This window comes from Rhizobium rhizoryzae, assembly GCF_011046895.1.
GTDB lineage: Bacteria > Pseudomonadota > Alphaproteobacteria > Rhizobiales > Rhizobiaceae > Neorhizobium > Neorhizobium rhizoryzae.
The window spans coordinates 1-115,343 of the sequence record NZ_CP049251.1; the positions used below are offsets into that span (position 1 = coordinate 1).

The window sequence follows — 115,343 nt, forward strand, 5'->3', positions numbered from 1 at the left end:
TCCTTGTTTAACCCTTGACAGCGCCGGAAGTCAGGCCTTCGACAATGCGCTTCTGGAACATTAGCGCAAGCAAGACGACAGGAACGGTAACAACCGTCGAGGCTGCCGTGATCTTGCCCCATGGTAGCTCGTGTTCGCTTTGTCCGCTGAACAGTGCAACGGCGACCGGTACGGTTCTGGCCTGATTATCGGCCGTGAGCGTCAACGCAAACAGGAACTCGTTCCAGGCATTGATGAACGAGAGCAGACCGGTTGCGACCAGCCCGGGGCCTGCAAGCGGTATGATGACCTTCCACAGCAATTGCGCAGGGCTTGCACCATCGATGGTAGCCGCCTCGTCCAGCGTGTCCGGGATCTCCTTGATGAAGCTTGTCAGAACCCAAACGCAAAATGGCAGTGTGAAGATCATGTAGGACAGGATCAGCGCCCAATAGGTGTTGTAGATGCCAAGCGTGCGGGCGAGGGTGAAGAGCCCACCAAGCACTGCGATCTGCGGAAAGGTGCTCATCCCCAGAATGGTGTAGAGTGTCACCTGCTTGCCTGCGAAGCGATAGCGGGCAAGCGCATAGGCGGCCATTGACGACAGCATCAGCGATAAGATCGTCGCGCCACCGGCAACAATCAGCGAGTTCACGATGGAGCGCACGAAGGAGCCATCGGCCAGCACGGCGCGGTAATTGTCGAGCGTCAGTTGTCGCGGCCAGTAGGATAGCGGCGTGGCAAAAAGTTCCGCCGACGGTTTGAGCGAGTTCACAATCATCCAGTAGAACGGGAAGAGGATATAGAGAAGCCCGATTGCCAGCACGATGTAGAAGGCGGCACGGGATAAAATTCGCTGAACCATTCTATCGATCCTCGACTTTCAGCATGCGCATGTAGAGCACGGTTCCCAGAATGATGAGCAGGAAGATTTCGACGGAGGCCGCCGAGCCTGCGCCGACAAGTCCGAATTCAATCATCTGCTGGCGGGCAAACATGGAGATCGTGACGGTGGCCGGCGAATTTCCGGTCATGACATAGACGATATCGAACACACGCAGTGCATCCAGCATGCGGAACACGACAACGACGACAATCGCGCCCTTCAGCATCGGCAGTGTCACCCGCAGGAATTTGGCCACTGGACCCGCGCCGTCGATCTCGGCTGCTTCATAGAGCTCCTTCGGGATGCCCTGCAGAGACGCAAGGACGAGCAATGTCACGAAGGGCACGAACTTCCAGGTCGACATTGCAATAATCGCCCACATGGCAGTGGAGGGATTGTTCAGCCAGGCCACCGGATCCTCAATGAGGCCCAGTCGGGTCAGTGCATCGTTCACGACACCGAAGACATCGTGATACATCCATTTCCACAGCTGCGAGGCAACCGTAAGCGCAATCACCAGGGGAATGAGATTGGCGGCGCGGGCAAGCTTGCGGCCCGGAAAATTGACGTTGAGGACCATCGCGAAGGCAACGCCGAGAACGACTTGAAGCGTAACGCTGGCAACCGCAAAGAACACGGTATTATACAGCGCCGACCACCATTCGGGATTGGCATGCAGATCGAGATAATTGTCGAACCAGACGAAGCGAGGCTCATCGGCGAAGAAGTTGGCGTCGGTGAAGCTTAGCCAGATCGTGCGACCGAGCGGATAAAGGCCCACTGCGGCAAGCACCAGGAAGGTCGGTGCAAGGAACAGGAAAGCGGTGCGAGCCTGGGTTCCGGCCAGCGTCTCGGCACGCTTGAAGAGGATCATATCGATCTCCTGCTATGAAAGCGGAAAGCGCCGATGGCTGGCCGCAAACTGTCTCAATCGAGGGGCACTCCGCCGTCAGACGGAATGCCCGTTTTTCAAACTCCGATGATCGCTTACCAGCCGCGACCCTTGATGCGGTTCAATTCCGTATCGAGTTGCTCGAGCCGTTCACCCACCTTGGCACGGCCTGTCATCATGTCGTTGACAGCCTTCAGCGCTGCATTCGACACCTGGGCATATTTGGTGCCGGTTGAACCGGACGGGCGACCGACCAGATCGAACTTTTGCGCCATGTCGACCCAAGGGTAGGTCTTCAGGATATCGGGGTCCTTCATCAGTTCCGGATAACCCGGCAGGCGGGCAAGCTTCAGCATGCGCTCCTTCTGGTTTTCGGGGGAATTGATGAACTTGATCAGATCGGCAGCAAGTTGCGGATTCTTGGAGAACTTGGAGATCCACAATTGCCAGCCGCCCAGACCGGATGCCGATTTGCCATTTGGCCCATGGGGTATGGCGGTGACGCCAAATTTGCCTTTCACAGCGGACCCCTCAGCCTGCATCGACGCATAGGCGTAAGGCCAGTTGCGCATGAACAGATAATTGCCAGACTGGAAGGCGCCACGCGCATCATCGATGATATAGGAGGTCACACCCGGTGGTACTGTCTTGCCCACCCATGATGTCAACTCTTCAAGGGCTGCCTTGGCGTTCGGATTGTTGGCCGTGACATTGCCGTCCTTGTCGACCCAGGTGCCCCCGCCATAGGAATTGATCCATTCGACAATGTCGGTCGCGAATCCTTCATAAACAGAGCCCGGATAAACGAAGCCCCAGAAATTGGCATTGCCCGCAGCGCGCTCTCCAGCCTGCACCTTTTCCGACATTTCGCGGACTTCGGCCCAGGTCTTCGGCGGTTCCTTGTAACCGTATTTCTCCAGAAGATCGGTGCGATAGTAGAAGAGCCCGAGATCACCGTAGAACGGCACGGCAATCAGGCGATCCTTGATGGTGTTGATCGCGATCGTCGCTGGCGTATATCTGGCAATTTCCTCGGCCGTGAAGTACTGCTTCAGGTCAACGGCAAACCGTTCCAGCATGCCCTGCCAGACGACATCCATGGCATTGATGTCGATGTCGGCATTGCTGGCAGCCAGGTTCTGCTGCATGATTGCCAAGATCTCGGTACCATTGTTGGGCACATTGAGGATTTCGACCTTGGTGTTGTTCTTCTCCTCCCAAGGCTTTATCTGATTGCGCAGAAAGTCGACCGTGGCGCCGGACCACGCCCCGGGCATGATTGTTATTTTCTGCTGAGCGAGCGCGGCACTGTTGGACAGGGTCATCACCAGAGCCGCAACGGCTCCGAGTGCTGCCTGCCTCAGAATCGATGATTTCATTTCGGTACTCCTCCGTTACGCGATCGCGACGCCACTCGTCGCATCGAAAACATGAAATGCCTCTGCCTCCGCAGCGAGGCGGATGGTCTCTCCCGGCCGGGCAGGAACACGCATGGGTAGTTCGGCACGCATCGTCTGTTCGCCGACCCGGATATGGACGACCTGGACCGCACCAAGGATTTCGACCATGTCGATGGTCGCATCGAATATGATGGGGCCTGCGCCGGGTGTGCCGAGGACATGAAGGTCGCTCGGACGCACACCGAGCGTGCAGTGCGTTGCCTTGCTGGCCGCCAATGCGGCAGCAGCCTTGCCGGAAAGCGGCAGCCGAACCGTCTCGGCAATAATGACCGGACCGTCGGAGCCCGCATCGATCCTTGCGTCGAGGAAGTTCATCTGCGGTGTACCGATGAAGCCTGCCACGAAGCGGTTGGCGGGTTTGGTGTAGAGTTCCAGCGGGGCACCCACTTGCTGCACATCGCCGCCCTTCATGACGACGATCCGCGTGCCCATCGTCATAGCCTCGACCTGATCGTGGGTGACATAGACCATCGTTGTCTTCAGCTGTGCGTGCAGGCGGGAAATCTCGGCGCGCATCTGAACGCGCAGCTGGGCATCCAGATTGGAAAGAGGCTCATCGAACAGAAACACCTTCGGCTGCCTGACGATTGCGCGGCCAAGCGCGACCCGCTGCCGTTGCCCGCCGGAAAGCTCCTTCGGCTTGCGTTTCAGGAGATCGCCAAGCGCCAGGATATCTGCGGCCTGTTCAACGCGTGTCTTGATTTCGGCCTTGGGAAACTTCCGCAATTCCAGGCCGAATGCCATGTTCTGGAAGACATCCATATGCGGGTAGAGCGCATAGTTCTGGAAGACCATGGCAATATCGCGCTCCTTGGCAGGCAGGCCGTTCACCACCTTGTCGCCAATCAGGAGTTCGCCCCGGTTGATGTCCTCAAGCCCGGCGATCATCCTGAGCGTCGTCGATTTTCCGCAACCGGATGGACCAACCAGAACGAGGAATTCCCCGTCGTGAATTTCCAGATCCATGCGGCGCACGATCTTGACGTCGCCATACGATTTCTCGACCCCGCGCAACGATACGTTGGCCATGGCCATCCTCCCTCATGTCCTCCGGTCCCGGACGTCCTGCGCCGATGACCCAATGCAACCTGCCCGCGACCGGCCACGATGCCGGCCGCACGGCTCTCGTCTCAGCTATTGACCAAGAATTGTGCGCAGTTCGGCGGCTGCCAAGCCAAGCGCCTCTGCTGGCGCCACCTCGCGACGAAGGGCGCGATGCACATGGCTGCCAACGATCTGTTCGTATCGAAACTCGCTCAGCCGCCCGCCGGTCGTCGTGAGAGAAATGGCGCGAGCCCGCGATTTGGGGAAATATTCAACCGCCTTGCCCAGCCACGGATAGACCGAACGCAACTCAAGGCTGTTATACAGTGCCAATGCAGGTGTTGAGCCGCCCATGATGGTCAGCGGGATCGCCATTTCCATGCCCGCTGCCCAGGACATCCAGTCAAACGCCAGATCCGGGCGAGGGCATTCGGCAATGATGCCCATGGACCATCCGCCGAGAACCGGAACACCGCCCGGTACAGGCGCGTAGCCGATCTTTCCAACAACCCGCGATACGCTGCGATCGGTCAGTTGAGCAGCTGGGGCACAGAAGATGGCCACCATGGCAACATCGCCGGTCGCAAAATCCTCGACCTGTCCGGAACGTTGCTTGTCCTGCCAGCCCGGGGCCGCATAGTCAGTGCTTTCGACATAATTCTCCAGCACCTCGATGGCTTCGCGGCTATCGAGTGTGACGCGGCCTGCATCGTCCAGCACACGCGCATTGGCTCCCCACAGCCGGGTGAGAAATTCCACCATGGTGCCATGCGGCGGATTTGTCCCGAGTGACGTGCCGTGCAAGGTGGGCGAACCTGGATTGAGCGAGCGCGTGAAGAAACGGGCAACCGCATTGAACTCGCGCCAGGTCTCAGGTGGCCGTAATTCGCCACCCGTCAGGTCGCGGTAGGCCAGACGCTGGATGGGATCGTCGAACAGGTCCTTGCGAAAGAACAGCATTTCGACATCGAAGCGGGATGGAAGGGCAAAATAGCCGTCTGCATAGCGGCAGTTGGCGTCCATGACGCCGGGCACCAGCCCGCGCATCAGTTCCGGATGCTGCTTCAGGCGGGTATTCAGAGGCATGATCGCACCTGCCGATGCAAGTTCGCTCATCCATGGCTGGTCGATCTCCACGATATCATACTGGGCCCGCTTTGCCGGGTCGCTCAGCACCGCATGCAAACGTTCAGCCGACATCGCCTCGATGGTGACCTTTGCGCCGTGACGATCCTCGAAGTGCGGCAAGAGATCCGAGATCGCCCGCCTCGACATGCTGTCAAACATCAGCACGCGCAAATGTTCGCCTTCGCCGTAACGGCGGATCGCGGATTTTCGCTCTCCGATGGTCGTCGGCACCGCGATGCGACGATAGCTTCCGCCATGTGCAATTGGATTGCGCAGCGTATCGAGAAGCGCCTCGGCAGCCGCCGCGCCAAGCTGCACGCCCGAACGGCGAATAACAAGCCGGTCATCGCTCTCGACGTCAGACCACGATTCTTCCGCCAGCGAAACCAGGCGCACATGGCCCTTGAGTTCGCTTGCCATGAGCTGCAGCGCCTTGCGCGCGCCGCGGTGAATTGCAGAGGAAGTGGAAATGACCAGATCGACTTTCTTGCCGCGTGAAATGTATCCGACAAGGGCGCGGAAGGCGGTCTCCGGGTCGTGGTTGGTTTCCAGAACCATGCCCTGCGCATCGCTTCCAGAGGCTGCAACCGCATCCAGGAAGCCTGTCGCGGCCCGCTCCTCGCTGGAATATTCCTTGGGCCCGGTCAGCAGAACGATATTGCGATAGCCCTGATGCAGCAGGCTTCGGCCTGCATCAAACAACAGGCGGCGCAAATCGTGCTCGATGAAGGTAAAGCCGCCGCCAACCGGCTCCCGCTCGAGACAGACAACCTGGATACCTGCCTCTCGAAGTTCGTCGGCACGCTTCATGTCATCTGGCTGGCAGGTGGCGATCAAGACCCCGGCTGCCCGCTGCTGCAATGACATTTCCAGCAGTTCGTTTTCCTTTGAACGGATTTCCGAGCTCACATGCAAGGCCGCGGTATAGCCGTGATCACCCAGAACGCGTTCCGCGCCGATGTAAAGCGCGCTGAAATGAGGATCGGTGACGGAGGGGAGGATCACGTTCACCAAAGACGATTTTTTCGTCTTGAGCTGGAAGCCCGATTGATGCCGCTTGTAGCCCAGAATTTCCACCGCCTCACGCACGCGGCGCACGATCTCCCGGTTCACGGTTTCGCGTTCGTTCAGAACATTCGAGACCGTCGCGACCGAGACGCCCGCATGCCTTGCAACATCCTTGATGGTGGAAATTTTATTCATAACACGTCCATGAAACGTTTCACGGAATGAATATTAGTGATTTTCAAATTAGTCAAGCATGCATTAGAGAGGATTGAAGAGAGCAAATGTCGCTCACCTCCGCGGCTCGATGACGTCGCTCGCCTCGGGCCTTCAATATCCGCCTTCAAGCCAGTGAAACTTCCATGATGACCCCGCTTGACAATAATGAGGAGTTGCTAATACGTATTAGCTAATACGATTTAGCAAGGTGAACGAACACTGATGACCCGCAAGCGAACCGACCAGACGACAAATGCCACAGCGCCCACAAGCGCCGATGTCGCACGTCTGGCAGGCGTGTCCCAGGCGACGATCTCCCTCGTGTTGAACGGCCGTGATAGCGCAGTGCGCATTTCTCCGGAGACCCGCGAACGGGTCATTTCCGCCGCCGCGACCCTCGGCTACACGCCCAATCACGCCGCGCGAAGCCTGCGCCAGCGCCGCACGAAAATCATTACCTTCGTGTTGCCGACGCTGGAAAATCCGTACTTTCTGGAGATTGTCAGTGCTGCTCAGGCGGAGGCCAGCCGGCAAGGCTATTCCGTGACGATCATCTCCTCCCGCAATGAACTCAGCGAGTTCCACACAGCACTTCTGCTACACGGTGCCGCTTATGACGGCATCATCGTTGCGGGTCACAACAACTGTTCAGCGCCTGAATTGCCGGCCCTCGTGAAGCGCGGCGTCGGCGTGGTTGTGCTTCAGGAGCCAAGCCCGGCTCCCGGCATCCACAGCGTTCGCGTTGATCTTGAGCGTGGTGGTTACCTCGCGACGCGCCATCTGATCGAACTGGGGCATCGGCGCATCGCCCATTTCACCCAGGCTTTGAGAAATTCTCATGGTGGACACGACCGTATCGACGGCTATCTGCGCGCGCTTTCGGAAGCCGGCTTGCCCTTCGAAGAAGATCTGGTCGTGGTGACCGAAAACTCGCTCTCCGGCGGCGTGGAGGCGCTCGACAAGGTTCTGGCACTGCCAAAACCACCGACAGCTCTGTTTGCCTATAACGATCGCCTCGCCATCGGTGCGCTGCATGGGCTGCGCACGAAAGGGCTGAAAGTGCCGGAGGATTTCGCCGTCGTCGGTTTCGATGGCATCGCTTTCGGCGGCTATACGTCTCCGACTTTGACCACCGTCGACAGCTCTCGGGAGGAGCTGGGAAAGCTCGCCATGCAGGCGGTCATAGACGCAATCGAAAAGAAGGAAGGCCGCAAGGACCACCTTCTGCCCGTCAGGCTGCTTGTGCGGGAATCATGCGGCGGTGCGCACACCGATCAAGGCTAGCGCAGCCCATCTCAAGGCTCGTCCTTCTGGCACGGGAGTGCGGCAGGACATCGAATTCGACAATCATGGGAGGAAGACATGACGCAGTTTATCAATCGCCGTTCTCTATTGAAGACCGGAGCAGGCCTTGGCGCGGGACTTGTGACCGGCGCGCTTGGCATGCCAGCGCGGGCCCAGGAAAAGCAGCTTACCTTCGCCGTCTGGGGTGGCGATGCCGAAGTTGCCGGCTACAAGGATGTGATCGCCAAGTTCGAGAGCGCCAATCCCGGCGTGAAGGTCAAGCTTGATGTAATGCCCTTCGCACAGTTCTACCAGCAGGTCGATACGCGCCTTGCAGGGCGTCAGGCGCCTGATATTTTTCGCGTGACCTATCAGCAGATCGGCCGCTATGCCACGAACAAGGCAGCCATCGACCTCACGCAGTATCTCGACAAGGATTTCGGCAAAGGCTTCACGCCGGCTGTCTGGAGCGCGGTCAATGTCAAGGGCATTCCTTATGCCTTGCCGCATCATACCGATACCTTTGCCCTGTTCTACAATGCCGAACTCCTGGAAAAAGCAGGCATTTCCGTGCCGACCAGTCTGGATCAGGCCTGGACCTGGGCAGCCTTCATCGATAACGCCAAGAAACTCAAGGCGCAGGGTGGCGCATCCTATCCATTCGCCATGAGCTGGCAGAACGGCGCCGTGCATCGCTGGATGTTCTATCTCTACCAGCATGGTGGCCGCCTGCTGAACGATGACCTGACGGCTTCGCGCATTACCGAAAAAGCAGGGATCGAGACCATTACCTGGACGCAGAGCTGGTTTACCGAAGGTCTCGTTCCGCCAAGCACCTCGGTCAAGAGCGCGGAAAAGGTTCAGAACCTGTTTGCCAACGGCACGATTGCCATGATGTTGAATGGCAACTGGCAGATCCCCTTCGTCGAACAGCAGATGAAGGCAAAGTGGGGCGTGACCTACCTGCCGCGTGACGTCGCCATGGCCGACGATCTGGGCGGCACCTGCGTTGCAGTCTCCCGCGACAGCAAAACGCCGGAGCTGGCCGCTGAATTCGTGAAGTTCCTGGTCAATGAAGAAAACATGCGCAGCTTCGTCGATAAGGCGCAGCTTTTGCCGGTGCGCAGCTCTATCGTCGACAAGGGTATCGAGTTCTCGCTGCGTCCAAAGGAAATGAAGGTTTTCGTCGATCAGACCAAGACCATTCCGGAACATCTGGTCAGCACCGTCATCCATCCGAACTGGGGCAAGTTCAATCCCAAAATGGCAGATGAGCTTGATCTGGCCTTTACCTCTGGCCAGTCGCCAGAGCAGACGGCCAAGAACATCGAAGCGCATATCGAGCGGCTTCTGCTGCGGGGCTGATTGCCCCGTCGTTTCATCCCTGAAATCTCACCATAACGAATGCAGGTCATGGCCCCCACTTCGATGATCCATGAGAAGCCGATGAACGAGATTGCCACCAGCCGGTTTTCCGGTTGGTGGGTGTCTTTCAAACCGCGACTGACGCCGTATCTGTTCATAGCGCCCAATCTCATTCTCTTCTCGGTCTTCATCTTTTTTCCGCTGCTCTATGCGGCCTTTATCAGCGTGCATGAGTGGTCGCTGATCGATGAGCCCCTCTATGTGGGTGCAGAGAACTACACCCGTCTCCTGACTGACTACCAGTTCTGGCAGGCGATGAAGAATACCGTGATCTATTCGGTCGCAACCGTACCAACCAGTCTTGCCATCGGTCTGATGCTGGCCATCGGACTCAATCGCGATCTTTTTGCCCGCACTCTGCTGCGCAGCGTCTACTTCCTGCCCGTCGTGGTTTCCAGCGTTGCGACCGCCATCATCGCCGCGTGGTTGTTCAACGACCATTACGGTGTGATCAATGCCTTGCTGAAGCTTATCGGGATTTCGCCGATCTCCTGGCTATCCACCACGACCTGGGCCCTGCCGTCGATCATTCTGACGACGCTTTGGACACGCGTCGGCTTCTGCATGGTCGTCTATCTGGCAGCGCTTCAATCCATTTCGCCCACCTATTACGAAGCCGCGTCGATCGATGGTGCGACAAGGTTTCAGCAGTTCCGCCACGTTACCTGGCCGATGCTGCGCCCGACGACCTTCCTGCTTCTCATTCTCAACGTCATCCACTCCTTCCAGGTCTTCGACCTGATCTACGTGATGACAGGTGGCGGTCCGGGTTTTTCGACAACCATGATTGTCCAGTACATCTACCAGTCGGCCTTCGCGACATCCGAAATGGGATATGCGAGCGCCATGGGCATCATCCTCTTCCTGCTGATCCTGCTGTTTACCCTGCTGCAATGGCGCGTGAACAAGCGGACCGAAGAATTTGTGTAGGAGACCAAGGCCATGATGGTCACCACATCAAGCCCTGCAAAAAAGCGACTGGAGACAATGGGTCTCTGGCTTCTGATGGCATTCGGCGCCGTTGTCATGATCTTCCCGATCTACTGGATGTTCGTGACCGCGGTCAGACCCAAGGATCAGATCTTCATTGCAGACGTGAGCCTTTTGCCGACAGGATGGGTCTGGCAGAATTTTGCCGACGCGCTGGCGCATATGCCATTCCTGCATTGGTTCTGGAATTCGACAGTCATCGCGGTCGTTGCGGTCGCAATCACCGTCACCATCAACCTCCTGTGCGGCTACGCTTTCGCCAAGTTCCGCTTTGCAGGCCGCGACGTCCTGTTTCTGGCTGTGCTTAGTGCGCTGATGATTCCTGTCCAGGTCATCATCGTTCCGCTGTTTTTCGTCGTCTCGGATCTCGGTCTCCTCAACTCTTATTGGGGGGTGATCCTGCCGCGCGCTGCCGAAGCCTTCGGCATCTTCATGGTCCGGCAATTCATGGTATCGATCCCTGACGAGTTGATCGAGGCTGCGCGACTGGATGGCGCCAGCGAACTGACGATCTTCCGCAGAATCGTGCTGCCGCTCTCCAAGCCCATCATCGCAGTGCTGATCATCTTCACCTTCATGTGGCGCTGGAATGACTTCGTCATGCCACTCGTCATGCTGACCGACCAGGACATGTACACGGTCCAGCTCGGCCTCAATCTCCTCAAGGGCCAGTACAACACCGAGTGGACGGACATCATGTCGATCGCGCTGCTCTCGCTGGTGCCGATGCTGGTCATCTTCGTGTTCTTCCAGCGCCAGCTGATCCAGGGCATCGCCGGCACAGGTCTCAAATAAGCTGACCTCAGGGTCGCTGGCCGTTCGGCCAAACCAATACGTGAAAGGATTCCCCAATGTTGAAAGTTGCCATGATCGGCGCTGGTAGCGTCGTCTTCGTCAAGAACCTGCTGACCGACATTCTCGATTTCGCGGAGCTGCGCGATATCACCATCACGCTGCACGATATCGACAAGGAGCGGCTCGAAACGGCTGGCATGATGACCCGCTGGACGGCATCGCAGTTCGATGCCAATCCGGTGATCGAAGAGCATCTCGACCGGCGCGCGGCGCTGAAGGATGCGGACTTCGTCATCAACATGGTTCAGATCGGCATGCACGAAGCGACGCTGCTGGATTTCGAGATCCCCCGCAAATACGGCCTGAAGCAGACCATTGCCGATACGCTTGGCATCGGGGGCATCTTCCGCGGCTTGCGCACAATTCCGTTCATGCTGGACCTCGTCTCCGACATGCGCGAACTTTGCCCGGATGCTGTTCTGCTCAACTACACCAACCCGATGAGCATACTGACCCAGGCAGTCTATGAAGCCTATCCTGACCAGAAGGTGATTGGCCTTTGCCATAACGTGCAGAATACCGCACATGAACTGGCGTCCTACCTCGACGTTCCGGTTGAGCGCCTGTCATATGATTGCGCGGGCATCAACCATATGACCTGGTTCCTGAAGCTGAAGATTGATGATGAGGATGCCTATCCCCGTCTCTGGGCTGCCATGGAAAACCCGGAAATCTTTGCCAAGGACAAGGTCCGCTTCGAACTGATGCGCAGCTTTGGCCGCTTCATCAGCGAGTCCAGCGAGCATAATGCCGAATACACCCCCTATTTCCTGAAAAGCGACGCCGATATCGCCGAATACGATGTTCCGGTCGATGAATATATTCGCCGCAGCGTGCGCAATCTGGGCCGTTACGCCGAAACGCGCCGCAAGCTGCTGGCGGGAGAAGCATTTCCCCTGGAACGCTCGCGTGAATACGGTTCATTGATCATTCATGCCATGGCAACAGGCAAGCCGCAGCTGATCTACGGCAATGTTCGCAATGATGGTCTGATCGACAACCTTCCTGACGGCTGCTGTGTCGAGGTGCCCGTCGTTGTCGATAAGAGCGGCATGCGTGCCTGCAATGCGGGACCACTGCCGCCAGAGCTTGCCGGCTACTGTGCACCGCATGTCTATGTCCAGGACCTGACGGTAAAGGCAGCCCTTGAGGGGGATCGCGACCGCGTGCATCGCGCTGCCATGCTCGATCGCCACGCCACGAGCGTGCTGTCCATCAAGGATATTCGCGCCATGGTCGATGAACTGATCGAGGCGCATGGAGATGCGTTGCCAAGCGGCATTCGTACCGGAAACGGAACTGCGCTGCGCAAGTCGGCCTGAGGGGAGGGCGGCGGTACGAAATCTCATGCCGCCGCCGTTTCGACTGCAAGAATGGGAGAAGACGATGGCTGATGTCAGCATTCGCAATGTCAAGAAATCATATGGCGCGGTCAAGACGATCCACGGGATCTCCGTCGATGTCGAAGACGGGGAATTCGTTACGCTTGTCGGCCCTTCCGGCTGCGGAAAGTCGACGCTGCTGCGCATGATCGCGGGGCTGGAAAGCATCACCGATGGGGACATCAGCATTGCTGGCCGGGTGGTGAACAATGTGCCTCCGAAGGACCGTGACATTGCAATGGTCTTCCAGAATTATGCGCTCTATCCGCATATGACGGTTGCGGAAAACATGGGTTTTTCGCTCCAGCTCAAAGGATTGCCCAAGGCGGAAATCAGCGCAAAGGTCAAGAAGGCCGCCGAAATCCTCAGTCTTGAGAAGCTGCTCGATCGCCATCCACGTCAGTTGTCCGGTGGCCAGCGGCAGCGCGTTGCCATGGGCCGCGCAATCGTTCGCGATCCGCAAGTGTTCCTGTTCGATGAGCCGTTGTCCAACCTCGATGCGAAGCTGCGCGTTCAGATGCGCACCGAAATCAAGGCGATGCATCAGCGCCTGAAGACGACCACAGTGTATGTCACTCATGACCAGATCGAAGCCATGACAATGGCAGACAAGATCGTTGTGATGCATGGTGGCATCATTGAACAGGTTGGCGCGCCGCTGGAGCTTTACGACCGTCCAGCCAACCTTTTTGTTGCGGGCTTCATCGGTTCTCCCTCCATGAATGTTCTGGAAGGGCGGATCGAACCGTCGGGCTTTGCATTCGGAGACCTCATTTTCCCGATCGCCGATGCACCATCGGCTTCTTCAGGCCAGCCGGCACGATATGGATTCCGTCCGGAGCATCTGGTTCTGTCGGGCGAAGGCATCCCGATGGAAGTTGTCGTCGTCGAGCCGACCGGGTCTGAGACACAGGTTGTCGCGCGGGCTCATGATACCGAGATCACCTGCCTGTTCCGGGATCGGATTTCGGCGCGACCCGGTGAGATCATCCGTGTCATGCCGGATCTCGGCAAGCTGCACCTTTTCGATAGCGGCGCCGGTGTGCGCCTCAACTGAGGTGAAACCGCACGCATATTTTCAGGATCGAGCCGTCGGCGTCAGATCGACGGCTGTCATTGGATAGATTTCATGCCTGACCATATTGAACATGACAACCGCCCGACGATCGCACTCGCGATGGGCGACCCGGCCGGGATCAGCCCGGAGCTGACAGCCAGCCTGTTGGCTCTTGAGGATATTCGCGAGAAGGCCCACATCATCGCCATCGGGGATCGCCGTATCCTCGACAAGGGTGCGCGGGAAGCGGGCGTCACTCTCGATCTGATCGGGGCGTCTCTCGAGACGCTGCCGCAGACGAAACGCTCGGCGCACATATTCGTTGATCTTGCTCATCTTGCGCCTGAAGACGCAGCGCGTGGAGAAGCGACGCTGGCAGGCGGCAGGTTTGCCACGCAAAACTTTCGCGTAGCGCTTGAGCTTGCCCATTCCGGTGGTGCCGATGCGGTTTGCTACACGCCATTCAACAAGCAGGCGATGCGCCTGGCCTATCCTGGCTATGATGACGATGTGACCTTCGTTGCCGATGTGCTGTCCTTCGAGGGCAAGGTGCGCGAGTTCAATGTGCTGGAAAAGATCTGGAACGCGCGCGTCAGTTCGCACATCCCGCTGAAGGACGTCGCGGCTTATCTTTCGGTTGAACGAATCCTGGGCGAAATCGAGCTTACCCGATCCTGTCTGAAGCATGCGGGAATTGACCAGCCACGCATTGCGGTGGCGGCGTTCAACCCACATGCGGGCGATGGCGGCAGCTTCGGGATGGAGGAGATCGACATCATCCAGCCAGCAATCGCCGAAGCGCAGTCGCGGGGTTACGCCGTGGATGGCGCATTTCCCGCAGATACCGTGTTCCTGCGGGCCCTCAAGGAAGGCTTTCATGCTGTACTGACGATGTATCACGACCAAGGCCAGATTGCGATGAAGATGATGGGCTTCGACGAGGGCGTGACGATGATGGGCGGCCTGCCATTTCCGCTGTGTACGCCCGCACATGGTACTGCCTACGATATTGCGGGCAGGGGGATAGCGGATGTCGGGGCAACCCGGGAAGCCATTCTTCTCGCGGCCCGAATGGCGCAACGATCTGCGGACAGTCCATCCTGACCTTCCCCAGGGACATAACCACGACAGACGTAGTTGCGATGCTACATGTCAAAACTGAACAGGGTTGCGACAGGTTGAGCCCGATAGAAAGAGGGACGAAAACTGTCGCTTCTCTAACTGGCCCAAATGTCGCATTACTCAATGGAATCTTCCCCGCCTGATGCGTATGTGGCGGATGAGTTGAAATGTCCGCTGGTTTGCAAAGTAGAAATGTCCGACTACTCGCCATACAGCACACCGTTCAGCCCCGATCTGGGCGGCAGATCCGCTTGCAAGATCAGATCGGGGCGGGTGGGGCGCACCTCTTCGGCTTTAGCTTTGAGACGCCTTACTCGGCAGCCCGTTGCCGCAACAGCGCTTTCTCCCGCCGTGCAATCACGGCCGGATCGCTCATGAATTCCTTCCGCCGGCCGGGCCCGCGAGCACGTTTAACGTAGCCGTTCTTCTCGCTGTTGCTCTTCACCTTCGGCTTGTCCTGCTGCTCCTGGCGCTCCTTGATATAGGCCAGAACATCCCCGAGCCGCTTGTTCTCGGTGATCGCTGCATGCGTTACCCGCTGGTCCTTGTCGAACACCTTGTAAGGCAGGCAATAGCCTTTCCATCGGACATCCAGGCGGCCATCTGCATAGACATAGGTCTCGACGTAGCGACCGACCAAATCGCGTGTTACTTCGGTTTCCTGCAGCATGATCCGCTTACGCTCGAACGAGAATGTCAGCTGCGCTCCGACATAGCGCTGCTCCCGCTTGCACAGATCTGAGCCAGCCGATCCGGCGTCAGGTTCATTGGGCGATGCAGGTCATCGGGCCGGGCAGGGACGACCGCAAATCGTTTGTTGTAGTCCTCCATGAAGCCCGGCAGGAACGCATTGCCCGTGTCCATGCGGCTGATCCCAGCCAGCCGCAACTCTTTAACCAGCCGGTCCTGCAGCGTCCGGTTCATCCGCTCGACCCGGCCCTTGGCCTGGCTCGAATTTGCACAAAGAATCTCTATGTTTAGCTCGCAAAGCGCACGCCCGAACTGGGTCATGCCCTGGCCGCCCCTGGCATCCTTCTTCGCCACCCTGAACACCGAATGCTTGTCTGAATAAAAGGCGATCGGCGCGCCATGGTGTTTGAGATAGAGTTCCAGTGCTTCGAAATAGGTGAAGGCGCTTTCCGAGCGGACAAAACGCAATTGTATCAACTTGCCGGTTGCATCGTCAACGAACACCAGAAGCGAGCACGACGGGCCGCGGTCCTCAAACCAGCGATGCTCAGACCCGTCGATCTGCACCAACTCGCCATAAGCTTCATGCCGCAGTCGGGGTTGGTGAAAGGTCCGGCGCTGCTTGCGCGACAGCCAAAGACCGGCATCGACCATCCAACTGCGCACCGTCTCCCGCGACACATGCAAACCATCCCGCTCGGCCAACTTCTCGGTCACCAGTGTCGGTCCAAAATCCGCATAGCGTTCGCGAACCAGCGTCACCGCGTAATCCCGAATACCGTCGCTGATCCGGTTGTTCGACGTCTGGCCAATCGCCTTGTGCCGGATCGACGCCGCGCCGCCAGTCCGCATCCGTTGCAGAAGCCGACGCACCTGGCGCTCACTCAGGCCGAGAACATGTGCCGCCGACACCATCGTCATCCGACCGCCGATGACCCTCGATAAAACCTCGATCCGCTGCACATCTCGCTCGCTCATCGCTATCAACCCCATCCGCTTGTCTCCGCGCTATCAAACGCGGGGAGTGTGACACTTTAACTTTGCAGAAACAGGACATTCTAACTTTGCGGCTACAGTTTCAGTTGCGTAATCTAAATTATGGAACCTTAAGGCTGGAAGGATATGAAGAGCAAGGCGCTTTAGGCCCAGGTTAGCCGTAGATCTTTGCTGTTATTCAACAAATATTAAATTCATTTTGTCAGCGTTCAGAGAAACACCAACCCTTTATCAGGATTCATCTCTGTAGGGCAGATGCGCGTGGTACATGGAGCGCGATGAACACTCGGAACGCCCCACTTCGCTTTAAACGGCTCGGATACTTCATTCCCGCTATCGCTGCGACAGTGGCAGTGGTGATCGCCGCTTTTCTTGCCGATGCCCAAAAGCGGCGACTTGAGGAAGAATACCTCCGCTCTTTCACCACCGAACAGCTCGGGCTACTGCGCTCACGCTTGCAAGGCAATATTCTCGGCAACATCAAATTGGTTCAAGGGTTGGTTGCTACGTTCGAAATTGAGCCGAACATGGCCCCTTCCCGCTTTGAGGATCTTGCAAGCCGCATCTTCAAAGATGACCACCAGCTTCGCAGTCTCGCCATCGCGGCGGATTTTGTCGTTAGCCGCGTCTATCCTCTGCACGGCAACGAGGCGAGCCTCGGGCTGGATTACCGCAAGAACGAACACCAGCGCGCAGCAGCGATGCAGGTCAAGTCGCAAGACCGACTGATCGTTACCGGCCCGGTGGATCTCGTTCAGGGCGGTCGGGCGGTGATCGCGCGGTATCCTATCCATTCCGGCCCTGACGACAGTTTCTTCGGCATTGCCTCTGCGGTGATCGATCTCGACCAGCTCCTTGAAAGCAGCGGGTTTCAATCAGATCTCGAGTTCGCTGTTTCGGTTTCCAGCCGCCCACATGTTGGCGGGGAGACGAAACCTGTCTTCAAAACCAACGCCGCTATCGACGTCGACCCGGTGGTTATGTCTATTGATATTGGACACGAAGCCTGGACCCTGTCAGCGTCACCGATACATGGCTGGGGCCAGCGATCTGATAATCTTAGCCTCTTCCGCGCCGGATTGGCGCTTCTTTCCACAATCATCGTCCTGCCCATGTTCTGGGCCGGGTACCTGATGCGGGACAGGCATCGGCACATCGTCATCCTTCAGGACCGAGAGGACAGGCTCGAAACGGTCTCACAGCGCCTGCAACTGGCTTTGGATGCCTCAAAGGTGGGCGTATGGGAATACGACTGCGAGACAAAGACGCTGTCCTGGGACGCGCGCATGCGCGAACTCTACAATGTCGCACCGGAGCAGACGATCTGCCGATATGAGGATTGGCGTGACGCACTCCACCCCCGCGATCTCGAGGGTGCTGAGCGGGTTTTTTCCAAGGCTCTCGAGGCGGAAGAACCATACATTACCGATTTCCGTGTATTGGGGCGCGATGGCCGCATTCGCTACATCCGCGCCCACGGGATGACTTATCGCACGTCAGCTGGTAACAAACGTATCGTTGGGGCCAATTGGGATGTTACTGAAGACGTGCAGCTTCAGGACGAGCTACTTCAATCCAAACTCACTGCCGAGGCTCAAAACAGGGAGCTTGAAGATGCCCGCTCGGTCGTAGAACACAATTCTTTGCACGACTCACTGACAAGCCTTCCAAACAGGCGCTACCTTGATCATCAGCTTGCACTTACCCGCTCAAGTGACTACCACCGGCCTTTGAGCCTGCTACACATCGACCTCGACCGCTTCAAGGATATCAACGACACTCTCGGACATGCGGCAGGGGACGAAGTGCTCAAGCACGTGGCTATGGTACTACGCACTGAGGTGCCCGCTGAGGACTTCATAGCTCGGATTGGCGGCGACGAATTCGTATTGCTGTCGCGTCGCGATCCAGCACTGGCCAATTTCCCTCTCCTGTCGTCTCAACTCATTGAGGCGATCTCCAGGCCGATAGCAATTGAGGGCCATGACTGCCGCATCGGCGCCAGCGTCGGCTTCGCAATACGTCATCGTAGCGACGAGACGCCTGAGCAGTTGCTCGTAAACGCCGATATCGCTCTATATGAAGCAAAGCGCCGCGGGCGCAACCGCGTCGAGGCGTTCAACGGCGAACTGCGTCTGCGCACGGTAGAAGTTAAACGGCTCAGTGACGAAATCCTTCGCGGGCTCGAACGCGGCGAGTTCATCCCCTTTTTCCAGCCCCAATTTGATGCCGAGACGTTGGAGATCGTCGGCGTGGAGGCTCTTGCCAGATGGGAGCATCCGACACGCGGCATCTTGACGCCGGATGTTTTCTTGCCTGTCGCAGAGAGCCTCAATGTCGTTGCCCGGCTCGATGAGGCAATCCTCCAGCAGGCTCTTTTCCAAGCCACGCGTTGGGAAGGCCAAGGACTGGACATACCGTGTGTATCGGTGAACGTTTCCTGTCAGCGCTTGCGAGAGGAAAACCTTATCGACAAATTGAGGGCGATGAGAATCCGGCCAGGCGCGTTGACTTTCGAACTCTTGGAATCAATCTCATTCGATACGGCGGACGAAGGGCTGAAGCAGGCGATCGATAATATCAAAGCGCTCGGCATCGACATTGAACTCGACGACTTTGGCACCGGGCATGCCTCCATCATAAGCCTTCTCGAACTCTCGCCCAAACGGCTGAAAATTGACAGGCGTCTCGTGCGGCCGCTTCTGGAATCCCCAGCACAGCAGAGCCTGGTGCGCTCCATAATTGATATCGGCAAAGTCCAAGGTATCGAAACGGTCGCAGAGGGTGTCGAAACGTTGGCCCATGCGGAGTTGCTACGACGCTTAGGTTGCCATGTACTGCAAGGGTACGCTTTCGCCAAACCGATGGCTGCAGAGGACTTTCTCGTCTTCGCCAAAGCACGCACATGGACGGCAGAGCGACAGCGCGAGCAAAGGGCGCGCACTTGAGGCACCTTTTTGCGGATGGTGCCTTCTTTTCCCAGGCGATAGGTGCCCTCGCGAGCCTCTGTAAAAACCTACCTCACGCTTGCGGATTTCCGAAGCCTCTCGATCTCAAGCTGCTCAGGCTTCATCTGTCCCTGACCAGGAAACGCCTGTGCTGGGTCTGAACCCTTATTCCCTGATCCACTTACGCAGAACATTCTCATGAACATCCAAGTCGCGGGATGCTTGCGCGACGCCGACCCACGCTCAGGAACCAATCTCACCGCCTCAAGCTTATACTCGCGGCTGAACTTACTTCGTTGCATTCGTGCACCCCAATTTCATTGGATGCACCGTACCTTGGTGTCGAAGAAACCGGTAGCAGGCCAAATCGGGAAACCGGAGAGCACAAAAGCGGGTGAGTGATTTGCCGGAAGGCCAATCCAATAAATTCGAAGTCAATCACATTGTAATCTTCTAAAATTGAGCGAAAGTGAGTTGCGGTGAACGCTGCGACATTGCGGCCCGCCAACTGGGACTCAAGGAGGAATTGCAATGCTTTTACGAGTACTTCTGCCCTCTGCCTTTGCACTGATGGCGCTTGGGGCATCTCCCGCTGCTGCGTTGACGATGAAAGAATGCAGCGTCAAATACCAAGCTGCTAAGGCCGATGGCTCAGCTAAAGCCATGAAATGGAACGATTTCAGAGCGAAGTTCTGTGGTGCTGATGCGGCAGCGGAAGATGCGGCAGACGATAAAGCCATCGCTGCTACCGATGACAAAGAGCCTGAAAAGCCAACGATCAAGACGCCGAAAGGCGTCAGCATGCCAAAAGCGGTGGACAAGAAGTATGCTAGCGAAACCCCGGGTAAAGCACGTCTTCACACATGCGTTGATGCTTACAGGACCAACAAGGAAGCAGGGACGCTGGGCGAGTTGAAGTGGATCCAGAAGGGCGGCGGCTACTGGAGCCTTTGCAATACCTCGCTCAAGGGCGGCGCCTGAAACTAAAATGGACTGATAGCGCGTGTGGTCGACATCACCTGCGCTATCGGTTTTAGCATATCAGAGATTGATTTTTATCAAATCTGCATGCTGTGAAATTGGCTATCAGAGACGCGTTCAAACCCTACAGGCGTCTCATCACGTGACAACAGTTCAATCCCCGTTTTGTTCTCTGGCGGTCCATCAACAAGATCAGATACTGACTGTTCTGGCATCGACCATCAGACGTAGTAAGCACCCCGGGAAACATGGAAGAGCCGCATGCTCGTCTAGGCTCCTTTCTGCCATTGCGACATCGTTGGGCAATCCAGAACGTGACGCAGAACACGCAGAGAGTCTGGCACTTTTCGCGATCAGGTTCATCCGAGAAACGGGACCGGCCGAGACCATATAATGCGGGCCATGCCTCGTCGCGAATGAGGGAGGATGTATAAACGTGTAGATCTGAGATTTGTGAAGCGTCGACTGTGAGATGTCAGCGGTCGCCGACGGTAGTCTATTTAGATGCATGCGGAATGCCGCAGCGATGTGTTCGCCCAAGATGGTAGCGGATCTATCTCATCTAAAGAAAACTACGCCATTCGCCCGAATGATAGGGGTTTTTCCATATCGTTATCGCTGATCTGATTGCCTGATCCTAGGTTATACCAAACAATACCATCCGCCAAACAGTAGACCTCTGCCACGTTGCCACGTTCGAGCAATCAGCAAAGACCGGTTACGGAACTCAACCAAACACGTTAAATATCATTGTCTGGATCTTCTCAGAATTCGTTCCAGTCAGCGCGTATGGCGACATTGCCATGTGTCAAGAACGGTTTTGAGGGACGTCGAGGCGCCATTTTAGCGTCTACTCCTCTAGGGACAGTCTTCGATTCGGGTCGGTCGTCATCGAAGCGGAACTGCTCCAGCAATTTAAAGAGAGCTTTTGCCTCTTCAGCGAGCCCATGGCTTGCGGCTGTCTGTTCTTCCACCATCGCAGCATTCTGCTGAGTGCCTTGATCGACCAGATTGATTGCACGATTGATATCGTTCAGCGCTGTCGATTGTTCGCGAGCGGACTCGATGATCGCTCCGATGTCCTTATTGATGTCTTGGACGTTACCGGCGATCTGCTGCAGGGCCTCGCCGGCCTTGCTTACCAGCGTCACACCGTTTGCCACCTGCGAGCCGGAAGAGGTGATGAGCGTCTTGATTTCCTTAGCTGCCGATGCGGAGCGTTGGGCAAGTTCGCGAACCTCCTGCGCGACGACTGCGAAGCCCTTGCCGGCTTCGCCAGCCCGCGCTGCTTCTACGCCCGCATTCAGTGCGAGTAGGTTGGTCTGGAACGCAATCTCGTCGATAACGCCGATGATGTTGGAAATCTCGCTCGAGGACTGGTTGATCTTGTCCATCGCAACGATGGCTTCGCTGACGATTTCTCCAGAATGATCCGCATGCGACCTTGCGCGGCCGACCAGAGCGCCGGACTCTTCGGCCCGGCGGCTGGAGTCCTTTACCGTGGTCGTGATTTCTTCAAGAGCCGCCGCTGTCTCTTCAACCGAAGCCGCCTGCTGTTCCGTTCGCTTCGCCAATTCATCCGCGGCCGTCCGGATCTCATGCGCGCCCGATGCGATGGCCTCGGCGTTGTTGCGGACCGTTTTCATAGCATCACGAAGTCTTGCGGATGCTGCATTGAAGTCGACTCGCAACCTGTCCAGAGAAGCGATAAATGGCTTCTCGATCGTCTGCGACAGATCCCCTTCCGCAAGGCTGGTCAGACAGCTCGCCAGCTGCTCGACATTCTGAACCCGATCTGTGACATCGGTCGCAAACTTCACGACCTTGATTACCCGGCCCTTGAAGTCGAATACGGGGTTGTAGGATGCCTGGATGAAGACAGGCCGACCGCCTTTGCCGACCCTTTTGAACTCGCCGGCTATAAATTCGCCCGCGTTGAGCTTGCGCCACATCTCGGCATAGTCAGGGCTGGATGCAAAGCTCGCCTCGACAAACATGCTGTGATGCTTGCCAACAATCTCAGCTGACGCATAGCCAAGTGCCTGGAGGAAGTTCTCGTTGGCCGAGAGGATCGTCCCGTCTGTCTTGAACTCGATGACGGCTTGCGCCCGTGAAACAGCCTCGATCTTCGCGCCGGTGTCGATGCCTTGCATCTTGGTTTGCGTGATGTCGTTGGCAAACTTGACGATCTTCAACACTTTGCCCGAACTGCTTTTGATCGGATTGTAGTTGCCGCGAATAAAGATCTCCGCACCATTCTTGGCAAGGCGTGTAAACTCACTGCAAACAAATTCGCCACCCTGCAATTTTTTCCAGAAAGCTTCGTACTCATGCGACTGAGCATATTCCTGATCCAGAAATATACGATGGTGTTTGCCGTGCAGCTCCTGCTGCGAGTAACCCATCAGGTCACAGAAGTTCTTGTTCGCCTTCAGGATGTTACCATCCACATCAAACTCGATGATTGCGAATGAAAGATCCAATGCATCGAGAATCTTCGAGGCGCTGAAACTCAGAAAGTTTGCCATGGTGAGGTTCCGATAGGTGCAGTTTGAATGATCGTCACAAACAATAGTTAATATTTTATCAGATCCTCAATCAGAGACATGTTACAAGCACCTCCCGCTAGATTTTGATTTACATGGATGATCTCGCCTCTGCATCGGCCACACAGTGTGACTGAAGGGCCGGTTTTCAGTTTGAGCTGGGGGCCTCTCCCAAGTCCGCAAGCGGCAGCACTGGGAACGCCACGCCGTCAGCGCCTACCGCATCGGGTGCTGGCGATGCCCATAGTACGTGCTTCTCCCAAAGAGCCCCCCTCGTTACCTCGATGGATGAGACTTCTGGAGCAAAAAACCGGAACCTTCCGCCCTAAAGATCATTGACAGCATGTTGCCATGATGGGAGGGAGCTGTCGAATGTCTGACCACGAAAACCAGGTCCGAGCGTTGGCTCTCACCATTTTCGCAGCAAACGGCAGGCTGATCAGCGCCGGAAACGAACTGGTGGCGCATCTGGGACTAACCAGCGCTTGGTGGCAGGTGCTCGGGGCGCTGCGTTATTCACCAGTCCCGCTTCCAGCCGCATCAATCGCCCGGAATATGGGCCTGACACGACAGGCGGTACAGCGAATAGTTGATGTGCTGGCGGATAAAGGGCTGATCGAATTCCAGAACAACCCGCACCATCGCCGCGCAAAGCTCGTTGTTTTGACTGCAGCAGGTCTCAAAGCCGTCACTGACGCTGAGAACGTGGTGGCACCACTGGACCAGGCAATCGCGAATAAGATCGGCAGCGACCGTCTTAGGGAAGCGATCAAAACACTCGAGGAGATGGGCTGCACCATATCTGAATGGCTCGCGCGGCCTCAGTCCCGATCCCTTGAACAGAAGGAGATACCGTTATGATCTTAGTATCTGGAGCCACCGGAGGCATTGGTGGCGAAATCTGCAGACTGCTTGGACAAGCCGGCGTGCCATTCAAAGCCATGTGCCGCAAGCCTGAGCAGGTTGAGCACTTCAAAGGAGAGGGTGTCGAGGCCGTACTGGGCGATTTTGACCGTCCAGAAACGCTTGATGGTGTAATGGAAGGCTGTGACCGGCTCTTTCTCATCACACCGCCCACGCCCGATCAAGTCGAACAGGAGAAAGCGGCCATTGATGCGGCCAAGCGTGCGGGCGTGGCAAGGATTGTGAAGATCTCGGCCTCAGATGGCAATATCCGGTCGACCGTACCCTGGGCAAAATCGCACGCGCTCATCGACCACTATCTGCGCGATGCCGGCATCGGCTGGACCATCCTGAAACCCACGGCCTTCATGCAGAACTTCTTCTGGTTCAAGGATCCGATCGCCAAGGGTTTCCTGCCCCAGATCGCCGGCAAGGGATCTGTCTCCTGGGTGGACACGCGTGACGTTGCGCGCGTTGCGGCCAAGGTTCTCACTGAAGACGGTCATAACCATGCAACCTATTTCCTGACCGGTCCGGAAACCTTGGACATGAAGGAGGCTGCATCACGCCTGTCCAAGGTGACGAAACACAAGGTGCGGTATCTCGACCTACCAAACCCGATCTTCAAAGCCATTCTTCGCCTGACCGGCAACTCCCGCTGGATGGCCAACGGCCTGGTTGCGCAGTTCTCAGACGTTGTGGCTGGCCACCACGATATCGATCCCACCTTCGAGATCAAGCGGCTGACCGGGGTTGCGCCCAGAAGCTTCACTGACTTCGTTCGAGACCACCGGGACGCGTTCGTCCGAAGCAACTAACGCACCTGAAGTTCCAGTCGCGGTGCTCATCTGGCCGCTTTTCACCATAGTCAAGGTTCAATTGGAGGCTGTCTCATGGTTGCCAACACTTCTCGTCTTGCCCATCATTGCGCAATTGTCACAGGCGCGAGCTCAGGGATTGGCCTGGCCATTGCCGAAGGCTTGGCGGCGGCTGGCTGCGCGGTCGCGGTCAACTATCACTCTCACGCCGAAGCTGCCCAAGAGCTGGTCGATCGCATCATCGACCAGGGCGGACGAGCGATTGCGATCCAGGCTGATGTTTCAAAGGAGGCGGATGTCATTCGTCTCTTCGACGAAGCGGCAAAAGCATTCAAGCGCGTTGATGTGCTTGTGTCGAACTCGGGTATCCAGAAGGATGCCGCGATTGCCGACATGTCGCTTGATGACTGGAATGCCGTCATCGACCTCAACCTGACAGGGCAGTTCCTATGCGCGCGGGAAGCTGTGCGACGCTTCCGTGGCCAGCCGATGAACGGACGGCCAGCGCGAAGTGCTGGCGTCATCATCACGATGAGTTCGGTCCACGAAAGCATTCCATGGGCCGGGCACATCAACTACGCGTCGGCCAAGGGCGGCGTTCACATGTTTACGCGTACCCTTGCGCAAGAGGTTGCAGCCGACGGGATCAGAGTCAACGCGATCGCACCGGGGGCCATCAGAACACCCATCAACAAGGACGCTTGGGAGAGCGATGAGGAATTGAGCAAATTGCTCAGGCTCATTCCCTATGGCCGGATTGGCGAGCCGGAAGACGTGGCAAAGGCGGCCGTGTGGCTGGCCTCCGATGAAGCAGACTACATCACCGGAACCACCCTCTACGTTGATGGTGGCATGTCGCTCTACCCGGAGTTTCGCAACAATGGTTGAGCCGCTTCGCACGATTGGTGATCACGGCATTATTGGCGATCTTGAAACGGCAGCCTTGGTCGCGCGTGATGGAACCATAGACTACCTGTGTTGGCCCGCCCTCGACAGCCCCTCGATCTTTGCGGATCTTCTCGATCCCGACAAGGGTGGCGCGTTCGAAATCCGGCCTGAACTGGATGAACCGCGCCGCCTTCAACTCTATGTCCCGGACACCAATGTCTTGATTACGCGCTTCATGGCAGAAAGCGGCAGTGCGGAAATTGCTGACTTCATGCCGCAGCCGGAAGCCCGCATGCGTGCAGGCCGGTGTGCGCGTAGCCTCGTTCGCCGGTTGACCGTGACAAGCGGAGAGGTGACCTTCACGATGCGTTGCGCACCTCGCTTCGATTATGCACGCCATATCCCTGAGGTCGCAGCCATTGAAGGCGGCGTGTGCTTCAAAGGCGAAAAACTTTCTCTTTCCCTTTTTGCCTCCGTTCCACTGGAGCCTCATCCGGCAGAAACCACCGCACGCTTTACGCTGTCCAAAGGGGAGAGCGCATGGTTTGTCCTGGGCGACCATACCATGGCACCACCCGATGACGTCCTCGTTTCGTCGCTGATCGAGGAAACGATCAAGGCCTGGCGTTCATGGCATGACAAATCGACCTACAAAGGGCGATGGCGTGAGCACGTGCTTCGTTCCGCGCTCGCATTGAAGCTTCTAACCTCGGCTCGTTACGGTTCGATCGCGGCCGCAGCTACTTTCTCTTTGCCCGAGGCGCTGGGTTCAGAACGCAACTGGGACTATCGAGCGACCTGGATCCGTGACGCCTCATTCACTGTTTACGCCTTCATGCGGCTTGGCTTCATCGAGGAGGCCGAGCACTTCAATCACTGGGTCAGCGAGCGCGTTGGGAATTGCGAACGTTCTTCCCCCTTGCGCATCATGTTCGCGCTTGACGGGTCGGCAATGGCAGAAGAAACAGAGCTATCCCATCTTGCAGGTTACGCTGACAGCCAACCGGTTCGGATCGGCAATACAGCTCATGCGCAGACGCAGTTGGACATCTTTGGTGAACTTCTCGACAGTGTCTATCTATCCAACAAGTATGGATCTGCAATCAGCCATGACGGCTGGGAGCATGTCCGGACTATCGTCGATCATGTGATCGACCATTGGCAGGAGCCAGACGCCGGCATTTGGGAGATCCGCTCGAAGCCGCGGCATTTTCTTCATTCCCGGTTGATGTGCTGGGTTGCGCTCGACCGGGCAATTCGGCTCGCCCGCAAGCGCTCACTCGCGGCACCCTTCATGGCTTGGGCCGAGGCCCGTGACGCGATAGCCAACGATATCTGGAATAATTTCCGCCATCCCGAACTCGGTTATTTTGTGCAAGAGCGCGGTGGAAGTGAGCTTGACGCAGCCTTGCTGATGATGCCGCTTGTCCGTTTCGTCTCTTCCAGCGACCCGATCTGGCTCAAGACGCTCGATGCCATCGGAGAACAGCTCTGTAATGATGGGTTGGTTTATCGCTATCGTGGCGCAGATGGACTGGAGGGACAAGAAGGCGCCTTCACGACCTGCACATTCTGGTATGTGGAGTGTCTCGCCCGAGCTGGCCGTCTCGAGGAGGCTCAGATGAACCTGGCAAAGGGCCTCGCCTACGCCAACCATCTCGGACTTTTTGCAGAGGAAGTCGATGTGCGCGGCCTTCCGCTCGGCAACTTCCCGCAAGCGCTCAGCCATCTCGCGTTCATCAGTGCCGCCCACTTCCTCGACCGTCGGCTTGATCCCACATATCGGCCGAGTTGGCAGCCTTGATGGCTATATCGAAGCCTCCTCTGCATCCAACGGGGCACAGAAAATAGGCCGTCAATGGTAGCTTCCAAAACTAACGCAAAAACAAGGCTGCGACCGAGCTCAATCCTATCTTCATTGACGAACGCGCGCGTTGGCGACGATGAATGTCTATAGCTCTCTCTGGATCGCGAGACAGGCACACCCGTATCGTCACATTCGATCAACTGGCAAACATTTTTGCGGAACACCCCAGCCTTAGTGTGGGTACTCAACAGCACGCTTAACGCTACACCAACCATGTCGGCAACATGAGAGGCGACGTAAACAATCCTCTAAAAGCATCACTGTAGGGTTTGACGTAAGGCAGGCAAAGCGATGCAGATTGATTTACAAACCCTTTGGTATTTGACGGTCGGAACGCTGCTGGTGTCAGCCTCTCTTCTCCTTTGGGAAAGGCAGGCTCATCCCGGTCGCGCAAGCGTCCTCAGTGTGCTGGCTGCGGCACTCTTCGCGTTCGCTGTCGGATGCATACTCGCAATGTATCGCAGCCACTTCCCGGCAACGCTCGCCATGGGAGCGATCAACATCATCATGATGTTGGGCTACCTAATGGTTCTTGACGCCATCGCCGGCCTCGACGGTCGGCGATATCTTTGGTCGTCGATCACCATGCTAAGCTCCCTTACCATCGTCTGGGCGGCCGCTGGCACTCACTTCCCAGCCGCGTTCTGGAACCATGTCTCTTCGATCCCCATCGCGCTGACTTCGGGGTTGTCGGCGTGGATACTCTTGCGCAGCCGCACTGCCCAGCAATTGCGCTCACGTCCGATCGCTGTATCAATCTTGGCCGTCCATGCCTTGTTCTACTTTAGTCGAGCGTTCATTGTCCCTATTCTCCTTGAATGGTACGAGCAAGATATTCTCCTCATCATCGGGAAGGCGACGATGTACGAGGCCGTCTTGTACTCAGTGGCGATGCCGATGTCATTTCTGATGATCATTCGAGAGGAGGAAAAGCTTCGCCTGCTTCACCTCTCACAAACCGATCAGTTGACTGGCCTTGCAAACCGTCACGCCTTTTTTGAGCAGGCATCTCGGATCCTCCGGAAGCGACAAAGTGATCAAGTCTCACTGCTCGCTTTCGACCTCGACCACTTCAAAGCGATCAATGACCGTCATGGACATCAGACTGGAGATAAAGTTTTGCAGCGCTTCGCCGCAACTGCCCGCCAAGAAGCGGGGCCTGACGCGCTTATTGTCCGGCTTGGCGGTGAGGAATTTGCCGCGCTGCTGCCAGGGTGCGACCATTCCCAGGCTCTAAGACGCGGCTCGGCGGTCGCGAGCCGGTTCGCTAAAGAAGCCGCTCAGATAGATGGCTTGAAAACTCACGCGACCGTCAGTATTGGCCTTGCGGCACCAGACTGCCACGACCTCGCCGGTATGCTTGCAAGCGCAGATGGTGCCCTTTACCGCGCGAAGGGTCTTGGGCGGAATCGTATTGAGGCCGCGCTGCCAAACGAATTGCTGCAGCACCCCTCAGACAATCCGTTGCATCATCATGTGGGGGTATTGGCGACGGGGGCGGCCTAATCCGGTCTAGCGCTTTTGAACAGATATGAAACACCAACGACGGTAAACGTGCCGGATGCCCATGACGCAAAAACGGCGCGCTTTTCGTCATCGCCGATGTCGTGGGCGGCAAGCACGTCTCGTGGGTGATTGAAACGCTGTGTCGGATGAAGCAGATGAGCCGCGCTGATCGCGGCTGTAGCATTCTCCTTTACCGCCTTGCTGACGCTTTCCTTTCTTATGAGCTTGGCTCCATTGATCTTGACCGATGGAACTTGGTGGATGGCGTGACGTGGCCCGCCCCTTGAGGGCGGGGCGAGCCTCCTACGTTGATCTGCCTTAGAAATCCATGCCGGCGCCGGCGGGCATGGCCGGTGCGGTTTCCTTCTTCGGCTTTTCGGCGATCATCGCTTCCGTCGTCACCAGAAGGCCTGCCACGGAGGCAGCATCCTGGAGCGCGGTGCGAACGACCTTGGCCGGATCAATGACGCCTTGGGCGTACAGATCCCCATACTCGCCTGTCTGGGCGTTCCAGCCGTAGGAGAACTCGCTTTTCTCCCGCAGTTTTCCGACAATGACAGACCCTTCAGCGCCGGCGTTTTCGGCGATCTGACGGACGGGCGCCTCGATCGCACGGCGGACGATCTCGACGCCGACCTTCTGGTCCTGATTGGCCGTGCTGAGATTGTCGAGAGCCTTGACAGCGCGCAGCAGCGCGACGCCGCCACCGGGCAGGATGCCTTCCTCGACGGCTGCACGGGTTGCGTGCAGGGCATCGTCCACCCGGTCCTTCTTTTCCTTCACCTCGACTTCCGTGGAACCGCCCACGCGGATGACGGCAACGCCACCGGCGAGCTTCGCCAGGCGTTCCTGCAGCTTCTCGCGGTCATAGTCGGAGGTGGTTTCCTCGATCTGGGCGCGGATCTGTGCGACACGACCATCGATCTCCGCCTTGGAGCCAACGCCGTCGATGATGGTGGTGTTCTCCTTCTCGATCGCCACCTTCTTGGCGCGGCCGAGCATGTTGAGCGTGACGTTTTCAAGCTTGATGCCGAGGTCTTCGGAGATGACCGTGCCGCCCGTCAGGATGGCGATGTCTTCCAGCATGGCCTTGCGGCGGTCGCCGAAGCCCGGAGCCTTTACGGCGGCGATCTTCAGGCCGCCCCGAAGCTTGTTGACGACGAGCGTAGCAAGCGCTTCGCCCTCGACATCCTCCGCGATAATGAGCAGCGGCTTGCCCGATTGGACGACGGCTTCGAGAACCGGCAGCATCGCCTGCAGGTTGGAGAGCTTCTTCTCGTGAATGAGGATATAGGGATCCTCAAGCTCGACACGCATCTTGTCCTGGTTGGTGACGAAGTAGGGGCTGAGATAGCCACGGTCGAACTGCATGCCTTCGACGACTTCGAGTTCAGTCTCGGCGGTCTTGGCTTCCTCGACGGTAATGACACCTTCGTTGCCGACCTTGTCCATGGCTTCCGCCAGATAGCGGCCGATTTCGGAATCGCCATTGGCGGAGATGGTTCCGACCTGAGCAATCTCCGAGTTGCTGGTGATCTTGCGAGCGTTGTTCTTCAGCTCCTTGACGACCGCGTCAACGGCGAGATCGATGCCGCGCTTAAGGTCCATCGGGTTCATGCCCGAAGCAACCGCCTTGGCACCTTCCTTGACGATCGCCTGGGCCAGCACAGTTGCGGTCGTGGTGCCGTCGCCAGCCAGATCGTTGGTCTTCGATGCCACTTCACGCAGCATCTGCGCGCCCATGTTCTCGAACTTGTCTTCCAGTTCGATTTCCTTGGCAACCGATACACCGTCCTTAGTGATGCGCGGCGCGCCGAACGACTTGTCGATCACGACGTTGCGTCCCTTCGGACCGAGCGTAACCTTTACAGCGTTGGCAAGAACATCGACCCCACGCAGCATGCGTTCGCGGGCATCGGTGTGGAACTTGACTTCCTTTGCAGCCATGTTTCTAACTCCTCAATAGGCAGCTATCTGACTGATGGGTTGGACTGACGGGTGACGGCCTCAGGCAGCTTTTCGCTGCTCCGCCTGGGCTTCGATGATGCCCATGACATCGCTTTCCTTCATGATCAGCAGGTCTTCGCCGTTGATCTTGATCTCAGTACCTGACCATTTGCCGAACAGGATGCGATCACCGACCTTGACGTCGAGCGCCTGAATGTGGCCGGCCTCGTTGCGTGCGCCAGGCCCGACAGCAATGACCTCGCCCTCCTGCGGCTTTTCCTTGGCCGTATCGGGAATGATGATGCCGCCTTTGGTCTTTTCTTCGAATTCGACCCGGCGAACGAGAATGCGATCATGAAGCGGTCGGAACGACATGTTTTCCTCCGATGGACAAACAATGATGACGTTGTTCCCCTGGCCGGACCGGATGACCAGTCCGGGCGGGTGCAAAACCTCGATCGAGCGTTTTGCGCGCAATGATCTGGTTTCGCGATTTTTCGATTTCAAGAGGCGGAAAAAGAAATATCAGCACTCAGCTGACGCCGCTGCTAACATGCTGGAAAGGAACAATAAACTGGCCTTGCGCGTTAAAAAATCGGTTGATGATGGAAAAAATTTCCGCCACCTTTGCAATGTCCATGAAACGGAGTTGACGCATGCAATTCTCCTCGGATCTCGAACGGCAACTGAATGGCTACGGCCTCACCACCGCGCACATTCTCTACCGCATTCCTGATTTCGAATCCGTGCTGCAGACCTATGTCTGGCAGGACTACGACCTGGCTCCAGATTTCCCCGAGATGCACAAGTTCCTCCGTTTCTGGCAGGCCCGCCTTGATGGACCTCTGCATTCTGTCCGCTACAGCCATCGACGCCTCATCGGGCCGAATGAATGGCGACGCATCGACGGCGAGTTCAAGCTGCACTGAGGGCTTGAAACGAAAATTTTCCTTCCTAGCTCTTTCGCGGCCGAGGCTTGATGAGCTCGGCCGACATCCCACGTCTATCTTGAGTGAGATTGAAAATGGAAGAGAAGATCAAGATCATCAGAGACCTCAGCGTTGAGGAACGCGAAGACGTGTTCGTCGATCTTGCGCGCATCCTGGAGGGAACTGCACGCGAAGCCTTCGTCGAAGGTAATCGCCATTTCGCAGCGATGTCGGCCAACATGGCCCAGGCAATTTTCGTCAACGCAGATGAGCTGGCACGCGACGATGCGCAAAATGCAGAACGCGTGCTTGAGCAGTTCAAGGCGATCCATCCTTACCCGCTGGTAAGCATGGCCGTGCACTGATGAATCCGCGAGGTTAATTTCCGTCGGCAGCAGCTCAAAGGTTCCGCGGGCACTTGCGCATCTCGCAGTCCTCAGCGCGACATTTCTCCTCAATAGCCACAGGCCGCACGATCGAGAACTGTTGACTGTTACGCGTAAACCCTAGCCATAATGCGATGGAACCATCTAAGTTGGCGACACGGGCAGCAAATCTGGTTTTACCGGAAGCGGAATGGTCTGCCTTAACATGCCGATCAGGAATGTCGCGAACTGCAGCCTGTTCGAATCACGTATCTGACATGGCACTTAAGGTTCCCCGCCGGCGCTCCCGATGATTAATCCCAATTACTCTAAGCTCTTGAACGACCCCTTCTGGTTTGCCCAGTGGACGACCGGCCTCATGTAAGGCGCCGTGTTCACGTAAGCTACATAGCCTCGCCTTGAAAAGATTCGAATTCACGACCCGTCCTATCTTTGGATCCAAGCCGGCGAAAAATAAGCCAGATCACGCATCTGGTTCATTTTAAATGTCCGGAAGAGAGCCGAAGAACGAACCCGCTGCGCGGGAGGGTGTCCGCGGTTGAGGTAGCGGGCGCAGGCTGGAGACAGCGCCTGGATTGAACGTCGTCCGGCAAGGGCAGAGAATGACGAGCTTGTTCAACAAAGGAGCCTGATCATGCCGTACCCCGATCTCGACACACCTATCAGCCCACTGCGCCAGCGGTTGATCGACGATATGAACATGCGGCGTTTTTCACGCGAAACGCAGCGAAACTATCTTCGCGATATTGGACGCTTGGCGTCCTTTCTCGGGCGGTCACCAGACACGGCGACCGCCGACGATCTGCGTCGGTTCCAGATCGAGCAGCAGAACGATGGCGTGCCCGTTCCGACAATTAACAACATCGTGTCTGCGTTACGCTTCCTCTTCACCCAGGCGCTCGACCGCCCGGATCTGGCGCGCAGGCTTGTGCGGCTGGCGCATCCTCGGAACGCGCTTGTGGTGCTAAGCCGCGACGAGGTTGCCCGGTTGCTCAATGCCATCACTTGCCCCAAACACCAGACCAAGCCGCACTCTCGGTCGCCTATGGCGCCGGCCTTCGTGTCGCTGAGGTCTCCATGCTGAAGGTCACCGATGTCGACAGTGAGCGGATGGTACTGCGGGTCGAGCGCGGCAAGGGCGGGCGCTATCGCGATGCCATGCTTTCTGGAGATCTGCTCACCTTGCTGCGCGAGCGGTGGAAGGTGGGGCGACAGCAGGGTGTGATGCATCGCGACGGCTGGTTATTCCCAGGCCAACACGCGATGAAGCCGATCAGCACACGGCAACTCTATCGGGTTGTCGTGGAAGCGGCCCGGGCCGCCGACATTGCCAAGCGGGTCGGGCCGCATCCGTTGCGCCATAGCTTCGCTACCCACCTACTGGAGGACGGCACAGACATCAGGATCATCCAGGTTCTTCTCGGACAGCCGTTGAGAACGACAGAAACGCCAAGTTCCGCCAAGCCTTTTGCCCGCGCAAACCCGTGCCCTGCGAGGAACCGATCACAAGAGCCCGTTTGCCGGAAAGCTCGAAAAGGGAGAAGGTCATTCAAGCCTCGCTATGATTTAAAAAAAAGCCATGGGGTCGACCGTTGTGGCCGCCGATCAAATTTCGACCGCCAGACCTTTCGCCTTCAGCACTGCTTCCAGGTTGGAGACTTCCACGACTGACTTTCCAGCCTTGTAGGAAGCGATATAGCCTGCTTCGGCATCCTCGCGGGCCTGCGAAAGCTTTGCGACGTCCATCACCTCGTCGCGGCGTACCACGACCAGACCGTCTGCATCTCCGACGATGACATCGCCGGGATGGATGATTTCACCGCCGACGATGATGGAATCGTTGGTCGTGCCGAGGGTCTCCTTGACGGTGCCCTTGATGCAGGTGCTGAGCGAGAAGACCGGCAATCCGAGTTCGCGAAGCTGCAGCGTATCGCGCACGCCGGTATCTGTGACAAGACCGCCGATGCCTTTGGCGAGGCAGGCATTGGCCAGCACGTCGCCAAAGGATCCGGCCTCTTCGTATTCACCGGCTGAAACGACGATGATGTCGCCCGGCTTGGCATAATTGATGGCAAGCTGCAGCATGATGTTGTCACGCGGCGAGGATTTGACCGTGAAGGCCGGGCCGCACAGCTTCATGCGATAATCCACCGGCTTCAATCGCGACGATAATGCGCCACGACGACCCTGCGCTTCATGTATCGTTGCAGGAGAGAACTTTGCAAGCGCCTCGATATCGGCCTTGGACGGGCGTTCTGCGATGTCTTTGATGTGTATCACTTGGATTTCCTCGCACAAATACCCTTTGGCGGCAGAACCATCTCCACCGCCATGAGCATTTAGATTTTTTGGTTGAGTTGGGTCCCGGCCGGACGGCTTATGGGATCGGGTCGAATTTCAGTTCGGCAAGCGGCACCACCTTGTCGGTCCGCGTCATCTTGTAATCGGTGTTCGGGCCAAGCCACTTGTCCCAGATCTGGTTCAGTTCACCGGAGGTATCGAGCTTGCGCAGGACCTCGTTGATCTTGGCCGTAAGAGCCGGATTATCCTTGGCCATGCCGATGCCGATCGGCTGATAGAGCATCGGCTCAGGGATCATCCGCATTTCCTTGCCCTTGGTCTTCGATTCCATAACCAGCTTTGTCGTGGTCATCGTATTGGCAACCATGCCGCGCGCCTTGCCCTGCTGGGCAGCGAGATAGGCTGAAGCTGTGTCCTGGAAGGTCAGCGGATCGGATTTGTTGAGCTTTATCGACATTTCCGATGTCGAGCCTTTGGTCGATGCCAGGCGCTGGCCTTCGAAATCGGCTTTGCTTTTGCCGGGGTCATCTGCGGGAACGATCAGCATTTCCTTGGCGAGGTAATAGGGGTCGCTGAACTGGATCTGCTCGGCGCGGCTCAGTGTATAGGCGAGGTTGGCCACCGTGATATCGACGCGACCAAGCTTGACCTCGGGAACGCGGGCCTCGACGGAAACAGGCTTGATTTCGACCTTGACCCCCAGCGCCTTGCCAATCGCATTGCAGAGATCGACGTCGAAGCCTGCCATTTCGCGGGTCTTTGGATCCGGCGAGGCGAAGGGAGGCACGTCGGCAAAGGTTGCGCAACGCAGCGTCTTCGACGACATGATGATGTCGAGTTGATCTGCCTTGGCCGGCGAGATGGCTGCGGTACCGGCAAGTGCCGCCGCCAGGGTGATGCATTTCCAGTTCATTGCTGCTCTCCTTTGTTTATTTGTTTTGGATTTCAATGGCGCAGGTCAGCGAGGAAGCGCTGCGCACGGGGATGGCGAGGCGTCTTGAAGAACTCCTCCGGTGGAGCCGTCTCCAGAATTTCGCCCGCATCGATGAACCAGATGCGGTCGGCAACATCTCGGGCGAAGCCCATTTCATGCGTAACGCACAACATCGTCATGCCTTCGGCAGCCAGGCTTTTCATCACTGCAAGAACCTCTCCGACCATCTCTGGATCAAGCGCACTGGTCGGCTCGTCAAACAGCATGATCGGCGGTTCCATGGCGAGTGCACGGGCAATTGCCACGCGCTGCTGCTGGCCACCGGAGAGCTGTCCGGGGTAGGCGTTCGCCTTTTCGGCAAGTCCGACCCGATCAAGCAGTTTCAGTGCCTTGGCGCGGGCCAGATCCGGTGCGACGCCTTTCACGCGAATGGGCGATATCGACACGTTCTCGATGACCGAGAGATGCGGGAACAGGTTGAAGCTCTGGAAAACGAAGCCGATGCTGCTGCGCAAAAGATTGAGTTTTTTCGCTGGCATCGCTGCATGAATATCCTGACCGTCGAAGACGATCGAACCGCTATTGATCTCTTCAAGACGGTTGATCGTGCGGATCAGGGTCGATTTTCCCGAACCGGACGGGCCGCAGATCACCACCACCTCGCCGCGTGCAACCGTGGCTTCGATGTTTTTCAGAACAGGGTGATCACCATAGCTTTTGTAGACGCTGGACAAGCGGATGGCCGGGGCCTGTTGAGATGTGGATGCGGGCGTGGTCATGGCTGCTCCGATAGGATTTTGGATGGCGCCAGTGTCGCGGCTGCCGCACGGGCTACTCCGGCGCGGCGGCGGGTGATCCGTCGCTCGATGACATTGGCAACCTGAGTCAGGCTCCAGCAGATGACGTAGTAGACAAGCGCCAGGATCAGGAAGACCTGGAAAGGCTGCGTCAGAAGCTGGTTGTTGACCTGGCTGGCCGCGAAGGTGAGATCCGGCACGTTGATGACATAGCCGATCGTGGTATCCTTGATCGTCGATACAAAGGTCGAGATGATGCTCGGGATCATGTTGTAGAGCGCCTGCGGCAGGATGATGAAGCGCATCGCCCCCAGATAGCTGTGTCCCAGCGCTTTAGCGGCTTCCATCTGTCCGTGGCCGAGCGTAAGAATGCCTCCACGAACGACCTCGCTGAGAAACGCTCCCTGGTAAATGACCAAGGTCGTCAACATCGTCAGGAAGCTTGGAACATCCGCGCCAGTCAGAAGCGGCACCAGGAAATAGCTCCACAGAACGAGCATAAGCAGTGGCACGCCACGGGTGACGTAGACGAGCGCCGTGACGGGCCAGCGCAACAGGCGCCATTTCGACAGGCGCGCCAAGGCGAACAGGATGCTGATTGGAAAGGCGAGCGAGATACTCAGCGCCGACAGGATCAGCGTGTTCACCAGTCCACCGAGCGGACCGTTCGGATATTGGCCGATCAGAAGCAGAAGCCAGTAATCCTGGATGATGGTGATGATGTCCGTGATCATGCACGCGCCCTCTGTACCGGGTCTGCGCGCAGGGACAGGTAGGCACCCGCACCCATGATCAGCAGGGAAAAGAACAGGTAGAGCACCGTGCCGATCACGTAGATTTCGAAGGTCCGGAAGCTGAGGTTCTCGATTTCCTTGACCGCATGCGTCAGTTCCGGTGCGCCGATGATGATGGCGAGGCTACTGTTCTTGAACAGCGATACGCTATGGTTGATGATCGGCGGCAAGGCATTGCGGACGCCCTGCGGCAGGATCACGAAGCGCATAGCCGACAGATAGCCGTGACCAAGCGCCTTCGCAGCCTCCATCTGGCCGGAACTGACAGAGCGCAGCCCGGAGCGCAGGTCTTCGCTGAAATAGGCTGCTTGGCAAAGACCCAGACCAACGATTGCAAAGATGGTTTCGGCATTGTGGGCAGACAGCCAGGAGGTCAATCCGTCCGGCATCAACGTGAAAATCCCGAAGTACCAGAGCATGAGCTGTACCAGCGTGGGCACATTGCGATGGTAGGACACGTAGGCCGAGACGAAGTATTCCCCCAGGCGAAACGGGGAAAACCGGATGGAAAGAAGTGTGATCGCAAGCGTCATGGCCAGCAGCCACGAGCCGGCGAAGATCACGAAGGTCATCTCAACGCCATGCAGCAGCATGCCGACATAGGCTGGATCCTTGAGAATGGCCGAGAGGTCGAATCCGCTCACGGGGTCGGCTCCCCGGTCCCGTCCGCCTTGGCCGCCTGCGGCCGTGCCGTCTGAAGTCCACCCATCACCTGAAGCGTCGGCGTGATCTCCATGTGACCGATATTGACCGCGACCGGCGCTGCAATCGCAAAGGCTATTGCGTCCGCGATGTCGGCTGCCTGCGGCAGTTCGAAGCCGTCGATGAAGCGTTCGCGAATGCTTGGATCGTTCCCATGCACGTGGTTGAAGATGTCTGTCGCCACGCGACCCGGGCAGATTTCCGTGACACGCACACGCTTGCCGAAGGCATCCAGCCGCAACTGGTTCGACAGCATGGCCACGCCAGCCTTGACGGCATGATAGGTGGAGTTGCCACCGAAATTGTAATTCCCGGCAATCGAAGAGATGTTGATGACGTGGCCGCGGTCGCGGGCAACCATTCCCGGAACGATAAGTCGGCAGATGTGCAAAACCGCGCGCAGGTTCACGTCGACAAGCAGATCGATGTCACCTTCATCGGCGTCCAGGAATTTCTTGGGTCGGTCGACGCCAGCATTATTGACCAGAATGTCGAAAGGTATGCGGGAGGCCAACTCGGCGATGGCGGCGCGATCCGTCACGTCGATGACGTGCGTGATACATCCGGTCCGTTCTGCAAGCGCCTTGAGAGCATCCCCGCTGCGCGCAATGGCGTGCACTTCGATATTCTCGCGACGGAAGCGCTCGACGATGGCAGCGCCGATGCCGGAGGATGCTCCCGTCACCAAAGCTGTCTTGTAATCCGAGAATGGCATTGAAGTCCCCTTTTTGTTGCCGCAGACATTAGCGGCGCTTTAAATGCTTGCCTAAGACCGATTATCTCTGGAGCAATAAGCAAGTTGTATGGAGCGCCGGTTCCCACGAGTGCGGTCAGGCTCCACGCGTTTGCAAAAGGCCCTCACCTCTGTAAACATGAGGTTATTCTCAACAAGCGCATCCGATCCAAATGGACATCAGACGTCTCAAATCTTTCATCGTGATTGTCGACAGCGGCAGCATCACGCGTGCAGCGGACCTGCTGCATATCGCCCAGCCGGCGCTCAGCCAGCAATTGGCCGCTCTGGAAGAGCATTTCGGCCATAAGCTTCTGATCCGCAGCCAGCAGGGCGTCAGCATGACGGATGCAGGCCATGCAGTTTACCGCCATGCGCAGATCATTCTGCGTCAAATGGAACAGGCGCAGGCCGATGCATCGGCAGCGGGAAACTCGCTGGCTGGGCGCGTTTCTGTTGGTCTCGTGCCTTTCAGCAGTGCAGCCACCCTGTCGGTCGACCTGCTGGCGGAAACGCGTCGGCGTCATCCGGGCATCCTTCTGCACCTCACCGAGAGCGTCGGCCAGACCTATAGCCAGATGATCATGAACGGTCGGCTCGAGATGGCTCTGATCCACGGTACGGGGCCGATCAAGGGAGTGCGTTTTGATCCGATCCTTCGTGAAGATTTCTATCTGGTCGCCCATCGGGATCTTGGGATCGAAAATGATGGAAAGCCGGTGCCACTTGCGGCTCTGGACGGCATTCCTCTGCTGATGCCGCCCGCTTACAACTTCGTCCGGCGCGCGGTGGACACCGCCTTTACCCGAACACGAAACAGCATGAAAGTGGTGGCCGAGGTCGAGATCGTGCGCACTTTGGCGCGCGCGGTGGCTGCAGGTCTGGGTGCAACGATCATGCCGAAGGCGATCGCCGACCGTATCGTGACGGAAACCGGCGAGCCGATAATCTGTCGCATCATCTCCCCGCGTATCGAGGAGACGCTTTCCTTGTGTGTCTCCGATCAGAATCCGCTGTCGGAGCCGGCGCTAGCGGTCAGAGACATTCTGGTCGAACTGACCGAAGCGCTGAAGGGCTAACTCATGTCCCGGCAGAACTGGGCAATGCGGGCGCAGCCTTCTTCCAGCATCTCCATGCTGGTTGCGTAGGAAATTCGGAAGAACGGGCTCATGCCATAGGCGGCGCCCTGAACGGTGGCGACATGGTGTTCCTCGACCAGCGCCATGACGAAATCGACGTCGGTCGCAATCTTGCGACCGCCCTTGCTGGTCTTTCCGATCAGACCCGAGATGTTGGGATAGACGTAAAAGGCACCTTCTGGCTTATGGCAGCGAAGGCCTTCCACCTCCGACAGCCTGTCGATGACGAAATCCCGGCGTGCCTTGTAGATCGCCGCGCGTTGTTTCAGCAGATCCTGGGGACCATCGAGTGCGGCAATCGCGGCCGCCTGCGTCAGGGTCGAGATGCCGCCGCTGTTCTGGCCATTGACATTGCTGATCGCGGCCATCAATTCTTTCGAGCCGCTGGCACAGAAGCCCAGCCGCCAGCCGGTCATCGCATAGGCTTTCGAAACACCGTTCATCGTGAGCACGCGATCGTATAGCCGGGGCTCGACCTCGGCGATCGTGCAGAATTCGAAATCGTCATAGACCAGATGCTCGTAGATATCATCGGTCAGGATCAACACATCCGGATGGCGCAGCATGACATCCGCGATCGCCTTCATCTCGGCGCGCGAGCAGGCGGCGCCGCTTGGATTGTTCGGGAAGTTCAGGAACAGCCACTTGGTTCGCGGCGTGATGGCCGCTTCCAGATCTTCGGCGCGCAGCTTGAAGCCGGCCTGCTCGAAGCAAGGGACAGCGACAGGAACGCCACCGGCGAACTTGACGATATCGGCATAGCTGACCCACGAAGGTGTGGGGATCACGACTTCATCGCCAGGATTGCAGGTTGCTAGCATCGCATTGAAGATGACCTGCTTGCCGCCCGCCGAAACAATGATCTGGCTTGCGTCGTAATCCAGATTGTTATCGCGCTTGAACTTCCTGCTGATGGCGGCCTTGAGCGCTGCCGTGCCATCCATGGGCGGATACTTCGTGTCGCCGTTGAGGGCGGCAGAATAGGCAGCCTCGATTGCGTGGGCTGGCGTCGGAAAATCCGGTTCGCCGGAGGAAAGGCTAACGACCTTGATACCCTTGGCGGCGAGCTCTCGGGCGCGCTGGGTCATGGCGGCGGAAGCGGAAATGGAGACATTCTTCAGGCGGTCGGCTGTGACGGACATCAGTCTGGTCTTTCGATGGTGGATTGAAAGTGGGGAAGCGCCGGAGGGCGATTGGGCGTGTCAGCTGGCGAGCTCGGCAGCTGTTGCGAGCGTGGCGCCTGCCGCCTCGATTTCGCTGCGGACGGTGCGGGCAAGCTCCAGCGAACCGGGCGTATCGCTATGGACGAGAATGGAGCGCGCCTGCATTGGAATGACTGTGCCATCTATGGCCTCGACGGTTCCGTCGATCAGGAAACGACGAACGCGGGAGCGTACCGATGCCTCGTCCTTGACAAGCGCACCGGGCAGACCACGCGCAACCAGTTTGCCGCGCGCATCATAGGCGCGGTCCGCGAGGAACAGAGCCAGCGTCTTCAAGCCCGCCCGCTTTGCCGCCCTCTCGATTTCGCTGCCTGCTGTGACGAAAACCGCCAGATTCCGATCCACCGCGACAATCGCCTGCATCATCATGTCTGCAACTGCCGGATCGCGCTCGACCATGGTTCCCATGGCCGCATGGAAGCTGAGATGGCCAACCTGCATAGTCTCGCTTCTGGCAATCGCGATCAGGGCACCAAGCTGGTAGAGCATCTGCTGGCGCAGTTCATCCGGCTGGAACGGCATTTCGCGACGACCGAAACCGGGCCGATCCGGAAGGCCGGGATGGGCACCGATGCCGACGCCGTTCGCCTTCGCAAGCCGCACCATCCGCGCCATCGTGTCCGGGTCGCCGCCGTGAAATCCGCAGGCGATGTTGGCGGAGGAAACAATGCCCATCATCGCGTCATCGTCGCATAGACGATACGGACCAAAGCCTTCGCCCATGTCAGAATTCAGATCGATTTTCATTCTAGGCTCCTCTCATCGCCGATAGAGCGCGCTTGACCATCGGGATCGTCTGCCTCAGGTCTGTGATGTAGCGCTCCAGAGCCTTTTCCACCGCGCGGGCTTCCGCATGGCTCGAACGGACAAACTGCACGCGGCTACCGATCCGGGCCTGTCCCAGACGCCACAGATCGCCTTCGATCACACCTGCGATTTTCGGATAGCCACCAGCCGTATTCGCATCGCTCATCTGCACGATGGGCTCTCCACCGGGCGGAACCTGGATTACTCCCGGCACCACGCCATGCGATCGCATCTCAACGGTTTGCGCCGGCACGATGGCGTCGCCGGAGAGGCGGTAACCCGTTCGATCACTGCGCGAGGAAATGCGCCAGGTCTGGCCCCAGAAGGCCTTGCCATTCTCCGCAAACAGGCCCTCCTCGCCAGCCGACAGGGCACGGATCAGCAAACTTCCATCAGACGATGCCGGGAAAACATCCTGAAGCGCTACCGACGGCTCCACCACCGCCAGACCAGAGGCGGGCAGCGGAGTGTGGGCGGAAGCCGCACCTACAGCGATCGTGTCTCCCTTCTCCAGGGGGCGACCACCATAACCGCCAAAACCACCACGCAAGGAAGTGCTGCGCGACCCCATGACCGATGGCACGTCCACGCCACCGGCAACACAGACATAGGCGCGAGCAAGTTTCGGCGGCTGCCTCAATTCAAGCGTCTGGCCTGCTTCGGCAGTGAAGGCACACCAGGACGGCAGCTCGATCCCGTCCAGGAAGGGCTTTCCATCGGTGCCCGTAACAGCAAAGCCGGTTCGCTCCGTGAATTGCAGACGAAACGGAAAGGTCTGGATCTCCAGCGCGGCCGCGGCCTCGTCATTGCCGACCAGACTGTTGCCGATCCTGACAGCAAGAGAATCCATCGCGCCGCTGGCTGAAACACCGATATCCCGGTAACCTGGACGTCCAAGGTCCTGTACTGTGTTGAAAGGGCCGGTTTCGAGGATTTCAATCATAGCTCGATCCTCGCGGGCACGAACCGGACAATGTCGCCAGGCGCCATCATGGCTGGCGTCGTAGATTGCGGGTCAAACATCTGCAGATCGGCAAAACCTATGGAATTCCAGCCATTGGGTCCGGTCAGCATGGCAACGCCGGTCTGCATCCCGCCGATGGTCACGCAGCCCTTCTCCATCTTCAGGGATGGCACGGTCTTGCGGGGCATGTAGATACGGGGATCGAGACCGTGGAGATAACCAAATCCAGGCGCGCTACCGAGCGCAAAGACCCTGTAGGTCGCCTCGTAATGGATGCGGACTACCTCGTGATCGGTGAGCCCTGACAGGTCGCACAAGGCAGGCAGGTCGCTCGCGTAGTCTCCGCCGTAATGGACCGGGATCTCGATCGTTTTCCCGGCAAGATCGATGCTCCGAGCGCCTTCCCATGCCTCGGACAGCCGGTCCATGACCTCCGCCGGATCGTCCGGCGTCTCTTTGAGAATGGCGAGCAGGTTTGTCATGCCGGGAATGATCTCCGCCAGATCGCTCCAGCCCTTCAGCGTTCGGGACAAGGCCCAGATGCGGCGCTGGGCAGCCAGGTCGAAATCGCCCGGCGCCTCCAGTAGAAAGGATCTGCTGCCGATCGCAGAGATGCGGGCATGGTCCTTGCCTGCGGGAATGATTTGCAATGGCTGCATCTGCGTGGTCACTGTCGCACTCATGATTGGGGCTCGATCTCGAAGAGGGCTTCTCCAAACCCGACCAGCGTGCCAGGTTCGATCAGCAGCCTGGTCAAGACACCGGAAAGCTCCGACCTTACCGGAACCAGAACATGGCCGACGCGCAAAACGCCCAGAACATCGGCGGGAATAACGGGATAAGGAAGCTCTGCTGAGGCGCAATCCTGCACCTGAAAAACGCCAGCCATAGGTGCCTTGATCACAGCGGGTTTGGATGATGCCTTAGCCGATTGCGCAGCGTGGGCCTCGCCATCGGCGACAACAATGCGCAGTTGACCGATGGCGCCGGAGATTTCCAATCCGTCGACACCGGCGGCAGAGAGCGCTTCGGAGAGAAACGCGATTGTTTTCGGATCGCTGACGTCGATCGCGCTCATGCCGTTGCCCTCTGTTTCAGCCATTGCTCGAGATAGTGGATGTCGGTCTCGCCTCTCGCAAAAGCCTCATCCTCGAACAGTGCCCGCAGGAAGGAAATATTCGTGGAGATGCCATCCACGCGCGTTGCGGCCAGTGCCTGGCGCATTTTGTCCAAGGCTTCGGCACGCGTCGGTGCATGCACGATCAGCTTGGCAATCAGCGAGTCGTAGTAGGGTGAGACCTTGTAGCCGGCATGGATATGGGTATCGACGCGAATGCCCTCGCCTTCAGGCAACTGGAGGCCGGTGATGACGCCCGCAGACGACAGGAAAGTTTCCGGATCTTCGGCATTGATGCGGCACTCGAAGGAATGGCCCTCGCAGGTGACGTTCTCTTGGGTCAGCGCCAGAGGAAAGCCCTGCGCTGCCTTTATTTGCTGCTGAACGATGTCGATCCCTGCCGTCAGTTCGGTGACCGGATGTTCGACCTGCAGCCGCGTGTTCATCTCGATAAAGTAGAACGCCCCGTTTTCATATAGAAACTCGAAGGTTCCGACCCCGCGATAGCCAATCTGCCGGCAGGCCTCGACACAGGCCTCACCCACCGGACCGATGATCTCAGGCGCAATCCCTGGCGCCGGAGCTTCTTCGACAACCTTCTGGTGACGCCGCTGCATGGAGCAATCACGGTGCCCAAGCCAGACCGCGTTTCCATGAGCGTCGCAAAGGACCTGGATTTCGATATGGCGCGGATGCTGGAGGAACTTTTCCATATAGAGCGCTGGCGAACCGAAGGCCTGGCGCGCTTCCTCCCGCGTCAGCGCCAGCGCATCCTGCAGCCGGGCTGGTTCCGTCACCACCCGCATGCCGCGCCCGCCACCGCCACCGGTTGCCTTGATGATCACCGGATAACCAATGTCGAGCGCGATTTCTTCGACAAGGCTCTGGTCGTCTGGCAGCGCCGTGTCCGGACCGGGAACACAAGGCACACCAGCCGCGATCATTGCCCGCTTCGCGGCAATCTTGTCCCCCATCGTGGCAATCGAAGCGGCGTTGGGGCCTATGAAAACCAGTCCCGCAGTCTCGATAGCTTCGGCAAATTCTGCGTTTTCTGAAAGAAAACCGTAGCCGGGATGGATGGCCCCTGCCCCGGTCACGCGGGCTGCGAGGAGAATGGCGTCCTTGTTCAAATAGCTCTTGGACGCGCTCGATGGTCCAATGCAGAGAAACACATCAGCAGATTTGCCGTAAGGCGCATCACGATCCGCCTCGGAACAGACGGCCACGGTTTTCAGTCCGAGGTCGCGGCAGGCGCGCTGAATGCGCGTTGCGATCTCGCCGCGGTTTGCAATCAGGACCGTGTCGAACAATGGCATTGTTTCGAGATGTGACGACATCAAGCGATCTCCGCCAGCAGGTTGCCCGTCTCCACTTCACCGCCATCAATGTCCGTGAGGTGGACAATGCGTCCCGAGCGTGGGGCTGAGATTGTGTTGAAAACCTTCATCGCTTCGATGACGAAAAGTGTCTGTCCTTCCGCGACGAGATCGCCGAGTTTGACGAAAGGTTGTTCACCCGGGGCCGGGGTTCGATGCAGCACGCCGAATACCGGAGCCTTGACCGCGACGGCGGCAGCGTGGGTTTCAACGACGGCCTTTCTGGATGTTTCGGCGACCGCTTCGACCGTTGGAGAATTTGAGAGAGTAGCGCCGGACCGGGGATTGCGAAAAATGCGGACCGTTACGCCCTTTTCAGTGACCGACAGTTCGGACACGTTCGATTTACCGACAAAATCGATGAGGGCTTTGATTTTCGACAGATCCATGACGCGCCTGGTATTTCGGAATGGCGGCTCTGCTCCCGCTATGGAAGGCAGGCCAATTGAGTTCGTTCCGTACCATGAGCCCTTCAATGATGGGGTCAGACGAAGTTTGTATGGATAATGGACATCATGACTTCACGCCCACTCAAGTCAAAGTCCAAGGGCAATGGCGACATCAGTCACTTAAGGGAAATATCTGAACGTATCAGCGAATGATTGGACAACCTATGTCTTTCGCCTTGAAAGGGCTCGAACAGCGGTTCGCCTAAATGATGACTTTGGGGTGTTCATCGGCCTGGCGGAAAATTATTTTTGCAATGACAGTGAGTATCGAGTATGCCGACGTTCACCCGTACGCGTCAGTGCACCGATCTCCACGAGTTGCTGAAGATCGCGTGTTGCTGTAGCGCGGGATGTATCTGTGATCGAGATATAGTTTTCGGCACTTAGACCTCCCTTGAAACCAGCAGTCCCTTCCTTGAAGATGCGTGCGACTACCTTTTCTTGGCGCTCGTTCAACTTGTCCCGAAAACGATCATAGAACTTTGCTTTCTGGATGAAGAAATCTACGCGCTCAAGCGTCGCCTGTTGAGCATCCAGAATAGTTTCTGAAAAGAAAATGATCCAGTCGGTGATATCAAGCGTGCGCTGGTGTCGCTCAAGCTCTGAGTAATATGCCTTCCGGCGCTTCTCTATTGTGAAAGCGAGTGAAATGAGACTTGGCTGCCCTATGTTTTGCGCCAGGGATTTCTCGGCGAGCGCGCGTCCAATTCGGCCGTTGCCATCCTCAAATGGATGTATGCTTTCAAAGTAAAGGTGTCCCACTGCGGCGCGCGTCAGAGCTTGAAGCGACGTTTGACCATCTGGCCCGGATTGATTGAACCATGTGATGAAGGTCTCCATCTCAGCGGCAACCTGGCGAGATGGGGGCGCCTCGAAATGGATGGTAGGTTTGTCCAATCGACCTGATACGATCTGCATGACGTCTTCATGCGTGCGGTAAGCACCAACCGTTTCAATATATCGGTTTCCGGCCATCAGCATTGAATGCCAGTGGAACAGTCCCTCATGACACAGCGGCCTACGCCAACTTCGATAGACATCCGCCATCATCTCGGCGATCCCCCGCTCTTGGGGGCGGATCTGTCTATCATCAGTGTTTAGCCCGAACTGCCAGCGGAGTGATGACTGGACACTCACGCGGTCCAGAAATTCCCCCTCAATCTCAGAGGTCTTGACCGCTTCGTCGCTCAGCAACTCAATGCGAAGTTGGTTGCTGTCGTCATCGTTGAAATGTCTAACAGCACCGATAACCTCACCGGCGGACTGCAAAAATTTCTGCTCTAACGGCACCAGGCTTGCGGTGTCGTATCTGAAGTTTGGCCAGTCAGTGTTTTGCCAGTTCCATGTCATGAGTTATAGGATCTCTCTCTATAACTCATAATTATTGCCAGAAATGAGCTATTGCAAGCCCGTCTATCGCTCAGCACCACAATCTGCAGCTCTTGATTCAAGAGGCAGCGATCGGCATCTAACCTCTTGCCCTAAACATATCTTGTTAATGGGCGCCCCCTATTTCCGCTCGCCCTCGGCACTGGTGCCGAGCGAAAAGGAACAAGCATGACCAAACACGACCTTTCATCCCGACATTTTCAGCGAAAAATTTCAGAATTCTGCGAGCTTCGTATCGCTCCAGTCGCATCCAGACGGGTGCTGGAGAACATCCGACCCTTCCTGATCAGCTTAATTATCTATCGGAAACGGCCACCGCTTCGGAGTGGCCAATTCGACTGGACGGCGATAGGCCAAGCCAGTGGTGTCGAAGCTGAGCTGACGGTAGAACTGAAAAAACAGCTCCGGCCGGGCTTGGATGCAATCATCCGATGGCTGGACGGACCGCCAGCAGTCGAAGAACAACGGCCACCAAAGCGGACGGCTCGCCCGAAGAAAATGGCGTCCGCCAGAAACGCAACCTGCGCCCCTTCAACCAGAAAGCCTCAACGTGCGACGGCCGATGGCATTGTTGCCCCATATGAATCGTTGCCACGTGGGCCGACTCCAAAACCGATCAGCCCTTTCCCAGAACCACTGTTCGACGCGACCGAGGACCCGGCGAACTTTCAGGATGCACTGGTCTATCATATGCGTCGGTTCGGCGACACCTATTGGCAGCTTTACCGCGCCGTTATTCATCTGAATGAGACCTTCGACAATAAGACGCTGCTATCCTGGATCAAGGGGGAGCGTGTGCCTCGATCTATTGCCAGTTTCAATATCCTCCGCCGCATCGAGAGACGCTATCGACTTTCAGAGGGATATTTCAAAGAGAAACTGCCGCATCAGGCGCGCTCACTTTATGGTCACGATCTCGGTGATATCAGCCCAGCCGAGCGTCGACGGATTTCAATGCACTTGCCGGAGGACTTCAACAGCCTGCCCTTCACCAAGCGCGAGGAGATCCTCGACTGGGTGCGCCGGGTGATCATTTAAGGCTCTACAGAATATCGCCGCTATCAGGCGGCGGCCAGCAAGCAGCGATATGCCATCCGCTTTCCCGGCGTCACCTATGGCAGCAGCTTTCTGTCCTCTCGATCGTTGGCCTCGGCGACCGGCGCCAATCAGAACGTTGCCGCAGAACTTGATGATCCTGATCTGCTTTCTGGCGTTATCGACGCACCGCCGAGACTTGCCATGGAAATGGCTGATCTCATCCGCTTCAAGACTTCGACGCTGACGGCGATTGGGTTCCGACGGAACGGCGTCTGGTGTGAAGAAACGGCCTCCCAGAAGATTGAGCACCTCGGTTTGATGTTTGGTGCGCTTGCTGCCTCGCCAAACGGTCTCGTGAAGGGTTTCGGCGTGCCAGTCAGCCACTTAAGCTTCGGCCTTCTCGTTTTCCCCGGCGTTTGGGACTGGTATCTGCAGTGGCGGGAACAGCGACGTGGCTTCTACACCAAGTGGGAAGAAGACATGCTGATGGTCGCCCAAGCCCTATCTCGCGCGGACGTCGGCTGGATCCGGCAGCATCCGGAGCTGCTTCGAAATGTCAGGCCCATTGCGGGCTTGATTGAGCAGGAAGAAATCGATTTTGCAGCTCGCGACTGGCATGGCGCCTGCGATGCGTTTCACCGACATGCCGCTAACCGTTCCAAGGAGATCCAGCGAGTGATGCGCGTGCATCGCGATCCATTTGAACCGATCATGTGTGTACTCGAAGCGGACAGCCCGTTGGCCGAATATCGCAAGATCACAGACGAGATTGTGAAACGTATGCCGGATGAGAACAGATATCCACGACCGGCCGCCGAAGCCGTTAGATCATTCCTATTACTTCGCCTGGGCCTGCACCTTGGGCTCAGGCAAAAGAACCTTCGCCAACTTCGTGTCTGCCCCCGTGGACACTATCCGACGTCAGAACGCCGGCTAGAGGAACTGAAATGCGGTGAGCTGCGCTGGAGTGATCGCGACCAGGGGTGGGAGGTCCTTATCCCGTCGGTCGCATTCAAAAACTCCGGTTCATCCTTCTTCGGACAGAAGCCGTTCCGGTTGATTTTGCCCGACCTTCTCGATCTCTACAAATACCTTGATGCTTACATCGACAGGCATCGTGGAGTTCTGCTTGGCGGTGCAAAAGATCCCCAAACGCTTTTCGTCAAGACGGTGAAGACGACCAGTATTGATGCTGCTTACAATTCGACCACATTCTACGAGGCTTGGCGGACTGTCATCCAACGTTACGGCATCTATAATCCCTATACCGGACGGGGTGCGATCAAGGGCCTCCTGCCGCATGGACCGCATAACCTGCGAGACATTCTCGCAACGCATATTCTGAAGCAGACCGGATCCTACGAACAGGCGAGCTACGCAATTCAGGACACACCCGACGTCGTGCAACAGCATTACGGCCGCTTTCTTCCGCAAGACAAGGCCGCACTGGCCGCCAAGATTCTCAATCAAGTTTGGGAAGCTGCGTAAGATCGAATGAGATGCTCGGCTCGGATACTCAGAACATGTTGCATCTGGGTCGAGTGTCCTCGTCTCCGCCTTGAAAGGAACTGAACCAGCGACCCCGACGCTTCAATTCTAAACTCTTATTTTCACAGCAAGATCAGGTTACAGACAAACCGATTGCGAAGAAGATGGATGCATCAGATCGCCTCGGTCCTGACCTATATCCAAGTCCGCGGGGCAATGCCGCCTCGCCTGTCGATCCAAAAACAGGTCGCGTGGTTGCGCGCTTTCCTGAAGCAAGCGTAAGGTTGCACATTTATAGGATAGGGCGCTGTAGTCTCCAACGGGGCCCTTTTGTTCAAGGCCTGCGCATGCAACCGTGGTTGCAAGAGTGGAATTGCTCGGCTTCGCGTTAAGATGCTGTTTTTTCAGTTTATTTTATTACAAGTGAAAAAAGGCATTTGTGCACGAACTATATTTGCACTACCGTTATAATTGAACTGCTCGTTTCCCTGTAACGGATTAGATCACTGTATGGCTCTTCCGCCCCTGCCTCAAGCGGCTAAAAGCTCTGCGCCCGGCCAATATCTCGGCTATTCCCTCCAGCAAGTCCGGCTTTGCTACCATCTATTGACCGTTCCGGACGATCACGCGGTTTCGTTGGAAATTATCGACGACGTCGGCATTCATCATCCCGATGGCACTGTCGTGTTCGAGCAAGCCAAAAGTGCCATTTCAGGCAATCCGGCCACGAACAAGGCGGAAGACCTTTGGAAAACATTCGCAAACTGGGCGGACGATTGCACTGCATTGAAAATCGACCCCAATGGGGCACGATTTCGCTACTACGTGTCGGAGGGCAAGCCCGGCTCCCTGATGACCGAGATGGACAAAGCCACGACGAACGCAGAGGCGACCAAGGTCTTAAAGAAAATCCGGAAGCAGTTTGACGATTGCGATAAGGAGGTCGCCTGGCAGCCGCATCTAGGCCGCTTTCTCGCCGCTGGCGACGTGGTATGCTGCGCCATCGTCGAGCGTTGCAGCTTTCAGTCCGAGGCCGACCCGCTCCGAAGTATCCGTGACCGTATGAACTTCATGCCTCCGGCGGCGATCGACGAATTGTGCGCCGGTGCTATCGGGCTTGCTCGCAACTGGATGGACGATCTCATTCGGCAGGAGCAAAGCCGGGCCATTCTCGCAGTTGACTTCCGGCGGAAATTTTCGGCTTTCGTGCGCCGGCACAATTTCTCAAACGCGCTCAATCCCGCCATAGAGCCTCCGGACGATCGCGCGATCGATGCCGCCATCCGGGGAGAGCCGCTGTTCGTGCGGCAGTTAAAGGCGGTTGAGGCTCCTCAGGACATGCTGGTGATCGCTGTCAGCGATTATATGCGGACGACCGCTGATAAGGTGAAATGGGCTGATGACGGGACGATCTACGGCGACAGTTTCGTCGAGCTCGACGATCAACTTGTCCGCAAGCACAGTCTCGTATCGCTCGAGATCGACGACACCAATCCTCAGCTCGACGTCCCCGCGCGCGGACGAAGCATCTATTGGGCCTGCTCGAAGGTAACCCTGCCGCTCGAAGGCCAGTCTCTGCCGGGATATTTCATATCGGGCGCCTTCAACTGCCTGGCCCAAGGCCGAAGGATCGGCTGGCATCGCGACTACGAAACCCTGTTTCCGCCTGAGTGATTTTCATGGAAGCTCTACTTTCTCAATCCGAAGTGCCATACTTTCCCCCTGTTGACCCGATCATGCTGGTCCAGAACCCGGCATTCGGCGCGCATCTTTTGTGGAGTTTTGGGCGCGGTTTCCAAGCCGAAAAGATGGATGCGCTGCCGTCGCTGCCGAGCTACTTCCTTGTCCTGCCGCTGATCCTGCATGCGCGCACGCTGGCTGATCTGAAGTCGACGAACCTGCCTTCCGGCCTGTCTAAATTCGTTGTAAAGCTTGGCGAACAGCGGGAACGGCTGATGGCCGTTCATGAACGGACCCTGCGCATGCGGGAGCTGACGCTACAGTCCGTCGGCGCAGGGATCGCGTCAGGTCTGCTCAACATCAATTACGCGAACGGTCTGGTCCGCGCAAACGATGTTAGCGTTCCACGACCACCAGAGCGGTTGAGGTTTCATGTGGCAAGCGCTGAAAAGCTCGGTCGCTGGTCCGCCCGACTACCGCAAGGCCAAGTGTTTCAACTACTTCAGGTGGATGTCTGATGCATTTTCAGATTTTACGGTTGATCCTTTGGCCGAAAAACGGAAGCACCCCGCGCGTAATCAAGTTCGAGCCGGGCATGGTCAATGTCATCAGCGGTTCGTCGAAAACCGGCAAGTCGGCCGTTATTCCTATCATCGACTACTGCCTAGGATCCGGAAAATGCTCGATCCCGGTCGGCACGATCCGTACGGCCTGTGCATGGTTTGGATTGGTAATCGAAACGCTGGAAGGCCAAAAGCTGCTTGCGAGGCGAGAGCCGGGGGATGCGCGCCAGACCGGGGACATGTTCATCGCCGAGGGCGATACGGTGGACATCCCGGTTCAGGCGCCTGAGCGGAATACCACCGCGGATGCTGTCAAGCGCAAGCTCGACACCCTGGCGGGTCTGTCCCAATTGGGGCTGGATCCCAACAGCGATTCCGGTTTCCAATCGCGGGTAAGCTTTCGCGACCTTCTCGCCTTCACGTTCCAGCCGCAATACATCGTTGCGAACCCGATGGTACTCTTTTTCAACGCAGATACGAGCGAGCATCGGGAGAAACTGAAAGCAATATTTCCCTATGTCATTGGTGCGCTCACGCCCGATATGCTCCTGGCAAAATGGGAAATTGACAGGCTTCAGCGCGAGGCCAGACGCAAGCAATCGGCGCTGGACGCCGCCCGCAAGGCGGTCAACGCTTGGCAGCTCGAGACACAGGCCCGTCTGCGACAGGCCATCGAACTCGGCCTGTTGCCGCCGAACACGGCTATACCTGACGAATGGCCCGACATCATCGATCTGCTGCGCAAGGCAGCCGAAGCCGATACAAGGCAAGCCTTCACGACAGTCGATTCGATCGACGGCACACTAGCGAGGCTGCAAGAGTTGCGGCAGGCAGAAAGCGAAGCAGCCGCCACCCTTGGTGAGAAACGCCAGGCCTATAACGAGCTGCAGCGCCTGCTTGTCAGCAGCAGCTCATACGGAGACGCGATTCTGATCCAGCGCGACCGTCTAAACATTTCCGAATGGTTGCGCGGTCGCGCCGGCGCTTCAAACGACCCGCTGGTCGCATTGGGGACTGTTGGTCGGACGAAACTCGATACGCTGTCTCAAGCGCTTGCGGGCATCGAGATCGAGATTCGCTCTCAGCCCAGCCTATCGCACACGTTTGAGAAGGAACGGCTACGCCTGCGCAGCGACGTCGAGGAAGCTACCGCTAGACTGACCGGGGTCAGGCAGGAAATTTCCCTGCTCGAACAAAAATCGAAAGAGGTGCAGGACGCACTCTTCAGACAGGACCGTATAGAAAGATTCGTCGGTGGATTGCAGCAAGCCTTGACCTCGCTCGATCGTACTCAAGAGGGGTCAGACCTTGCTACCGAATTGCAACGGCTGCTGGAACAGATCAGCGACTTGCGCAAGGTCTATTCCGAACGGGAAGTCGAACGAAAGATGCGCAATGCGCTTCAGATCATTCAAACAATGACATCGACAATCCTACCCTTGCTCGACGCGGAGTGGCCAAACGCACCAATCGAACTGCTCACTGACGATCTGACCATCAAGGTTATCCATACGGACCGTTCGGACTATCTGTGGGAAATCGGCAGTGGTGCGAACTGGCTCGCCTACCATGTGGCGGTGACGCTCGCTCTGCAGCGGTTTTTCCTAAAAGGCTTCCACGCCGTACCAAGCCTGCTGATCTACGATCAGCCTAGTCAGGTTTATTTTCCACGCGGGTTTTCCGACGATGAGAAAAGTGTCACGGGCCGCGAGCGAGACAAGGATGTTGCAGCCGTCCGCTCAGTCTTCGATGCCATCGGCAAGGAGGTCATTCGGTCGGAAGGACGCTTGCAGGCCATTGTCCTGGACCATGCGGGAACGGATGTGTGGGGAGGTCTTCCCGGAGTGCATCTGACCGAAGAATGGCGGGATGATTTGAAACTCGTGCCAGTGGAATGGCTGGCGTAACCCTCAGGAGCTACTTGCCATTCGTTTTTGCAAGCTAGCTAGCCGAGTCTGCTCTCGGCAAGATCGGTGCCGCACACTCAGCATTCATAAAGGGGACGGCGGTAGCTAAGCTATCGATAGATGATGTTCTCGCATTCTCAGGCGAACTCGCGGCGCTCGTGTCAGCGTATTGAGCCGCTATCGCCAGTACCTCCCTCAACCTCGCGAGGCCGCGTGCATTTCTCCGCAGGCTTCCATGATGCGATGTGAACTTTCACTGTCGTCTCCAGCCACGGAGAAGATACGTTTCATCCCCTGCGGAAACCGCTAGAGTGATTTCTAATGGAAGCGGTTGGTGAAAAATCTAAGCGCCGAATCTAATCTGCCGCCGTTGTAAAGCGTCTGACCACCAACAGTCCCGACCGCCGAAGAAACAGCTGATCAAATTGCGTTAAAGTGACGACACAGGATTGAGTTGGACCACACCGATGGCCTGCCCGCGCATCCTCTACCTAGATCAGAATATGTGCACTCAGGTCGCTTGAAAACCAAGTGGCCTCGACAGGCCGCGCTGCACGCGACAGGTGCTCAAATCACACCCCATGCCCGAAACCTCCCCCTCCCCGTCATCTCGCGAAGACCGAGTTCCTGAACAATACGCCGCGCGCCTTGCGGCGTTACCTCAAGCGTCTTTGCCACCATGCCGGCGGAGATCAGCGGCCGCGCCATGACAAGCTCCACGAGCTCCGGCAGCCGGGACGACGTCCGGCGCCTCTCCAGTTTGCGCATCATCATCTGCCGCGCCAGCACCAGCCGATCATGCTCCTTGAGCCCCGCCTCTGCAGCGATGATCAGGGCTCTGGTAATCGCCAGCAACCGCGTCTCCCTATTCCTGTCTCGGCGCCGGTCGACGGGGATGGCCTTCAGCCCGATATTGATCGTCGCAAGATGGGAGCCGGTGGTGACGCCACCCTCGCGCAGGACCGAGGCGGCCAGCAAACGCCCCAGCCAAGGCGCGTGCTGCAGGACGGAGATCGAGTTCCAGGCATCGAGCGCCACGATCGTCTGCAGGACAGGCGGCAGATCCTGGGTGTGCGTCAGCACGGCCCGCCACTCCTCCAGCCGCTCGTCCTCATCCCAGTCGAGATCGTAGACAAAGGGATCCTTGTCCGGAGCGGTTTTGGCCCGCGCCGGCTTCTTCGCCTCTTCGATCGCGGCCTCCGAGCGGGCGAGCACCGCATCGATCTCAGCAAACGCATCCCCCAGACCGTCGGCATCAGGATCTTCGGCCTCCCCTAGCCCAGCGCCAGTGCCACCCACCTCAACATTGTCATGAGGCAGCCCCTCCCCGTCGCCACCCAATGATGCACCGGCCCACGGCCGGCCGCGGAGGGAGGCGAGGCCTTGAGCAGAGAGCGCCCAGGCGGGTGGATGGGCGGCAATGCGGCGACGGGTTTTCAGTATGTCGCGGGCGATGGTGAGTTCGTGGGTGGGGGCACGAACGTCGCGAAGCGCATCATGCAGGACGAGGTCTTCGAGATGAACAAGTTCCCCATCGACCCAGAGCGAGGCATGCGCTTCGAGGAAATGCGAGCGTTCGAGAAAGCCCGCGCCTACGGAAGAACGGGCGATGCGTTCGTCGAGACGGGCAAGCGCGACGGCTGCCTCGGAGATCGGCCTCAGCAGTACCTGGAGCAAATCCGGTAGCAAAGAGATTCCTGTTTTCTGCAAATCATGAGATTCTTCTTTAATGACGAAGCGCCGCCTTCCCATGGCCGAGCATGCCGACACGCTGTCGCTGAAGGCGCTACGCGAGCGCGTGACCGCCTTGATGGAGCGGGCTGATCGGGCAGACGCCCGGATTGAGAAGCTCGAAGCTGAAAACCAACGGCTTCGGGATGAGAACGATCAGCTCAGGCTCGAGAACACCCGGCTGAAGGTCGACAACCAGCTTCTGCGCGATGAGATTGCGCGCCTGAAAAACTTGGCCCCCCGCCCGCCTTTCAGACCGTCCGGCATGGAGAACGCACCGGGTGACAAGACGGTCTCGGCCAAGGATCCCGCACCCCGGCCGCGAGGGCCGAAGAACGACACAAAGCGGGTGACCCGTGAAGAGGTGCTGCCTGTCAGTGTGCCGCCGGGATCGCGCTTCAAGGGCTACAAGGACTGCTTCGTCCGGGATCTGGTGCTCAAGGTCGAGGTGGTTCGCTACCGGCGGGAGTGCTGGGTGACGCCGGAGGGAGACACCATCCTCGCGCCGTTGCCTGCGGGGATACGAGGTGGCTTTGGGCCCAATCTGCGGCGGTTTTGTCTGATGCTCCATGCGCATGGCCAAGTCACGACGCAGCGAATGACGACCTTGCTCAACGACGTTGGTGTCGAAATCTCCAAACGTCAGATGGTCCGTTTCCTGACGGAGCGCCTGGACGGCTTTCATGCCGAGGATGCAGCCGTGCTCCACGCCGGCCTCGTCTCGGCGCCCTATGTTACGGTCGACGACACCGGTTCCCGTCACACCAACCGCAATGTTTATACGACGCATATCGGCGGTGAGCATTTTACCGCATTTCGCACGACGTCCTCGAAGTCGCGACTGAACTTCCTGGCGCTGCTGCGCGGCAACTATCAGGACTATGTCCTCAACGATGCCGCCTTCGCTTTTCTCGAAGACCGGCAGGTGGACCCTGTTCTTCTGGCGCCGCTGAAGAGGCAAGAACCGCAGCGGTTTGCCAATCAGGTTCCGTTTCTCCAGCACCTCGCCGAACATGGTATCGACATCTTCGACACCGAAACGCTCCGGCCCTTCGCCGAGGCCGGCATATGGGGCGCCATCCGCCATCATGGGCTGGTCGGCAATGCAGTGATCGTCTCCGACGATGCCGGGCAGTTTCGCGTCGGTACCCACGCGCTGTGCTGGGTCCATGCGGAACGGCTTCTGCACAAGCTGATGCCGGCGACGCCGCGCCAGGTAAAACACGTCGAAACCCTGCGCGAGCTGATCTGGCTCTTTTACAAGCAGCTGAAAAACTATCAGCGAAGTCCAAGCCAGCGTGCAGCTCACGGTCTTCAGGTCCGGTTCGATCGGATTTTCTCCATCCGCACCGGCTATGGTGATCTCGACAAATTGCTGTTTCGGCTGAGGCGCCGCAAGCCGGAACTGCTGCGGGTTCTGGAGCGGCCCGAAATCCCACTCCACATCAATGCGTCGGAACGCGATCTGCGTGGCTTTGTCATCAAGCGGAAGATTTCCGGAGGGACGGTCAGTCGCAACGGGCGGCTGGCACGCGACAGCATGCTGGGCCTTTCGAAGACCTGCCAGAAGCTCGGCCTGTCGTTCTGGCGCTATCTCGGCGATCGGCTGGGGATCGGCACATCGCACCCAACCATTCCCCCATTGGCCACCATGATCGTTGCCAGATCCTGAGCGCATCACCGACGGTCTGGCCTTGGGAAGGACACGACCTTACCGTCCTCGGACTGTATAGGACCGGTAGTATCGAGCACGTGGGCGCCGGTGGGTTTCAGCAATGTCGGCGATACATTCCATTGACGGTTATCATCGGCATGCACCGTCACCGTCTTCTTGTTGCGGCGAATGACGACACCACGGACCAGGACGCCGCCGGGGCCTTCAAACTCCACGCCGCTTCCGACCCGGATTTCTTGAAGGGCTGCGGTGGTTCGCTGGTGGTGCAAATACTGCAAACGCTCGACGATGCGCGCGTTGAGTTCGATGAGGGTTGCCTCGTCCAGGCTGTCGATATCGATCTGCCGCATCTGCTGCGCCCCTGTGGCTTTTACTTTGAGGTTTCAAACTGGAAATCGTCATTAGGCTGTTAGAGTTAGGCGTTATTGGTAGGAACGATTATCGCTAACGATTTCGATGAGGCCAGATGTGCCAAATCCATTTCAATATTGCCGATCGACACCTGCCCGTGAATCTACTGAAGCCGATTGGGCGGCTGCGCGCAGGCTCGCGGACCAACTGGATCGCATCCTGGAAGGATACGGTTCGCGCAAATCGGCCATTGACCGCGCTGCTGCGGAATTGAGGCTGTCGTCCCGACAAATATACAATCTCTTGGCCCGATATCGAACCGACAGAACGGTGACCGCGCTCCTGCCGCGCACATCCGGCCCCCGGCGAAAGCGGATCTCGGCGGACGTCGAAGCTATCGTTGCGAGAACTTTGCAGGAGCAGTGGCTCACCCTCGAAGCGCCGCCATTGGCTCCGGTCGTCGCCGAAATCCGCGCGCGCTGCGAGGAGGCAGGCCTGTCCCAGCCATCGTATGTCACTGTCGCGCGCAGGATCCCTGAATTGTTTTCAGCCGAAACGATCGCGAGGAAGCGCTCGGCCAATCCGAAACATTTGTTGCGGCTGAAGCCACGGCCTGGATACATCCATGCAACAAACCCATTGGATGTCTGCCAGATCGACCACACGCCGACAGATGTAAATTTCGTCGAGGTCATCGATGGGGCCGGGGTTTTCGTCGGGCGGGCGTATCTGACACTGGTGACCGACGTTGCCACCCGTGCCATCCTGGGCTTTTGCCTATCGCTGGAAAAACCCTCGGTGCTGTCGGTGGCGCTTTGCCTTGCGCAGGCGATTTGCCCCAAGGATGGCTGGCTCGCATCGCGCGATATTCGCCATGACTGGCCAATGTATGGAAGGCCCCGGCTGCTTGTGGCCGACTCGGCGATGGAGTTCAAGGGGCATGCTTTTCAGCGAGGCTGCGACGAATACGGGATCCGCATTCGATATCGGGATCGCGCTCGGGTTCACCACGGCGGCGTCGTGGAACGGCTTCTAGGAAAGCTGAACGGTGTGTTGGCAACATTACCGGGCACCACGAAACGTTCCGTGGCAGCTCGTGACGAATATCCTGCCGAACACCGTGCCCGCCTCTCATTTTCCGAATTGGAGCGGTGCGTGGTCCTGGCGATCCTGGATCATAATCGCCATCAAAATCCGAAAACGCTGAACATTCCCGTCAAGGAGTGGGAGCAGCGTGCGGCAGGCCACCCTCATATCATCGACGACCAGCACCATGTGCTGCTCTCCTTCTTGCCGGCCGGTCAGAGGCAATTGTCGCCTCAAGGGATCAGTCTGTTCGCGCTGCACTACTATTCGAGTTGGATTGGCAGGCTGGTGCCGGAACGAGATCGGCTCAGTAAGCTCGAAGTGCGATACGATCCCCGCAATATAAGCCAGATCTTTGTTCGCGACCCCGAAACACAAGTGTTTCGGGCAGTGGAGCGGCGAGATGGCGTGGTCGCCAGTATCACACTGTGGGAGCATCGGGCCGAAAGGGCACGGAGGCGCGACTTGAGCGGCCGATCCAGCGTCGAGATCGTCTCGCTGCGCCGGGAAATGACCACGATTGCAAACACCGCCGGGCTTTCAAAGCGCCGGCTGCGCAATGCGGCGCGGGGCATTTATGCCGCGCCCGCGGAAAAACGAATGGCTGAAACATCGGAATCAGTTCCGATACAAACGATCCAGCAAGAGCGGCCAAAGGCCCGACTACAGGTCGAAGACTGGTAGTCGGCTATGGAAGATCACCTCTTCGAACATGTTCGCCCCTATCTCGACCGCACCATTGAGGAGCGGATCGCGTATATCCGAGCTCCGAGGTGGATCGGGCATCAAGCTGCGATCGAAAGCCATCAGCGGCTATCGGATTTGTTGTCACGCCCTCCTTCACTGCGCACGCAAGGGCTGATGATTGTCGGGCCTTACGCCAATGGCAAGACGATGATCGTCGAACGATTTGCCGTGGATTGCCTGAAGGCCTCCGCAGACCAGAAGGTCTGGATCGTCCAGACCCGGGAAGGTGCAGGACTTGGCCATTTTTACGCCAGCATTCTCCACGCGCTCAACGCGCCGGGCGGCGATGTGTGGACTGTCGGACGCAAAGCGGAGCAGCTCGACCATCTCCTTGCGGCGCTCAGGCCGAAGGTCCTAATCTTTGACGAATTCCACAACGCGCTTAGGGGCCGGCCGCGTGACGTTGAAGCAGTCTTCGCATTTCTGCGTCGCATTGGTCGGCAATACGATATCTCGCCGGTTCTGGTCGGAGAGGTCACGGTTTACGACTACATATGTGCAACCAGCGAGATGGCGAGTCGGTTCGAACTCTTTCCGATTCCGCGCTGGTCGTACGATGAGGCCTACCTGTCATTGTTGGACAGTCTCGAGGCCGCCTTGCCCCTCGCACGCAGCTCGGATCTGTCGGCGGAGCGAAAGGCCCGACACATTCTTGGTCTTTCCGAGGGGCTGATCGGAGAGATCGTCGCGATCCTGACCAAGGCCGCGATTGCAGCAATCCAGGAGGGAGACGAACGTATCACCAGATCCTCCATCGATAACCTGCGGTACATTCCGCTGTCCAAAAGACGGCATGGGCCCATTCGTGAGGCGCTTCTTTGAGCCTGCTTGGGCCGTCACTGATGGTGGTCATTCCGCAGGAGCGCTACCGGGACGTTGTGTATGAACGGTGGCCGGTTAAAGTAGAACCACACGCCGACGAACTCCTGTCGAGCTGGTTACATCGGATCGCTTCTGCCAATGGCGTAGCACCGCGAGATTTTGCGCGCGTTCTTGGACTGCGCCACAGAATGTGGTCTGCCAGGTTCGATTTAAAACTTCAGGACGATGTCTTGGACCAGCTCTCGGAGGGATCTGGAATTCCGAGAGACCGATTGTCGTCAATGGCCTTGCAGCCATGTGATTACAGACACATGCCGCTACCACTGGTCATCAAAGCCCGTCGTGCTGCTTCGACGTGGCTGCAATTCTGTCCTGCGTGCCTCGATTCTGATCAGCCCCCATATTTTCGGAGGCGATGGCGACACTCGACTAGAATCTCCTGCTTTATCCACGGGTGCGGATTACGCGACCGTTGCCCATCGTGCCACCGCGGAATTACTGCCTTCGCTCAGCCACGGCTTGTCGGCCAGCATGTCTGCACCTCTTGCGCTTATGACCTGCGGCGGGCATCCAAGGTGCCGGTGACCATTGAAGCGCAATACTTTGAACAGATAATCAATCGTTCTATCGGTACAGTGGCGAACATCCTGGCGACGAACAATCCGCCGAAATGGCCTTGGCGACAAGATTTGATCGCAGTTCTACCGACTATGTCGGTTTCCAGCCGGATACGCTTGTTCGAGCGCTTCATCCCCGACGACGCCTATCTGGATGAGGGCTTCGTCCTTCCCATTCGGCGGTCGAAGCGGATTATGAAAGATAAAATTGAACCAGCCCGTCAAGCTGCAGCTCGCTGATCGTCGTGGCGGCATTCGCCTCTTCGGAGGCTGGCGCCTATTCTCAGAAATTTTGCGGAGAACAGGCGTGCAATCTCCGCACAGGTTCTGTGCCAGCCTCCCCATCCCACCATATCAGGATAAGGCGTCGCGCTCTCCGACAAGCTCTTCTATCGTTTTGTCCAGCTTACTCTTCTGAAACCCGTCCAGATCGAGACCTTCAACGACGCTATAATCACCGTCCTCGCACATCACAGGTACGCCACACACCAGACCCTCCGGTATGCCATACTGCCCCTGCGATATAACAGCCATCGATGTCCAGCGCCCATCCGTGCCATGCATCCAATCACGCATCTGATCGATCGCTGCATTGGCGGCGGATGCCGCGGACGACGCGCCGCGCGCCTCTATGATGGCGGTGCCACGCCTTGCGATCTCAGGGATCAGCACCTCCTTGTACCAATGGTCGTCGGCGATGGTCTCGGATAAGGGCCTTCCGGCAGCCGTTGCATAGGTCCAGTCGGCAAACATGGTCGGCGAGTGATTGCCCCACACAACGAGCTTGTCGATGTCGCCGACGCCACAGGCGGCCTTGCGCGCCAGTTGGGTCAACGCCCTGTTGTGATCAAGCCGGATCATCGAGCTGACCTGCCTTGGGTTAAAGTCCGGAGCATTGGCGATCAGGATGGAAGCGTTGGTGTTGGCAGGGTTGCCAACCACCAAAATTTTGGCCCGGCGTCCGGCGACTTCGTTGATCGCCCTGCCCTGCACCTTGAAGATCTCTGCATTCGCAGCAAGCAGGTCCCGCCGTTCCATACCCTTTGATCGCGGTCTGGAGCCGACGAGGAACGCCGCATCGACACCTTCGAACGCCTGGCGGGGATCATCCGTCATGACGATGTTGTGCAGCAGCGGAAAGGCGCAGTCTTCCAGCTCCATGACAACGCCGCGTACGGCGTCCTGGGCTTGAGGCAGATCGAGAAGTCGAAGTTCGATCGGCTGCGACTTGCCATAAAGGTCACCATTCGCCAGCCGAAACAGCAGGGAATAGCAGATCTGGCCGGCAGCACCGGTCACAGCGATCTTTTTGGGAGTGGATTGCATTGTCGTTATCTTTCCTGAGACGGTATAGGGTTATTTCGAGGGCGTGGTCCAGCCGGCCTTGGCAAAGATCGCCTTGGCCTCAGGGCCCTGAAGGAATTGCGAAAACGCTTTGGCGTCGGCATTCTTGCCTCCGCGCTCAGTCAGCACGATCCCGGTGTCTCGATAGATGCGATAGTCCGGTTCGACCTCGACGACATCTGCGAGTTTTGGATTGGCGACCTGCCAGATGTTCCAAATGATCCACGCGTCGTAAGACTTGTCCTCGGTCCAGGCTTTTTTGGCTTCGGCACTGTTGGCGGCAAACGTCTTGATATTGGCGCGAAGAGCTTTCACCTTTTCAATGTCGCCGGTTCGTCCGGCCATGTCTTCCCAAAGACCGTTCTGCCCGGCACCATTGACGACAAGCACTTTGTGGCCGGGCTTGAACAGATCGGCGAGGCCGGTGATCTTCTCCGGGTTCCCCGGACGCACCAGGATAGCGGATGGGCGCAGGTAGAGCGGCACGACATCAGCGTCCTTGATCTGGCCGTCCATCGCCTTCACGAAATCCGACATCATCGTCTCGGAGCCGCTGAAGATCAGGTCGGCATTGTCTTTAGCCTTGCCGATCCATTGCGGCGTCGGGCCGGCGGTAACGATAACCTTGTTGTCGGAGCTTTTCTCGAAGGCGGCTGCCGCCTCCTTCATGGCAGGGAGTGGTCCACCGGGACCATAGACGTGGATATCGGCGGCAAGCGTTGGTGCTGTCGTGGCGACAAGAATCGCCGCGCCGGTGATGATGGATTTCAGCATGGTATTTCCTCCGTGTCTGGTAGGAGAAAACTAGCGCCATTCTGCATCAGTTCCATCGCATAATTTTGCTACGAACATTCGGAAAAATCGATTATAACTCGGAGCAGATTCAAGGTTGCTATCTTCATGACCCTCGACCAGTTGCGCATCTTCGCCGAAGTCGCCCGCCAACAGCACATCACCAAGGCTGCCAAAGCGATGAACATGACGCAGTCGGCCGTCAGTGCTGCGGTCATCGCGCTTGAGGAACGGCACGGCGTGGCTTTGTTCGACCGGATCGGTCGTTCTATCGTCCTAAACCAAACCGGAACGATCTTTCTCGAGCATGCACTTCAGGTCTTGGCTGAAGCGAAAGCCGCCGAGTCTGCGCTAAGCGACCTTGCCGGACTTTTGCGCGGGGAATTGTCTGTTATGGCGAGCCAGACTGTTGGCGCCTATTGGCTGCCTTCCAGGCTTGCGACTTTCCACGCACGCTATCCTGGTCTCGGTCTCGACGTCAGGATCGGCAATACCGAGGCGGTAGGCGACGCGGTTGAGGCAGGGCGGGTTGAGCTCGGCGTTGTAGAGGGCGCGGTCGACAGACCGGCCTTGTTGTCGCGCATGATCGCCACGGATGAGATGATCCTCGTCGTGTCGCCAACTCATCCATGGGCCAAAGGCAAAAAGCTCGGAAAGGCCGATTTTGAAGACGCGACATGGGTTCTTCGCGAGCCCGGATCGGGAACACGGCTCGCCTTCGAGACGATGATGACGAAAGAGAAATTGAAGCTGCAGGCGTTGAACGTTGCAATTGTCCTGCCCGGAAACGAGGCCGTGCTCGGCGCAGTCGAGGCCGGCATGGGGGCAACACTGACATCGCGAAGTGCTGCCCAGACCGAACTCAACAGCGGCCTGCTGGTCGAGGCCAATGCTTCTCCGCTTCCGCGCCCATTCTTCCTGCTCCGGCATAAGGAGCGGTATCGCTCCAAGGCGGCCGATGCGTTCGAAGCCCTGTTGTCGGAACAGACACGATGACCTATCGCGGACCTGATACGCTCTGGCACGAGCATCGACGCGAGGAGCGGTTGGCCGCGCTTGACAGCGCGCATATGCAGCCATTGAACGCCTTCCGGGAGCACCTTCAGCTTAACTCCGACCGGGATATGCCGAACTTCGATCCATACGATGGCGGTATCAGCGCAAGACTGCTGATCATTTTGGAGACGCCTGGACCAAGTCCGGTCGAACGCGGCCGGCGTTTCGTTTCGATCGATAACCCGACCGGCACGGCGAAGAACCTGCGCACGGCGCTGACTGGCGCAGGGATATCGCGCCGAGACATCGTTCTGTGGAATACGGTCCCGTGGGTCCGCGCAACCCGAGGCTCGATCGTGGCCAGCGAGCGGCGCGAGGGCATCATGGGACTTGCAGGCCTTCTGCCGCTGCTGCCGAACCTACGTGTCGCCATCCTGGCGGGCGCGGTGGCGAGCGGTGCTGAAGGTGTACTGGTGGATGCCGGCATCGAGGTGATCCTCTGCCCCCATCCGAGCCCGACGCTGATCAATACCTCGCCGACGCTGCGCGACCGCCTTCACGCGGCTTTCGAAGCTGCCGCCGCAAAACTCGATCAATCGAAAACAGCGATCGAAATATCCTGAAATATGCGTTGGAACTGATTGATCTACCCTCGTATTTTCTCCTCAACGATCAGGAGAAATTCGATGCACAAGGTTGTTGCCTTCAAGAGGCCGGTCACGCCAGCCCCGGACGTTCCTATGCAGGGCTACGTCATACGGAACTTTACGCCAAATTGGTTCGCGACCACGATGGGTACCGGCATCCTTTCGGTCGCTCTCGCACAGTTTCCTGGGCATCCGTGGCTTTTCGCGATGGGTCAGGCGCTTTGGCTCTTCAATATCCTGCTATTTGTTACCTGCACAACGCTCTACACGGCACGCTGGCTGCTCTATTTTCATGAGGCAAGCCGCGTCTTCTCGCATTCTGTCGTGTCGATGTTTTTTGGCTGCATCCCGATGGGACTGGCAACCATCATCAATGGCTTTCTGATCTACGGCATCCCGCATATCGGCGACACGGCGGTGGCGATCGCAACGATGCTCTGGTGGATCGACGTCACACTTTCGCTGGCCTGCGGTCTTGCAATCCCGTTCATGATGTTTACGCGCCAATCGCACTCGATCGACCAAATGACAGCGGTCTGGCTGCTGCCGATCGTGGCGAGCGAGGTGGCGGCCGTCAGCGGTGGCCTGCTTTTGCCCCACATCGCCGACGCTCAAACGCAGTTGACGGTGCTGATGACCAGCCTGGTCCTATGGGCCTGCTCGGTTCCGCTGGCCATGAGCGTGCTCGTGATCCTTTTCCTGCGCATGGCGGTCCACAAGCTTCCGCATGTCAACATGGCCGCCTCGAGCTGGCTGGCTCTCGGCCCGATCGGAACCGGTGCCCTTGGTCTTCTCGTCATGAGCCAGGCCGGACCCGCCGTGTTGTCGGCGAATGGATTGGCGAGCGTTGCTCCGGCCTTCGGTGGTGCCAGCTTCCTCGGCGCGATCCTCCTGTGGGGCTACGGCATCTGGTGGCTGGCGACTGCTGTCCTGATCACCTTGCGCTACCTTCGCGAGGGCCTGCCATTCAATATCGGCTGGTGGGGCTATACCTTCCCGCTTGGCGTGTTTGCCGTCGCCACGCTTCGTCTCTCAACGATGGTGCCGATGTCGTCTATCGCAATCTTTGGCGCGGTTCTTGTTATTGCACTTGTCTGCATGTGGCTGCTGGTCGCGGCCAAGACGATCAAGGGCACTCTTGACCGCTCGCTCTTCGTCTCGCCCTGCCTCAAGGCCGACTGATGATCGAAACACTCCGGCATTGCTCATGCCGGAGTGTTTTTTCTCGTAACCGAACAGGAGAAGACATGACGTTTCGTATGATGGCCGTGATCGTCGGCATTGCTTTGGGATGCGTGACATCGGCCAAGGCCGAAACCTTGCAGGATTTGATGAACCCGGCCGTATTCCAAGACAGCTTCGTTGGCGAGAAGACCGCTCCAGTGACGCTTGTCGTCTATTCCTCCCCAACCTGCAGCCACTGCATCGACTTCCATGAACGAGACCTGCCGAAACTGCAGGATACATATGTCGCATCGGGTAAGTTGAAGATCGCTTACCGGCCCTTCGTGCGAAACTCGGTGGATGCCGTTATCTTCATGCTGGCGAATGCGCGGGGCCGAGACAAATTCGACGAGACGGTATCGTCCTTCATGACGAAATTCGATGAGATTGCCGGCGCCGCCAATGCCGAGGATGCATTGCGCGAGATCGCCGCTAGCATGGGCATCAACCGCGCGGGTTTCGATCGCGCTGTCGCCGATCAGGCCTATCTCGACAAGCTCAATGCTGCGACGACCGAAGCGAACAAAAAATTCGGCGTGGCCGGCACGCCATCGTTTTTCGTCAACGGCCAACAGGTTCGGATTGAAATGAGTTTCAACGAGGTCGCTAAAGCAGTCATGAAAGCCACCGCCAGCCTGGAGTGAAACCAAAATCTGAGAGTGGCGGAATTCTCTGAGGGAAGTTTTCCTACGATCGACCAGGCTGGTTTTCCTCTGAAAAGACGGACGACTGGGCGCCGTCGTCGAACGGCTTAGAATGTCTGCTTTTTCGCCCTGTTCCAACCGGCCGTTCATTCTCCATACCGCAATCCGCTGCGGGTATCGCCCTCAGACATCGTTCACATGCAGATTAGATGCAACGCGCGTGATCCTCTTGGCGGCATATGAGCAAGCAGTATTTGGGCACGCTTCGAGTCAAGATCCGCCTTCCATAATTCTTAGCGCAGACCGGCATAGTGCCGCGCGTGCCAACCGCTCACGCCGACGTGAGGAAAAATACGGATGAGCAATGGAATAAACGGCGACCCACAGCGTTCTTATCCACTCAAGCCAAAAGGATTCCGCCATGCGCGTCTACAGTTTCATACTTGTTGCCAGTTTTGCCATTGTGGGAAGTGCAACTGCTGAGCAGTCCCACGACCACCATCCGGCGATGAGCATGGAAGATAGCGGCACTTCCACTGCGTTCTCCAAAAGCATGAAGGTCGCCATGGACAAAATGCATGCCGGCATGATGGCGGTACCCGAAACAGGCAATCCAGACCACGATTTTCTGGCGCAGATGATCCCACATCACCAGGGCGCCATCGACATGGCCAAGGCTATGTTGCTCACCACCAAAGATCCGCAGATCCGAAACCTCGCCCAGTCGATCATCACAGAGCAGGCTTACGAAATTCAGTTGATGAATTCGATGCTCACACAACAGCGCGGCTCCGTCGCCGCCAACCCGGAGACTTCGAAATGAAACGTTCCGCAGCCCTGCTGATCGCCCTGATGGCGAGCACCCCAGCCTTTGCCCTGCCCGAATCCAAGGACCGGGTCTATGCTGCTGACCAGAACAGCAACACCGTATCTGTCATCGATCCATCGACCAACACGCTTCTCGGCCTGATCAAGCTCGGCGACCCACGCCCGAATGTCTTGAGCCCGCTCTACAAGGGTGAGGTCAACGTCCACGGCCTTGGCTTCTCGCCGGATCACCGCACTATCGTCGCCGTCTCGACCGTGACCAATTCCGTGACCTTCATCGATACCGAGACAAACAAGATCAAAGGCGTCGCCTATATCGGCCGCAACCCGCACGAGGCCTTCTTCACGCCGGATGGCAAACACGTCTGGGCAACAGTGCGGGGCGAGGATTACCTTTCGGTCATCGATGCGAAGACATTCAAGGAGACCGATCGCATCAAGACCGAAAGCGGTCCCGGCATGACGATCTTTACGCCAGACGGCAAGCGCGCCTTTGTGGCCAACAGCTTCAATCCGGTCGTTCAGGTGTTCGATGTAGCGTCGAAAAAGCTGCTTGCATCCATTCCGGTGGTCTCGCCATTCTCGCCTTTCATTCAGGTGACGCCAGATGGAAAGGAAGCTTGGCTAACCCACAAGGATGTCGGCAAGGTGACGCGGATTGATACCAAGACATTGAAAGTCAAGGGCGTGATCGATAGCGGTCCGATCACCAACCATCTGGCGTTCGCCAAAACATCCACCGGAACATTGGCTTATGTGACCATCGGCGGCGAGAACGTCGTAAAAGTCTACACGCTAGACGACGAGGCCAAGCTGATAGCCACCATTCCCGTCGGCGCCCTGCCGCACGGTGTCTGGGGTTCTGGCGACGGCAGCCGCGTCTTTGTTGGCCTTGAAAACGGCGACGCGGTGGACGTGATCGACACGCAGAAGAATGAGAAGATCGCCCATATCCCCTCAGGCCAGGCCCCACAAGCGCTGATCTACGTTCCGGATGCGGTCCCGACAGGCGATGGCCGCCAAAACCTTGAACCACGCAAGGACATGCCGGAGAACATCACACTTATGCTGAAGCCTGCCGCAGATGCGCAAGGCGGCGGCATGGTCGTCTCGCGCAATCTTGGCCTGATCGATATCGTAGATCTCAGCGTATCGAAATTGAAGCCGGACACGGCTTATGCGCTGTTGTTCGAAGGTCAGCCGGAACCGATCGTGGCGTTCAAGACGGATGCCAAAGGTGCCGCGATGGCATCGGCCACCAGTCCGACCCGCTCCATCGTTAAACCGGGCGAAGCCTCCAAGACACCTAAGGTTATCCTCGTTGAGGGAACAGAACCGTCAGCAACTACGGTCTTGCAGAGCAACTAACAGTTTGGCTGCCTGTTAAAGGCAACCCCGAAACAAGTTGACTGCGGCGTTCGTACAATGCCGCAGTCATTTTTGACATTGAGATTGACCCGGTTTCAAATCATTCCTTGATAAATCGCAGTTGCGATCGGAAGGAGCTTTGCCCGATCGACCGAGGCGGATACCGCGAAATCGAACCCCTGATCCACCCAGACAAAGCTGGACACGCCGTTTTTCTCTTCAAACGTGAACGCTGTCTGCGCTGATTGGCCGGCGCGTAGATAAACGGCCAGCCTCTCGCCTTTGTCATCCTCGTACATGAGTTGTGCAGCCGCAGCGCCACCGCCCGGAAGGACGCGTCCGCCGAGCAGCTTATACCCGAATGCCGAAAGGTTCGGTGGCGTCAGTGCCCGGCCGGATCGCTTCGACAGCCATGTGACCAGATGTGCCTCGTCATCCGCTCCAACTTCGACCGGATGGGCTACTTCGACCACGAAGGTCCGATAGGCGTCAGATGCATTCGCGGCAAAACCCGCCTCGGACAATCGCGCTGCGTTGATTTGCACGCCTTCAGGCTTTAGCCACCAGCCACCGGCCAGGCCTATTCCCAGGAAGATGCAAGCGGTCATGGCGGAGCGATACCAGCCTCGTCTTCGCAAAGCTGCGTTGGACTGAAGGTTGGCGATGCGCAGCCGCGCTGGAATGGGCTCTGCGAATTTTTCAGACAGCCGCACACGTAAGGCTTCCCGGTCCGCAAGCTGTTGCGTGACCCTTGCGCTCACTTCAGGATGACCAGCAAGATAGGCGTCGACAAGCGCCTGACGGTCAGGCGGTAGCTTTCCGTCGATGTAAGCCTGAAGATCATCTTCGCCGATCGGCGAACCGGTGTTCATCATTTTACCCTTCGCAAGGTCGCGGGCGTCTTGTTGTCTAGGATAGATCGGAATTTCTGCCTGGCGCGCGACAGCCGGGACATCACGGTTCCGACCGGCACACCAATGACGGCAGCAGCCTGCTCATAGGACAGATCCTCGACGCCGACCAGAAGCAGAAGCGATTTTTGATCGTCGGAAAGCCTATCGAGCGCTTCGAGTATATCGCGCACGGCAATGCCATGATCCTGATCGGCTGGCGATCCGGGGAGCGTGACGGTATCGAGGTCGTGGTGTGGACCCCGGCGCTGGGATTGGCGTCCAGCCGAAATGTGCAGGTTTCGCATGATGGTAAACAGCCATGCCCGCAGGTCACCATCAGTCCGGCGCAGATACCAGCGTGATATCGCACGCTCAAGGCAATCCTGCACGAGATCGTCGGCGCGGTTGTGATCACGCAGAAGCGCGAAGGCATAGCGTCGCAATGCCGGTATTTCAGCCTCCAGTCGCATCGCCATTGTCGACATCATCAGCCCTTCGGATCGGTGGCCACACCGGCGAAGCCGGCATGGCCACCCGTCGCCTTACTTTGCAGGCGGGTTGACCTGCCAGATTTCGTCGACAAGTTTTCCGTCACGATAGGTCATGATGTAAAGAACGGGAACCTTGTTCTTGCCGGCAAAGACAACATTCGCGGCAACGGTCGCGCCCTTGGGATTGGCTGCCTCCCAGAGTTCACCGACTGTGGCGGTCTGTTCGCCCTGTGCCGTCGAGAATTTGGCCCAGACTTCCGCAATCGCCTTTTCCGACGCATAAGTGCCGTCGAGCGGACCACCAATCCAGGCAAGGGAAGGATCCTTGCCGTAGTCTTTGGTGATTGTCGCGACATCGCCCTTGGCAATCGCTTCGATACGGGTCTTGGCCATGTCCATGGCAGGGCCAGCAAGGGCTGCACCGGTAGACATGAGAAAAGCGAGCGGCAGAGCCATCAGAACTGTTTTGCGCATAGTGTGATCTCCTTGTTGAAATGACAGCAGAGAGACGCTGGCAATCACGCGTTATTCCACCCGGCAGCAAAATAATTTTTCACTCTTTCACTGCGCTCAAGGATATGGAACTCTTTTTTGCTTGTAGAACGGATTCCTTGGGCGAAGTTCCACATGAAGATGCGTCGTATTTGGGCCTAATGGCAAAGAAAAGCGGGCAAACTTGTGTGGTCCATCACTGTCTTCGTGGCCCCGCCAAAGACGGCCTCAAGAAATGCGCCATGACGGTAGGCGCCCATCAAAAGTGTATCGGCACCGCCCCTATTGGCCTTTTCCAGAAATTCGTCGGCGTTTTTCGCCACGGAGGTCTGCAGCCGCCCTGTCCCGCTGACATGCAGTGACTGAATGAACCCAACCGCCTCTGGGACTTCGTTCTCGTGTGCTGCGAGAATTACCAATGTATCAGCAGCGCGGAGCCAAGCTCTGGCCTTTTGAAGGCAAGAACGTATTTCGTCATCGTCCCTCCAGAAAATGGCAATCGAGCGGCCGAAAGAAACCGCAGTTCCGTTAGTATCCGGCGTAAAAACCACCAGCCTATGATGATCAAAGAGCGCCGCATGCAGGGCGTCGCCGCCGTCCATCGATTGCGGGCGGGCGATGGTCACCAGATCGGCCGATCCGAGATGATTGCGGACACCGTCTTCTTCTCCACCATCAGCTTCCACCCACTCGACCTTGGCGCCAGCCGGCGACGGTTCACGCCCTGCCGACCACTCCTCGAAGATCTTTCTGACCTCGTTCCGTCGCTGAGAGGCCGTGCCCTCATCGCGGATCCGCATTTCCTGCATGTCGACTTCCTCTACACTGCCTCCGGACTTGGCGGGATCGACGCAAACATGGAGCGCCGTGATTGTTGATCCCGGTTCGACCGCTGATGCAGCGTCGGCGATCAGCAGGCTGGAAAGGGCTGTTTTAGGATGTGGGATGAGCGCAACAACGTGCATGGTGTTCCTCCTGATTCAGATTTCCTGCGACGCAGCTTCTGCGTCCCGTTCGTCTCGTGTTCGAAATGAGCGATACCGCCATCGCCCATCCGTCGGCTCCCATCGCCTCCACACGACTTCCAGCCAGAATATACGATCATCCTCTGGTAGAACTGCGTGCCACGCGTACCAGACCTGCCAGATGGGGAGACGGAGTGGGTTCGACATCTGGTCTGCTCTAGGCGCGGTAAGCGACGAGGACAGCGCCGCAGGCAATCAGGCAGACGCCAAGCCAATTGGGGAGCGACAGACGCTCCCCCAGAAAGAGTACGGCAAAGATTGCGACAAAGACGACACTGAGCTTGTCGATCGGCGCAACGCGTGCGGCATCACCGAGTTTCAACGCCCGGAAATAGCAGATCCACGACGCGCCGGTTGCCAGGCCCGATAGAACAAGGAAACTCCAGCTACGGCCGGACACCGTACCCGGCGATTGCCAGTTTCCGGTGACATAGACCATCATCCCGGCGGCGGCCAGAATGACGATCGTGCGAATGAAAGTCGCGAAATCGGAATTGACGTTTTCGACCCCGACTTTTGCGAAGATAGCCGTCATTGCCGCAAAGCCAGCCGACAATAGCGCCCAGAAGGGCCAGCCAAGAAGAATACTTTTCATGCCGTTTGACCTCCAACCATACCACGCACCAGCGCCATGCCAGCGAACACTGCAATGAATGCCAGGATGACAGAAGCGCTGGCGTAGAGGATGGCGGCGCTAGTCTCTCCCCTTTCCCAAAGCCCTACAGCATCCAGCGAAAACGTCGAGAAGGTCGTAAAACCGCCAAGAATGCCGGTTGTCAGAAACAACCGCAGTTCCTGCGGCAGCCCGGTTCGCATGACAAAAATCTCCGTCAGGATACCCATCAGCAATGACCCGATGATATTGATCGATAAGGTTGCCCATGGAAAACCAAGTCCGAGCAGATGGGCCACTATAAGGTTCACACCATGGCGGACGGCACCACCGACGCCTGCACCCAGAAATACGATGACAAATCCCATGATCGCTTCCTCAGAACGTGCTGGATGACGACAAGCGACCCGACAGCGCGTCTTGCGCCGCAATCTCTTCACCCAGGACTTCCCACTGCTCGATATGCTTGTAGATGACCACCTTGCGGTATAGCAACTCACCGTGCGTCCGGCAGAAGGTCTCGAGATCCTGCTTCGGCGCGATCAGTTCGACGCACATGGTGAGATTGGGGTTCTGGATCTCCACACCTTCTGACTGCATCTTGCCGTGGTTGCTGTATCCGAACGTCGTGTGATGAGCGACCGCATTGATGATCCCTGCCGCTTTCGCCTGGATCACAAGTTCACGATAGAGCGGCTTGCTGCCGAACCAGCGCTTAGCCGCCTTCACTTTCTCCCCTGGGCGAAGATAGATGCGCACCATGCCGAATTCGCGTGAGGAGACGGTGTGGGTCATGACGATAGGCCTTTCGGTCAGATTGGCGTGAATGGAGAGGGAATTTGCATGCGTTGCCACAGGCGCGGGCGTTCTGCCGCCCTTCGTGCGGATCGCGCGCACCGGAACACCGGTCGGCAGGTCCGAACCAGCCGATTTGACGACGCCGATACGCTGAGACAAATAGATGCTCGAATGGCCGCTGAAGAGGTAGGCGAGAAAGCAGGCGGTGGCGATATAGACGCCATGGGTGGCCCCGAAGAGTTCAATCCCCATGACCATGCAGGCAAGTGGCGTGTTCGTTGCGCCAGCAAAGACGGCGACGAAGCCAAGTCCCGCCATCAAATCGACCGGGGCGCCGAGAAGCCCGCCGAGCGCACTGCCAAGCCCTGCACCGATGAAAAACAGCGGCGTCACCTCACCACCCTTGAAGCCGGCCGAGAGTGTGATGATCGTGAACAGTGCCTTCCACAACCAGCTCCAGTAATCGACGTGATCAGGGCGGAAGAAGCCGAGAATGGTCGGGTCCGCCGGATCAGGCGACCAGACCCCCAAGCCAAGATAGGCTCGAGTTCCAAGAAGATAGGTCAGGCCGATCAGGACCAGCCCTGCGAGGACGGGCCTTAGCGGCGCGTACCTGATCACCTTTTTCAAGAGGGCCGACAGATCGTGGCTGGCCTCGGCAAAGAGATGGGCGACCAACCCGAATATCACCCCTGCCAGAGAGACTTTGGCCAACAGCCATCCGTCGAGATTGAAGGCGCCGCCGATATCGGAATTGGACAGATAGGCGATATGATACTGGATATGACCGATACCCCAGGCATGACAGGTCCAGTCGGCCACGATGGCCGCCATCAGAGCAGGCAGAAGGGCCTCATATTGCATGCGCCCGATGGTCAGCACCTCCAGCGCAAAGATCGCGCCGGCGATCGGCGTTCCGAAGACTGCCCCAAACCCTGCCGCGATACCTGCCATCAGGAGGATGCGGATGTCGGCGTTTGATAGCTTGAACAGTTTGGCAAGGGCGCTGGCGATACTACCGCCCAGCTGAACCGCCGTTCCTTCGCGTCCGGCCGACCCTCCGACAAGATGGGTGAGTACAGTCGAGACGAGGACGAAGGGCGCCATGCGTAGCGGCACGCCGCCACCTGGCTCATGGATCTGGTCGACGATAAGATTGTTGCCGGCCTCAGCCGTCCCGCCGAAGCGCCCGTAGGCCCAGACCATGGCAAAACCGGCGATCGGCATCAGAAAGATCAGCCAGGGATAGGCGAAGCGCAGTTCCGTGGCGCGATCAAGGCTCCAGAGGAAAAAGGCGACAAGGGACCCGACAATCATCGCCATCGGGACGGTGACCGCGACCCATTTGCCGATGCTCTGGATTTGCTGAAGGCGCAGGCTGGAAAACTGACGGATCATCACGCGAGCGCTCCAGAAAAAGCGCACGCCACAACGACGATCGAATTCGATAGTTGGTAATCTGACACAACTCTACCCCCCTGCCGGCTGCGGCAAATTGAGTAGGAGTCATCAGCTTCATCCTGCGAAGCGGTTCGGCCACCATGGCCCGGCAGAATCCATTACCGAAAACTTGAGTAGATGAAGTCTGGTGCCGCGTCAACATGGCCGAAGCTGCAGCGGCAGCCGGAAAGGCGCGGATCAGATGCTAGCCGCTCGTCATGCGACGCAGGACATCTGTCCGGAAATAAAAATGCTGTGCCAAAGCACCAACGGCGTGCGCAGCGATCGTCGCCCGCAGGATCGCCTTCAATACCTGTGGAGTGCGCAATGCGGTACCAAGCCGAAAGCTGTCAATCTTCCAACATGTCGTCCCCGATGGCCGGGTCAGTATCCACCGAGCCACCCTGCTTACTTAAGAGACCAGCGTCTTCCAGGGCCTCGATATTTGGCAGGTCCCGCAATGTCTCCATGCCAAAGGCCGAGAGGAAATATGGCGTCGTGACATAGGTATATGGGGCGCCCGGCGTGGGGCTCCGTGGGCCGGAGCCGATAAAACCTGCTCCACGCAAACCGCCGATCGTATCGCGGCTGACGTCCTTGCCAAATATCTTTGACAACTCACCGCGCGTGATTGGCTGGTAATATCCGACAGCCATCAGCACCATCGCCTCAGATTCAGACAACGCTGCCACACCGCCTCGCGTAGGCGCGGACGAAGCACGGATCGTCTCGGCAAACCTTGGTCGGCTCCGGTGTTGCCACCCGCCTGCGACCGAGACCAGTTCATAAGGGCGATCTCGCAGCTCTCCGACCAGGTCGTCGATCAGCAGGTCGATGCTGCAGTCTTTGCCGACCACCCGCGCCAGAGTCTCGCGGCTGACCGGCTCGGAGGACGCAAAGATGACCGCCTCGACCCGCATCATCCATTCCCGCCAGCGCATTTCCGACGGCAAGTCCAGGAGCTCGCGATCATACAGGATCTCCTGCTTGCGTTCCTCGGCTTTACGGCGGGGTTTGGCTGCGCGCGCTCCTGCCATTGTCACAATCCAAATATTCGGAAGGAGGACCGGCCCGAGAGCTCGCGTATCGCCTCAAAGCCTTCGAGCCGCTCGAACAGCCGGCTTGCCGCCCATCGTGACAGGCTGGCCCCGGCTGCCGAAGCGGATACAGCGTCTTCGTTCAACAGCCGACGGATGACCGGTTCAGCTCCTCTGGTCCTGACTTTGGCTGCGATGGCCAACAAACGGCTAGCGCGGCGATCGATCTCCGCAGCGGAACGAAGTGCCAGTTCGGCGCCATCGACAATCGCCATGCAGATCGCTTTCGAATAGGTTGACTCACCCGGCTTGACGCGACCCCGGCCACCGATGGTGCGGAAAGCTGGGCCAAAGCGCTCGGGTAGCACCAGGGGAACTGGTTGAGACCAGTTCAGCTTCTGAGCCAGCACCATCTCGCCCAGACCAAGTGCTAACACTTCTGCGTCCGGGCGAGCCGCAGAAATCGCCATTATAAGGTCCGCCACCGCGAAAGGTGCCGAACGCCCGGACTGGATGGCAGAATCAACGAGATCAGGGACCGAGGCAAGATTGTCGTCCCACCGGATCGATAGAAGCGTGGCCAATTCCTTTATAAACGATGTGCCCGGCATGCCGATCCGGCGGGATAGCATTCGTGTGGCCAAAAACAGCTTCCCGGCAGGACCGGGATCACCGTCCGCGGGCGTCAACAAAACGGCGTCCCGCAGCGCGGGCTCTTCCTCGTTGCGACCGAGCATCCTGGCCGCGACGGCGGCTGACTTGAGAGCAAGACGATCACGCCAGCAGCCTATCCATGGTGTATTCGAACGGATCAAATCGTCGAGTGATTTCAGCGCGATACCTGCGGCGAAAGCAGCATCCCGCTCGTCAATGTCACGGCCACGCGCCAGCGCCCAGCTTGGGAGGTGGCCGGGCCATGTGGAGGTGGCAGAGGACGCAGATGTGATCGAATCCATGCGCAGCAGCATAAATCAGATGTGCGGTTTTTGCTAGTTATTTCCTAATAAACCGCACAGCCTGTCGCGACGATAAAATGTCCGATAATGTTGCATTATCGGACATAATGCTCATTATAGAGAGATGGCCCAAATCATCGAGCAAAACACCGAAATTCACGTCGAGGAGACCTCAGCGCCGTCTCTCAGCACGGCGCCTGAGCGCGATGTTTCCGCTCCAGAGGTGTCGGGCGAAAGCCCCCTCCCCTCTCTCGCCGTTCAGAACCAGACGCCAGCCCATCTTGCAAGCCTTGCTGATCGCGCCCGGGGTTATGTTGAAGCCGCCAGTTCCGCCAATACGCGCAAAGCCTACGCCGCCGACTGGAAGCATTTTGCTGCTTGGTGCCGGCGGTCCAATCTTGCTCCGCTCCCCCCGCTCCCGCAAACAGTTGGACTCTATATCACCGCCTGCGCCTCCGGGACGGCCGAGAAAGAAGCCAAAGCCAATTCCGTTTCAACAATCGAGCGCCGCCTTTCCTCCCTGTCATGGAATTATGCGCAGCGGGGGCTTGCCCTCGATCGTAGGGACCGTCACATCGCAACCGTTATGGCCGGGATTCGCAACAGCCATGCCAGGCCGCCCGTCCAGAAGGAGGCGGTCATGGCAGAGGATATCATCGCCATGGTCGAGACCCTTGATCGCGGTTCTCTGCGTGGCCTGCGCGACCGTGCCATGTTGCTGGTCGGCTTTGCCGGTGGTCTTCGTCGCTCCGAGATCGTTGGCCTTGATCTGAAGGCAGACCAGACCGAAGACGGGCGCGGCTGGATAGAAATCCTCGACAAGGGGATGCTCATCACCCTGCGCGGCAAGACCGGGTGGAGAGAGGTTGAGGTGGGCCGCGGCTCGTCTGACGCGACCTGCCCGGTCGCCGCGATCGAGATTTGGATCAAGTTCGCCAAGCTTGCGCACGGTCCACTCTTCCGTCGCGTGACGGGACAAGGCAAGGCAGTTGGGCCAGAACGGCTGAATGACAAGGAAGTAGCTCGGCTGGTAAAGCGGGCCGCGATGGCTGCCGGCGTTCGCGGTGATCTCAGCGAGATCGAGCGTGCGTTTAAGTTCTCCGGTCACTCTCTTCGTGCTGGTCTCGCCTCTTCTGCCGAAGTCGATGAGCGGTATGTCCAGAAGCAACTGGGGCACGCTTCCGCAGAGATGACCCGCCGATATCAAAGACGACGTGATCGCTTCCGCGTGAATTTGACCAAGGCTTCAGGGCTTTAGCTGGCCCCCTCCCCTTCTCCGCATGAAATCTTAAGCGGAGATTTCAATGCCGAATTTCTCGCTTAGCGCTTCAATTGAAATCGCAAGCTAAAAGCCACAGCTACCTTCTACAAAAAACAATCACATATATAACCACCGATAAGTAACCCTTATCGGGGGTTAGATATCCTATTTGGAATGGCTGCCATCTTCTGCGTCAAGGCGGCAGCCTGCGCGATAAAAGTCAATGTGATCCTCACGAATGGTCGCCTTCGCCTCTGCCGCCATCGGCGCAGCGAATTGCCATCGTTGCGCATCGCAACGCTGTTATCTTCGCAAATGCAACGGCCCAAAATAGGCGAAGCAGACTTATAATCGGCTGAAAATTCGTGGCAGCGTCACGACGCAACAGTCAGAACGGTCCACGGCCAGTGAGGATCAACCGGAAACGATTTGTTTATTAACTAACTCATAAAGTTAATAATTGATTAGCTTTGCAACTCGTGTTGAAGACAGGATCTAGAATCTCTGCAGTCGAGAAGTCGGAGCCCGTCATGGCAAGCATTCAAGGCATCTATCTGTCACTCTTCGGTAGGCCTGCCGATCCCAGCGGTCTCGCTTACTTCAGCAACATCACGAAAGACGGCAGAGATCTGTCAGCGATAGGCAATCTAGCCGGGACGGCTGAATACCAGGTCCGCTTCTCTGGAATGACGAACGAGCAGGTCGTCAACTCGATCTATGAAAGCCTGTTCGGCAGACCTGGCGAGGCCGAGGGGATCGGTTACTGGGTCAAACAGATTCAGGCTGGCCGCTTTACGATCAACAACATTGCCATTGCAATTCTCGATGGCGCACAAGGCAGCGACCTCGCGACAGTGAACGCCAAGATCAGTGCTGCTAACCTGTTCACGGCACGTCTTGATCTTCCATCGGAAGTTTCCGCCTACATCGGAAGCGGCGCGGCCACGATCGCACGCGAATTCATCTCGACAATCAACAAGGACAATGTTTCGACAATCGCCTCGGTCGATGCTGCAATCTTGAAAATTGTCAGCCTTGCGGGCCAGGGCTCAGCGGGTGGAAACGATACATCTGGTGGCACCGTTCAACCACCAGCCCCGAACAGCGCCCCTTCAGCTGCTGACATATCTTCCGCGACCGATGAGGACAATCCGGTCAGCATTGCACCTGTTGCGCGCGATGTGGATGGCGATCCTCTGAGCTTCGGCATTGAGGCAGGCAAGGGCCCGAGTAATGGAAGCGTTGTCTTCAACGCCCAGACCGGCAAGTTCGATTACACGCCCGCCAAGGACTTCTTCGGAAGCGACAGCTTCACCTACACCGTCAGCGACGGAAAGGGCGGAACCACATCCGCTACGGCATCCATCACCATTAAACCTGTCAACGATGCGCCCATTGCAACGGACCTGTCCGTCACAATCGATGAGGACAATCCGGTCAGCATTGCACCTGTTGCGCGCGATGTGGATGGCGATACCCTGAGCTTCGGCATTGAGGCAGGCAAGGGTCCGAGCCACGGAAGCGTCATCTTCAACGCCCAGACCGGCAAGTTCGATTACACGCCCGCCAAGGACTTCTTCGGAAGCGACAGCTTCACCTACACCGTCAGCGACGGAAAGGGCGGAACCACATCCGCTACGGCATCCATCACCATTAAACCTGTCAACGATGCGCCCATTGCAACGGACCTGTCCGTCACAATCGACGAGGATAATCCGGTCAGCATTGCACCTGTTGCGCGCGATGTGGATGGCGATACCCTGAGCTTCGGCATTGAGGCAGGCAAGGGCCCGAGTAATGGAAGCGTCATCTTCAACGCCCAGACCGGCAAGTTCGATTATACGCCCGCCAAGGACTTCTTCGGCAGCGACAGCTTCACCTACACCGTCAGCGACGGGAAGGGTGGAACCACATCCGCCACAGCATCCATCACCATTAAACCTGTCAACGATGCGCCCATTGCAACGGACCTGTCCGTCACAATCGATGAGGACAATCCGGTCAGCATTGCACCTGTTGCGCGCGATGTGGATGGCGATACCCTGAGCTTCGGCATTGAGACAGGCAAGGGCCCGAGCAACGGAAGCGTCATCTTCAACGCCCAGACCGGCAAGTTCGATTATACGCCCGCCAAGGACTTCTTCGGCAGCGACAGCTTCACCTACACCGTCAGCGACGGGAAGGGTGGAACCACATCCGCCACAGCATCCATCACCATTAAACCTGTCAACGATGCGCCCATTGCAACGGACCTGTCCGTCACAATCGACGAGGATAATCCGGTCAGCATTGCACCTGTTGCGCGCGATGTGGATGGCGATCCTCTGAGCTTCGGCATTGAGGCAGGCAAGGGCCCGAGCAACGGAAGCGTCATCTTCAACGCCCAGACCGGCAAGTTCGATTACACGCCCAACAAGGACTTCTTCGGAAGCGACAGCTTCACCTACACCGTCAGCGACGGAAAGGGCGGAACCACATCCGCTACGGCATCCATCATCATCAATCCGATCAACGATGCGCCTGCGCTCAGCGACATGACGGCGTCCACAGATGAGGACAATTCCGTCTCGTTCAAGCTGCAGGCCGTCGATCCGGAAGGTGACCGCCTGTCCTTCACAATCGAGAGTGGGGTTAGTCACGGAAGTCTGCTGCTGAATACCGTGACCGGAGACAGCACCTATACGCCCAATAAGGACTTCTTCGGGACAGACACCGCATCGTTTCGCGTCTTTGACAGTAAAGGGGCATTCACGATCGCCAAAGTGGCCTTCACGGTCAATCCGATCAACGATGCACCCATAGCAACAAACCTTTTCGTCACAATCGACGAGGATAATCCGGTCAGCATTGCACCGGTTGCGCGCGATGTGGATGGCGATCCTCTGAGCTTCGGCATTGAGGCAGGCAAGGGCCCGAGCAACGGAAGCGTCATCTTCAACGCCCAGACCGGCAAGTTCGATTACACGCCCAACAAGGACTTCTTCGGAAGCGACAGCTTCACCTACACCGTCAGCGACGGAAAGGGCGGAACCACATCCGCTACGGCATCCATCATCATCAATCCGATCAACGATGCGCCTGCGCTCAGCGACATGACGGCGTCCACAGATGAGGACAATTCCGTCTCGTTCAAGCTGCAGGCCGTCGATCCGGAAGGTGACCGCCTGTCCTTCACAATCGAGAGTGGGGTTAGTCACGGAAGTCTGCTGCTCAATACCGTGACCGGAGACAGCACCTATACGCCCAATAAGGACTTCTTCGGGACAGACACCGCATCGTTTCGCGTCTTTGACAGTAAAGGGGCATTCACGATCGCCAAAGTGGCCTTCACGGTCAATCCGATCAACGATGCACCCATAGCAACAAACCTTTTCGTCACAATCGACGAGGATAATCCGGTCAGCATTGCACCGGTTGCGCGCGATGTGGATGGCGATACCCTGAGCTTCGGCATTGAGGCAGGCAAGGGTCCGAGCAACGGAAGCGTCATCTTCAACGCCCAGACTGGCAAGTTCGATTACACGCCCGCCAAGGACTTCTTCGGAAGCGACAGCTTCACCTACACCGTCAGCGACGGAAAGGGCGGAACCACATCCGCTACGGCATCCATCATCATCAATCCGATCAACGATGCGCCTGCGCTCAGCGACATGACGGCGTCCACAGATGAGGACAATTCCGTCTCGTTCAAGCTGCAGGCCGTCGATCCGGAAGGTGACCGCCTGTCCTTCACAATCGAGAGTGGGGTTAGTCACGGAAGTCTGCTGCTCAATACCGTGACCGGAGACAGCACCTATACGCCCAATAAGGACTTCTTCGGGACAGACACCGCATCGTTTCGCGTCTTTGACAGTAAAGGGGCATTCACGATCGCCAAAGTGGCCTTCACGGTCAATCCGATCAACGATGCACCCATAGCAACAAACCTTTTCGTCACAATCGACGAGGATAATCCGGTCAGCATTGCACCGGTTGCGCGCGATGTGGATGGCGATACCCTGAGCTTCGGCATTGAGGCAGGCAAGGGTCCGAGCCACGGAAGCGTCATCTTCAACGCCCAGACCGGCAAGTTCGATTACACGCCCAACAAGGACTTCTTCGGAAGCGACAGCTTCACCTACACCGTCAGCGACGGAAAGGGCGGAACCACATCCGCTACGGCATCCATCATCATCAATTCGATCAACGATGCGCCAACCGCGAAGGATCTCGTCCTCAGTACCTCGTTGAATAAATCGGTCTCCTTCAAGATCGAGGCATTGGATGTAGACAACGATCGCCTAACCTACATCATCGATAGTGGAATTGCTCACGGAAGTCTGCTGCTCAATACCGTGACCGGAGACAGCACCTATACGCCCAATAAGGACTTCTTCGGGACAGACACCGCATCGTTTCGCGTCTTTGACAGTGCTGGCGCCTTTACGTTAGTGAAAGCTACGTTCACGGTTATCAAACCTGGTGACCAGTTGGTTCTAACTGGATCTGCACAATTGCTGTCCGACCAACATACCGATGTCGGAATCGTGGGTGCAACGCCCGTTTATCAGGATGTTGCCTTGGCATAAGCCGCTCCCGATCGACCTGTCTACCTAACGGAAGCTGTATAGGTTAAAGTAGCGCCGCTAAGGCAGATGCAGAATAAGCGCGCAATAGATCAGATCTGTCCGTCGAATCGCAGTAATCTGTGCGACTAAACGTATCTTTCCCGCTGCCTTTTGTATTTTTACGCGCACCGATCGGAAGCAGGAGCGCTCACCTAGTCGCGCGTTGAAGATGGAATTCCGGAAGCTGGAAGAGCATGTACGGCTTCGGAGCTGCCTACAAAGGGTCATTTTCTCACGCATTCCCTATCTGTACAAAGCACCTGAAAAACCCGCGAGAAAACGATGGCAAAACGGTATGCTGCCAATCCGCCGCTGGCACCCAAACGGCTTATCGGCTATGCCTGCGTCTCGACAGACGATCAGGTCCATGATGCGCAGATGGACGAGTTGCGCGCCGCCAGCTGCGAGCGAATTTTTCAGGAGCACGGATTCGGCGCATCACGGGCCAGACCGGTTCTGACGAGACTTCTCGGCGATCTCGCCGCCGGCGACGTTCTTGTCGTTGTCCGGCTGGTTAGGCTTGCCCGCTCAGTCAGCCATCTGCTGCAGGTGATCGAGGATCTCGAAGAGCGCGGCGTTCATTTCCGATCGATCCGCGATCCGATCGACACGTCCACGCCACAGGGGATGTTTTCTCTCCAGGTGCTCGGCGCCGTCGCACAGCTCGAACGAGCTTTGATTGCCGAACGCAGCAAAGCTGGCATCAAGGCGGCAAAAGCGCGTGGCAAGCTGCCAGGCAATCTCGGCCTTCGAGAGCGGCGACCAGAGGCGATCAAGGCATTGTCGAAGGCACGAGAAAAACTCTACCTCGACTAGCTGACCTCCTCCGCCCAAACCTGGCTGCCGATGGTTAGGCAGCTGCGGCCCCAATACAGCTGGGACAATGCCGTCCGGGTACTCAATCGCCGGGGCCATGGTAGGGCGGCTGCTTTCGGGCCCGAAGCGGTCATGGCGTTAGATGAGAGAAGTCAGCAGAGCTTTTCCATGGCTCTGCTGCGGAAGAAATCGCCCAGCGCCGAATAACGCTTTTCTTAGCTGGACGACTTTACACGCGGCGACCTCGGACTGAATGACTGAACGGTCACCCTGCCGGCGGCATGCGTGGGAAGGCGGTTGATCTCGGATTGATGTGATCCCAGGGCTGCGCCGCATCTGTCCATGTCACCATCGTCGGCCTATAGCGCTCCGGTTCGTCCAGGCTCGCGGCGCGGAGGATAAAGATCGCGGGATTGTCAGGGAAGGTCATGAATACGGGCGACCCACAGGCCGCGCAAAAGGACGTGCGCTTGCGGGTCCCACCGTCTCCGATCATCTCCCAGCCGGAGGGGCTGCCTGCGACTTCCACCTCCGCCGCCACGAAGACCATGTGCGACTGGTGTCCTGTTTCGCTTTCGCGTTGACACTGTCGACACTGGCAGTCGACCATCGCGACCGGCTCAGCGGACAGATTGTAACGGACAGCGCCGCAGGCGCAGCCGCCCGAATAGGGGATGCTCATTGAGTTTGTCCTTGGATTGGTTACGTTCAATGAACCTGGTCGAGAAGAGGTGCGATCCTCGGAACTACGATTTTCCAGCCGCCGCTCATGTTCGCGTACGCCGTCTCATTGCGCGGAAGTTGGAATCCAGAGTGAACGAGACTGAGCCGCGTGCCATTCGCTGTGGGGGACAAGGTCCAAGTGACCACCGTGTCCAGCGGAGAGCCGTATCCGACGTTCCCGTCCTGCCCTCCCTTCCAAGAGTATGTAAGGCGTTGGTTTGGCACGACCTCCAGGACCTGACAATGGATCGTTCCATCCCATTCTCCGGCAGGTTTCGTCTGGAAGGTGAAGCGGGTGCCGGGTACCGGTGCGAATCCGATGGGCGGCATCAGGAAACGGGAGATCAGATCCCCATCCGTCAACGCCTTCCAGATCACGGCGGCTGCGTGCGGGAAGACCACCTCGACAACAATGCTGCGAGTGTCGCTGAGTGTGGTGGCGGCGGTCATTGATCGATCTCCTTGAGGACGGTTCTGAGATTACTGAAGCGGTCACGCCAGAAGTCGCCGTAATGGCTCAACCAGTCCGCTAGCGGCGTCAGTCCTTCTGGCTCCGCACGATAGTAGACATTGCGGCCCTTGGGCCGTTCGGTAACAAGGCCGGCCTGCTTCAAGGTCTTCAGATGCTGCGAGATGGCACCTTTAGTGACGCCGCTACCGCGGGTGAGTTCAACTACTGTAATCTCATCCGCGGCGGCGATGCGCTCGTAAACGCTTCGCCGGGTCGGGTCAGATATAGCGCGCATGACGTCGTTGATGGAATACACTCTGTTCATGCAGAAGGTTTAGTTCCGACTAAACGGTTAGTCAAGACTAAACGCTTTGCAGTTGGCTGGGTCGACACCTGCGCTAAGCCGGACTAGGCTGCCATTCCTTTGAACAAAGGGAGTTCGTCTGCAATCATTAGCGGATCTATGACTGCTTATCGCGCATTCCGGCCAACTCGGCAGATTCCACTGATCTTGGAAGACCAAAACAGCTATCACTAGAAGGAAATCGATTCCGGTGCACCTCGCTGATCGACAGGCCTAAAGTCATGGCAAATCACGGCGAAGATGACTGCTGGACGCGCAGAACTTAAGGGCGAACAAAAGGATGAAGAACATCTCAGTCGGTGCGAATGGTCGCCTGGTGGCGCTGGCTTCTAGCGAGCTCGACAAACCGACGTTTCACGTCTTCGAACAGCGCCGGAGGCAGCGGCCCGTGATACCCGCTCTCGCTATCGACAGGGCGAACGTCGGGCCCCGGCCAGACGAAACGATTGCTTTCAGTCAACACGATCCACGATCGTTCGTCATCGAGACCGAGGCGGCGCTTGGTGGCTGGCGGGATTTCGATGGCTTCGTCGGGATCGGACGGTGGGGAATGGGTGATCGGCAGGACACGAACCGCCGGTGTCCCGTCCTCAAGCGTCGCAACAATGGCCAGCACGAGAGCCGGGCGATCCTTGTCACCCTCCTCTCGCCCGTCCAGATGCTGCCAGTGCCAAAGATAGGAATAACGGAAGACCCAGCCGACCTTGGGTTCACTCGGCAGCATTCTTATCCATCAGCAGTTCGGTATTGAGATGATCCAGGCCCGTCTCCATTGTCGACGCCTCGATCGCGGCAAGCTCGTTGTCACTGATCGCAGCCGTCAGATCGACCCGACGGTCCCGCTTGGCGAGGCGAAGGTAATCTTCATAGGCCATGAGCACCGTGCGCGGCCGGCCGTTCTTGGTGATGATGACCGGCTCTCGCACAGCGGCATCCTGGTAGGCGCCAAAATTCTTCGATACCGCAGCTGCTGTCACAGTCGACGTCATGGCAAATCTCCTTTGTTCCGGAATATACGGGCTTTCCGGAACTTCTGCAAACATGCTACCGAAAGCGACGGAATGCAATGACACGAAAGCCGCCAATATCCAAACCGACCGACGATGTGGTTACGCGACGTGTGGAAGAACTCGATACCATCGCTGCCGTACTCCCTATGGAACGCCGTGACGAGCTGGCTGAGCTCCTGACGGACCAGGATGTCGAAACCCTTCGCCATCTGGTCAACGAGGGCATGGGTGCCAACACGCTGCGGGCGCTGACCTCGGATCTCGCCTATCTGCAGGCATGGTCGCTTGCCTCGACGGGGCTCTCTCTCCCGTGGCCTGCGCCAGAAGCACTGCTTCTGAAGTTTGTCGCCCATCACCTCTGGGATCCGGAAAAGCGTCTTTCAGATCCGGCCCACGGAATGCCGCCGGATGTCGAGGAAAAGCTTCGCGTCCAGGGGTTTCTGCGAACAATAGGCCCCCACGCACCCGATACCGTTCGCCGGCGACTGGCGACCTGGTCGACCCTGACCAAGTGGCGGGGTTTACAGGGTGCGTTTACCTCCCCTGCCCTGAAGTCCGCAATCCGGCTCTCCGTGCGTGCGACGCCGCGACCGAGGAAGCGCAAAAGCGCAAAGGCCCTGACCGGAGACATTCTGTCAAAACTCATCGCGACCTGTCGCACCGACGGCCTGCACGATGTGAGAGACAAGGCGATCCTGATGGTCGCTTTTGCCTCTGGCGGTCGTCGTCGCAGCGAAGTGGCAGGGCTGCGCAAGGAACAGCTCACCGCGGAAGATCCGATCCCTGTTGACGGCTCATCTTCCCTGCCCTCGCTGTCCATACATCTGGGGCGCACCAAGACGAGTGGTGCCGGCAGCGACGAGGTCGTCTACCTCACCGGTCGTCCCGTCGATGCGCTGAATGCCTGGCTAAAGGCTGGCAGGATAGACAAAGGCAGCGTGTTTCGCGCCATCGATCGCTGGGGCAATGTCTCAGCCCGTGCACTGGATCCGAAGGCGATCAGCGATATCGTCAAGCAGCGCGCTGCAATGGCCGGGCTGGACCCCACTGAGTTTTCCGCCCATGGCCTGCGCTCCGGTTATCTCACCGAAGCAGCCAATCGCGGCATTCCGCTGCCAGAAGCCATGGAGCAGTCAAGACACCGCTCAGTGCAGCAGGCCTCAGAGTATTATAACCACGCTCAGAGGCGCAGTGGCAGGGCGTCGAGGTTGCTGGATTGAGACGAGAACTGCAACAGCGATGCTAACATTTGCCTTCCAACGACAAGCGTTAATCAGTCTATCCAGTGTCCATCGAACCTGCGCCCCGACCTCGGGAGTCCAACCCAGCTTTTGAATGAGTACACAAATGACGACGATATTTGCGGGCGAGCTTGATAAATGACACCGGATTTAGTCTACTTACATCGCGCTACAGCATGCAAGTAGAATTGCAGTTAATCTGTGCGCTTCGATGTTGAAGAGCGGGCTCATTCAACGACATGTGGTAGAGGGGAATGTGCAAAGCTTTCCGTCGCTACTGGTCTGACACCGGTATCTGCAATGACTGCAAACAGAATATAGCCCGCAACTGTTCCCCCTAAAAGAACCGCTAATATGACGCTCCAGCCAGTAGCGTGATCGTCATTCTCAATGACCGTAGGAGCCTTTCGATACATAAATACTGTCCCCTGCTTAAAAGCCATGCTGTGTTAAAAATGCTTTCTGTACCCGAAATAGCAATAGCTGCTTTATCAAATTGAGAAGGCGGCTTTCGCCGCCTTGATCACTTTGATGGAGCCTCGATACTCGGGAGTTTGACGTTGACATCAACGCTTTTGCCACCGGAAATCGCGCCTCCAAGCAATAGGTAACCTCCGACTATAACAGCCAGCAGGATGATAACGGCTACTGCCCAGCCGGCACTTCCGCTGCCGCCGGTATTGATAATTGTTGGTTCACGTTCCGACATGGTTTTACGCCTCTTGTGAAATCTTCGAGTCTGTAAGATCAAGAATGGGGCCACTACATTTATTTGGGCAGCAGCCCGGTCTGCTCATTGCTTCAATTGACGACTTGGATGACCTTGCGGGTAGAAGGTTCGACGATGACGCGCTGCTCATTGACATAGGCATAGGCGTAGGTCGGGCTCTCTGGGATTGGCGTAACGACGACGGTAGACGGGAGAGCTTCACCGACCACAACCTTTTCCTTTACGACCACTTTCTGTGCGGGTGCTGGCGCTTCACGAACGTAGGTAACAACTTTCTGTGGCGGAGGATCGATAGCCGTACCTGCGACCGCGCCAACGACTCCACCTACCGCAGCACCTACTGGGCCGCCGACGATCGCGCCGGTCACCGCTCCACCCGCAGCACCATTTACCGTCGACGATTGAGCAAGGGCCGATCCAGCAGCGACAGCCAAAATACCCGCAGCAAAAACAATATTCCTAATCATTGGACTTTCCTTCCCTTGAGATTGAACTTGGGGAAAGAAATGCGGAGAACTTATCTTAGTTCCATAGCGAGACATAGGTCTTCATAGGACCGAACTCTTAACTTCAGGAATTGTGTGCTGAAGGCTAGTCAGCTTTCGAATCGCCTCATTGGGCATGGTCATTGAACGCGGAGAACTGACGCATTAGGATATCGTCACCCTCCTTAATGAACGTCACTCGATCCCGCCCTTGATCCTTCGCCTCGTAAAGCGCGAGATCAGCCCGCGCCACCAGCTCAATCGGGTGACTTACGGTTGACCCTTTCGTAAAAACTGCGACGCCAAAGCTTGCGGTGACCACAGCGTGTTCGCTTTCTTCATGCGGAATGCCGAGTCGAGCAATTGATGTGCGCACCTTTTCAGCCAAGATTAGCGCAGTTTTAAGATCAGTATCCGGCAGAAGAATTGCAAACTCTTCGCCGCCAAACCGGCAGACAAGGTCACCAGACCGTCGCGCTACGCTAGCAAGCGCTGCAGACACAGACTTTAGGCAGGCGTCTCCCGCCATATGGCCATATCGGTCGTTGAAGGCCTTGAACCTGTCGACATCAATCAGGATCGTTGACAATGGTCGACCTGAGATCGCTGCTGTTTCAAACTCTCGCACCAAGCTTTCATCGAAAGATCGACGATTGGCCAGCCCCGTCAATGCACTGGTTTCTGCCAATCCTTTCAGCTGCTCGGCAAAACTTTTAAACGACAGCTCAGATTCTTTGACTGAGGTGATGTCGGACACGAGTGCCAACACGTAATTTTCGTCTGTTGCTCTGGTTCTGAGGGAAAACCAGCGTCCATCTGCAAGCTGGAAGATTTCATCCTTGTCTGTGAACAACTTCTCCGCCGCTATTTTTATCTGGTGATCGTCCACATCCGATGGCAGATCGTTTCTGCTCTGATCCCCGAAAACTGGACCGTTCAGAATTGGAGTTTCCGCTGTAATTTCCCGGCTGGGAAAAGGAGCGGAAGCATGAAGGCATCGAAGTTCTCGGACGCCCAGAAGGCGTTCATTTTGAAGCAGGGCGACGACGGCGTGCCGGTGGCAGAGATTTGCCGGAAGGCGGGGATCAGCCAGGCGACCTATTTCAATTGGCGCAAGAAGTATGCGGGTCTGCTGCCCGACGAGATGCGCCGATTGAAGGCTCTGGAAGATGAGAACTCCAGGCTGAAGAAGATCGTTGCCGATCTGACGCTGGACCGCGAGATGCTGCAGGACGTGATCCGCCGAAATGTATGGTCCGCCCTGTCATTGCAAGGATCTTTAGCTGCTGACGAATGCAGTTTGCGTAAATGTATCCGGCCTCTCGCGAGTGGACTGCGGTTGCAGTCAGGCCCTGATGAGATCCGCACATCCTGTTTCCAAATAGCTTCTTCGGGCACGAAGCCCTCTTTCAGCCAGGACTTACAGAATGCCGATCAACTGTCTCGTCATCACCTTCGAACCTCGCAATCTGTCTGGCCTTCAGGAGCCAGAATGGCGATGGGCTATGCAGCTGGCTGGCGCATGTAAGTGGCGCCGGGCTTCGTGAGTATCACCCAAACGATACGCGCCAGCTTAGCAGCCAAAGCCACGGTCACCTTGTTCACGTGCATTCTGAGTCGCAATTCATCGATCCAATGGCCAAGCCGATCCTTGTCTCGGTTGAGGTGCATCAAACAGGAGCGGGCACCATGGATGAGCAATCGTCGAATATAATTGTTGCCCCGCTTGCTGATGCCGAGGAGCGTTTGCTTTCCGCCGGTCGAGTACTGACGAGGGACCAGGCCTAACCAGGCTGCAACGTCTCGCGCCTTGGCAAACCGTGAGGGATTGCCGACGGCTGACAGAATAGCTGTAGCTCCAAGTGGGCCGATGCCTGGAATTGTCATGAGGCGCCTCGCGCGCTCGTCGCTGTCTGCAATCTTCTCAATGTCGTCCGATACTTGCCGGATACGTGCCTCCAGCCTGCGGAGATCGTCATGTAGATCGCGAAGAACAGAACGGGCCATTGGCGTCAGATCATTGTCCAGATCTTCAATAACTCGGCAAATATCGAGTTTGAATACGCCAGCCCCTTGTCGCATCGCGACACCATGCTCAAGGCAGTAGGCACGCATCTGACAGATGAGGTTTGTCCGGGCTGACACCAACCGACTCCGAACGCGGTGCATCATCTGCAAATCAACTTGGTCCGGCTGTTTAATACCCACAAACCGCATTGTCGGCCTCGTTGCTGCTTCGGCGATAGCTGCGGCATCAATGGTGTCGTTCTTGTTCGACTTCACATAAGGCTTCACAAACTGCGCGGGAATAATCCGGACTTCGTGTCCCATTGTCTGCAGCTTGCGCGCCAGCCACTGAGACCCGGGACAGGCTTCCATTCCCACGAGCGTACGCGCCGCACGCTCGAAGAATTGCAGCAATGTCTCTCGTCGGAACTTAACTCGCTGAACAATCGCACCTGAACCATCCAGGCCGACGACGTGGAACACGTTCTTCCCAATATCTACTCCAAAAACAGTGCAGTCACGCGGTTGATTGCGATCCATCACTGAGGCCCTCCTTTTTGCCTGCTTCCATTATGCTCTCGGGAGACAGGGCGGACCATCCCATTAGCTCTGAGGCCTGTCCGGAAGCGCAAGCTGATCGACGGGATGCTGGTGGACTGGGGCATATCGATTCGACGGGCCTGCAAGGTCCTGAAGTTCGATACATCGACCTACCACTACAAATCCCGCCGCACCGGACAGGCCCCACTCGAACGACGCATCAAGGAGATTTGCGAGACACGTGTGCGGTATGGCTACCGCCGCGTCCATGTGCATTTGCGCCGCGACGGCTGGAAGATCAATATGAAGAAGACACGCAGAATTTACAGCGAGTTAGGGCTTCAGCTGCGCAACAAGCATCCCAAGCGGCGTGTGAAGGCAAAGCTCCGAGATGATCGTCAGGAAGCTGTCGGGCCGAACGATGTCTGGGCGATGGACTTCGTTCATGACCAGCTCGCAACCGGCAAGAAGCTGCGTATCCTGACCGTGGTCGACACGCACTCGCGCTACTGCCCGGCCGCCGACGCTCGCTTCACCTATCGCGGCGAGGATGTCGTCCAGACCCTCGAAGGCATCTGCCGAAAGACCGGCTATCCGAAGACGATCAGGGTGGATAATGGCAGCGAGTTCATCTCCCGTGATCTTGACCTCTGGGCCTATGCCAACAACGTCACCCTGGACTTCTCACGCCCGGGCAAACCGACTGATAACGGCTTCATCGAGGCCTTCAACAGCAAGCTGCGATCGGAATGCCTGAATGCTCATTGGTTCCTGACCCTTGCAGATTCCCGCGAAAAGTTGGAGACTTGGCGTCGATATTACAACGAGGAACGTCCTCACTCGGCGATCGGTTATAACGTCCCGATCGCACTGCATAATCCCGGTGGCGCTACCAGCCAGCCATCGTGATCAGAGCCGGAAACTCTAATTCCCGGCGGTCCAAGGTTTGGTCCCAGAGCAAGAAACCCAAGACTCCCCCAAAAAATGGAGGGAAGTCGGGTCTCAGGTCACAGCAAGCCCGTCGCCCAAGCCAGATTGCACGTCGCTATTCTTAGAAACAGCAGGTCGACATATTGCACATGCATCCTCGTTCAATTGGTCAATCGGGTGCCTGTTTTAGCAGCCTTGCGCGCTATTTCACCAAAGGTCTGGACGAGTTGGTTCATTGTCGTGGGTTCGTAGTAGTAGTCTGCTGCCCCACTTGAACAGGCCTCCAGAAGTGTCTTTCCTTTGGCAGGTGCCATGAAAGCGATTGCATATATCTTGATGCCATCGGCTTTCGCTTGGTCACAAATTCCACGCACCTTGTCATCAATCGACTTGTTCCAGACGCCCGTGCTCCCCGTCATCTCGCCATCCGTCATGAAGACGATGAAACGCTCGAAATTCTTGTTCTTCTTTGCGTCATGAGCGTTTTTCTCCGTCTGGTTGGCCCGACCCAGCGCCGTCAGCGCATTGGTCAATGCACCGCTCGCGTCCGTTCCACCGTCTGGTTTCTCGGATATCTTATTTACGTACCGGGCAACGTCGCTGCTGCCCCACTCAATGCGCTGCTCGGTCTTTGTCTTATCATCGTAGGACGAGGCACCGAGACGCAACAGGCTGCTGTTGGGGTCAGCCTTCTTGAGCTCATCAAACATCACACCGGCGGCTGCTTTAAGCGAAGCGATTTTCGTGATGTAATTGGTAGCATCAACCCATTCATCGACCGTGCGCTCACACATCTGCGTCTCATTGCCAGGACACGGGTATTTCTCTTTACGTTGCTTTTTGACTTTCTTTGTAGGCGCGACGGGATCGACAGTTGTCGTGTCCCAGGCCATGGATCCTGACTCATCCAGTGCAAGATACATCGACAATGCGTTTCCTTGTCGACCGCTGGATGCTCGGCTTTCAACCGAAATCCTGAAGTTATTGAAGCCCAGAAGCGCACTCATGCCGTTCAGGGAGAGATCATAGGTTGATGTCATCCGGACGTCGTACGTTTCCGAGTTTCCTGAGGTTGTTGTACTGACCGCGAACGTGGTGCTGTCCTTCAGCTTCTTCTCGTTTTCCGCTTTCTGGGCTGCTGTCTTTGTAGGCTCGGTTGCCAAGGTCTGCGAAACAAATGCATTGAGTCCAAGTGCTTCAGCTTCCTCAGAGCTCATGTTTCCCTGATCAGCCATCGCGGTTGCTGCAGCAAGAGCAGCAGCATCTGCCAGAGCCTGCAATCGGTTCTTTTCAGCAAATGCGTGCGTTGCATCTATGCCAAAGCCGGCAACTCCGAATACAAGAGGCACGAGAACTGCGGTCATAATTCCAAAATTTCCAGATCTATCACGAAGGAGCCGTTCAATTTGACGGTACATTTAGATCCTCAAAAAAAGTGAGCGTTGATCGTGTATCAACCGGTAATTTAGATTAGTGAAGGCTAATTTAACTCTCGAGCAGCACTTGCCTTGCTCTTGCGCATGACAGTTAATTAATAATTGCCAATATTCATTTGCTTAAGGCATGCACGGCGAGCTGAGATCTATCTTCTAGACGAAAGTGCAATTCAGTCAGCGCAAGAGCAAGAGACGAGCGTTCGACGAGGTGCTTTTTGACCCGCCCCAGACACAAATGCTTCGCGAAAAAGCTTTCAAGGGCCACCAAAGAACCGTTCAATTCTCGCCATGGTCGAAATCTCATTCTGTCAAAGAATGTTGAAATGAGCTGTACGCTGACGGAATCGAACCTGAACTACTGGGCGATTTCTATTATTTTTCGTGCCAATCCCTATTACCAACTTTGGGAGCGACTTTCACCGGAGCTGTAGTCGAACCTGGGCTGATGCGAGAGGCGATCTCTATCAAGGTCATTAAATACGGGCCTAGTCGCAGGCCTGCGGGGAATCCCAGTGGATGTCTCTGTGACCTTGGGATTAAAGTAGCATTTCACAATTTTGGCACTGGCTTCGCCTTACCTTGTTATCGCTTCACCTTCTCACCACAACGATGAGGATCAATCGCTCAGTTGTCGGACAGCCTGAAACTCCTGGGAATATCACCTGCTTCAGCACTACTGTGTGCACGTGCGGCCGCTATTTAGGAGTGAACACTGTCGCCGAGACGGAGGAACGGCCAATCCTCCTGCAGACCCTAGTCGACATCGCCAAGCTCTCATCTATTCATCGAAATCCGAACCCACCCCTACTTCCCCTCGCCGTCTTCATTGTCATCTTTTGGCAGGACAAGCGGTACTGCGGCAAGGATGACCAGAACTATGGCCGTCGACAGAACTGCGGTAGCTTCCAATCCCAAGCCTGCGATGACGCCTATTGCAGCTGTCGCCCAAATATTAGCAGCCGTGGTGAGTCCTTCCACTTGGCGCTTAGCAACCCGAACCATGATCGCGCCCGCGCCGAGGAAGCCTATTCCCTGCACGACGCCCTGAAGCACACGCGACAGATCCCCAATTTGCATTCCGCCCTGCAGGGGACCTATTACAAAAAGCGCCGCTCCTACGGCAACAAGCATATGGGTTCGTACGCCAGCGCTTCTGCCTTTGCGCTCGCGTTCATACCCAAGGATACCGCCAAGCACTGCAGCGACTACAAGTCTCACCGTCACGAGAGTTATGGTGGAAGCGTCGGGAACGTCTGAAAACTCCTTGATCAGAGCAGCCCAGATTTCCTCTCCCACTGCAGAGTCCTCATGTTGTTTGCTAATTTAGATACCAAGTGATTTGCCATACATCGCCTACGCTGGCAATTTCGCGTTTGTCCGGTAACCGCTTACGATGATACGTGCGTAGTCGCGCCCGTACAACGGCGTCGTTGCACCGAGTGCCTCTTCGTGCTCTGGTATTCATGATCGCGCGCCGCGGCTCGGTCTCTACGACAACGGAACTGTCCTTTGGAATTTTAATTGATGAATCAGACAGGAATTGACGACAAGAGTCCCGGCCTGCCTGTTCAGGACAGCCAGGCGATCGGCATGTTGTGGCAGGTTCATCCCGATCTGCTGTGACGCTGAACCCTTCCGGTTACATAGAAACGTATAATGCTGCATGGCATTCACCCTTGGCTGGAGCGGAGAGGATCTCTCGTCCAGGTCCATTTGGGAAATGATCTATCCCGAAGACATCGAGAGGACGCGCGTCGAAGCAACTGCCATTGCCGAGGGAAAGTCGGTCTCACGCTTTGTCAATCGGTGGCTACACCGCGATGGCGGCATACGATGGATATCCTGGGCGGCGGTCGCAAAAGATGGCGTAATGTTCTGCAGCGGACGCGATATCACAGAAGACAAGCGTCAAGAGGCCGAGCTCCAAGCCAGGACAGCAGAGCGTGATCGTTTGTGGACGCTGTCGCAAGACATGTTTGCGCGCGCCAACCTCGCCGGTATGATGTCAGCGGTCAGCCCTGGATGGACGACAATATTGGGTTGGTCGGAGCGAGAACTGCTGACCCGACCCTATGCCACCTTCATGCACGATGACGACCGTGACGTCACGCTCGCAGCGCTCGCGCAGATGGGAGAAACAGGGCTACCTTCCCGTTTTCAGAACCGTATAGCGACAAGCGACGGCGGATGGAAGTGGATCGAGTGGACGGTTGCGCCGGAACTTGAAGGCCAGAACTTCATTGCAGTCGGTCGAGATCTCAGCGAAGTGAAAGCTCGCGAGGCTGAGCTTTCGGCCGCCCAGGACAATCTGCGTCAGTCTCAGAAAATGGAGGCTGTCGGGCAGCTGACCGGTGGACTGGCGCATGACTTCAACAACCTGCTCGCCGGGATCAGCGGCAGTCTGGAAATGATGAACAGGCGGTTGGCACAAGGCCGTCTGGACGACATCGAACGCTATATCAGCGCAGCCAATCAAGCCACCCGCCGCGCCGCCGCGCTGACCCAGCGCCTCCTGGCCTTCTCCAGACGCCAGACACTCGACCCGCAGGTGGTAAAGATCGATGCGCTGGTCGATGGCATGCTCGAGTTGATCTACCGAAGTGTCGGACCCGAGATCAAAGTGGAAACGAACCATCAGAACGGCCTTTGGTCAAACTTTGTCGATGCTGGCCAACTCGAAAATGCGCTCCTCAACCTTTGCATCAATGCGCGCGATTCGATGCCGAACGGTGGGATAATCCGCATCGTCACTGAACCGCATCATCGAGGGCGCTGAGAGCAGCAAGCTCAATCTCCCGCCAGGCGAATATGTCCGATTAACAGTTGCCGACACAGGCAGCGGCATGGCTCCCGAGACGATTGCCCGTGCGTTCGACCCTTTCTTTACTACCAAACCCACCGGACAAGGCACGGGTCTTGGCCTTTCAATGGTCTATGGCTTTGCGGGGCAGTCCGGGGGCGCTGTTCGCATCGCGTCGGAGCTTGGTCAGGGCACCGATGTCCTGGTCTATCTACCTCGCCATCTTGGCGAAGCCGACGTTCCCACCGAAGATTCAGGAACAGCGGAGGCGGGTCCTGTAACGGCGAACAAGACTGTCTTGCTTGTTGATGACGAACCTCTAATCCGGATGGTAGCGGCCGAACTTCTGGTGGAACACGGGTACAACGTCCTTGAAGCCGAAGATGCGACATCTGCGCTCAAGATCATAGAGACGGGACAGGTCCTGGACCTACTCATCACCGACGTCGGCCTGCCAAACGGAATGAATGGCCGCCAGCTCGCAGATGCCGTCCGCAGCATCAGAGCAGGACTGAAGGTTCTATTTATTACGGGCTACGCGGAAAATGCCGTGCTCAATCACGGAACACTCGACGAAGGCATGCGCGTCGTGACGAAGCCGTTTCAGATGGATCAATTCGAGGGTATTGTAAGGGATATGTGCTCAGTGGCTTCATAGTATTTCAGTTTCGTGAAGCGACTTTTGAACATGGCAACGACAGTTGGCGCACGGATCAAGCACGGGGCGGCCTCCACATAAGCCCTTTGACCTTGCCGAGCACAAGTCGGATACTGAGGCGCAACTCTCTTGAATGGGAAGCGAAGAATTTGGCGTTTGCCTTACACAAGGTCACGACGAACACCGAAAAAACTGGTCTGTGCAAAGAGTGAACGGAGCAAATCTGCTCCGAAGCCTAGTTCCGATGGGATCCAGTCCTTATACTCGGTTCATCAACATTCTCGGATGGAGTGTAGCAAGCGGCCCAAATAATCGATGGCCGGCGTTGAGGTACTCCTTTTCGAAGCTGTAACACCTGTCATCGAACTTCAGTCAACTACTGTATCAAGCAGCTCTGCCCTTAACTCTGGAGCTTATAAGCTTCTCGACCAACGCTGTCGGATGGTAGGGCTTCTGACACACCAAGGCTTGCGGGTATTCTTGTTGAAGTTTCGCAGGGTCCGCATGACCCGAGTGAAATACAAATGGAATGCCCGATTCCGTAAGAAGGTCCGCGACGGGGAAGACTTCGCCGTCTGTCAGGCGAACATCGAGAATGGCGCAGTCAACAACGTTGGCTTCCAAGAACTCTAGCGCCTCCCGGGTGCTGGCGAATGGGCCTGATACCTCCCACCCTTCATCTTCGAGGGTCATCTGGATATCGAGGGCGACGAACATTTCGTCTTCAACCAGCAGAACAGTTTTATGCGTCATGTCTCACCGAGCTTGGCATTATCAACACGTGCGAGAGGACCTGTCCATCGACATGGGTCTCGATCCTCGCGCCCAACTGCCTCGCAGAGGTGGAAAGCAATATCGTCCCAAAACCCGCATTCCCAGGCGCGATAACGTCCAAATCGCCGATTTCGTTCCATGTTAAAATCATACCCTTTTCTGTCCGCTCCCAATCGACGGCCAATCTGCCAGCCTCTCTACCAAGCACGCCATGCTTCACTGCGTTTGTTGCCCACTCGTGAAGAATGAGCGTAAGAGGCGTAATGCAGTTGATAGACACCGGAAAAGGAGCATCCGAAACGCTGACTTTGGCCGCACGGGCATGGGGAGCGATCATAACGTCAACAAGTTCGTGCATCTCGACCGGCTCTTCTCTATTTCGATTAGACGCAAGCGTATGGGCGTTGCCAAGTGCCAACACACGACCTTCGACATCAGCGACGAGCGCTTTCGTCGTTTCGTGCTTACGCGCTGCGATACGCAGGATACCGCCAATCATAGCGAACAGGTTCTTTACGCGATGGTTCATCTCGCTGATCATCAGCTCGCGCGCTTCGGCGAGCTCATTCTCGGCAGTCACATCAACGCTGACACCTATGATGCGCGGTGGGTCGCTTTCTTCAAGATAACGGCCGAATGTTTTTATCCAGCTAAAGCGTCCATTCCCTTCAAGCCGCGTCGTAATCTCAAAGGCCTCATGCCCATCAGCCTCCGCGTTGATGAGGGCAGCGCGCATATGTTCGCTATCGTCGTAAGACAGCTTGCTCAGAAAGTCGTCCAGGGATGGGCGTTCGTGATCCGTCTGAAGCAATGCCATCGCAGCACCGCCGAATACGAACTGGTGTTCGCTAGGCACGTACTCCCAGACGCCAATGCCTGAGGCTTCGATCGCCAGGTCATGGCGGTTCTGCTCGGCAGCCAACTGGCTTTCGATGCTGATGGCGTGGCTGATGTCGGTAAAGACGATTGTCGCACCACTAATTGTGCCATCAATCGTGCGGTAAGGTAGAATTTTGAGCGAGAACGTGCGGTCACTGTCACGATCCGACACCATTTCCTGATACTCGGCCCCGTGGTTCATGACATTCTCGACGCGGGTCGTCAGATCGAAGCTGAGAAGACGGTTTGTGACGTCCGATAGAGGTCGGCCACGGTCAGTTGGCTGCAGCGGGAAGATGGTCGTTGCAGCCTTCGTGTAGGATCGAAGCCGGCCTTCCCTATCAAGAACGATGACGGCCAGGCTGGTGGACTCGAAAAAGTTTCGCAGGTCCGTATTGGCAACGGTGACCTCATCAACCTTGGTCTTTAGCTCATCGTTGACCGTGGTCAGTTCCTCGTTCGTCGACTGAAGCTCCTCGTTCATCGACATCATTTCTTCGTTGGAGCTTTTTAGTTCCTCATTAGCCGTTTCGAGTTCCTCGATTGCAGATCGCAGACGATGTTTAGCCGTACGCAGCTCACGCTCAAGACTCTCGATGTGCCCATTATTGGGCTCTAGGTCGATCAAGTCGCCCGCTTCAAGTTGAGTGAACTGGGCTACTTCTTGGAAGACCACAAGAAACGCGCCCGCTTCGAGCGGATCGCAGATGATATCGGTTTTAAGCGTGCCGAAATCGGTGACGACCTCAATGCCGCGGGCGACCACCCGCTTCCTGACTGAGACCACCTGCCGAACCAGTGGCCCAAGTTGCTCCCGCACGCCCGGCCGAGCCAAACTCGCGGCGCTGGACTCATTGATGCCAGTCACAGGAAAATCGAAAAATCGACCAAGCCGTCCGTATGCCGCAACGATCTGGCCATCGTTATCGAGGACGACGCTGGCAGGCACGTATTTTTCCATAAGCCTTGCTGTCGCCAACTGCTCGACGCTTTCGCTAGAAGTTGGCGCAGAAGACGCTACCTGCGGACGCCGGATGTCTCGCCGCTCGCCGGGCAGCGGGATGGGGTAAGTCGGAGAACCTGGCACTCGTTCAAACAGTCGTGCTTTCTGGCTGATAACCGAAAACACGTTATCGAACCTGCCGACACTCTCAGACGATCCCAAAAACAGGTAACCACCCGGCCGAATGGCATAATGCATTAAAGGCATGACCCGCTTCTGCAGCTTGTCATCGAAGTAGATCAGCAGGTTGCGGCACGAGATCAGATCGATCTTCGAAAATGGCGGGTCTTTGATGAGGCTGTGACCTGAGAACCGGATCATATCTCGGATCTGGCCAACAAAAGTGAACCGCTCCTTATGCGGAATGACATAGTGTTCTTGCAGATCGTGGGGTATGTCGGAGAGCGAGGCGATCGGATAAGATCCCTCCCGTGCAATCCTCAACATGCTTTCGTCGATATCGGTCGCAAAAATCTGCACATTGCATGGCAGGTTAAGCTTGCGGGCAGCCTCTGCAAACAGGATTGCGATCGTATAGGCCTCTTCGCCACTTGAGCAGCCAGGGATCCAAACGCGGACGCCATCCTCCGATATCGCGCCGTCGCGTAATAGTGGGTCAATGGCCTTGTCGGCCAATACGTCAAACGATGGCTTGTCGCGGAAAAAGCGGGTGACATTGATCAGCAGATCACGAAACAGCGCTTCGCATTCGTTGTGATCGTTTTGGACACGCTCCAGATAGTCGGCGCCGCTATCGATACCAAGGACATGCATGCGGCGCTCGACCCGGCGAACAAAGGTCGTGCGTTTGTATCCGGCAAAATCGTGGCCAACTACGCCCTGGAGCGCGGTGCAAAGGTCATCAACATGGTCGGCTACCTTGGAGGCTTCTTTGTTATCAGCCCCCTGGCTCTTGCGAAAAAAGAACCCTCCTATGCAGCTCAAAATCTGGTCAGGCGGCTGGATGAAGTCCACCAAGCCAGTTCCGGTTGCAGCGACAGGCATGCCGTCGTACTTCGCCGTCGATGGCTCTTGCACGACACAGAGGCCGCCATTTTCTTTGATTGCTCGAAGGCCAGTCGACCCGTCAGCGCCCGTCCCTGATAAGATAACACAGGCAGAATTTGCGTTTTGGTCGTTGGCCAGCGAGATAAAAAAATCGTCTATCGGGCGCCTTAGCCCTCGAGGCTCCTCGAAATCCTTAAGCGCCAGTCTTCCCCGTTCAATGCTCAGACCCTTGCCTGGAGGGATAACGAAAACAGTGTCGGCCTCGATCGCTTCGCCGCCTTCGCACTGCTGAACGGACAGCTGAGTATGTCTACCCAGCAACTCAGCGAGCATACTCTCGTGGTCGGGCGCAAGATGCTGCACCACAACGAAGGCAAGCCCGGTCGGCACCTCGGCTGCAGCAAACATCTCGCGAAGGGCTTCAAGGCCGCCAGCCGACGAGCCTATGCCGACAACAGGAACAGGCTGTTCGGGTTTACGAATGTCGGTCAAATACTATCCCTCAGCCTCTGCAGCGAGGCGCATGTTTCAAGCCCCGTTTAGCGAGGCCCTTTATCAATAGGGCGAATTGGTTTCCAATTCAGCCAATGCCAATTTGGCCTGCGCAATTGTGGTAGTCGAGTTCGCGATCGTGGCCAGGGTGCCCTCAACCATCACGTTGTGACCGTCAAGAAGCGGCTTCAGTCGCGCCAGTGTGTTGCCAAGAGCGTCATCGTAAGCACGCAAAAGATCCGGATGGGTCCGGCTCACATCAAACTGCGACGCAATGATGTAGCGCACCTGCCCAGTTGAGGCTTTTAACTTTGACATAAAAAGAAGATTGACGAACGGACGGCCGTCTCTACGGAAATTTACGATCGGCGCCCTCACATTCGCTTCGTCACCATGGATAAACGCATGTAGTTTGCGCCTGGCTTCATCGTTCGAAGCGCACTCGCCATCTGACCGTCGTTGGAGAAAACGACAGTTGCGACCAATCACATCGGTGCTGTCGTACCCGGTCAGCTTATAAAATTGCTCATTGGCTAAAACCAACGGGTTATCACGGTCTGTGCTTGCCAATGCTAGCGCAATGGAAGAATTGTCGAAGAGATTCTTTAGCGCCGGCTCGATATCGCTTTCTTGCATCTTATTTCCGATGAGATGGTCTGCTAGCGCACCATATGTAGCTTTTAACCGCGATTGGAAGGCCGATACGTCATTTATATGACGAGGCGCTAATAAAGTCCGAATACCCTCAAAGTTTCTTGAGGGTCCTGAGTTTACTGAGCTGAGTTTAGTCTCATCCAGCGGCACTAGAGCCCCGGCGGCCCCAAACTACATCAGAGAATATAAAAAATGGCCCGAGTCATGCCGGGCCATTAAAACCGGCTGCTATACTTAATCTTCAGAACTCCTGCCAATCGTCGGCTTTGTGTGCCAGGTTGCCTTGCGTTTGAGGGAGTGCGCGGGCGACGCGCGGCCGTGCTGGGGCGGATGCCGGCGCAGGCTGGGCAATTGTCTGTGCGACCTGTCGCAAGGCAGAGGAATGCGAAACCGCAGAGGCCTCCAGTTGGAACATGGAAACCAGTTCCCTCAGTTTGCCTGCTTCCTGCGAAAGTGAAGCGGCTGCAGCTGTTGATTGCTCGACCATTGCTGCGTTCTGCTGCGTCGTTTGATCCATCTGGTTGACCGCAACATTAACCTCGGTCAGTCCTGTGGACTGTTCACGCGACGAGGTCGCAATCGACTCCATAAAGCTGTTGATCCGGGTGATGTGATCACCGATCGTCTTGAGCGCTTCGCCAGTCTGACGCACAAGCTTTACGCCGCCTTCAACTTCACCGGTCGAATTCTGGATAAGGCCCTTGATCTCCTTGGCTGCCTGAGCTGAGCGTTGGGCAAGTTCACGAACTTCCTGCGCGACAACCGCGAAACCCTTTCCGGCCTCCCCGGCGCGTGCCGCCTCGACACCTGCGTTGAGTGCCAGCAGGTTCGTCTGGAATGCAATCTCGTCAATGACCCCGATGATGTTGGAGATCTGTTGTGAGCTGCTTTCAATACGCTGCATTGCTTCTTCGGCATGAGCCACGACATTTGCTGACTGCGTGGCACTGTGCGTTGCAGCCTGGGCCACCGATCTTGCTTCCTCAGTCATTTTGGAGGAGCTGGAAACGTTTGCCGTGATCTGATCGAGCGCCGCAGCTGTTTCCTCAAGGGCTGCTGCCTGCTGCTCAGTGCGTTTGGACAGATCATTCGCACCGGAGGCTATTTCGCGTGTCCCGGAATCCATGTTGCCAACCGCAGTGATAACCGCGCTGACCGTCTGGCTGAGTTGTTCGACAGTCGCATTGAAATCCTGGCGCAGAGGCTCGTATTCCGGCGCAAATTGCGTCTGAATACGACACGCAAGGTCGCCACCGGCAAGCCGTTTCAGACCCGCGCCGAGGGCGGAGCTTGCGATACGAAGCTGTTCAGCCTCACGGGCAGTGCGCTGTTGTTCGGCCTCGCGCTGCTTTTCGGCCTCCGAGCGATTGGCCAACGCTTCCTGTTCGAGCCGCTTGTTGGACAGCGAACTCTGCCGGAAGACTTCAACCGCAGAAGCCATGGCTCCAACCTCATCCGAGCGGCCCTCGAACGGAATTTTGCTCTGGTCATCACCACCTGCCAGACGGCGCATGGCCTCGGTTATGGCATTGATGGGCCGCGCGATGCCTGCAACTGCGAAATACATGCCTGCGAAGCAGATCAGCATAGCGACGATTGCCAACGACAGGACTGTCGTAAACGCGGAGCTCGCGTCTATCTCAGCAGTTTCAACCACGGATTTGGAGTTTGCGATGATCGCGTCTACAAGCTCGGCGATCTTCGCATTCACCTTGTCGGCACGCGGCTTCAGCTCAGCCTTGAAGTAAGCAGCTGCCTTGGGAATATCACCAGCCGCAACGTGGTCGGTATACCGCCTGGCAACCGCATCATAGTCTGCAAGCAATGGCTTGATATCGTTGACGAGCGCGCGACCCTTCTCTGTGCGAACTTTGGACTCATAGCGTGCCATTGCATCACGCAGTGCGGCCTCGAAACCTTTCAGTGTCTGCTGTTCAGCGTCAAATCCGGCTTTGTCACTCACCATAACATGGCGCGCAAGCGCGAGCCGGACGTTTGCAAACTCTCCCTTGATGTCGCGCGCCGTCAGAAGCCGTTCCATCCAGTATTCGCCGACCTCAGCTGTTTCGGCGCGCATCGATGAGATGCTTGAAACGCTTGTGTAAGAAAGGGCTCCAACCGAGGTGACGATTGAGCTCAGCATGCCGATAAGCGCGTTGCGAAGGGAAGGTCGTTTCATAATCGATTCCAGCGTTAGATTTCCTCAACGCCAAATTTAGTATTATAAAGTTAAATAATCGTAAAATTCTAATATTACCCAAATAGTTTTTATGTTACGGACATAAAAAAGGTGCAATTAGGACTACTTTTTCATACTAATGGAATTACTACTAATATAGATGGAAGATTTTAAATCATATTATGCAAAATAATTTTTGATAAGTATTTTATTGCTAAGCAAATTTAGCACCTTCATTGCGGAACAGATTTCAACTCTTCTCGATGTATCATCCGCACCTCTTCGACCTGCTCACCGAGAAGCTCAATGAGCTTCCGCAAGGAGCGACAATAGGCCTGCAGGGCCTCGTGTGCCTCTGCCGTCTCTTCGCCCGTCTCAATGGTGGGCACAGAAAGATTGTATGCGGTTGGGAAACGAACGACTGACATGGATGACCTCACCTCGAAGAAATCAGACCTGCGCAATGAACCATGGCGCTCGTGGGGGATGAGCGCCATGATTCAGATCAATCAATCAGAACTCTTCCCAGCTCTCGGTCTTGAGGGCTGCATTGCCCTGAAAGGCTTGAGGCGGGCGCACCTTGGCCTGACGGGGTGAAGAGAAGATCGATTGAACATTTGGATTGGAGGTGAGCGAAGTAGAGCGACTTCCTGGGACATTGGTACCGATGTTGAACTGTCCTATCAGCTCGAACAGTTTCTCCGCTTCACGCGCGAGGCTGTGAGATGCGGCTGACGTCTCCTCGACCATGGCTGCATTTTTCTGCGTCCCCTGGTCCATCGTGTTGACGGCGATGTTGATCTCCTTGAGGCCCGTCGACTGTTCGCGCGATGCCTCGACAATGGCGCCGACATTGCTGTCAACCTGGACGACTTGAACGACGATCTCCTGAAGCGCCTTGCCGGTGTCTCCAACCAGGGCAACACCGTTTTTGACGTGTTCATTGGAGGTGTTGATCAGCGCCTTGATTTCCTTTGCAGCCTTTGCAGATCGCTGGGCGAGTTCTCTGACTTCCTGGGCAACAACCGCAAAGCCCTTGCCCGCCTCACCCGCTCTTGCTGCTTCCACACCAGCATTCAGCGCCAGGAGGTTGGTCTGGAACGCAATTTCGTCGATCACGCCAATGATGTTGCCAATCTCGCCTGCCGATTGCTCGATCTTGCCCATGGCTTCCACGGCCTGACCAACGACTTTGCCGGAATATTCTGCGTTTTCCTTTGTGCGACGAACCAGATTACCGGCATCCTGCGCGCGATGGCTCGAGTCAGCAACGGTTGTGGTAATCTCCTCAAGAGCCGCCGCCGTTTCCTCTACCGACGCAGCTTGCTGTTCGGTGCGCTTGGCAAGATCGTTCGATGCAACCTGGATCTGCTGCGAGGCGGCTGCGATTGCGCCAGCATTCTCCAGGATGGTTTCGAGTGTTCTTCGAAGCTTGGCTGATGTCGCATTATAGTCCGTACGCAGGCGCTCTAATGCAGGCAGGAAAGGTTTCTGGATGTCCTGCGTCAAGTCGCCATGTGACAGCGCCTGGAGGGCTTCCGCGAGATTATTGACGTTGCTTACCCGTTCACTGACATCAGTGGCAAACTTGACGACTTTGAAGACCTTGCCGTTCATGTCGAAGATTGGATTGTAGGAAGCCTGAATGTAAACCTTCTTTCCGCCCTTTCCGATACGCATGAATTCATCCGCAACGAACTCACCTCCCGCCAGCTTCTGCCAGAACTGCTGGTACTCGGCACTCTGTGTATAGCTTGGCTCGCAGAACATCGAATGGTGACGTCCCTTGATTTCTGCCATCTGGTAGCCGAGAGCATTCAGGAAGTTCTCGTTGGCATTCAGGATTTCGCCGTCCGGCTTGAACTCGATCACCGCTTGAGCTCGGGAGAGCGCGTTGATTTTGCCGCTATCTTCAGCAGCCTTTAGCTTTTCTGCCGTGATGTCTGTTGCGAATTTGACGATCTTGTATGGCTTGCCGCCTTTGAACACCGGATTGTACGATGCCTCTATCCAGACCTCACGGCCACCCTTTGCAATTCGCTTGTATTGGCGGCGATCAAACTCGCCGCGTCCCAGCTTGGCCCAGAACTCACGGTAGTCCTGACTATTAACCTCGGCCGGATCCACGAACATCCGGTGATGTTGACCGACGATCTCCGCAAGACTGTAATCAAGCGTCTTCAAGAAATTCTCGTTTGCAGTCAGGATGGTACCGTCGAGCTTGAACTCGATGATAGCTTGAGACCTGCTGACGGCTTTCAGCACGGCCTTTGCATCCGCGCCACCTAGACTGAACATTACCCTTCTCCATAGCCAGAAATACTAGAAAGGAGCTCAGGTCCCCCGACCGAATGTGAGCAATTCCCTTTTAAGTGAGCCAATTCTCAGATGGAATATTTAAAAATGAATAAAAGCATCCCTGCATATATGCCGGTAATTGCCTCTTTTTGCGCTTTTTTGTGCGAAAAACGATCTTCAAATGATCCAGACCAAACAGTTCAACGTAAGCCCCGCTCAATATTTCAAGTGTATCATAATAAAATGCAACATAATGACGAACTAAAGTTGACGTTTGCCAAGTCGTCCGCTCCGGCTGAGATCCACACAGCCAGGAGCTGGAGAGGCGTGTCGGTACAATACTCGCGCCTGCAGCTTCCAACGGAATACGAATTCCGCTGGGAGGGGGAAAGCCATTATCTGGCTTACCACGATCTTGTTCTCCAAGACGGCGAGATGGAGGTGTTAGGCGAACGGCCCATTCAGGGCCGCGATCTGCGGGACCAGATGACCTACGTACCACAAGGGCAGACCATCACCGGTTGGGCCAAACCCGCAGATCGACTAAATGCGTTCACCGTGGTGTGTTTCGATCCGACGACCATGGAAGAAGAATTGCAGGTGGAATTTGGGACAGTAGAGCCACGGCCGCACATCTATTTCCAGGATCAGGAATTGGGCACCACGATGCGTAAGCTGGGAAGGCTGATGGCGGATCTCGAAAGACCCGCTGCCAAGGTTTATGCCGAGGCGGTCGGCCTGACAGCCGCCCTGGAAATGGTACGCCTTCAGTCTGAAAATGCCCTTCGCGTCGTGAAGCCGGGCGAACTCAGCCAATCGCAGCGCAGGCTCGTTCTCGACTACATTGAAGCCAATCTCGCATCCGATATCGGGCTCGATGATTTGGCAGCCGTAGCCGTCATGACGCGCTTCCATTTCTCGCGCGCGTTCAAGGCAACCTTCGGGGAGCCTCCCTATAAGTTCGTCATACGCCGACGCATTGAAAGAGCCCGAAAGATGCTCGCGGAAACCCGTCTTTCCGTTGCAGACATCGCCGCTGCCTGCGGCTTTAGCAATGGCAGCCAGTTTACGCGTACCTTCCGGGACACTGTTGGCGTCCCGCCGCTTCTGTTTCGAAAATCGGTATAGTTCAGCCTGACGTCCACACCATCCCGCATGGGTTGTGATCCTCAAGTCGGCTGTAAAGTTATAAGCGCAACTAAAGGTCCCTTTCATGCTGCCCCTGTATTTACACGCCCCCAATCGGAGGAGGGAACGCGCGACGGTCCCAAAACGTCTGAAGGTGTGGGTACCTCCATCTCCGCAGGCAGTGAAAAGTGCCGCCGGAAAAACGTAAGCCGCGTCTGGTGCAATGGCAGGCTCACCGCTAGCACCTTTTGCACACGCTTGTGCTTCATGGCGGTCGGCGCAGAGTTTGTCAGATCAACAAGACCACACGTCGACTTTATCCCCTTAATTTTTAACGCAACGCGATCGTGTGACATCGGCCTTTGGTCGAACTCCAGCCAATCCCGAACATTCCAATGATGCAGGTTGGATAGGTGGTCGATGTGCCGGAATGGGAGTGCCTGACCGGTCAAACGGCTGGATGCAAGCGGTCCATTCAGATGATCGCGACCGAGTTGAAGCTGCCTGGCGCATCGCGGTCAGTCACGGCTCATAATACTCTCGCCTGAGTATTTTGCTCCTTCCATTCTGAACGGTTTGAAAGAAGGATATGTTTCGGCGTGGTATTTTACCGTCCCATCGGCCCCTAAAGCTGACCCCCACCACGCCGAAATGAAGGCAAATCGACTAAAGTGTCAAATATACCACCGGGTAAATCCTTATCGCTGAGGGGGGACAAACCGCAATGTTTAATCTCTCAGCGTTCTCGAACGACGCCACTGCTGCCGAGGCGTTTAAAATTAAATCGAAATGACCGATACGTCTTTCAGCCGTTTCATAAAGCAGCTTGAGCGTAGCGAGAACTTATCAAAACGTGCAAGCATTTGAGGCGCAGCAAAATTTGGTACTCGATCACGTAAAATGCTGAACATCCAGCTTAGATCACCGAAAGGATCTTGTGCGTATCCTTTAGACGCAGCGCATATGCGGACATGATGTCTCACTGCCGTCCATTGGACATCATTTCTCATTCTTTTGGATGTCTGATGAGTACAAAAGTGCGTGCTTCCCACCCCGCTCGTTCGCGGCGCATAGCGCTACTGACCGCGCTCAGCACTCTGTTTCTTGCCATGTCGGTCGCAGGTCTCCTCGGCTTCGCCATTCTCGTCATGCGCGATTCTGCCAATAAAATGGATGATGAAAGGGCCGTTCGCGCCGCACAGGCTGCTGTTCGGTCTGTCCAACAAAAACTCGCGGCTACGGTTACGGACAACGCGATCTGGGACGACGCCTATGCAGCGATCAACTCTGATCAAAAAAGTTCTTGGGCCTATGAAAACTGGGGAAAGACAACCAAAAATTACCCGCTTTATGACGCGGCGGTTGTTATTAGCCAAGACGGCAAGATTGTCTCTGCCTACGACAAAGGCGCGGCCTTCGAGCCCTATAGCCGCTTTGGGTCGTCCTTTTCCAAACTCGTGAAGGAGGCGAATTCGGCACAACGCGAACCCTTGCTACGCTTTGTTGCAGCCGGATCCGACACAGCGCTGATTGGAGCGCTCTCCATCCAACCCTTTTCGTCATCGACCGATGATCGTGCGTTTAGCGTGCTCAGCTTCTCGAAGATACTGTCACAAGAGGTGGTAGAACAGATCGCGTCGGAATACCAACTGACCGGCCTGCGCCTGCACCGGAGCGTATATCCTCCCCGGAACCTTCTCAGCATTGCTTTACCGGGCCAGGACGGTCGGCCCGTCGCCTTTCTCGCTTGGCCAAGCCAAAAACCCGGCTCGGCAGTCTATCAGCGCGTTGAGCCCTATATCATCTCTGCGACGGCCTTGATGTGTGCCTTTCTCATCTTAATCCTTGTCAGCAGCCGTAAAGAGACTGCATCGCTTCGTGCTCTGGCTGATAACGCCCATCACCAGGCAACGCATGACAGTTTGACGGGCCTCCTGAACAGAAGCGGTCTGCTCGAAATGCTTGCGTCGCCAGCCTGTGCTGGTGACGACGCAAACGCGGTCGCCACCTTGCATCTGATCGACCTTGATGGCTTTAAGGCCGTTAATGACGGGTGGGGTCACGCCATTGGCGACGAACTGCTGAAACTGGTTTCACAGCGGCTAAAGGTCGTGCATTCTGAAGCTGCTTTTGCAGCGCGCTTGGGTGGAGACGAATTCGCCTTGTTTCAGATCGGTCCCTCACTTCCAGAGACGTTTAGCCGCGAAATCGTTACCGTCCTTAAAAAGCCCTTTTTGATCGGAGGACGAACAATCGAGATTGGCGGCAGTGTCGGCCATTGCTCCCATCGACCATCTCTAGATCCGCTTGAGCTGGTGAGGCGTGCCGACATGGCCTTGTACAAAGCCAAGCAGCTCGGTAAGGGCCGCGCCTTCGCCTACGCGCCGGACCTGGATGCCGAGCGGGAAGAATTGGCGTGTCTTGAAGGGCAGTTGCGGCGCGCAATCGCCGATGATGCCATAAAACCGGTATTCCAGCCGCTTGTCTCGGTCGCCTCTCAAAAGATCTGCGGCGTCGAGGCCTTGGCACGATGGCACTCGCCTACGGGCTTTGTTGCACCCGATGTCTTCATCCCCCTGGCAGAGCGTTCCGGATTGATTGACGATCTGGGAATGAAGATCCTCACATTCTCCATTCGGGCCGCCAGCGGCTGGAACGAGCTTTCGCTGTCGGTTAACATATCCCCGATCCAGTTGTGTAATCCGAATTTCGTTGACGACGTGACAGACATTCTTGCGAAAGAGAATTTTGACCCGCACCGACTGACGCTAGAGATCACAGAAGGCGTTCTGATCTCCAATCCGGATCAGGCCAGCCGTGCGATCAACGCATTGAAGGAACGTGGCATCCGATTTGCGTTAGATGACTTTGGGTGTGGTTTTGCCAGCATTGGTGCGCTTCGGCAGTTCGGCTTCGACCGAATGAAACTTGATCGCTCGCTGGTATGGGGTCTGGACGATGATGGACGCGGCTCCGGTATTCTCAAAGCTACGATCGCCTTGGCGGCTGCACTGAATATTCCCGTGACTGCAGAAGGGATCGAGACCGAAACGCAAGCAAAGGCCCTCGGCGCTGCCGGTTGCGACCAACTCCAGGGTTACCTCGTTGGGAAACCGATGAGTGCCCAGGCCCTCGATGATCTTCTCTCAAGCGAACGTCTCGTTGCGTAGAACAGAATGGAATGGGGTGTCTCTTGTCGAAGAAGAAGCTGTATGACGCCGCGAGAAAGCGGGCCGACAAACTGCTGAAGATGAAACCTGACGGCGACGCAGCATCATCGGCACCAATAGCAGCCAGCACGGGAAGCGTTGGCTAGGCGTCGAGAACAGCTGTGTAGTTCTCCTCACCCGCTCCGCCGAACCAGCTCCCGCCAAAAAGCCTCGCCTCGACTGCAAACCAGAAGCTTGTTTTGCTGGCGGGCCGGATCATCACCTGATGTTCTTGGCCGGGTTTTCGCTGCTGCGCTTCCACCGACTTGTTGTCGCGTCTGTTTAAGATTGACATCAAGCAGACAAAGCGAATGTCATTCAGTTTGAGGGATTTGGCTACTGCTGGGTCACGGATTTCCGTCTACTGACAAAGCCGGCGAGCCCCGCCACCATAAGGCTGATACGTATTATCTTCCATGCGGTAGGAACGATAGCGTGCGGCGCAGGAAGCAACGCGCCCCGCATCGACAACATTTTCGCCGCCATCGTTCATCGCCATCTCGCCCGGCAAGGCATCTAAGCTGTCCTGGTGCGCCTCGAAGCTGTCGCTCCCATTCGGTGCCGGCGAAATAGGATTTACCTCGTCAGTCTGCGGGTTAGCTGCCTGTTGAGTGAAAGGGGACACGCACTCGCGGCGACCGCCGCCAAAAGGTGTGTAGCTGTTATCCCTTGGGCGATAGGAGCGGTAACGTGATGAGCACCATGCAAGGTGCGCTTCGCTCAGTTGCGGCATCTCCGGTTCAGCGAGCTCCCGAGGCGCGATGGCACCGGTCACCCCCCTGTCGAGGGTTCGGCTCATCTGATCGTCTGCAGCCGTGGCCACCAGATCTTTAGCAACTGTGACGCCTGGAACACGCTCAAGATTGACCGCGGCAGTGTTCACTCGCACGGGGTGGTCGGTCCATAAAATCTGATTGCCCGTAAGATGTTGCTTATCTGATCGAGCCGAAAAATAACCAGCAGAAATCACGAGCCCGGCAACGAAAGTGATGACGGATAGACCAAGACCACCAAGGATCGCGAGAACCAGTTTCATGAGAGCCTCCAGCATAGTCGCTCGAAAATGCGTCAGAATTGAACTGGTTCCCCAAGAGCAGCGATACAATCGGAAGACCGCCGACAGTCAGTTGCATCCCGTCTAGAAATCTCAGCTTTCCTGCGGTCTTCCTTCAACGAATTGCAGTGGCACCGGCGACTGTGGCGGTTATCTAGGTTGAGTTTATTCGCGCGGATAACTCGCGCAGACCATTCAGTCGCTACCCTTGCTCATTCACTCAAACACGATTCACAGAATTGGTTGATACTGATATGTTCTATTTTCGTTCCATCTGATAAGAGACGCTTTTCCTACCCGAAGAGCTTGCGTGGGGACCGATGACTGCTGCCTATCTCGAAAAACTGAACGACCGCCAGCGTGAGGCTGTTGAACATGGCGTAGGCCTGCCAGACGTTGGCATCGGAGGACCGCTGCTGATCATCGCCGGTGCTGGATCTGGCAAGACCAATACGCTCGCCCATCGCGTGGCCCATCTCATCGTGCACGGCGCAGATCCCCGCCGCATTCTGCTGATGACCTTCTCGCGCCGCGCCGCCGCCGAGATGGCCCGTCGCGTGGCGCGGATCTGTCGCCAGGTGCTGGGTGACAATGCCGCCGTCATGACCGACGCACTCGCTTGGTCCGGCACCTTCCATGGCATCGGCGCGCGGCTCATCAGGATCTATGCCGAGCAGATCGGGCTGAATGTCGACTTCACAATCCATGATCGAGAAGACAGTGCCGATCTCATGAACATCGTCCGTCATGATCTCGGCTTCTCCAAGACCCAGAACCGCTTTCCGACCAAGGGCACCTGCTTGGCGATCTATTCCCGCGTGGTCAATTCCGAGTGCAGCATCAGAGAGGTGCTGAAATCAGCCTACCCTTGGGTGCTCGAATGGGAGAGCGAACTCAAGAAGCTCTTTGCAGGCTATGTCGAAGCCAAGCAGGCGCAGAACGTGCTCGATTACGACGATCTCCTGCTCTATTGGGCGCAGATGGTTTCCGATACCAACATTGCCGACGATGTCGGCGGCCGTTTCGATCATGTCCTGGTCGACGAATATCAGGACACCAATCGCCTGCAGTCCTCCATCCTCATGGCGCTGAAGCCTGGCGGTCGTGGCCTGACCGTGGTCGGCGATGACGCCCAGTCGATCTACTCGTTCCGCGCCGCCACCATCCGCAACATCCTCGACTTTCCCAGTGCCTTCTCGCCGAGACCCGCCGACGTCATCACGCTCGATCGCAACTACCGCTCTACCGCCCCCATCCTGGCCGCCGCCAATGGTGTCATCGATCTCGCCCGCGAGCGCTTTACCAAGAACCTATGGACCGACAGGCAGTCCGAACAGCGCCCCGTTCTGGTGACGGTAAAGGACGAGGCGGATCAAGCCGGCTATATCGTCGAGCAGGTGCTGGCCAATCGCGAGGTCGGCGTACCGCTTAAGCAGCAGGCCGTGCTGTTCCGGGCGTCCAACCACAGCGGCCAGCTCGAAGTGGAGCTGACCCGGCGCAACATCCCCTTCGTCAAGTTTGGTGGGCTAAAATTCCTCGACAGCGCCCATGTCAAGGACATGCTGGCAGTGCTGCGTTTCGCCCAGAACCCGCGTGACCGCGTCGCGGGCTTTCGTCTCCTGCAGGTGCTGCCGGGTATCGGGCCTCAGACGGCCGCCCGCATCCTAGATACGATCGCCGCCGACCCCGAACCGCTGTTGTCATTGATGGAACTCCCTCCCCCGCCAAAGAGCGGCGAGGACTGGCCGAGTTTCACCTCGCTGGTTTCCGCCCTGCGCAAGTTCGAGGCGGGCTGGCCTGCGGAGATCGGGTTGGCGCGCGCCTGGTATGAGCTGCATCTCGATCGCATTCATGAGGATGCGGACACAAGGAAGGCCGACCTTCTTCAGCTTGAGCAGATAGCCTCCGGCTACGCCAATCGCGAGCGCTTCCTCACTGAACTGACGCTCGATCCGCCGGATGCCACGAGCGACCAGGCGGGCGTACCGCTGCTCGACGAGGACTATCTGATCCTCTCCACCATCCATTCTGCCAAGGGCCAGGAATGGCGCTCGGTCTTCATGCTCAATGTCGTCGATGGCTGCATTCCATCCGATCTCGGAACCGGCACGACGGCGGAGCTGGAGGAAGAGCGTCGGCTGCTCTATGTCGGCATGACGCGCGCCCGCGATAGGCTGCACCTGATCACGCCACAACGCTTCTTTACCCATGGCCAGAACGCCCAAGGCGACCGACATGTCTATTCCTCGCGCACCCGCTTCATACCGGCAACGCTGCTGCAGTTCTTCGAGACCGCGACCTGGCCAAAGGTGAGTGCCTCTGCTAGCGAGCGTAGCGCCAACCAGATCCGCATTGATGTCGGCGCGCGCATGCGCTCAATGTGGAGCTGATAGACGACAATTGGGACAGCAATGACGCCGGAAGCGTCTCCGCCTTCCCTTGCAAGATCATCTATGTCGATATGCATGTCTTATGCGTATCGGTGGAGCAGCGCGATCGTCCGGAGCTATGTGCACGCCTTTCTCACAACATCCTTATGATCGATGACCCCTCCTTCAGTGGCGCGTCTTCACATTTTTTGTCTTATTTTGGAATGCCTACGCTCAGGCAACGCCCCTCGCCCTTGCTGGAGCTGATCATGTCGCGTGAGTGGTGCCTGCGATATGCACCGCTTCGAATCGAAACATACAGGATGTGCGGCTGACCTCAGGATGTAATGGGCGTGGCGCACTTTTCGCCTTTGCTACCTCCCTTTTCTGACCGCTGACGCAACAGGAACCGCGAGAATGTCGCAATGACGTGTAGAGGCGGCAACCTGTGAGCCAAGCGCTGCACTGACGCCGACCAATGATCACGGGCATCCATGATGCAACCGACGCAAAGGCTATGTTTTGGCGGCCAGCATACCTGCCTCCGGTTGGTCCGCCGTCCGCGGAGCTTTAAGGAATGCTAACTTTAACCTTTTCGCGGTTGTTGATCCTTTGGCGGTAAGAGTGACCGATCCTTAGAGAAAGGCCGATGATGAGCGTTTGGCATGAGCTACTCTCCAATCTCGCGGTGGTAGCAATTGCCACTGCTTTCTGGACCTTTTCATATCGGCACCTAGTGCAATGGCCGCAACGGATGCGGTCGCTTACCTTCGGCGTTGTCATGTCCGTTGGCGTCTTGGCGGTCATGGCGCTGCCATTCCATTTTCGGGAGGGCGTCTATCTTGATACGCGATACACCTTCCTAGCCCTTTCGGGTTTCTTCGCCGGGCCATGGGCTGCAGTTCTGCCGCTTCTCACTGCAATTGCCCGTCGCATCGCAATCGGAGGCACGGGTCTATCAATTGCCCTGCCCCACATCGTCGCAGCAACTACCTTTGGTTTGGTGGGGCACAAGTTTGCGCGAAATCACATCCCGTCTTTTAAGATGCTCATCGTTTTGGCATGTGCTGTTGCGGCAAGTGGTACTCTCGGCTTCTATTGGGCCTTGCCACCCCAGATTTGGTGGCAGGTCACCACTGGAACGGTTTTGCCGTTCGCCGCTATCCTTTTCGGCGCAACGCTTCTGTCTGCTGGCGCTCTGACGCAAGAATTGCATCGACATACCGCGACCATCGAAAACCGCATCTATCGCGCAATCATTGAAGCGCTACCAGACTGCCTGAATGCCAAGGACGTGGCTGGGCGCTTCATCGTGGCAAACCCTGCCACAGCAAAACTCATGGGCGCCAAAACCTCAGCTGACTTGCAGGGTAAAACAGATGCAGACTTCTATCCTGCTGAAACGGCGGAAACCTTCAGGCGAGCAGAAATCGAAATGATGGCGAAAGGTGAGCCGATACGGATAAGGCAGAACTTCATCAGAAATGACGGCCAAGAAACTTGGCTCTCGACCTTGAAAGCTCCTCTTAGGGATGAATTCGGGAATCTCATCGGACTGATCACCCACAACAAGGAGGTAACGGAGCAGCGGCACCTTGAACTCGCTCTGACCGAGACAAGGGCAAGGCTCGAAAGCGCTATCTCCAGCATGGCGGATGGATTGGCCATGTTTGATTCGGAAGGACGACTTGTTTACCAGAACGAAAAGCACGGTGATCTTTTTCCGCTCACAGCCGATCTGCGAAAGCCAGGCATCCACCTCCGCGATATCGTCAAGGCCTCTCTCGAGCGGGGTGAGATCCCCATGACCGGAGAGTGCGTTGACAAGCTGGCAGACCAGACTGTGCACGCACTACTTTCGCCTGGAGACAGAACATTTCCCCTCACAAATGGACGCTGGGTTGAAACGCGAACGCGATTGGCAGGCAACGGCAGTACGACGATCGTTTTCTCGGACATCACCGAGAACCGGCAACGCGAACAAGAGCTTTGCAAGCTCAACGCGCGGCTTGCCGCTTTGGCCGATACCGACGGCTTGACTGGCGTTGCAAACCGGCGCGCATTCGACCGGGCGATTGAAGAGCTA

General features: G+C 57.0%; 92 protein-coding genes, 11 pseudogenes and 1 riboswitch (1 of these 104 running past the window's edge). Of the genes and pseudogenes, 46 read left to right on the forward strand and 57 right to left on the reverse strand.

The features are described 5' to 3' along the window. Positions 1-7 precede the first annotated feature (7 nt). From G6N80_RS22210 to G6N80_RS22230, 5 genes are all read right to left on the reverse strand, one after another. Positions 8-844: a carbohydrate ABC transporter permease gene (locus G6N80_RS22210; protein ID WP_165137312.1), complete on the reverse strand. Its 837-nt coding sequence runs from the start codon at positions 842-844 to the stop codon at positions 8-10. A gap of 1 nt (position 845) precedes the next feature. Continuing rightward, positions 846-1,739: a carbohydrate ABC transporter permease gene (locus G6N80_RS22215; protein WP_165137315.1), complete on the reverse strand. Its 894-nt coding sequence runs from the start codon at positions 1,737-1,739 to the stop codon at positions 846-848. Between the two features lie 113 nt (positions 1,740-1,852). Beyond that, positions 1,853-3,136 (reverse strand): ABC transporter substrate-binding protein, encoded by a 1,284-nt coding sequence (locus G6N80_RS22220; RefSeq protein WP_165137318.1) that lies wholly within the window; start codon positions 3,134-3,136, stop codon positions 1,853-1,855. A 15-nt stretch (positions 3,137-3,151) separates the two neighbouring features. Beyond that, on the reverse strand, positions 3,152-4,246 hold the full coding sequence (locus tag G6N80_RS22225; protein ID WP_165137321.1) for an ABC transporter ATP-binding protein: 1,095 nt from the start codon (positions 4,244-4,246) through the stop codon (positions 3,152-3,154). Positions 4,247-4,351: 105 nt separating this feature from the next. Further along, a complete protein-coding gene (locus G6N80_RS22230; protein WP_165137324.1) occupies positions 4,352-6,592 on the reverse strand; it encodes an extracellular solute-binding protein in 2,241 nt (746 codons plus the stop codon). A 243-nt stretch (positions 6,593-6,835) separates the two neighbouring features. Here G6N80_RS22230 and G6N80_RS22235 point away from each other — a divergent pair, with 243 nt between their 5' ends. The 7 genes from G6N80_RS22235 to G6N80_RS22265 all read left to right on the forward strand — a co-directional run bounded on the left by G6N80_RS22235 (position 6,836) and on the right by G6N80_RS22265 (position 14,710). After that, positions 6,836-7,897, forward strand: a complete 1,062-nt coding sequence (locus tag G6N80_RS22235) for a LacI family DNA-binding transcriptional regulator (RefSeq protein WP_165137328.1) — start codon at positions 6,836-6,838, stop codon at positions 7,895-7,897. Positions 7,898-7,975: 78 nt separating this feature from the next. Beyond that, positions 7,976-9,262: an extracellular solute-binding protein gene (locus G6N80_RS22240; protein WP_165137331.1), complete on the forward strand. Its 1,287-nt coding sequence runs from the start codon at positions 7,976-7,978 to the stop codon at positions 9,260-9,262. Between the two features lie 48 nt (positions 9,263-9,310). Continuing rightward, on the forward strand, positions 9,311-10,252 hold the full coding sequence (locus G6N80_RS22245; protein WP_210300895.1) for a carbohydrate ABC transporter permease: 942 nt from the start codon (positions 9,311-9,313) through the stop codon (positions 10,250-10,252). A gap of 12 nt (positions 10,253-10,264) precedes the next feature. After that, positions 10,265-11,107: a carbohydrate ABC transporter permease gene (locus G6N80_RS22250; protein WP_165137334.1), complete on the forward strand. Its 843-nt coding sequence runs from the start codon at positions 10,265-10,267 to the stop codon at positions 11,105-11,107. 56 nt (positions 11,108-11,163) lie between these two features. Beyond that, on the forward strand, positions 11,164-12,489 hold the full coding sequence (gene melA / locus G6N80_RS22255; protein WP_165137337.1) for an alpha-glucosidase/alpha-galactosidase: 1,326 nt from the start codon (positions 11,164-11,166) through the stop codon (positions 12,487-12,489). Positions 12,490-12,553: 64 nt separating this feature from the next. Then, complete coding sequence (locus G6N80_RS22260) at positions 12,554-13,606, forward strand: ABC transporter ATP-binding protein (protein WP_165137339.1); 1,053 nt, start codon at positions 12,554-12,556, stop codon at positions 13,604-13,606. 72 nt (positions 13,607-13,678) lie between these two features. Next, entirely contained in the window at positions 13,679-14,710 is a 1,032-nt protein-coding gene (locus G6N80_RS22265; RefSeq protein ID WP_165137342.1) for a 4-hydroxythreonine-4-phosphate dehydrogenase PdxA, read from the forward strand. Positions 14,711-15,038: 328 nt separating this feature from the next. Here the strand turns inward: G6N80_RS22265 and G6N80_RS22270 are convergent. Further along, positions 15,039-16,411 (reverse strand): annotated as a pseudogene (locus G6N80_RS22270) (ISNCY family transposase). Between the two features lie 281 nt (positions 16,412-16,692). Here G6N80_RS22270 and G6N80_RS22275 point away from each other — a divergent pair. Further along, complete coding sequence (locus G6N80_RS22275; RefSeq protein ID WP_165137345.1) at positions 16,693-19,362, forward strand: bifunctional diguanylate cyclase/phosphodiesterase; 2,670 nt, start codon at positions 16,693-16,695, stop codon at positions 19,360-19,362. A gap of 77 nt (positions 19,363-19,439) precedes the next feature. Here the strand turns inward: G6N80_RS22275 and G6N80_RS22280 are convergent. Further along, positions 19,440-19,664 (reverse strand): annotated as a pseudogene (locus G6N80_RS22280) (transposase); the annotation flags it as partial. Between the two features lie 229 nt (positions 19,665-19,893). On the opposite strand from G6N80_RS22280, the gene G6N80_RS22285 reads away from it, so the two are divergent. Next, positions 19,894-20,343: a hypothetical protein gene (locus G6N80_RS22285; protein WP_165137348.1), complete on the forward strand. Its 450-nt coding sequence runs from the start codon at positions 19,894-19,896 to the stop codon at positions 20,341-20,343. A 764-nt stretch (positions 20,344-21,107) separates the two neighbouring features. Here the strand turns inward: G6N80_RS22285 and G6N80_RS22290 are convergent. Further along, positions 21,108-22,871, reverse strand: a complete 1,764-nt coding sequence (locus G6N80_RS22290; RefSeq protein ID WP_165137351.1) for a methyl-accepting chemotaxis protein — start codon at positions 22,869-22,871, stop codon at positions 21,108-21,110. 390 nt (positions 22,872-23,261) lie between these two features. On the opposite strand from G6N80_RS22290, the gene G6N80_RS22295 reads away from it, so the two are divergent. The 5 genes from G6N80_RS22295 to G6N80_RS22315 all read left to right on the forward strand — a co-directional run bounded on the left by G6N80_RS22295 (position 23,262) and on the right by G6N80_RS22315 (position 28,871). Beyond that, positions 23,262-23,750, forward strand: a complete 489-nt coding sequence (locus G6N80_RS22295) for a MarR family winged helix-turn-helix transcriptional regulator (protein ID WP_165137354.1) — start codon at positions 23,262-23,264, stop codon at positions 23,748-23,750. After that, on the forward strand, positions 23,747-24,610 hold the full coding sequence (locus G6N80_RS22300) for an SDR family oxidoreductase (RefSeq protein ID WP_165137357.1): 864 nt from the start codon (positions 23,747-23,749) through the stop codon (positions 24,608-24,610). Before G6N80_RS22295 ends, G6N80_RS22300 begins: the two co-directional genes overlap by 4 nt. A gap of 75 nt (positions 24,611-24,685) precedes the next feature. After that, positions 24,686-25,498: an SDR family oxidoreductase gene (locus G6N80_RS22305; RefSeq protein WP_165137360.1), complete on the forward strand. Its 813-nt coding sequence runs from the start codon at positions 24,686-24,688 to the stop codon at positions 25,496-25,498. Then, positions 25,491-27,302 (forward strand): glycoside hydrolase family 15 protein, encoded by a 1,812-nt coding sequence (locus tag G6N80_RS22310; RefSeq protein WP_165137363.1) that lies wholly within the window; start codon positions 25,491-25,493, stop codon positions 27,300-27,302. The genes G6N80_RS22305 and G6N80_RS22310 overlap by 8 nt, the downstream gene beginning before the upstream one ends. A gap of 354 nt (positions 27,303-27,656) precedes the next feature. After that, positions 27,657-28,871 carry a GGDEF domain-containing protein gene (locus G6N80_RS22315; RefSeq protein WP_165137366.1) on the forward strand — a complete coding sequence of 405 codons (1,215 nt, stop codon included), beginning with the start codon at positions 27,657-27,659 and terminating at the stop codon, positions 28,869-28,871. Between the two features lie 318 nt (positions 28,872-29,189). Here the strand turns inward: G6N80_RS22315 and groL are convergent, their stop codons facing one another. The 3 genes from groL to G6N80_RS23520 all read right to left on the reverse strand — a co-directional run bounded on the left by groL (position 29,190) and on the right by G6N80_RS23520 (position 31,476). Next, positions 29,190-30,818, reverse strand: a complete 1,629-nt coding sequence (gene groL / locus G6N80_RS22320; protein ID WP_165137369.1) for a chaperonin GroEL — start codon at positions 30,816-30,818, stop codon at positions 29,190-29,192. A 60-nt stretch (positions 30,819-30,878) separates the two neighbouring features. Further along, positions 30,879-31,193: a co-chaperone GroES gene (locus G6N80_RS22325; protein ID WP_165137372.1), complete on the reverse strand. Its 315-nt coding sequence runs from the start codon at positions 31,191-31,193 to the stop codon at positions 30,879-30,881. Between the two features lie 157 nt (positions 31,194-31,350). Next, complete coding sequence (locus G6N80_RS23520; protein ID WP_281360868.1) at positions 31,351-31,476, reverse strand: hypothetical protein; 126 nt, start codon at positions 31,474-31,476, stop codon at positions 31,351-31,353. On the opposite strand from G6N80_RS23520, the gene G6N80_RS22330 reads away from it, so the two are divergent. The 3 genes and pseudogenes from G6N80_RS22330 to G6N80_RS22340 form a co-directional block, all read left to right on the forward strand. Next, positions 31,475-31,747: an usg protein gene (locus G6N80_RS22330; RefSeq protein ID WP_165137375.1), complete on the forward strand. Its 273-nt coding sequence runs from the start codon at positions 31,475-31,477 to the stop codon at positions 31,745-31,747. The two genes, G6N80_RS23520 and G6N80_RS22330, sit on opposite strands and share 2 nt — an antisense overlap. A gap of 95 nt (positions 31,748-31,842) precedes the next feature. After that, entirely contained in the window at positions 31,843-32,112 is a 270-nt protein-coding gene (locus G6N80_RS22335) for a hypothetical protein (RefSeq protein ID WP_165137378.1), read from the forward strand. A gap of 655 nt (positions 32,113-32,767) precedes the next feature. Continuing rightward, positions 32,768-33,576 (forward strand): annotated as a pseudogene (locus G6N80_RS22340) (site-specific integrase); the annotation flags it as partial. 162 nt (positions 33,577-33,738) lie between these two features. Here G6N80_RS22340 and G6N80_RS22350 read toward each other — a convergent pair. The 6 genes from G6N80_RS22350 to G6N80_RS22375 all read right to left on the reverse strand — a co-directional run bounded on the left by G6N80_RS22350 (position 33,739) and on the right by G6N80_RS22375 (position 38,376). Then, on the reverse strand, positions 33,739-34,413 hold the full coding sequence (locus tag G6N80_RS22350; RefSeq protein ID WP_165137381.1) for a 4-carboxy-4-hydroxy-2-oxoadipate aldolase/oxaloacetate decarboxylase: 675 nt from the start codon (positions 34,411-34,413) through the stop codon (positions 33,739-33,741). Positions 34,414-34,510: 97 nt separating this feature from the next. After that, positions 34,511-35,347: an ABC transporter substrate-binding protein gene (locus G6N80_RS22355; RefSeq protein ID WP_165137384.1), complete on the reverse strand. Its 837-nt coding sequence runs from the start codon at positions 35,345-35,347 to the stop codon at positions 34,511-34,513. Between the two features lie 32 nt (positions 35,348-35,379). Continuing rightward, on the reverse strand, positions 35,380-36,147 hold the full coding sequence (locus tag G6N80_RS22360) for an amino acid ABC transporter ATP-binding protein (RefSeq protein WP_165137387.1): 768 nt from the start codon (positions 36,145-36,147) through the stop codon (positions 35,380-35,382). Further along, positions 36,144-36,899: an amino acid ABC transporter permease gene (locus tag G6N80_RS22365; protein WP_165137390.1), complete on the reverse strand. Its 756-nt coding sequence runs from the start codon at positions 36,897-36,899 to the stop codon at positions 36,144-36,146. The genes G6N80_RS22360 and G6N80_RS22365 overlap by 4 nt, the downstream gene beginning before the upstream one ends. Beyond that, on the reverse strand, positions 36,896-37,603 hold the full coding sequence (locus G6N80_RS22370) for an amino acid ABC transporter permease (RefSeq protein ID WP_165137393.1): 708 nt from the start codon (positions 37,601-37,603) through the stop codon (positions 36,896-36,898). The genes G6N80_RS22365 and G6N80_RS22370 overlap by 4 nt, the downstream gene beginning before the upstream one ends. After that, positions 37,600-38,376: an SDR family oxidoreductase gene (locus tag G6N80_RS22375; protein WP_165137396.1), complete on the reverse strand. Its 777-nt coding sequence runs from the start codon at positions 38,374-38,376 to the stop codon at positions 37,600-37,602. Before G6N80_RS22375 ends, G6N80_RS22370 begins: the two co-directional genes overlap by 4 nt. A 191-nt stretch (positions 38,377-38,567) precedes the next feature. Between G6N80_RS22375 and nac the strand changes: the two genes are divergently transcribed. After that, the gene (gene nac / locus G6N80_RS22380) at positions 38,568-39,473 is read left to right on the forward strand and encodes a nitrogen assimilation transcriptional regulator NAC (protein WP_165137399.1); all 906 of its coding nucleotides are present in this window, start codon (positions 38,568-38,570) and stop codon (positions 39,471-39,473) included. Here the strand turns inward: nac and G6N80_RS22385 are convergent. From G6N80_RS22385 to G6N80_RS22420, 8 genes are all read right to left on the reverse strand, one after another. Further along, positions 39,470-40,675, reverse strand: coding sequence for a pyridoxal phosphate-dependent aminotransferase (locus tag G6N80_RS22385; protein ID WP_165137402.1), 1,206 nt, complete (start codon positions 40,673-40,675; stop codon positions 39,470-39,472). The genes nac and G6N80_RS22385 overlap by 4 nt on opposite strands. Before the next feature lie 60 nt (positions 40,676-40,735). Beyond that, positions 40,736-41,503, reverse strand: a complete 768-nt coding sequence (locus G6N80_RS22390) for a 5-oxoprolinase subunit PxpA (protein WP_165137405.1) — start codon at positions 41,501-41,503, stop codon at positions 40,736-40,738. 1 nt (position 41,504) lies between these two features. Then, positions 41,505-42,506, reverse strand: a complete 1,002-nt coding sequence (locus G6N80_RS22395) for a 5-oxoprolinase subunit C family protein (RefSeq protein ID WP_165137408.1) — start codon at positions 42,504-42,506, stop codon at positions 41,505-41,507. Next, positions 42,503-43,186 (reverse strand): 5-oxoprolinase subunit PxpB, encoded by a 684-nt coding sequence (gene pxpB, locus G6N80_RS22400; protein ID WP_246251542.1) that lies wholly within the window; start codon positions 43,184-43,186, stop codon positions 42,503-42,505. Before pxpB ends, G6N80_RS22395 begins: the two co-directional genes overlap by 4 nt. 20 nt (positions 43,187-43,206) lie before the next feature. After that, a complete protein-coding gene (locus tag G6N80_RS22405; protein ID WP_165137414.1) occupies positions 43,207-43,605 on the reverse strand; it encodes an acetyl-CoA carboxylase in 399 nt (132 codons plus the stop codon). Then, positions 43,602-44,981 (reverse strand): acetyl-CoA carboxylase biotin carboxylase subunit, encoded by a 1,380-nt coding sequence (gene accC / locus G6N80_RS22410; protein WP_165137417.1) that lies wholly within the window; start codon positions 44,979-44,981, stop codon positions 43,602-43,604. The genes G6N80_RS22405 and accC overlap by 4 nt, the downstream gene beginning before the upstream one ends. Continuing rightward, entirely contained in the window at positions 44,981-45,409 is a 429-nt protein-coding gene (locus G6N80_RS22415) for an acetyl-CoA carboxylase biotin carboxyl carrier protein (protein ID WP_165137420.1), read from the reverse strand. The genes accC and G6N80_RS22415 overlap by 1 nt, the downstream gene beginning before the upstream one ends. Positions 45,410-45,712: 303 nt before the next feature. Beyond that, entirely contained in the window at positions 45,713-46,819 is a 1,107-nt protein-coding gene (locus G6N80_RS22420; protein WP_165137423.1) for a Fic family protein, read from the reverse strand. A gap of 207 nt (positions 46,820-47,026) precedes the next feature. On the opposite strand from G6N80_RS22420, the pseudogene G6N80_RS22425 reads away from it, so the two are divergent. From G6N80_RS22425 to G6N80_RS22440, 4 genes and pseudogenes are all read left to right on the forward strand, one after another. Beyond that, positions 47,027-49,384: pseudogene (locus G6N80_RS22425) on the forward strand (hypothetical protein). Between the two features lie 510 nt (positions 49,385-49,894). Further along, positions 49,895-51,058: an ABC-three component system protein gene (locus G6N80_RS22430; protein WP_165137426.1), complete on the forward strand. Its 1,164-nt coding sequence runs from the start codon at positions 49,895-49,897 to the stop codon at positions 51,056-51,058. Positions 51,059-51,063: 5 nt separating this feature from the next. Continuing rightward, the gene (locus G6N80_RS22435) at positions 51,064-51,582 is read left to right on the forward strand and encodes a three component ABC system middle component (protein ID WP_165137429.1); all 519 of its coding nucleotides are present in this window, start codon (positions 51,064-51,066) and stop codon (positions 51,580-51,582) included. Further along, complete coding sequence (locus tag G6N80_RS22440) at positions 51,582-53,534, forward strand: DUF3732 domain-containing protein (protein WP_165137432.1); 1,953 nt, start codon at positions 51,582-51,584, stop codon at positions 53,532-53,534. The genes G6N80_RS22435 and G6N80_RS22440 overlap by 1 nt, the downstream gene beginning before the upstream one ends. Before the next feature lie 567 nt (positions 53,535-54,101). On the opposite strand, the gene G6N80_RS22445 is transcribed toward G6N80_RS22440, so the two are convergent. Next, complete coding sequence (locus G6N80_RS22445) at positions 54,102-55,244, reverse strand: RHE_PE00001 family protein (RefSeq protein ID WP_246251539.1); 1,143 nt, start codon at positions 55,242-55,244, stop codon at positions 54,102-54,104. Between the two features lie 19 nt (positions 55,245-55,263). On the opposite strand from G6N80_RS22445, the gene G6N80_RS22450 reads away from it, so the two are divergent. After that, complete coding sequence (locus tag G6N80_RS22450; protein ID WP_165137438.1) at positions 55,264-56,937, forward strand: IS66 family transposase; 1,674 nt, start codon at positions 55,264-55,266, stop codon at positions 56,935-56,937. A gap of 5 nt (positions 56,938-56,942) precedes the next feature. On the opposite strand, the gene G6N80_RS22455 is transcribed toward G6N80_RS22450, so the two are convergent. Then, a complete protein-coding gene (locus G6N80_RS22455; RefSeq protein ID WP_047526010.1) occupies positions 56,943-57,290 on the reverse strand; it encodes a hypothetical protein in 348 nt (115 codons plus the stop codon). Positions 57,291-57,396: 106 nt separating this feature from the next. Between G6N80_RS22455 and G6N80_RS22460 the strand changes: the two genes are divergently transcribed. From G6N80_RS22460 to G6N80_RS23400, 4 genes and pseudogenes are all read left to right on the forward strand, one after another. Further along, a complete protein-coding gene (locus G6N80_RS22460; RefSeq protein WP_246251540.1) occupies positions 57,397-59,061 on the forward strand; it encodes a Mu transposase C-terminal domain-containing protein in 1,665 nt (554 codons plus the stop codon). A gap of 6 nt (positions 59,062-59,067) precedes the next feature. Further along, positions 59,068-59,946: a TniB family NTP-binding protein gene (locus tag G6N80_RS22465; RefSeq protein ID WP_075627925.1), complete on the forward strand. Its 879-nt coding sequence runs from the start codon at positions 59,068-59,070 to the stop codon at positions 59,944-59,946. Positions 59,947-59,966: 20 nt separating this feature from the next. Further along, a pseudogene (locus tag G6N80_RS23595) lies at positions 59,967-60,350 on the forward strand (TniQ family protein); the annotation flags it as partial. Between the two features lie 171 nt (positions 60,351-60,521). Next, positions 60,522-60,803: a hypothetical protein gene (locus tag G6N80_RS23400; RefSeq protein WP_236769788.1), complete on the forward strand. Its 282-nt coding sequence runs from the start codon at positions 60,522-60,524 to the stop codon at positions 60,801-60,803. 114 nt (positions 60,804-60,917) lie between these two features. Here the strand turns inward: G6N80_RS23400 and G6N80_RS22475 are convergent, their stop codons facing one another. Beyond that, complete coding sequence (locus G6N80_RS22475; RefSeq protein WP_075627923.1) at positions 60,918-61,889, reverse strand: malate dehydrogenase; 972 nt, start codon at positions 61,887-61,889, stop codon at positions 60,918-60,920. A gap of 30 nt (positions 61,890-61,919) precedes the next feature. After that, positions 61,920-62,681, reverse strand: a complete 762-nt coding sequence (locus tag G6N80_RS22480) for a substrate-binding domain-containing protein (protein WP_140831800.1) — start codon at positions 62,679-62,681, stop codon at positions 61,920-61,922. Positions 62,682-62,807: 126 nt separating this feature from the next. On the opposite strand from G6N80_RS22480, the gene G6N80_RS22485 reads away from it, so the two are divergent. The 6 genes from G6N80_RS22485 (at position 62,808) to G6N80_RS22510 (ending at position 68,406) form a co-directional block, all read left to right on the forward strand. Then, the gene (locus G6N80_RS22485) at positions 62,808-63,695 is read left to right on the forward strand and encodes a LysR family transcriptional regulator (protein WP_165137444.1); all 888 of its coding nucleotides are present in this window, start codon (positions 62,808-62,810) and stop codon (positions 63,693-63,695) included. Next, positions 63,692-64,318 (forward strand): uracil-DNA glycosylase family protein, encoded by a 627-nt coding sequence (locus G6N80_RS22490; protein ID WP_165137447.1) that lies wholly within the window; start codon positions 63,692-63,694, stop codon positions 64,316-64,318. Before G6N80_RS22485 ends, G6N80_RS22490 begins: the two co-directional genes overlap by 4 nt. A 117-nt stretch (positions 64,319-64,435) precedes the next feature. After that, positions 64,436-65,524 (forward strand): TDT family transporter, encoded by a 1,089-nt coding sequence (locus G6N80_RS22495; RefSeq protein ID WP_246251543.1) that lies wholly within the window; start codon positions 64,436-64,438, stop codon positions 65,522-65,524. 65 nt (positions 65,525-65,589) lie between these two features. After that, complete coding sequence (locus tag G6N80_RS22500; RefSeq protein WP_165137453.1) at positions 65,590-66,210, forward strand: DsbA family protein; 621 nt, start codon at positions 65,590-65,592, stop codon at positions 66,208-66,210. A 421-nt stretch (positions 66,211-66,631) separates the two neighbouring features. Beyond that, on the forward strand, positions 66,632-67,033 hold the full coding sequence (locus G6N80_RS22505; RefSeq protein WP_165137456.1) for a DUF305 domain-containing protein: 402 nt from the start codon (positions 66,632-66,634) through the stop codon (positions 67,031-67,033). Continuing rightward, the gene (locus G6N80_RS22510) at positions 67,030-68,406 is read left to right on the forward strand and encodes a YncE family protein (RefSeq protein WP_165137459.1); all 1,377 of its coding nucleotides are present in this window, start codon (positions 67,030-67,032) and stop codon (positions 68,404-68,406) included. The genes G6N80_RS22505 and G6N80_RS22510 overlap by 4 nt, the downstream gene beginning before the upstream one ends. A gap of 95 nt (positions 68,407-68,501) precedes the next feature. On the opposite strand, the gene G6N80_RS22515 is transcribed toward G6N80_RS22510, so the two are convergent. The 10 genes and pseudogenes from G6N80_RS22515 to G6N80_RS22560 all read right to left on the reverse strand — a co-directional run bounded on the left by G6N80_RS22515 (position 68,502) and on the right by G6N80_RS22560 (position 76,151). Beyond that, positions 68,502-69,281 carry an anti-sigma factor family protein gene (locus G6N80_RS22515; protein WP_165137462.1) on the reverse strand — a complete coding sequence of 260 codons (780 nt, stop codon included), beginning with the start codon at positions 69,279-69,281 and terminating at the stop codon, positions 68,502-68,504. Then, a complete protein-coding gene (locus G6N80_RS22520) occupies positions 69,278-69,784 on the reverse strand; it encodes a sigma-70 family RNA polymerase sigma factor (protein ID WP_165137655.1) in 507 nt (168 codons plus the stop codon). Before G6N80_RS22520 ends, G6N80_RS22515 begins: the two co-directional genes overlap by 4 nt. A gap of 57 nt (positions 69,785-69,841) precedes the next feature. Further along, positions 69,842-70,264, reverse strand: coding sequence for a nuclear transport factor 2-like protein (locus G6N80_RS22525; RefSeq protein ID WP_140831805.1), 423 nt, complete (start codon positions 70,262-70,264; stop codon positions 69,842-69,844). Between the two features lie 176 nt (positions 70,265-70,440). Next, positions 70,441-71,247: a universal stress protein gene (locus G6N80_RS22530; protein WP_165137465.1), complete on the reverse strand. Its 807-nt coding sequence runs from the start codon at positions 71,245-71,247 to the stop codon at positions 70,441-70,443. 217 nt (positions 71,248-71,464) lie between these two features. After that, a complete protein-coding gene (locus tag G6N80_RS22540; protein WP_075627912.1) occupies positions 71,465-71,902 on the reverse strand; it encodes an EamA family transporter in 438 nt (145 codons plus the stop codon). Then, entirely contained in the window at positions 71,899-72,288 is a 390-nt protein-coding gene (crcB, locus tag G6N80_RS22545) for a fluoride efflux transporter CrcB (protein WP_165137468.1), read from the reverse strand. Before crcB ends, G6N80_RS22540 begins: the two co-directional genes overlap by 4 nt. A gap of 10 nt (positions 72,289-72,298) precedes the next feature. Beyond that, the gene (locus tag G6N80_RS22550; RefSeq protein ID WP_165137471.1) at positions 72,299-74,116 is read right to left on the reverse strand and encodes a voltage-gated chloride channel family protein; all 1,818 of its coding nucleotides are present in this window, start codon (positions 74,114-74,116) and stop codon (positions 72,299-72,301) included. 95 nt (positions 74,117-74,211) lie between these two features. Then, positions 74,212-74,291, reverse strand: a riboswitch (Fluoride riboswitch). Positions 74,292-74,363: 72 nt separating this feature from the next. Further along, a pseudogene (locus tag G6N80_RS23410) lies at positions 74,364-74,471 on the reverse strand (cytochrome b); the annotation flags it as partial. 37 nt (positions 74,472-74,508) lie between these two features. Then, positions 74,509-75,195 (reverse strand): SMC-Scp complex subunit ScpB, encoded by a 687-nt coding sequence (gene scpB / locus G6N80_RS22555; protein ID WP_075627909.1) that lies wholly within the window; start codon positions 75,193-75,195, stop codon positions 74,509-74,511. A gap of 2 nt (positions 75,196-75,197) precedes the next feature. Beyond that, positions 75,198-76,151 carry a DUF1403 family protein gene (locus G6N80_RS22560; protein WP_081177393.1) on the reverse strand — a complete coding sequence of 318 codons (954 nt, stop codon included), beginning with the start codon at positions 76,149-76,151 and terminating at the stop codon, positions 75,198-75,200. 124 nt (positions 76,152-76,275) lie between these two features. Here G6N80_RS22560 and G6N80_RS22565 point away from each other — a divergent pair, with 124 nt between their 5' ends. The 3 genes and pseudogenes from G6N80_RS22565 to G6N80_RS22575 all read left to right on the forward strand — a co-directional run. Then, positions 76,276-77,409 carry a site-specific integrase gene (locus G6N80_RS22565; RefSeq protein ID WP_165137474.1) on the forward strand — a complete coding sequence of 378 codons (1,134 nt, stop codon included), beginning with the start codon at positions 76,276-76,278 and terminating at the stop codon, positions 77,407-77,409. A 533-nt stretch (positions 77,410-77,942) separates the two neighbouring features. After that, positions 77,943-81,980 (forward strand): Ig-like domain-containing protein, encoded by a 4,038-nt coding sequence (locus G6N80_RS22570; RefSeq protein WP_165137477.1) that lies wholly within the window; start codon positions 77,943-77,945, stop codon positions 81,978-81,980. Positions 81,981-82,301: 321 nt separating this feature from the next. Further along, a pseudogene (locus G6N80_RS22575) lies at positions 82,302-82,934 on the forward strand (recombinase family protein); the annotation flags it as partial. A gap of 166 nt (positions 82,935-83,100) precedes the next feature. Here G6N80_RS22575 and G6N80_RS22580 read toward each other — a convergent pair. The 5 genes from G6N80_RS22580 to G6N80_RS22600 form a co-directional block, all read right to left on the reverse strand. Further along, positions 83,101-83,517, reverse strand: a complete 417-nt coding sequence (locus G6N80_RS22580; protein ID WP_165137480.1) for a GFA family protein — start codon at positions 83,515-83,517, stop codon at positions 83,101-83,103. A 26-nt stretch (positions 83,518-83,543) separates the two neighbouring features. Then, on the reverse strand, positions 83,544-84,008 hold the full coding sequence (locus tag G6N80_RS22585; protein WP_165137483.1) for an SRPBCC family protein: 465 nt from the start codon (positions 84,006-84,008) through the stop codon (positions 83,544-83,546). After that, positions 84,005-84,334 carry an ArsR/SmtB family transcription factor gene (locus tag G6N80_RS22590; protein WP_246251541.1) on the reverse strand — a complete coding sequence of 110 codons (330 nt, stop codon included), beginning with the start codon at positions 84,332-84,334 and terminating at the stop codon, positions 84,005-84,007. Before G6N80_RS22590 ends, G6N80_RS22585 begins: the two co-directional genes overlap by 4 nt. 331 nt (positions 84,335-84,665) lie before the next feature. Then, the gene (locus tag G6N80_RS22595; RefSeq protein WP_165137486.1) at positions 84,666-85,097 is read right to left on the reverse strand and encodes a plasmid maintenance toxin (PemK-like); all 432 of its coding nucleotides are present in this window, start codon (positions 85,095-85,097) and stop codon (positions 84,666-84,668) included. Then, positions 85,084-85,362: a type II toxin-antitoxin system Phd/YefM family antitoxin gene (locus G6N80_RS22600; RefSeq protein ID WP_165137489.1), complete on the reverse strand. Its 279-nt coding sequence runs from the start codon at positions 85,360-85,362 to the stop codon at positions 85,084-85,086. Before G6N80_RS22600 ends, G6N80_RS22595 begins: the two co-directional genes overlap by 14 nt. Before the next feature lie 77 nt (positions 85,363-85,439). Between G6N80_RS22600 and G6N80_RS22605 the strand changes: the two genes are divergently transcribed. Next, positions 85,440-86,603: a site-specific integrase gene (locus tag G6N80_RS22605; RefSeq protein ID WP_165137492.1), complete on the forward strand. Its 1,164-nt coding sequence runs from the start codon at positions 85,440-85,442 to the stop codon at positions 86,601-86,603. Positions 86,604-87,147: 544 nt separating this feature from the next. On the opposite strand, the gene G6N80_RS22610 is transcribed toward G6N80_RS22605, so the two are convergent. The 3 genes from G6N80_RS22610 to G6N80_RS22620 form a co-directional block, all read right to left on the reverse strand. After that, entirely contained in the window at positions 87,148-87,333 is a 186-nt protein-coding gene (locus G6N80_RS22610; protein ID WP_165137495.1) for a hypothetical protein, read from the reverse strand. Positions 87,334-87,425: 92 nt separating this feature from the next. Then, a complete protein-coding gene (locus G6N80_RS22615) occupies positions 87,426-87,821 on the reverse strand; it encodes a DUF1236 domain-containing protein (RefSeq protein WP_165137498.1) in 396 nt (131 codons plus the stop codon). 145 nt (positions 87,822-87,966) lie between these two features. Next, positions 87,967-88,728 (reverse strand): GGDEF domain-containing protein, encoded by a 762-nt coding sequence (locus tag G6N80_RS22620; protein ID WP_246251530.1) that lies wholly within the window; start codon positions 88,726-88,728, stop codon positions 87,967-87,969. A gap of 99 nt (positions 88,729-88,827) precedes the next feature. On the opposite strand from G6N80_RS22620, the pseudogene G6N80_RS22625 reads away from it, so the two are divergent. Then, positions 88,828-89,085: pseudogene (locus G6N80_RS22625) on the forward strand (transposase); the annotation flags it as partial. A gap of 257 nt (positions 89,086-89,342) precedes the next feature. Here the strand turns inward: G6N80_RS22625 and G6N80_RS22630 are convergent. Continuing rightward, a complete protein-coding gene (locus G6N80_RS22630; RefSeq protein WP_210300926.1) occupies positions 89,343-90,386 on the reverse strand; it encodes an IS110 family RNA-guided transposase in 1,044 nt (347 codons plus the stop codon). A gap of 66 nt (positions 90,387-90,452) precedes the next feature. Here G6N80_RS22630 and G6N80_RS22635 point away from each other — a divergent pair. Continuing rightward, positions 90,453-91,295, forward strand: a pseudogene (locus tag G6N80_RS22635) (IS3 family transposase); the annotation flags it as partial. Between the two features lie 182 nt (positions 91,296-91,477). Here G6N80_RS22635 and G6N80_RS22640 read toward each other — a convergent pair. Together G6N80_RS22640 and G6N80_RS22645 are read right to left on the reverse strand one after the other, a co-directional pair. After that, positions 91,478-92,734 (reverse strand): vWA domain-containing protein, encoded by a 1,257-nt coding sequence (locus G6N80_RS22640; protein WP_281360865.1) that lies wholly within the window; start codon positions 92,732-92,734, stop codon positions 91,478-91,480. Between the two features lie 822 nt (positions 92,735-93,556). After that, positions 93,557-94,075, reverse strand: coding sequence for an MgtC/SapB family protein (locus tag G6N80_RS22645; protein ID WP_246251544.1), 519 nt, complete (start codon positions 94,073-94,075; stop codon positions 93,557-93,559). A gap of 340 nt (positions 94,076-94,415) precedes the next feature. Here G6N80_RS22645 and G6N80_RS23535 point away from each other — a divergent pair, with 340 nt between their 5' ends. Together G6N80_RS23535 and G6N80_RS23540 are read left to right on the forward strand one after the other, a co-directional pair. Continuing rightward, positions 94,416-95,528, forward strand: a complete 1,113-nt coding sequence (locus G6N80_RS23535; RefSeq protein ID WP_210300892.1) for a PAS domain S-box protein — start codon at positions 94,416-94,418, stop codon at positions 95,526-95,528. Positions 95,529-95,595: 67 nt separating this feature from the next. Next, a complete protein-coding gene (locus G6N80_RS23540) occupies positions 95,596-96,210 on the forward strand; it encodes a response regulator (protein ID WP_210300893.1) in 615 nt (204 codons plus the stop codon). A 384-nt stretch (positions 96,211-96,594) separates the two neighbouring features. On the opposite strand, the gene G6N80_RS22655 is transcribed toward G6N80_RS23540, so the two are convergent. The 6 genes from G6N80_RS22655 to G6N80_RS22680 form a co-directional block, all read right to left on the reverse strand. Beyond that, entirely contained in the window at positions 96,595-96,963 is a 369-nt protein-coding gene (locus G6N80_RS22655; RefSeq protein ID WP_165137507.1) for a response regulator, read from the reverse strand. Further along, positions 96,953-100,366 (reverse strand): CheR family methyltransferase, encoded by a 3,414-nt coding sequence (locus G6N80_RS22660; RefSeq protein ID WP_246251531.1) that lies wholly within the window; start codon positions 100,364-100,366, stop codon positions 96,953-96,955. The genes G6N80_RS22655 and G6N80_RS22660 overlap by 11 nt, the downstream gene beginning before the upstream one ends. Positions 100,367-100,429: 63 nt before the next feature. Beyond that, on the reverse strand, positions 100,430-101,002 hold the full coding sequence (locus tag G6N80_RS22665; RefSeq protein ID WP_165137510.1) for a PAS domain-containing protein: 573 nt from the start codon (positions 101,000-101,002) through the stop codon (positions 100,430-100,432). A gap of 259 nt (positions 101,003-101,261) precedes the next feature. Then, positions 101,262-103,199, reverse strand: a complete 1,938-nt coding sequence (locus G6N80_RS22670) for a methyl-accepting chemotaxis protein (protein ID WP_165137513.1) — start codon at positions 103,197-103,199, stop codon at positions 101,262-101,264. A 233-nt stretch (positions 103,200-103,432) separates the two neighbouring features. Beyond that, on the reverse strand, positions 103,433-103,627 hold the full coding sequence (locus tag G6N80_RS22675) for a hypothetical protein (RefSeq protein WP_165137516.1): 195 nt from the start codon (positions 103,625-103,627) through the stop codon (positions 103,433-103,435). Positions 103,628-103,712: 85 nt separating this feature from the next. Beyond that, positions 103,713-105,497 (reverse strand): methyl-accepting chemotaxis protein, encoded by a 1,785-nt coding sequence (locus G6N80_RS22680; protein WP_165137519.1) that lies wholly within the window; start codon positions 105,495-105,497, stop codon positions 103,713-103,715. Between the two features lie 327 nt (positions 105,498-105,824). Here G6N80_RS22680 and G6N80_RS22685 point away from each other — a divergent pair, with 327 nt between their 5' ends. Together G6N80_RS22685 and G6N80_RS22690 are read left to right on the forward strand one after the other, a co-directional pair. Further along, entirely contained in the window at positions 105,825-106,625 is an 801-nt protein-coding gene (locus G6N80_RS22685; protein WP_165137523.1) for a helix-turn-helix domain-containing protein, read from the forward strand. A gap of 1,025 nt (positions 106,626-107,650) precedes the next feature. Next, a complete protein-coding gene (locus G6N80_RS22690; RefSeq protein WP_165137526.1) occupies positions 107,651-109,795 on the forward strand; it encodes a bifunctional diguanylate cyclase/phosphodiesterase in 2,145 nt (714 codons plus the stop codon). 400 nt (positions 109,796-110,195) lie between these two features. On the opposite strand, the gene G6N80_RS22695 is transcribed toward G6N80_RS22690, so the two are convergent. Next, the gene (locus G6N80_RS22695) at positions 110,196-110,870 is read right to left on the reverse strand and encodes a BA14K family protein (protein WP_165137529.1); all 675 of its coding nucleotides are present in this window, start codon (positions 110,868-110,870) and stop codon (positions 110,196-110,198) included. A 338-nt stretch (positions 110,871-111,208) separates the two neighbouring features. Between G6N80_RS22695 and G6N80_RS22700 the strand changes: the two genes are divergently transcribed. The 3 genes and pseudogenes from G6N80_RS22700 to G6N80_RS23600 form a co-directional block, all read left to right on the forward strand. Further along, positions 111,209-113,278: an ATP-dependent helicase gene (locus G6N80_RS22700; protein ID WP_165137532.1), complete on the forward strand. Its 2,070-nt coding sequence runs from the start codon at positions 111,209-111,211 to the stop codon at positions 113,276-113,278. A 733-nt stretch (positions 113,279-114,011) separates the two neighbouring features. Then, positions 114,012-115,181, forward strand: a pseudogene (locus G6N80_RS22705) (PAS domain-containing protein); the annotation flags it as partial. Positions 115,182-115,280: 99 nt separating this feature from the next. Beyond that, positions 115,281-115,343: pseudogene (locus G6N80_RS23600) on the forward strand (GGDEF domain-containing protein); its annotated part runs 453 nt beyond the window's last position; the annotation flags it as partial.

What these genes read in the sequence shown, in the direction of transcription:
- G6N80_RS22210 (WP_165137312.1), bottom strand. Translation starts at nt 844, where the DNA reads ATGGTTCAGCGAATTTTATCCCGTGCCGCCTTCTACATCGTGCTGGCA.
- G6N80_RS22215 (WP_165137315.1), bottom strand. Translation starts at nt 1,739, where the DNA reads ATGATCCTCTTCAAGCGTGCCGAGACGCTGGCCGGAACCCAGGCTCGC.
- G6N80_RS22220 (WP_165137318.1), bottom strand. Translation starts at nt 3,136, where the DNA reads ATGAAATCATCGATTCTGAGGCAGGCAGCACTCGGAGCCGTTGCGGCT.
- G6N80_RS22225 (WP_165137321.1), bottom strand. Translation starts at nt 4,246, where the DNA reads ATGGCCAACGTATCGTTGCGCGGGGTCGAGAAATCGTATGGCGACGTC.
- G6N80_RS22230 (WP_165137324.1), bottom strand. Translation starts at nt 6,592, where the DNA reads ATGAATAAAATTTCCACCATCAAGGATGTTGCAAGGCATGCGGGCGTC.
- G6N80_RS22235 (WP_165137328.1), top strand. Translation starts at nt 6,836, where the DNA reads ATGACCCGCAAGCGAACCGACCAGACGACAAATGCCACAGCGCCCACA.
- G6N80_RS22240 (WP_165137331.1), top strand. Translation starts at nt 7,976, where the DNA reads ATGACGCAGTTTATCAATCGCCGTTCTCTATTGAAGACCGGAGCAGGC.
- G6N80_RS22245 (WP_210300895.1), top strand. Translation starts at nt 9,311, where the DNA reads ATGGCCCCCACTTCGATGATCCATGAGAAGCCGATGAACGAGATTGCC.
- G6N80_RS22250 (WP_165137334.1), top strand. Translation starts at nt 10,265, where the DNA reads ATGATGGTCACCACATCAAGCCCTGCAAAAAAGCGACTGGAGACAATG.
- melA (WP_165137337.1), top strand. Translation starts at nt 11,164, where the DNA reads ATGTTGAAAGTTGCCATGATCGGCGCTGGTAGCGTCGTCTTCGTCAAG.
- G6N80_RS22260 (WP_165137339.1), top strand. Translation starts at nt 12,554, where the DNA reads ATGGCTGATGTCAGCATTCGCAATGTCAAGAAATCATATGGCGCGGTC.
- G6N80_RS22265 (WP_165137342.1), top strand. Translation starts at nt 13,679, where the DNA reads ATGCCTGACCATATTGAACATGACAACCGCCCGACGATCGCACTCGCG.
- G6N80_RS22275 (WP_165137345.1), top strand. Translation starts at nt 16,693, where the DNA reads ATGAACACTCGGAACGCCCCACTTCGCTTTAAACGGCTCGGATACTTC.
- G6N80_RS22285 (WP_165137348.1), top strand. Translation starts at nt 19,894, where the DNA reads ATGCTTTTACGAGTACTTCTGCCCTCTGCCTTTGCACTGATGGCGCTT.
- G6N80_RS22290 (WP_165137351.1), bottom strand. Translation starts at nt 22,871, where the DNA reads ATGGCAAACTTTCTGAGTTTCAGCGCCTCGAAGATTCTCGATGCATTG.
- G6N80_RS22295 (WP_165137354.1), top strand. Translation starts at nt 23,262, where the DNA reads ATGTCTGACCACGAAAACCAGGTCCGAGCGTTGGCTCTCACCATTTTC.
- G6N80_RS22300 (WP_165137357.1), top strand. Translation starts at nt 23,747, where the DNA reads ATGATCTTAGTATCTGGAGCCACCGGAGGCATTGGTGGCGAAATCTGC.
- G6N80_RS22305 (WP_165137360.1), top strand. Translation starts at nt 24,686, where the DNA reads ATGGTTGCCAACACTTCTCGTCTTGCCCATCATTGCGCAATTGTCACA.
- G6N80_RS22310 (WP_165137363.1), top strand. Translation starts at nt 25,491, where the DNA reads ATGGTTGAGCCGCTTCGCACGATTGGTGATCACGGCATTATTGGCGAT.
- G6N80_RS22315 (WP_165137366.1), top strand. Translation starts at nt 27,657, where the DNA reads ATGCAGATTGATTTACAAACCCTTTGGTATTTGACGGTCGGAACGCTG.
- groL (WP_165137369.1), bottom strand. Translation starts at nt 30,818, where the DNA reads ATGGCTGCAAAGGAAGTCAAGTTCCACACCGATGCCCGCGAACGCATG.
- G6N80_RS22325 (WP_165137372.1), bottom strand. Translation starts at nt 31,193, where the DNA reads ATGTCGTTCCGACCGCTTCATGATCGCATTCTCGTTCGCCGGGTCGAA.
- G6N80_RS22330 (WP_165137375.1), top strand. Translation starts at nt 31,475, where the DNA reads ATGCAATTCTCCTCGGATCTCGAACGGCAACTGAATGGCTACGGCCTC.
- G6N80_RS23520 (WP_281360868.1), bottom strand. Translation starts at nt 31,476, where the DNA reads ATGCGTCAACTCCGTTTCATGGACATTGCAAAGGTGGCGGAAATTTTT.
- G6N80_RS22335 (WP_165137378.1), top strand. Translation starts at nt 31,843, where the DNA reads ATGGAAGAGAAGATCAAGATCATCAGAGACCTCAGCGTTGAGGAACGC.
- G6N80_RS22355 (WP_165137384.1), bottom strand. Translation starts at nt 35,347, where the DNA reads ATGAACTGGAAATGCATCACCCTGGCGGCGGCACTTGCCGGTACCGCA.
- G6N80_RS22360 (WP_165137387.1), bottom strand. Translation starts at nt 36,147, where the DNA reads ATGACCACGCCCGCATCCACATCTCAACAGGCCCCGGCCATCCGCTTG.
- G6N80_RS22365 (WP_165137390.1), bottom strand. Translation starts at nt 36,899, where the DNA reads ATGATCACGGACATCATCACCATCATCCAGGATTACTGGCTTCTGCTT.
- G6N80_RS22375 (WP_165137396.1), bottom strand. Translation starts at nt 38,376, where the DNA reads ATGCCATTCTCGGATTACAAGACAGCTTTGGTGACGGGAGCATCCTCC.
- nac (WP_165137399.1), top strand. Translation starts at nt 38,568, where the DNA reads ATGGACATCAGACGTCTCAAATCTTTCATCGTGATTGTCGACAGCGGC.
- G6N80_RS22385 (WP_165137402.1), bottom strand. Translation starts at nt 40,675, where the DNA reads ATGTCCGTCACAGCCGACCGCCTGAAGAATGTCTCCATTTCCGCTTCC.
- G6N80_RS22390 (WP_165137405.1), bottom strand. Translation starts at nt 41,503, where the DNA reads ATGAAAATCGATCTGAATTCTGACATGGGCGAAGGCTTTGGTCCGTAT.
- G6N80_RS22395 (WP_165137408.1), bottom strand. Translation starts at nt 42,506, where the DNA reads ATGATTGAAATCCTCGAAACCGGCCCTTTCAACACAGTACAGGACCTT.
- pxpB (WP_246251542.1), bottom strand. Translation starts at nt 43,186, where the DNA reads ATGCAGCCATTGCAAATCATTCCCGCAGGCAAGGACCATGCCCGCATC.
- G6N80_RS22405 (WP_165137414.1), bottom strand. Translation starts at nt 43,605, where the DNA reads ATGAGCGCGATCGACGTCAGCGATCCGAAAACAATCGCGTTTCTCTCC.
- accC (WP_165137417.1), bottom strand. Translation starts at nt 44,981, where the DNA reads ATGTCGTCACATCTCGAAACAATGCCATTGTTCGACACGGTCCTGATT.
- G6N80_RS22415 (WP_165137420.1), bottom strand. Translation starts at nt 45,409, where the DNA reads ATGGATCTGTCGAAAATCAAAGCCCTCATCGATTTTGTCGGTAAATCG.
- G6N80_RS22420 (WP_165137423.1), bottom strand. Translation starts at nt 46,819, where the DNA reads ATGACATGGAACTGGCAAAACACTGACTGGCCAAACTTCAGATACGAC.
- G6N80_RS22430 (WP_165137426.1), top strand. Translation starts at nt 49,895, where the DNA reads ATGGCTCTTCCGCCCCTGCCTCAAGCGGCTAAAAGCTCTGCGCCCGGC.
- G6N80_RS22435 (WP_165137429.1), top strand. Translation starts at nt 51,064, where the DNA reads ATGGAAGCTCTACTTTCTCAATCCGAAGTGCCATACTTTCCCCCTGTT.
- G6N80_RS22440 (WP_165137432.1), top strand. Translation starts at nt 51,582, where the DNA reads ATGCATTTTCAGATTTTACGGTTGATCCTTTGGCCGAAAAACGGAAGC.
- G6N80_RS22450 (WP_165137438.1), top strand. Translation starts at nt 55,264, where the DNA reads ATGACGAAGCGCCGCCTTCCCATGGCCGAGCATGCCGACACGCTGTCG.
- G6N80_RS22455 (WP_047526010.1), bottom strand. Translation starts at nt 57,290, where the DNA reads ATGCGGCAGATCGATATCGACAGCCTGGACGAGGCAACCCTCATCGAA.
- G6N80_RS22460 (WP_246251540.1), top strand. Translation starts at nt 57,397, where the DNA reads ATGAGGCCAGATGTGCCAAATCCATTTCAATATTGCCGATCGACACCT.
- G6N80_RS22465 (WP_075627925.1), top strand. Translation starts at nt 59,068, where the DNA reads ATGGAAGATCACCTCTTCGAACATGTTCGCCCCTATCTCGACCGCACC.
- G6N80_RS22475 (WP_075627923.1), bottom strand. Translation starts at nt 61,889, where the DNA reads ATGCAATCCACTCCCAAAAAGATCGCTGTGACCGGTGCTGCCGGCCAG.
- G6N80_RS22480 (WP_140831800.1), bottom strand. Translation starts at nt 62,681, where the DNA reads ATGCTGAAATCCATCATCACCGGCGCGGCGATTCTTGTCGCCACGACA.
- G6N80_RS22485 (WP_165137444.1), top strand. Translation starts at nt 62,808, where the DNA reads ATGACCCTCGACCAGTTGCGCATCTTCGCCGAAGTCGCCCGCCAACAG.
- G6N80_RS22490 (WP_165137447.1), top strand. Translation starts at nt 63,692, where the DNA reads ATGACCTATCGCGGACCTGATACGCTCTGGCACGAGCATCGACGCGAG.
- G6N80_RS22495 (WP_246251543.1), top strand. Translation starts at nt 64,436, where the DNA reads ATGCAGGGCTACGTCATACGGAACTTTACGCCAAATTGGTTCGCGACC.
- G6N80_RS22500 (WP_165137453.1), top strand. Translation starts at nt 65,590, where the DNA reads ATGACGTTTCGTATGATGGCCGTGATCGTCGGCATTGCTTTGGGATGC.
- G6N80_RS22505 (WP_165137456.1), top strand. Translation starts at nt 66,632, where the DNA reads ATGCGCGTCTACAGTTTCATACTTGTTGCCAGTTTTGCCATTGTGGGA.
- G6N80_RS22510 (WP_165137459.1), top strand. Translation starts at nt 67,030, where the DNA reads ATGAAACGTTCCGCAGCCCTGCTGATCGCCCTGATGGCGAGCACCCCA.
- G6N80_RS22515 (WP_165137462.1), bottom strand. Translation starts at nt 69,281, where the DNA reads ATGATGAACACCGGTTCGCCGATCGGCGAAGATGATCTTCAGGCTTAC.
- G6N80_RS22520 (WP_165137655.1), bottom strand. Translation starts at nt 69,784, where the DNA reads ATGTCGACAATGGCGATGCGACTGGAGGCTGAAATACCGGCATTGCGA.
- G6N80_RS22525 (WP_140831805.1), bottom strand. Translation starts at nt 70,264, where the DNA reads ATGCGCAAAACAGTTCTGATGGCTCTGCCGCTCGCTTTTCTCATGTCT.
- G6N80_RS22530 (WP_165137465.1), bottom strand. Translation starts at nt 71,247, where the DNA reads ATGCACGTTGTTGCGCTCATCCCACATCCTAAAACAGCCCTTTCCAGC.
- G6N80_RS22540 (WP_075627912.1), bottom strand. Translation starts at nt 71,902, where the DNA reads ATGAAAAGTATTCTTCTTGGCTGGCCCTTCTGGGCGCTATTGTCGGCT.
- crcB (WP_165137468.1), bottom strand. Translation starts at nt 72,288, where the DNA reads ATGGGATTTGTCATCGTATTTCTGGGTGCAGGCGTCGGTGGTGCCGTC.
- G6N80_RS22550 (WP_165137471.1), bottom strand. Translation starts at nt 74,116, where the DNA reads ATGATCCGTCAGTTTTCCAGCCTGCGCCTTCAGCAAATCCAGAGCATC.
- scpB (WP_075627909.1), bottom strand. Translation starts at nt 75,195, where the DNA reads ATGGCAGGAGCGCGCGCAGCCAAACCCCGCCGTAAAGCCGAGGAACGC.
- G6N80_RS22560 (WP_081177393.1), bottom strand. Translation starts at nt 76,151, where the DNA reads ATGGATTCGATCACATCTGCGTCCTCTGCCACCTCCACATGGCCCGGC.
- G6N80_RS22565 (WP_165137474.1), top strand. Translation starts at nt 76,276, where the DNA reads ATGGCCCAAATCATCGAGCAAAACACCGAAATTCACGTCGAGGAGACC.
- G6N80_RS22570 (WP_165137477.1), top strand. Translation starts at nt 77,943, where the DNA reads ATGGCAAGCATTCAAGGCATCTATCTGTCACTCTTCGGTAGGCCTGCC.
- G6N80_RS22580 (WP_165137480.1), bottom strand. Translation starts at nt 83,517, where the DNA reads ATGAGCATCCCCTATTCGGGCGGCTGCGCCTGCGGCGCTGTCCGTTAC.
- G6N80_RS22585 (WP_165137483.1), bottom strand. Translation starts at nt 84,008, where the DNA reads ATGACCGCCGCCACCACACTCAGCGACACTCGCAGCATTGTTGTCGAG.
- G6N80_RS22590 (WP_246251541.1), bottom strand. Translation starts at nt 84,334, where the DNA reads ATGAACAGAGTGTATTCCATCAACGACGTCATGCGCGCTATATCTGAC.
- G6N80_RS22595 (WP_165137486.1), bottom strand. Translation starts at nt 85,097, where the DNA reads ATGCTGCCGAGTGAACCCAAGGTCGGCTGGGTCTTCCGTTATTCCTAT.
- G6N80_RS22600 (WP_165137489.1), bottom strand. Translation starts at nt 85,362, where the DNA reads ATGACGTCGACTGTGACAGCAGCTGCGGTATCGAAGAATTTTGGCGCC.
- G6N80_RS22605 (WP_165137492.1), top strand. Translation starts at nt 85,440, where the DNA reads ATGACACGAAAGCCGCCAATATCCAAACCGACCGACGATGTGGTTACG.
- G6N80_RS22610 (WP_165137495.1), bottom strand. Translation starts at nt 87,333, where the DNA reads ATGTCGGAACGTGAACCAACAATTATCAATACCGGCGGCAGCGGAAGT.
- G6N80_RS22615 (WP_165137498.1), bottom strand. Translation starts at nt 87,821, where the DNA reads ATGATTAGGAATATTGTTTTTGCTGCGGGTATTTTGGCTGTCGCTGCT.
- G6N80_RS22630 (WP_210300926.1), bottom strand. Translation starts at nt 90,386, where the DNA reads ATGGATCGCAATCAACCGCGTGACTGCACTGTTTTTGGAGTAGATATT.
- G6N80_RS22640 (WP_281360865.1), bottom strand. Translation starts at nt 92,734, where the DNA reads ATGTACCGTCAAATTGAACGGCTCCTTCGTGATAGATCTGGAAATTTT.
- G6N80_RS23535 (WP_210300892.1), top strand. Translation starts at nt 94,416, where the DNA reads ATGGCATTCACCCTTGGCTGGAGCGGAGAGGATCTCTCGTCCAGGTCC.
- G6N80_RS23540 (WP_210300893.1), top strand. Translation starts at nt 95,596, where the DNA reads ATGGCTCCCGAGACGATTGCCCGTGCGTTCGACCCTTTCTTTACTACC.
- G6N80_RS22655 (WP_165137507.1), bottom strand. Translation starts at nt 96,963, where the DNA reads ATGACGCATAAAACTGTTCTGCTGGTTGAAGACGAAATGTTCGTCGCC.
- G6N80_RS22665 (WP_165137510.1), bottom strand. Translation starts at nt 101,002, where the DNA reads ATGCAAGAAAGCGATATCGAGCCGGCGCTAAAGAATCTCTTCGACAAT.
- G6N80_RS22670 (WP_165137513.1), bottom strand. Translation starts at nt 103,199, where the DNA reads ATGAAACGACCTTCCCTTCGCAACGCGCTTATCGGCATGCTGAGCTCA.
- G6N80_RS22675 (WP_165137516.1), bottom strand. Translation starts at nt 103,627, where the DNA reads ATGTCAGTCGTTCGTTTCCCAACCGCATACAATCTTTCTGTGCCCACC.
- G6N80_RS22680 (WP_165137519.1), bottom strand. Translation starts at nt 105,497, where the DNA reads ATGTTCAGTCTAGGTGGCGCGGATGCAAAGGCCGTGCTGAAAGCCGTC.
- G6N80_RS22690 (WP_165137526.1), top strand. Translation starts at nt 107,651, where the DNA reads ATGAGTACAAAAGTGCGTGCTTCCCACCCCGCTCGTTCGCGGCGCATA.
- G6N80_RS22695 (WP_165137529.1), bottom strand. Translation starts at nt 110,870, where the DNA reads ATGAAACTGGTTCTCGCGATCCTTGGTGGTCTTGGTCTATCCGTCATC.
- G6N80_RS22700 (WP_165137532.1), top strand. Translation starts at nt 111,209, where the DNA reads ATGACTGCTGCCTATCTCGAAAAACTGAACGACCGCCAGCGTGAGGCT.